We start from the raw sequence: 83,105 nt of genomic DNA, 5'->3' as shown, positions 1-83,105 counted from the left end.
GGCAACCCAGCTGTCCCAAACGGCATTCATTTCCGCAAAATCTCCCATGTCAGACAGCCAGATGATCGCCTGAAGAACGTGTTCCTTGTCAGACCCGGCCTCTGCCAGCAGGCTGTCGACCTGTTCCAGGATAAGGGTGGTCTGTTCAGTCACACTGCTGCCCGGCGCGGCCACCTGCCCGGCAAGATAAATCATCTCACCACACGTCACGATCTGGCTCATCCGGTCAGAGCTTTTCATACGTTTAATTCCGGTCATATCAAGTCCTTTCAGTTCGGTTGCTTAGAAACCAAAGCCCATGACAAAAGCCACGGCAATGGCGAGAAGAAAGAGGGTTTCGACAACAAGGATCAGCCCATAGCTGGGCTTGACGCGCAGGATGGTGGCAAGGCTGGTTTTCACCCCAAGGGCGGAAATCGCAATGACCAGACACCAACCGGACAGGGTGGCGATGGCATCGGTGATCACCTGCGGCACCAGCCCGGTGTTTGTCAAAATCGCCAGCGCGACAAACATGACCAGGAACCACGGCAGGGTGATCTTCTGGGCTTGTGCGCCGCGAAAGCTCGCCATGACCACAATCATCACCACCGGCAGCAAGGCCACGCGCACCATCTTGACGAAGGTCGCAATCACCCCTGCCTCGTCACTGATCGAATATCCGGCACCAACAACCTGGGCCACATCGTGAATGGTTGCCCCGATCAGAAATCCGCTTTCCAGATCGCTCATCCCCAGGGCCGCAAACAGGATCGGATAGGCAATCATCGCGATGGTCGACAGGGCGGTGACGCCGATCACAACAAACAGCGTGTCCTGTTCGCGGTCATCTTTCGCGGGCAGAACCGAGGTGATGGCAAGCGCGGCTGAGGCCCCGCAAATGGCCACCGACCCGCCCGCCAACAGGCCAAAGGCCAGCTTGCGACCGAAGAGAAAGGAGAGGATTGCCCCGCAGGCCAATGTTGCCATGACAAAGCCGACAACCGCACCCACCGCGCCCAGCCCGACACTTTCCACATCCCCAATGCTCAGACGCAGGCCCAACAGGCCGACCCCAAATCGCAGCAATGTTTTGGCGGAAAACTCCAGCCCCGGGGTGAATTTCTGATCGTCATAAAGGAAGTGGAACGCCATGCCGATCAGAAGAGCAAACAGCATCGCAGGCGCGCCGTAATGTTCGGACAGAAAGGTCGCGGCGGCGGCGATGACGCACACCAAAAGAATGCCACCAAAGTGGGTGTCCCAGCGGGACCTGATCAGCGACACCATGGTTCGCTCCTGACTGCGGAAATGTGAAACTGGGGCGCGCAACCTGCGTCAGGTCACGCGCACCTGATACTGTCTGACGTCAGCCGACCCAGCGCTTGCTGTGATCAAAGGCCGCGTCATAGCCAAAGAGCGCAGCCGAACCGCCAGTGTGCAGGAAGACGACACGCTCGCCTTTCTTGAAGTGACCTTTGCGGATCAGATCAATGAAACCTGCGGCCCCCTTGGCGGAATAGACCGGGTCGAGCAGGATCGATTCCAGCTCGGCAAACATCTGGATCGCCTCGATGCCGCTTTCGGTCGGAATGCCGTAGCCTTCGCCGACGTAATCGGTGTTGGCCACCACATCTTCGCGCTGCACGACACCGGCACAGCCCAGCTTCTCGGCGGTGGCACAGGCGAGGTTATAGACGTTTTCTTCCTGTTTCGGTTTGGGCGCCCGCACGCCGATGCCCAAGAGAGGGATCTGTGCGTTCATCGCCTTCAGACCCACAATCAGCCCCGCCTGCGTGCCAGCGCTGCCGGTGGCGTGAACGATGTGGTCAAGCTTCAACCCGCGATCATTGGCTTGCGCCAGCATCTCAAACGCGCAGTTCACATAGCCAAGCGCGCCGGTCGGGTTCGACCCGCCCCCGGGGATGGTGTACACTTTTTTGCCATCTGCGCGCAGCTTGTCGGCGACCGCTTCCATCTCGGCATTCATGTCCAGACCGCCGGGGCGCTTTTCGGTGGTGGCACCATGCAGATGGTCCAGCAGAACGTTGCCGTTGTAATTGTAGTTGTGGTTGTCGGATCCGGTGCGATCTTCCAGAAGGATGTGGCATTCCATGCCCAGTTTCGCCGCAAAAGCAGCCGTTTGGCGGGCATGGTTCGATTGGGTTGCCCCCTGGGTCATCACCATCTCTGCGCCCTGCAACTCGGCCTCGGCCATCAGGAATTCCAGCTTGCGGGTCTTGTTGCCGCCGGTGGACAGGCCGGTGCAATCGTCACGTTTGATCCAGATTTCCGGGCCGCCGAGTTCTGCGGTCAGACGGTCCAGACGTTCAAGCGGGGTGGGCAGGTGGGCGATGAAGCGGCGAGGGTAACGGGCGAGATGCATCAGAAAACTCCTAAATTGGTTTTCTCGCATCTTATGGAGGTCAATCCCGCTAATCTAATTCGAAATATGCGCTATAACATGCATATCTTGCATAATATCAGTGTGCCGCTATGGTGACATTATGCAGTTGGATTGGATTGATGACATCCTGGCGGTGATCGACACGGGGTCCCTGACACGGGCAGCAGAGCGGCGGTTTGTGACCCAATCGGCGTTCACGCGGCGGGTGCGGTTGATCGAAGAGCGCATTGGTGTGCCCCTGTTTGACCGGTCCTGCAAGCCGGTCACCATCCTGCCCGGCGTGCAGGCCATGGAACCTGAATTGCGAGAGCTTGGCGCGCGGCTGCGCCGCCTGCAACACGACCTGAAGGCGGCTGCAGATGGTTCGAAGCGGGATGTGACCTTTGTGTGCCAACACGCCATCACCACCACAATCTCGCCATGGGTGGTGCGGCAACTGACCCAGTCACAAGACATTTCCGTGCGGGTGCGATCCGGTAACCGGGACAATTGCCTGATGCTGCTTTTGTCCGGCGAGGCCGATTTCGCGATGACATATGAACGCCCAGAGGCCCCCGGCCCTGCGGTACCACAGGCGTTTGAAATGCGGCGGTTGGGCGGCGATACATTGGTGCCGGTGGCGTCCCCCGATCTTGCGCTCCACGCCGATGACCCCGAGATCCCGTTCATCTCATATCCCCCGGATGTTTTCCTGGGGCGCCTGTTCAGCCAGAGCATTCTGCCCCTGTTGCCCGAAGGCGTGATGTTGTCCCCAAAGGCGGAAACCGCACTGACCCTTGCCGCCTGTGAATACGCGCTGGATGGCATTGGGGTGGCATGGTTGCCGCTGACCCTGGTCAAACGGCATTTAACCGAAGGGCGGCTGCGGCGGTTATATAACCTGCCGCATCAGGATCTGGGCATCATGTTGATCCGCCTCTCTGATCAGCAGGGCGACGGGACCGCGCAAATCTGGTCTGATCTGACAAATATTCCCGAACCGTCCGTAGGGCTATAGCGCGTTCCAGACCTGCTCGCCGGTTTTGTCCAGACGCTCAAGCGAGCAGAACAAGGACAGGGTCAGTGTGGCCTGCCAGTTTTCCCCGCCAACCTGCGTCACCTGACCCGCGGCCAGTTCCTCTGACACCACGCTTTCCGGCAGCCAGGCCACCCCGCTGCCCGACAACATGCGCCGCTTGATCGCCTCAGTCAGCGCATCCATGTAGCGCAGCTCAAGAGGGGGCGAGCGGGTGCCGATGATCTGATCAACCACGGATCCGAGGAAACTGCTGGGGTCATAGCCAAGATACGGGATCTGCAGCCGCCCGGGATGGTCCAGATCCCACCCGCCTTCGCGGGCAGCATTGGTCTGGGCAACAGGGATCATCAGTTCCGTGCCGATATCCTTGCGCGCAAAATGCCGTTCTTCAAAAACCGGCTGCACGTCTTTGTGCCGATAATAGAGCAGAAAATCACAGGTCCCGTCCGACAGAAGCTGGCAACAGGTGCTGAGATTATCCGAGTAGATCCGAACGCGCAGGTTTGGGATGCGATCCTCAAATTCAGCAATACGGTGCGACAGGTAGTTGACCGAGATTGTGTGCAGGACGGCAAAGCGCTGAAAGGCGGTGCGACCCTGTTCCTGCGCGCGCAGGGTCTGGCGAATGTCCGTCAGACTGGCAATTGCCTCTTGCGCGACCGGCAGAAATTGCTGCCCGGCCTCAGATAATTGCACCGGATAGCTGGAGCGTTTGATCAACGGCACCCCCAGCCAGTTTTCCAGCGATTTGATCCGGCGACTGAACGCGGATTGGGTGATGTTGCGTTCCTCTGCGGCACGGGTGAAATTCAAGACGCGCGCCAGACAAGTGAAGTCCCGAAGCCAGTTTATGTCCAATTTTCACCCTCCAGATCAAATCCAACTTACTGGAAATGAATAGTTATGCAATATCCGCATAGTTTAATGACGCATTTGAGTTGGCATTGATCGCGCCCTTTCGCCTAGCGTTTGAGGCAGGCCCACCCAGACCGAACACATGTGTCACAGGGATGGGGGCCAAGGGGATGGCGGTGAGGAGATCCGCCAGATAAACCCGCTCAATGGGAGGAATATATGAACTTTTCTATCAAATCGACGACGGCCATGGCTGTTGCTTTGGCGGCAGGACTGTCAGCCGGCGTCGCCTCTGCTGAGACCACGCTGCGTCTGAGCACCTATGTCAACGAGGCCGATATTCGCTATCAAGGCTTCACGCATTTTGCCGACCTCGTGGCAGAAAAAACCGGCGGGTCGGTCAAGGTTGAAGTGTTCCCGTCGGGCACGCTTCACGGCTGGTCCGAAGGGGTCGATTCCGTACAGGGTGGTGTGTCGGACATCAGTTGGATCAACGCCGACAACCGTCTGCCCTGCTATGCGGTCACGTCGCTTTACCCGGCTGAGGTCAGCCTGGAAGACCAAACCGGTCTGGATGCCGCTTATGCGGAGCTGATCAAGGACGAAGCCGCCAATGCCGGGTTGGTGCCGCTGTTCAATTCAAACTATTCCTACGATCAGGAATGGTGGTTCGAAGAGCCGATTGACGACATTGGCAAGCTGGACGGCAAGCTGGTGCGCTCGATCGGGCCGCTGGTCAGCATGATGATCGAAAGCTGGGGCGGAGAGCCGGTGTTTGTGGCCCCGAAAGAGGTGTTCCAATCGGCGGAACGCGGTGTGGTTGACGGCATCAATATGGGCGTTGCGACCTACAGTTCATGGAAGCTCTGGACCGTTATGCCTTACATGGTCAACGCCAACCTGTTCTATGGCAACATTCAGTACATGATGAACAAATCCAAGTTCGATGCGCTGACCGCCGATGAACAGGCGGCCCTGACGGCCGCAGCTGCAGAGACCGAAGCCTGGTTGCAGCCGCGTTATGAAGCCTGGGTGGATCAGCAGGTCGGCAATGCCGTGATGCAAGGCGGCGGTGCTGCCGTGTCCATTTCGGATGATCAACGCGCAAGCCTGATTGCCAGCGTGAAACCCCAATGGGATGAGACGGTGAACGAGGCCTGCGGCATGGACATGGCCAACAGCATTCGCGCCCTTCTTGAAAGCCATGCTCCCTGACCCGTGGCTTTCATCGGTGGCCCTTGCGTTCCGGGGTCACCGACCCTTTTTTCAAAAATCTGAGGTCTGTCATGGATGACGGAATTGATCACCTGATCCGCCGTATCGAACGCGCGGTTGTATGGCTTGCTGGTGCCGGTGCGGTTGTGGTGCTGATCCAGATGCTCTGGATTTCTTACGGTGTGTTTGTGCGCTATGGGCTTGGCAAGCCTGACCGCATGGTCACAGAAGCCACCGCCCTTTTGCTGTTTCCCGTGGCCTTTGCCGGGCTGGCCTATGCCCTGCGCGAGGACGCGTTTCCGAAAGTGACGATGATCACGGACCAGCTGCGCCCAAGCCTGCGCCGCCTGTTTGACATCATCAATCACATCCTGATGTTCGCGGTCGGCAGCTTTTTTGCCTATGCGGGGGTCAGCGCGACGATCCGGTCGTTCAACTCCGGTGTCGCATCAGAAATTCTGCACTGGCCCCGTTACCTGTTCTGGGCCCCCGGCGCGCTGGCGCTGGTTCTATTCTCATTCTACGCCGCCTTGCGTCTGATCCGCCTGATCCGCAACCCGGCCCCGTCAGGAGAGCTCTAATGGAGTGGTATGTTGTTGGCCTTGGCCTGCTTGGCCTGTTGATGTTGTTCATTTCAATTGGGCTGCCGATCCCCTTTGCCCTTGCCGCTGCGTCTTTGCCCTTTCTGTGGCAGATCCAGGGGTGGGAGACATCGATTGTCTCATCCGAGCTTAAGCTGTGGGGGGTCTGGATTGACTATATCCTGCTGGCTGTGCCGCTGTTCGTGTTTCTAGGCGAGCTGATTGGCAAGTCGAATATCGGACCAAACCTTTATCAGTTTCTGCACCAGGGTGTGCGGATCAAAGGGTCTGCCGCCTATGGGTCGATCGGGGCAAGTGCCGGGTTTGGTGCGGTTTGTGGATCGTCGATGGTGGGCGCGCTGACCATTGGGGGCGTTGCCCTGCCGGAAATGCTGCGCCTTGGCTATGGCAAACGTCTGTCCAGCGGTGTTCTGGCCGCCGGGGGGACGCTTTCCGTTCTGATCCCACCTAGCCTGATCCTGCTTTTCTACGGCATTGTGACCGATCAGAGCATCGGCGATCTGTTTATCGCAGGTGTCATCCCCGGCCTGATCCTTGTGTCCAGCTTTGTGGTTGTGGTGCTGGTCTGGGGCATATTGAAGCCGCAGGATATTCCCAGCAGCGAAGACGCCACAAAAATGCCGATGCTGATGATCATCAGCACCGTGGGTCCCGTGGTTCTGATTGGTCTTGTGATCACTGTCGCCATCTATGCCGGCATCGCCACACCAACTGAGGCCGCCGCCGTGGCCGCGTTGCTGACGGTCATTCTGGCCTTCTGGGTCGGTGGGCTGACCTGGAAAGGGTTCAAGGGGGCCATTTTTGCCACCATGCGCACGATGGGATATCTGGGCCTGCTGTTGTCCGCCGGTGTGCTGTTTGGCTTTGTGCTGACTTATTACCGCGTGCCGCAACAATTCACCGAATTGTTCCTGTCGTTTGAACTGTCACCCTACACGGTGCTGGCCATTGTTTTGGTGTTCTACATCATCCTCGGCATGTTCCTGGAACCGGTTTCGATGACCTTCATCACCCTGCCGACGATCTATCCGCTGATGAATGCGGCGGGCTTTGACCTGATCTGGTTTGGCGTTGTTTATACCATCACGATGGAGATTGCGGTGCTCACGCCCCCTGTCGGTCTGAACCTCTACGTCATACAGGCGATCGGCCGAGAACAGGTCACCATTGGGGATGTCATCATGGGCTGCCTGCCCTTCATCGCCGCCATGATCCTGCTGATCACCATCCTGATCGTGGCCCCCGATGTGGCCCTGTGGCTGCCGGAGCAGATGCGCTGATGTCGGTCCTGCCTTATCTTCGCGCCGGGTCCGGTCCGGTCATGGTGCTGGTGCACGGTTATCTTGGCGGTGCAGCCCAGTGGGAAAACGAAATCAAAGCCTTTAGCAAAGGCTTTGATGTCATCGCCCCCAACCTTCCCGGATTTGGCGAGGCCGGTCATCTGGAAGGGTGTGAGACCATCAACGGCATGGCGCTGTCGGTGCTGGAATTGCTGGATCATCTGGACGTGACCGAATTCACCCTGATGGGCCATTCCATGGGCGGGATGATCGCCCAGGAAATGGCCGCCCTTCGCCCGGATGCGGTGCAAAAACTGGTGCTTTATGGAACCGGCCCGCTGGGCCTGATGCCGGACCGGTTTGAACCGATCACCGTGTCGCGCGAGCGGCTGCAAAGCGACGGGGTCGCCAAGACCATCGCACGGATCGGGGCCACGTGGTTCAAGGCCGAAAAGGCCGCACCTGGCTATCCGCTTTTGACAAAAATCGGCGCTCAGGCCAACGCACAGGCCGCCATGGCCGCATTGGGGGCGATGGCCAGTTGGGACGGGCGCGATGCATTGGGTGGGTTAACCATGCCGACGCTGGTGATCTGGGGCGATTCAGACAAATCCTATCGCTGGCCCCAGGTGGAAAGCCTCTGGACCAATATCCCCGAGGTCCACCTGTCCGTGGTGCCCGGAACAGCCCATGCGGTTCACTTGGAAAAGCCCGCGCTGTTCCATTCAATCGTTGATGATTTTCTGAGGGTCTGAATATCAGCTAGAGTATTGAAGCTGTGCGTATAAACGACTTATTCCCGAGATCAGAGGTTGGCGACAAAAACTGGGTCATCATTCAAGTGATGATTTCGACCTGCAAATTAAATGGACTGGATCCGGATCCAAGGCGACGTTCAACGCTTGGCTAGGGTCCATGAGAACACATCATCTATGGTTTCTATAACCGCGCAAAAGAATGGGACCCGCGCAACTGCAGGTCCCAAACGCTGAAGGCAAATTCCGGAGAATTAAGCCCGATGAAAGCGTTTCGGTTTTGGCCTGACACAGGGGAAAACCGAAACGCCGTAGAGATATCAATGTCATGGGCGTTTCGGGACAAACATGTGTCTCAGGTTTGTCCCGGAACGCTTCAGTTCATCAAATCCGCTTTGCCGATCGAAAAGAACATCGTCTCGCCAGAGTGATCGTCAACACCGTCGTTGTCGGTTGAGACAAAGATCTCGTCGTTGTCCATGACGGCAAGGCCTTCCACCTTGTCGAGCACGAAGCCTCCTGTCGTGAGCAGGTCAGGCAAGAGATCGCGAACGAGCTCCTTGGTCACCACGGTCGCCTCTTCACCCAGCGGGACGGGGATCATTTCGGTCAACGGGATACGGTAGATTTTCTTGGTGACCGCTTCCAACCCATGCTGATTGTCGCGTTCGATCACATAAACCCAATCGCCATGCGCAGAAATTTCCGACACGCCAACCCAGCCCTTTTCAGGGACCGCCTTTTGATAGAGGACATAGCCCCACTCTTCTGTTTCGATATTGTAGGCCACCAACTTAACGTGGTGTTCGGGGTCATCCTTCCATTCGCGCTGCACGGCCATCCACAGGGTGTCACCCACCTTGGTGATGCCTTCAAACCCAAAGCGGCGTTCGACCGACATAAGTTCTGGCGGCAGGCCAACTTCATCCTCGATCGAACCATCTGCATTCACATGGTAAAGTGCATGTGGCACGACACGGTCGGTACGGCCTTCTGAGGCCACCCAGAACCCGCCGTCACCGTCCAGCGTGATGCCTTCCATGTCAATTTTCTGAGCTGGGCGACCAGCGCGCGTGACGGGTGTGGCGGCAACCACCTTCGCGGGGCTGCTGGAAGCATCAATTGTAAAAATCGTAGGCTGATATCCGTAGAAGCTGTCATTCACCGCATAAATTGTAGAGCCTTCGCCAGCGACCATACCCGAAATTGCACCAAACCCGATCAGGTCGTCTGCACCCGCTGACGTAATCTGCGGAAAGGCCGCTGGTGCCTCGGTGTATTGGTAGATCATGACATGGGCGCGTGCTGCGCCGTCTTTCAGGCCATCAAACTCGTTTGCAGTGGCCAGCAGGCCGCGGGACGGGATTGCCACAGCTCCTTCGGGCGAGATGCCTGAGGGCAGCAATTGCACCAGTTTCGCACGGGCGGGATCCGAAACGTCATAGACCCCAACAATGGAAGCGCGCTCTGCCATCACAAAGAGGTAGGGCGTCCCATCAAAGACACCAAACTCCATGCCTTCGGGTTCGACACCCTTGCTGTCGGATCGTTTGTCAGGATAGTGGCCAACCTGAATAATCGCGTGTTCAAAGCTCGCGCCGGTTTCAAAGACCTCGGTGCCATCTTTTCGAAAGATGGTCATCCCACGCGCGCCACCATCCATATCTCCTTCGTTGGCAATCGCGAAATGACTATCGTCGATCCACTGCACCCCGTCGGGTTCACGCACGACATTTGCCTGGCTTTCGGTGAAGAGCAATGCACCACGCTCGTCCGTGGCGTCGATCTGTTCAAGGTCCACCGATCCCGCGGAGAAATGTGAGACAATGGAACCGTCACGTGCGACAACTGCAATGTGATTGTTTTCCTGCAGCGTGACGACCGTTTCGCCCAGGCTATTGATGTCCACGAATTCCGGCTCCGGGTCCTCGCCTGCAATATTGGCCAGGCCCGTCAGGTCGGCGCGGATCAGGCTATCGCAATCAAGGCTGCCATCAACAACATCGATCATTACCAGATCACCCGCGGGCATCTGCGGAACCCGACCATCCCCCAGATCCTCGTCACGTTCGTTTTCGATCGCAATCGCGACGAAGGACCCATCCGGCGCTTTGCTGGTGCTGTCCGGCTGGCCTCCGAGATCGCAGCGCGCAAGCTCGGTCATGGTCGTCACGTCGATTGCTTTGATCATGCCCGACGGCGCGGTATAACTCTGAGACGTGTTGATGCCGACAAAGGCGGTTGTCCCGATGATCGAGACGGCTGTCGGTTCGCCGTCCATCGCCATGACGCCAAGCGGTTGTGGATTTGCCGGATCCGTGATGTCGATCGCGCCGATCACCCCGGCAGGGCTATCGGTGTAGACAAGTGTCATTCCATCTGCGGTGACATCAATAATTTCGGCGGATGTTTCTTCAGGTACTGCGCCCTGAAAATTGGACGTGACTGGAAATGACGCGATGCGGTTGAAGTTCATCTCGGCTGCGGCCGGACTGCAAAGAAATGCTGTCGTGACGCCGCTTAGTATGACGGGTTTGATCATAGGTACCCCCTGATTGATTGCTCATGTGGATTGCAATGTGTGGGTAACAAGCGGATATCAATTTCATGTCGTTTTCATGATACTCCGATCTCAATGTGAATGCGCAGATAGGGGGAGCGAACGGGCCAATCCCCCCCCTGAAACTCCTCCCACCCGAAACAAAGACCAGAAATGCAGCTCATTTTCAGCACGATCATTGTTTGCTAATTTTCCAATATGCAGGATGACAGATTCTTCTCCCCCACCCCTTCGCGCACACATGAGGTATGTGGGCCGGGGGCCTATATGTTTGCTTTTACGCTCATGGCTCAGCAGCAGGGGAATGTGATCTGGGTGCGCGAAACCTGGGACACACAACAGATCAATCCCACAGGCTTTGCTGATTTCCTTGACCCATCACGGCTGACCATCTGCGCTACAAAAGACCAGAGCCAGACCCTTGCTGTTGCGGAAGAGGCTTTGCGGTCCGGAGCGGTTTCGCTGGTTGTGATGCAATTGAATAAACCGATAGGCCTGACCGAGGGGCGTCGGTTACAGCTGGCTGCACGGGACGGAAAATCCACCGGATTGGCGATCATCCCCGAAGGCATGGGCAGCAATGCGGCGGAAACACGTTGGCGCTGCACGCCTGTTTTTGACCCAGGCAAAACGGCACCTGACTCGACTCTGCAACAGTGGGAACTTATAAAGAACAAATCAGGAACATTGGGTAATTGGTATGTTCGATGGGATAAAGCGTCGCGTCGTATCGCTGTGGTTTCCCCGGCTCGCAAGTGACCGGGTTCTACGCCAGCACCCGGTCGATGGGCCGTTTGCGCTGACCCTGAAACAGAAAAACGCCAATCGGGTTTATTGCCTCAACAGGGCCGCGACACAGGCCGGGTTACATCAGGGGATACCTTACGCGGATGCGCGCGCCTTTTGCCCTGACCTGCAAAGCCGGGCGGCACAGCCGGATGAGGACCAGCGCTTTTTGCGTGCGCTTTGCCGCTGGGCCGCACGCTATTGCCCATGGGTTGGGCTTGAAGGCACGGATGGTCTGGTGCTGGACATCACCGGGTCGGCCCATCTGTTTGGCGGCGAGGCCCCCCTGCTGGCCGATATCCGTGCGCGTCTGGTGCGGGCGGGCCTCTCGGTGCAGATCGGTTGCGCCGATACGCGTGGGGCAGCCTGGGCCTTGGCGCATCATGGCGAGGGGGTGGCCAGTGGAGACATGTTGACGGCTTTGAAAGCTCTGCCCGTAGCCGCTTTGCGGATAGAGGACAGCGTATCCGTTGCCCTGCAGCGCCTGGGCCTGCGCAGCATTGGCGATCTGGCTGGCGCGGCCCGCGCACCGCTGACCCGCCGGTTTGGCCCCGGCCTTCTGTTGCGGTTGGATCAGGCCCTGGGCAAACAACCCGAGGAAATCTCGCCCCATCGCGACCCGCCGCATTACGGGGTGCGCATGACCTTGCCCGAGCCGATTGGATTGCTGTCGGATGTGATGGCCGGAACCGAACGGCTGCTGTCCAAGCTCTGCGCGAAACTGAAATCACAAGAAACAGGCGCGCGCAAAATATGCCTCACCCTGCGCCGTGTTGATCAGGATCACCAACAGGTCGAACTGCGCCTGGCGCGACCATTGCGTGACCCCAGACGTATTTTACCCTTGTTCGAGCGGGGGCTGAGCGAGATTGACGCGGGCTTTGGCATCGACCAATTGCGGTTGGAGGCCACACAGGTCGAAACCGTCCCGGTGCAGCAAATCAGCCATGTCGCCGATGGCAGGCAAGACAGGCTGGACGATCTGATCAGCCGGATCGGTACACGCATCGGATTGGAAAACATCCATCGGTTTCTTCCGGCCGATAGCCACATCCCGGAGCGTAGCTTTATGATGGCCCCGGCGGCCTATTCTGAGCCGGCAAACGGCTGGGCCAGTCTGCAACCGCGCCCGATCACCCTGTTCCCACCAGAACCCATTGCCGGAACAGGGGCGCGTCCCCCCGCACGGTTTCGCTGGCGGCGGATGCCTCTGACCTGCGCCCGCGCCACCGGACCTGAGCGCCTTACACCAGAATGGTGGCTGGAGGATGACAACTGGCGCTCTGGGATGCGGGATTATTGGCGGGTGGAAACCCGTGAGGGGCGGCGTCTTTGGCTGTTTTACACACCGCAAAATCCGGGCTGGTTTGTGCAGGGGGAGTTTGCATGACACACGCCCATGGACCCCGCCCTGACAGATCCCACCACAGCTTGCCGACCACGACCAGGGGATATGCCGAACTGTGCGTCACCACCAATTTCACCTTTCTGACCGGCGCATCGCACCCCGAAGAACTGGTGCTGCGGGCCGCGGAACTGGGCCTGTCCGCCATTGCCATCACGGATCAGAACTCGCTGGCGGGTGTGGTGCGGGCATGGTCCGCGTTGAAAGAGCTGCGGCGCGATACACAAGACGCGGTGCAGATCCGCTCTCAACAGCGGGTGGACAGCTCGTCCCGGCAGGTCAGGGATCAGGGCACCCCCATCACCAAGCCCAACACAGTTGCGTTGCCCAAGCTGATTGTCGGCTGTCGGCTGGTGCTGCAGGACAGTTCGGTGGACTGGATCGCCCTGCCCCGTGACCGGGCAGCGTATGAGCGGCTCACCCGCCTGCTCACGCTGGGCAAACGGCGGGCGGAAAAGGGAGACTGCATCCTTTATACCAAGGACATGATCCCGGCGTGCAAAGGGATGATCCTGATCGCCCTGCCACGGGGCAGCCTGAACGAGGCCGTGGCAGAGCTTCGTCATCTGGGGCGGCAGTTTCCGGGGCACGTCTTTCTGGGCGCCACCCCGCGTTATGATGGCAGTGATCAGGCCTATCTGGCGGCCTGCGCCCAGCTCGCACAAAGGACCGCGGCCCCGATGGTGGCGGTGGGGGATGTGCTGATGCACCGCGCGGGTCGCCGGCAACTGGCCGATGTGCTGACCTGTATGCGCGAACATATCACAATCGATGAGATCGGCACCCGCGCGCTGCCCAATGGGGAACGTCGCTTGAAGGCGGGGGCAGATATGGCGCGGGTGTTTCGTGATCACCCGGCGGCGCTACGCCGCACACTAGAGATCGCGGATAGGTGCTGCTTTGATCTGGGTGAGCTGTCCTACGAGTACCCACATGAGGAACCGGGTGGGGAAACCCCGCTGGCGCGGCTTGAACGGCTTGCGAAAGAGGGGCTGAAGCGCCGCTATCCCGACGGACCACCGGACCGGGCACTGAAGCTGATGGCAAAGGAACTGGCCGTGGTGCGCGAGCTGGATTTCCCCGCCTATTTCCTGACCGTGCATGACATTGTGCAATTTGCCAGATCAAAGGGGATCCTCTGCCAGGGGCGCGGCTCGGCGGCGAACTCGATCCTCTGTTATCTTCTGGGCATCACCGATGTCAGCCCGGATATGATCGCCATGGTGTTTGAGCGGTTCGTGTCCAAACACCGGGGCGAGCCGCCGGACATTGACGTGGATTTCGAACACGAGCGACGCGAAGAGGTGATCCAGTGGATTTATGAAAAATACGGCCGTCATCGCGCCGGGCTTTGCGCAACGGTCATTCATTTCCGCACCCGCGCCGCCATCCGCGAGGTGGGCAAGGTGATGGGGCTTAGTCAGGATGTAACCGCCGGGCTGTCCAGCCAGATCTGGGGCATGAGCAATGGTGGCGTTGATCCCGACCGCATCCGCGAACTGGGCCTTGACCCATCCGACCGCCGCCTGATGCAGACCATCCACCTGATCGGAGAAATCATCGGCTTTCCCCGCCACCTGTCACAACATGTGGGCGGCTTTGTCATCACACGTGGGCGGCTGGATGAACTTGCGCCCATCGAAAATGCCGCGATGGAGGACCGCACGGTCATTTGCTGGGACAAGGATGACATTGATGCCTTGGGCATTCTCAAGGTGGATATTCTGGGGCTGGGGATGCTCAGCTGCATTCGCAAATCCTTTGAGCTGATGCAAAGCCACGAAGGCATCACCCATAGCATTGCCACGATCCCACAAGACGACACGCCCACCTATGACATGTTGTGTCAGGCTGACGCGATTGGAGTGTTTCAGGTGGAAAGCCGGGCGCAGATGAATTTCCTGCCCCGGATGCGCCCGCGCGAGTTTTATGATCTGGTGATCGAGGTTGCCATTGTGCGCCCCGGCCCCATTCAGGGGGGCATGGTGCAGCCCTATATCAAGCGCCGTCAGGGGCTGGAGCAAGCCACCCCCTTTGGGCCCGCTTTGGAAGAGGTCACTGCACGCACGCTGGGCGTGCCGCTGTTTCAGGAACAGGCCCTGCAAATCGCCGTTGTCGGCGCGGGGTTCTCGGCGGAAGAGGCGGACCACCTGCGCCGCTCGCTGGCGTCATTCCGGCGTATGGGCACCATTGGCACCTATCGCGAGAAATTCATCGCGGGCATGCTGAAGAACGGCTATTCCCAAGAGGTGGCAGAGCGTTGCTTTGGCCAGATCGAGGGCTTTGCCGATTACGGTTTTCCCGAAAGCCACGCGGCGGCCTTTGCCATGCTGGCTTATGTCTCGGCCTGGCTGAAATGCCACCACCCGGCGATCTTTGCCTGTGCGCTGCTGAACTCTCAGCCAATGGGGTTTTATGCCCCGGCCCAGATTGTCCGCGATGTGCGCGAACATGGGGTGGAAACCCGCCCCATCTGCGTCAACCATTCAAGCTGGGACAACACGCTGGAACGCCGGCCCGACGGGGCTTTGGCGTTGCGGCTGGGGTTTCGGCAAATCAAAGGATTCAAAGAAGAGGACGCGGGGTGGATCGTTGCTGCGCGTGGCAATGGCTATCAGGACCCGCAATCCCTGTGGCTGCGCGCGGGTCTGCGCCCGGATGTGTTGACACGGCTGGCCGAGGCCGATGCGTTTTCGGATATGGGGCTGACCCGACGTGACGCACTGTGGCAGGTCAAGGCGATCAAAAGCCCCAGTCCACTGCCCCTGTTCAACGATCCGATTGATGGGGAAATCGTTGATGAACCAACCGTCATATTGCCCAATATGCAACTGGGTGAAGAGGTGGTCGAAGATTACGTTTCGACCCGCCTGACCCTGCGCGCCCATCCGATGGAGCTGCTGCGCCCCACGCTTCCGGGCCTTGTCACCCATGCCGCGCTGCCAGACATTCCCTTGGGGCGTTACAGCGTCTGTGGGCTGGTCATCACCCGACAGCGCCCAGGCACGGCATCCGGCGTGATCTTCCTGACGCTTGAAGATGAAACCGGTGTCAGTAATGTTGTGGTCTGGCCCAAGATCTATGAGCAGTTTCGGCGCATCGTCATGGGCGGGCGATTGCTGCGCGTCACCGGCTATCTGCAACGCGAGGGCATCGTCGTTCACCTGATCGCACAGCATGTGGAAGATATGTCCCATAAACTGTCCGAACTGGGCCACCCCCAGCCCGAAGCCCTGACCACAGAAGGCCAACGCACCGACGACACCCCGAAAAAAGCCCGCTATCCCGCCCGCGCCATGCACCCGCGCGATCAAGCCAAACGGCTTTTTCCAAGCCGGGATTTTCATTAACAAGGTCACTTACGAGGATTACGGCTTGGCGCAGAAATCACAAATCGCACACCCCATCAGGCAATGCCTGTCAGGGGGAAGGGTCTGAGGGTCTTTTGTCAAACAGCCGGAACACTATTGGCGCACAAGTCACCACAAGGAAGATGCGCAGGATGTGATGCAACACCACATAGGTCAGGTCCGCCCCGGCAATGATCGCCAGCACCACCATTTCGCCCTGTCCCCCCGGCAGGTAGGCCAGCAACACATCAAGCGAAGGCGCAATCCCGGCTGAAATCACTCCAAGGATGAACAACGCGGAAATGGCACTGAGCAACGCGCCATTAACGGCCCCGGCCAGAACGATGTGCTTCAGCTCACGCAGCGTGACGCCGGAATATTTTGCGCCCACGGTCAGGCCGATGAAAAACTGCGTGGCCCAGATCATTTCAGCCGGGGGGCGCTGGGTCAGAACACCGCTCATCGACAGGATCGCACTCAGCACCATCGGCCCGATGATTGAGGCCCCGAAGATCCCCAGACGTTTGGCAAACTGCCAACCGCCAATGCCGCATAGAAGAAACAACACAAGCTGCGGCAGCGGCGTTTGGGTTGCCGACATCCCCGGCCGCTGGGTCAGATCAATGTTCCAGAACACGCCAAGGATCAGCGGCATGACAGACACAATCAAAAGCACACGAGTCGCATGAACCAGCGCCAGCGCCCGCATATTCGCACCGGCCTCTTCGCCAAAGACCATCAAATCCTGCAGCCCACCCGGCATGGCGGCATAGAAACTGGTGACTGGATCGAACCCGAACAGGCGGCGCATCATTGGGTAACTGGCGGCCGCGATGGTCAGGATAAACAGCGGAACAATGGCCAAAGACAGGGCCATGCTTGGGATCTGAGCCGTGACATCGGGGGTAATCGAGGCCCCCGCGGCCACGCCAAGGAAGGTGCGAAACACAGTCGCGATCCCACCAAGGTTTTGCATCCGGGCCCCCATCAGCGCCCCGGCAAGACACAGGAACATCGGCCCCAACAGAAACGGCAGCGGCAAACCCGCCACATGGAAAACCAGCACCCCCAAAAAGGCAAGCCCGAGGGTGGTCATTCGGTTTCGGGTGACAAAGCCCATAAGATGTCCTGCTCAATGGGAAACGGGGGCGCCGGTCACGCCCCCGCAGATGGTATCAATCGCCCTCGGCAACGCCTTCCTGCCGGGCCTTGGCGCGGCGGGCACGATAGCTGGGGACAACCACCAACAGCGCCGCGATCACCAAAAGGCCCAGCGTCATCGGACGTTCAAAGATGAACCCGATCCCGTCATAAAGCTGCATCGAGCGCGAGAAGTTGTCTTCGAGCATCCCGCCCAGGATGAACCCGATCAGCAACGGCGCCAGCGGGTAATCTGCAAACTTCAGAACGGTCGCGCAGATGCCCATGCCGACAAGGATCAACAGCTCGGTTGCGTTATTTTGTCCGATGTAACTGCCCATCAGCGTAAAGAACAAGATGAACGGGATCAGGTAGTTGCGCGGGATGGACAGGACCTTGGCAATATAAGGGATCAGCGGCAGGTTCAGGATCAAGAGCACAAGATTGCCAATATACATCGAGATGATCACCGCCCAGAAAATCTGCGGCTCGTCGATCATCAGGCGCGGCCCCGGCGTGACATTCAGCGCAATCAGCGCACCCAGCAGGATCGCCGTGGTGCCCGACCCGGGGATGCCCAAAGTCAGAAGCGGCACAAACGATCCGGTGCAGGCCGCGTTGTTTGCGGTTTCCGGCGCAGCCAGCCCCTTGATCGCGCCCTTGCCGAACTCTTCCTGCTCTTCTTTCGAGGCCAGGTTGCGTTCCACCGCATAGCCCAGGAACGAGGCGATGGTGGCCCCGGCCCCGGGCAACACCCCGATAAAAAAGCCCTGGATCGACTGGCGACCAATAACCGGGGCGATCTTGCGCCCCTCTTCGCGGGTGATGCGCAGATTGTCGATCTTGCCGCCATTGCCTTGGGCCGACCGTTTCGGGTTCAAAACCAGAAACAGTGCTTCGGGCAGGGCAAACATCGCCATGGCCAGCGTGATGAAGCTGAACCCCGATTGCAGATCCATCAGCCCCATGGTGAAGCGCGGCATGTTGAACAGCGCACCTTCGCCGACCGTGGCCATGACCAGACCCAGAAGGGTCATCAACAGCGCCTTGCCCACATTGCCCGTGCCTGCAAAGGCCGCGATGGCAGACAGCCCGACAACCATCAGGGCAAAATACTCGGCTGAATGAAACAGCAACGCGACGGTGGACAGCATGGGGGCGAAAACCATCAGCAGCAGCGCACCAATGCTGCCGCCCGCAAAGGACGCGATGGCCGCAATGGTCAACGCCTTGCCCGCCTGGCCTTTGCGCGCCATGGGATAGCCGTCGAAACTCGACGCCACGGTGCCCGCCACGCCGGGGGCGTTGAGCAGGATCGACGAGGTCGACCCGCCGAAAATCGCCCCGTAATAGACACCGGCCAACAGGATGATGGCGGCGGACGGATCGCCGATGGTGATGGCGACCGGGATCATGATGGCGATGATCGACATCGGGCCCAGCCCCGGCAACATGCCGATAAACGTGCCGATCAGGCAGCCGGCAATCACCATAAGCAGGTTCTGGATGGAAAATGCGGCGCCAAGGCCGATCAGAAGTCCTTCGATCATGTCTCAGCTCCTTAAATGAAAAACGGCCAGGGGCGCAGGAAGATGCCCAGCACCCCGTCGACCAGATACCAGACGACAAAGCTGGCTAACGCGGCGACGGGCAGCAGGATGTGAAGCTTGCGTTCCCCCAGGGCGAAGGACCCGCAGGTCAGGAAGGCGAAGGTCGCAAACAGGAACCCGGCGGGGCGCAGCAACAGCGCATAGGCCACCATCAAAGCGAGCAGCGTCAAGGCCTGCCCAAGGTGATAGTCCCCCATGCGTCGGTAATCGATGTCTGGCTCCTGATCGCTTTCGGGCGATTTCTCCAGCCCCAGAAGAATGGTCAACGATGTGAGAATTGTGAGCACAGCCAACACTTTCGGGAAGGTGCTTGGCCAGATCGGGTTGCGTTGCATGAAGGGCGGCAACAGCCCGTCCATGGTGAAAAATGCGGCATAGCCATAGGCCAGTGCGGCGCACAGAATGACAAATGCGACCCAGCGATCCAGTGCCATCGGAAACCTCCCTTATTGCGGTGTTGGGTGGGGGCGTTGCCCCTCTTGAGCCTGCGGCTCAATTCACCCCAAGGTATTTCGGGCAAGAGGAAAGAAATTGTTAACCATCTCACCGCTAAGGTCAGACCACGGTACAGGCTGAGGAGCCGATGACCGTGCAAGGGGAAGCGTTTATCTTCCTTTCGGGGGAGTGCATCCGTGCCCTCCCCTTCCTCTTGCTCAAAATACCTCGGGGAGCGCGAGGGGCAGCGCCCCTCGCACCCGGTGTCTTCTTGGGTCTTAAAGGAAGCCGAGCTTCTTCATCAGATCGCCAATGGCCTGTTCCTGACCTTCGAGGAACGTTCTGAAGTCATCACCCGAATTGTGGATGTTGACCCAGCCGTTGCGCGCGCGCACGGCTTCCCATTCCGGGGTGTCATACATCTTGGCAATCGCATCCTGATACATGGCCAGCTTGTCGTCCGGCAGGCCCGGGGCCCCGAAAAAACCACGCCAGTTGACGAAGGTCGTATCGATCCCCTGCTCTTTCATGGTTGGGGCATCGTTTGCGGCGACACGTTCCTCAGCCGTTACGCCAAGGATCTTGACTTCGCCTGCTTCGGCCAGGGCCACAGCTTCGGAAAACCCGGTCGACAGGGCCGCGATTTCACCTGACAGCAGGGCCGCCATGGCCTTGCCGCCGGCGTCATAGGGGATGTATTTCACCGCGAGCGCATCTTTGCCCGCCGCTTCCATCACCATCGCCGCAACCAGGTGGTCCATGCCCCCGGGCACTGATCCGCCGCCGATTGCCGTGCCGGACGGGTCGGCATCAAAGGCCGCCAGAAGGTCATCCATCGAATTCAACGGGCTGTCCTTGCCCACGACGATCGCCGCGTAATCGCCGATGGTGCCGGCGACCAGGGTCAGGTCACGGAAATTATGCGGGAAGACGCCGGTCAGCGACCTGATCACGATCGGGGTCGAATTGACCATCAGCGTGCCGTGCTGGCTGTCCGCGTTTTCAATCATGTAACCGATGGCTTTGCCCCCGCCGCCGCCCGACATGTTCTCGTAAGACGCCGTGCCGACCAGTCCAGCCGCGGTCAACGCCTCGCCAGTACCGCGCGCGGTGCCGTCCCAACCGCCACCGGCGCCACCGGGGATCAGAAAGTGGATGCTGTCGACAATAGGTTCTGCCGCAAGCGGGCCGGAAATTGCAAAAGCTGCAGCCGCAGCCATCAGGGCACGACGGCCCAGTTCGAATGTCATGTCTTGGTTCCTCCCATTTGACATTGGCGACGCATGTCGCTCATGTCGGGGAAGGGTGTGGGACAAAGCTGACACTAAGCTGACACGCACAAAAGGGAGCGAAACAAAGATGCGATTCCTGCTGATCGAGGACAACATGCAGCTTGCCGCGGCGGTCGTGGATCGGTTGAGTCTGGACGGGCATGTCGTCGATCATGCGGCCGATCTTCAGACCGCTTGGGATTTTTCCGCAACAACGTCTTACAACCTGATTTTATTGGACATAATGCTTCCGGATGGGGATGGGCGCACCTTTCTATCCAAACATCGCAACCGGCAGAACCGCACCCCGGTGATCGTTTTAACTGCGCGTTCAGAAGTGTCGGATCGCGTTGGCATTCTGGATCTTGGCGCAGATGATTACATGGTCAAACCGATCGATTTCTCCGAACTGGAAGCACGCTGTCGCGCGGTTTTACGGCGACGAGGCGGGGAGGCTCAGAACCTGCTCAGCCTCGGAGATCTGCAATTTGATTCGCTCTCCGGCACGCTGAAAGTGGCGGGCAGGGACATCCAGTTGCGCACCCGCGAGCTGCGCCTTTTCGAAGTTTTTGCCAATGCGCCGGGGCAGATCTTTGCGAAATCTACCCTTGTTGATCGGCTGTTTTCTTATGACGAAGATGTCTCGGAAAACGCCATCGAGGTGTATGTCGGGCGCCTTCGTCGCCACCTGCAGGGTTCCGACGTCAGGATCACCACCGTACGTGGTTTGGGTTACAAGCTGGAGGCGGAATGAGTCAGCCCCTCACCAAAGGTTCGATCCGCCGCCGGTTGCTGTGGTCCCTGCTTGCCGGGGCCGCGGCGTTGACGGTGATCGTCTATTTCGTGATGCAATCCGTGGCACAGCAGGTGGCGCAGGACAGCCAGGATAATGTCCTGAAGGCCTCGGCCCTGTCGATCCTGGACAGTGCCCGTTCTTCGGGGGGGCAGATCAACGTCGATCTACCCTATTCGTCGCTGTCCATGTTGGACAGCGTATCCGGGGAACGTGTCTTTTATGCCATTCGGTTGGGGAAGGAATTTCTGAGTGGTTATAAGGACTTGCCCGAGGCCACCCCGAATGAAATGGGAGAAACGGCCTTCCGGTCTGTTCGGTTTTTGGGCGATGAGGTCCGCGTGGTCACGGCCGGGCGCGCGGTGTCCACAGATGTTGGGCAACAGGTTTTGCAAGTGTCCGTTGCCCAGACCCTTTCCGGTCAGAAAAAGACGCTGACGCGGTTTTCCCGGACATCGATGGGAATTGGGGCTGGCTTTTTCCTTCTGTCCGTTCTGTTGGCAATGATTGTCGCCCGCAGCACCATTCGCCCGTTGGATCGATTGACGGCCTCGGTGTCACGCAGGGGGCCCAAGGATCTGCGCCCGGTCACGGCCCCTGTCCCGTCCGAAATGGAACCCCTGGTGGCGTCGCTCAATTCCCTGATGAGACGGCTGAAAAAATCCCTGGCAAGGTCCGAGGATTTCATCGCCGAAGCCGCGCATCGCGTCCGCACCCCCCTGGCCATCGTGCGCACCAAGGCGGACATCATCCAGCGCAAAAGCGATGACCCCGACACGCGGGTCGCCCTGCGCGAGATGATCCATGCCATTGATGACAGCTCGCGCACGGCGGGGCAGCTGTTGGACCATGCGATGGTCACCTTTCGCCTGGATCACCTGGCGCGGGAAGATGTGGATCTTGCCCAACTGGCACAGGATGTGGTGGAGCGGTTGCGTCCGCTGTGCGACCTGAAAGAGATCGAGCTTGATATCAAACGCCCCGCGACGGTGACACTGCAAGGCGACCCGATCCTGCTGCAAAACGCCCTGCACAACCTCATGGACAACGCGGCCAAATATGCCCCTGCTGGCGCCCGGATCAACGTTACGGTCGCGAGTGATGGTCAAACTGCAAAGGTCAGCATTCAGGACACCGGTCCCGGATTTCCCGAGCAAGAGATCGGGCAATTGGCCCAGCGATTTGCGCGCGGTGGCAATGCCCACGGGATTGTCGGTTCGGGGTTGGGCCTGACCATCGCCAAAGAAGTCACCGAAGCCCATGGCGGGCGCATGGAAACCGGAAACAACCCAGGAGGAGGCGCATGCGTCACCTTATTCTTGCCCTTGTCCTGATTTGCACCGCCCTCCCCGGCCGTGCATTCGAAATCGAAGACCGGGCGCGGTTTGGGCCGGAAAACAGCACCCGTGAACTGCGTATTCTTTCTGCGGCGGATATCGGGTTTTTTGAACCGATGATCACCTCGTTTCTGGCCAACCATCCCGGGGTGTCGATCGATTATGTCGTTGCCAGCTCAACCGAACTGGATCGCGCCATTCGCGACGAAGGACAGGCCTTTGACGTTGTGATCTCAAGCGCGATGGACCTGCAGACCAAACTGGCCAATGACGGCATGGCGCGACGCCATGTTTCGGATGTGACCCTGGATTTGCCGGATTGGGCGACGTGGAACGACATGCTGTTTGCCTTCACCCAGGAACCTGCCGCCATCGTTGTCTCTAAGGACCTGTTTGGCGATCTTCCCATTCCCCGGGACCGACATGAACTTATCAACCTGCTGCGCGAACACCCGGATCGCTTTCGTGGCCGGGTGGGCACCTATGATGTGCGCAGTTCGGGATTGGGCTATCTCTTTGCCACTCAGGACACGCGGGCATCTGAAACCTATTGGCGCTTGACCGAGGTGATGGGGGGGCTGAAGACACGCCTTTATTGCTGCTCGTCCGAGATGATTGATGCGGTGAAATCCGGGGAGTTGTTGATCGCTTATAACGTGCTTGGCAGCTATGCCATGAACCGGGCAGATCGGGACGAGTTTGTCATCATTCTTCCCGCCGATTTCACAACGGTCATGCTGCGAACGGTGATGATTCCGAATAACGCGGCAAACGATCAGCTTTCCGGGCAATTCGTGGATCACCTTCTGCGACGTTCACATGGCGCGAACGCGCGCCCCCTGACCGACCCCAAACTGGATCTGGAGGCGATCGATTCCTCGCTCAACCGCATACGCATTGGCGCAGGGCTTTTGGTCTATCTTGACCAGATGAAACGGCGCGCATTTCTGTCGGAATGGGAAAACGCTCTGGTGCGCGAATAGGGTGACAGGACAGCATGGATTGTCCGGTGCCCGGCAGGCGGACCCGTTTCAGAGCCAGCTTTCAGCCGGTGTGCCACACGCCCAACCGTGTGAACTGCCAGATCGGACGGGCGCGTTAATCCCTTCCCGGTTTCCCAACGCCCAGTCCCAAACGCCCAGCCCCCAAACGCCTGGTTCCCAACGGAAAAACACGGGGGCAATGAAACCGTTTCGGAACAAAGATGTGTTTCAAGTTCATCCCGATACGCTTTGGTTTGAATACAACGCACATCCTTTCAACGCGGCCGCGTCATCAAGGATTGTGTGGACCGGAGCCATGCGCACGGTGTTCAAGGCGAAGGGTCGCTGAACGATTTCTGCAAATGTGGTTTTAGCGGGCGACATGAGAAGGTTGCGGGCGACACCGCCTGCAAAAAATATCCCTCGTCTGGGCAGGAAGGCCAGCATCAGGTTGCGTGTAAGAATGGCCAGGATCGCAGCATAGAATGCCTCAAAATCCTGCTCGAATTGGGGCAAGGCCTTTGGGTTTTGACCTTCCTTCCGAGCAAAATGCGCCATGTCGAGCTCTGACAGCGCCGCATATCCGCGACCGGAAAACACCTGTTCGATCGTCGCGAAATCAGGTGCAGCGTCACCATACCTTTCGCCGATCATTGCCGCGATATCCACCGGCAAGCTGATGTGACCATATTCCACGTTCAGATTTGCCACCCGACGGTTGGTGATCATCACAGGCGACACATTGAACCCGGTTCCAACGCCGATCACCAGGGCCTGTCCACCCTCACCTTCTGCCTGTGCCGGTAGGAACACGGGATCAAGGCTTTCAGGTTGCAAAAACCCGCTGGCCTGCCCAAGCGCGGACAAGTCATTGAGAAGGGCAGAAGGGTGCCCCCCTATCCGATGGGAAAGCTGTGCTTCCTCGAAATGCCAATCCCGGTTGGTCAGGCGGGCCTTGCCCGCATGAACCGGCCCGGCAACGGCCACAACGGCATCTGAAATTCGCGTATCTTCACGATGCGAAAGATAACGCGTCATTGCGCTATCAAAGCTGGGAAAATCATTGTTGCGAAAGCTTTCGATTGAGCCGGCCATCAGCTCGCCGTTGCGGGACAACCCAAATCGCGAGTTTGTCCCGCCGACATCGGCAACCAATCTCAGACCGGTCAATTCAGACGTTCCCCGCTTTCCGGGGCAAAGTAGGATACTTTGCTCAGATCAAAGGCCAGCGGCAGGGCCTCGCCGCTGCGCGCATTGGTTTCGGCGTGAAGGCGCGCGGTGACCTGCTTGCCGCCCAGTTGCGACACGACAAAGGTGTCGGCCCCGGCGGGTTCCACCATGTCGATCAGGCAATCGGCCTCTTGCACATCCTCACCCGCACGGAACCCCGCTTCGGCAATGTCTTCCGGGCGCAGGCCCAGGATCACGTCCTCGGGAAGGTTGGTGGCATGGGTGTCGGTCAATACCAGCGGCGCGGCCCCGGCGCGTTCGATCTCGATCCTTGTGCCTGTGCCATTGGCCCTGGCCCGCGCCGGGATCAGGTTCATCGCCGGGCTTCCCATGAAATCGGCCACGAAGAGGTTGGCGGGCTTGTTGTAGATCTCGGCCGGGCTGCCGATCTGCTGCACCACACCGCCCTTCAGGACGACAATCTTGGTGGCCAAGGTCATCGCCTCGATCTGGTCATGGGTCACATAAACCATGGTGGCGTTCAGGTTTTGGTGCAGTTTCTTGATCTCGGTCCGCATCTCGACCCGCAGCTTGGCGTCGAGGTTGGACAGCGGCTCATCGAACAGAAAGAGCTTGGGGTCGCGCACCAGCGCCCGGCCCATGGCAACACGTTGCCGCTGCCCGCCCGAAAGCTGGCCGGGACGACGCTGCAAAAGCGGTTCGATCTGCAATTGCTGCGCCACCTCCTGAAGTTTCTGATCCTGCGTGGCCTGATCCACCCCGCGCACTTTCATGCCAAAGGTGATGTTCTTGGCCACCGACATGGTCGGGTAAAGCGCGTAGGATTGGAACACCATGGCGATGTCGCGATCCTTGGGGCTGACATGGGTCATATCGCGCCCATCGATGTCGATCGTGCCGTCGGTGATCGGTTCAAGCCCGGCAATACAGTTCAGAAGCGTGGACTTGCCGCACCCGGACGGCCCGACCAGCACCAGGAAATCCCCCGGTTCGATCGCGACATTGATGTCTTTCAGGATCTCGACGGACCCATAGTTCTTGTAGAGGTTTTTGATGTCCAAAATAGGGGCCATGGTGCTTATCCCTTGACTGAGCCCGCGGTCAGTCCGCGGATGAAGTATTTGCCAGCGACGACATAGACGAGGAGCGTGGGAAGGGCGGCGATGATCGCGGCGGCCATATCCACGTTGTATTCCTTCACGCCGGTGGTGGAATTGACGATATTGTTCAGGGCCACGGTGACGGGCTGGGTGCCCGCCTGACTGAAGCTGACCCCGAACAGGAAGTCGTTCCAGATCTGCGTGAACTGCCAGATGACGGTCACAACAATGATTGGCAGCGACAGCGGCAGGAAGATCGACCAGAAGATCCGGAAGAACCCCGCACCATCCACTTTCGCGGCTTTCACCAGCTCTTGTGGGATCGACACATAGTAGTTGCGGAAGAACAGCGTGGTGAACCCGATGCCATAGATCACGTGCACGAAGATCAGCCCCGGAATGGTGCCAGCAATGCCCATCATGCCCAGCATACGCGCCATCGGCAGAAGCACCACCTGGAAGGGGATGAAGCAGCCAAACAGCATCAGTGAGAAGATCAGGTTCGCGCCTTTGAACTTCCATTGTGCAATCACGTAGCCGTTGATCGCCCCCAGAATGGTCGAGATTGCCACGGCCGGGATTGCAAGGATCACCGAGTTCCAGAAGTAAGGGCGCAGACCCTCGCACTGGATGCCGGTACAGGCGCCGGACCACGCGGTGCGCCAGGCGTCAAACGTGACTTCGCGGGGGAAGGCCACAAGGCTGCCGGTGCGGATTTCCTCGAGGCTTTTCAACGAGGTGGTGACCATCACGAAAAGCGGCATCAGGTAAAACAGCGCAAAGAGGCCAAGCAGGGTGAACAGAAGCCAACGCAGGGCGATGCGACCCCAATTGCGCGATGGGCTGTGGGCGGGGGAAAGCGTGATATCAGTCATGTTTCACCCTCAGTTCAGAGTAGAGGTAGGGAACGATGATCGCAAAGACGACGCCCATCATGACCATGGCAGAGCTTGCCGCCTGCCCAATGTCCCCGCGCGAAAACGCCATGGCATACATGTAGGTCGCGGGCAGGTCGGTGGCATAGCCGGGGCCGCCGCCGGTCAGGGCGATGACAAGGTCGAAGCTCTTGATCGCAAGGTGGGCCAGCACGATGAAGGCGGATAGAAAGATCGGCGCCATCGACGGGATGATGATCGCAGAATAGATGCGCCAGTTCGGGATACCATCGACCTGCGCGGCCTTGATGATCTCTCCGTCCACGCTGCGCAAACCAGCCAAGAACAGCGCCATGACAAAGCCCGACGCTTGCCAGACGCCGGCAATCACCACGGCATAGATCGCCATATCCGGGTCAATCACCCAGTCAAACGAAAAGCTCTCGAACCCCCAGTCGCGGACCATCTTTTCAATGCCCAGCCCGGGGTTCATGATCCATTTCCACGCGGTGCCGGTGACGATCATCGACAGTGCCATCGGGTACAGGTAGATCGTGCGCAACACGCCTTCGGTGCGGATTTTCTGGTCCAGCAGGATCGCGATCAGCAGCCCAAGCACCATCGAAATGATGATGAAGAGCGTACCGAAAATGAAAAGGTTCATCATCGCGGTATCAAACCGGGGCGATGCGAAGAGGCGTTCGTATTGAATAAGCCCCTCAACCTCGTATTTCGGCAATAGCCGCGAGCGGGTCAGCGACACCCAAGCCGTCCAGGCGATGAAGCCGTAGACAAAAACGAGGATGGCGAAGAAAGAAGGTGCAAGCACCATCTTGGGGATATGACGTTCAAGCCATTCGGTCATTGTAGCAACCCCTTGAAAGGGGACCCCGCACCCGAAGATCAGGCGCGGGGCCAGGGAGATTTACATGGAGTTTGCGACGGCATCCGCCAGCATGTTCACAGCATCCGCCGAGGACATGTCCGAGTTGAAATGCGCGGTCACCACATCAGTGATGGCACCCGACTGTGCGCCACGCAGCGCCATGCCATGGGCATAGCTGGGCAGAAGCGAGCCGTTTTCAGAGCTTTCCTTCATGTCTTTGGCGGACAGGTGCGCGCAGCTGTCGAAATCGTCCAGTGCCACGTCAACACGTGCCGGAATAGACCCTTTGTTCAGGTTGAACACTTTCTGGAAGTTCTTGCCGACGATCAACTTTGACAAAAGCTCTTGCCCGGCTTGCTTATCGTCGCCATCCACATTGAACATCGCAAAGCTGTCAACGTTGTAAAGGAACCCGTCGCCCGGCACCGAGGCACACAGGAAATCTTCGCCCGGCACTTTGCCCGCGGCAAGGAATTCACCTTTGGCCCAGTCGCCCATGATCTGGAAGGCGGCTTCGCCGTTCATGACCATCGCAGTGGCCAGGTTCCAGTCACGGCCCGAGAAATTGTCGTCCACGTAACCACGCATTTTGCGCATCTGGTCAAAAACAGCGACCATCTGGTCGGATTTCAGGGTGTCCATGTCCAGATCAACAAAGGCTTTTTTGAAACCCTCAGCGCCCAGCATACCCAGTGCAACAGCTTCGAACACGGTGGCGTCCTGCCACGCCTGACCCCCATGGGCCAGCGGCGTGATGCCCGCGGCGGCCAGCTTGTCTGCGGCGGCGTTGAACTCATCCCAAGTGGTCGGCATCTCGATGCCATTGGCGCTTAGCACGTCGGCATTTCCCCAGATCCAGTCGATGCGGTGCACGTTAACGGGCGCCGCGCACCAGGTGCCTTCGCACTTCATGTGACCTGCAATCGAAGCGGGCAGAACATCGGCCCAGCCTTCGGCCTCGGCCACAGCCGAAATATCGGCCAGAACGCCTTCTTCATACCATTCCTGAATGGCAGGGCCTTTCAGCTGAACGGCGGTCGGGGCGTTGCCCGACAGAACACGTGCGCGCAGGGCCGTCATGGCAGCATCGCCGCCCCCACCTGCAACCGGCATATCGGTCCAGGTGCCACCATTGTCTGCAAACTCTTGCTGCAGAACGGCGACAGATTTGGCTTCACCGCCCGACGTCCACCAGTGCAGAACCTCGGCCTGAGGCTCGGCCAATGCAGGCATGGCGCAAGTGACGGCAATGGCCGAAGCGGCCGCGAATACGGATGTCTTCATTAGATTTTCCTCCCTTTGGCCACCCAACAGAGTGGCGCTGAACCAAGTTTGCCGAACCAAGCCGCGCCCGCGCAATCAAAGAAACTGCACCCTTGCGTACCCAAAGTCAGTTTTTCGCGCCTTTTGTTACATGATGTTACGCAAGGCTTGATTTTGTTGCACGCTGTTACAAACAAACCGATGGTGAGGACGGCATATTTGCCGAAGGGAGACACATCACATGGCGATTCCAAGATTGCTTGTCGTCGATGATGACGTAGAAACACGCAGCATGATGACCCAGTTTCTGCAACAGAACGGGTTCATGGCCTTTCCATGCGAAACAGAAGACGCCATCCGCCAGCACCTCATGGGGGGGCGTGTTGATCTGATCTTGTTGGACGTTATGCTGGCAGATGAAAATGGCGTCGAGATCTGTGCCCGATTGCGCCAGGAGCAGGACGTGCCGGTTATCCTTGTGTCCGCCCTGTCCGCCGACCATCACCGCATGAAAGGCTACGAGGTCGGCGCGGATGATTATATCGCCAAGCCGTTCAATCCCGACCTGTTGCTGGCCCGGGTGCGCGCGGTGCTGCAACGCGCCAATCGTGCCGCATCCCTCGTGTACCGACGCAGCGTATCGGTCTTTCGCTTCGCAGGCTGGCAATATGACGCCAAGCGCGACGAGGTCACCTCGCCGCAGGGATATCAGGTGGCCCTGTCCCGCAAGGAAACCACCTTACTTCGGGTCCTGTTGGCCAACCCACATATCCCCCTGACCCGCGACGAAATTGCCGCGGCCCTTGATGTCACCGGCGAAACACATGGGGCCACCCCGGAAGGATCCGGCCGGGCCATTGATGTTCTGGTTGGTCGGCTGCGCGGCAAGATCGAGGCCGATCCAAAATCCCCCGACCTTCTGCGCACAGAACGGGGAATTGGCTATGTATTCGCCACCGATGTCATCACCGAGGACAGCACATGAGCAAAGGGTTCCGACTGCAAACCCTTGGGGTCACCCTTGTCGTCGTGTCGTTCGCAATGGCCTTCATCTCGACTTGGATGTGGTTTGCGTCGACCCGCGCGTGGCAGGACCATCAGACCGGAAGCTTTGTGACTGGTGTTTCCCTTTACGAGACCATGCGCACCGGAGCCGCGCCCCCTGCGGGCATCAACATCTCCCGTCTGAACGCGATGGACGAGATTCTGGCCAGCCGGGGCGAGTTTTCGCGCCTGCCCAACATCCCCACACCGGCTTTCGTCACCAACGTTTCGATCAAGGGCCCGGGCCGAGACCCAGTGTCGGGGGAAAGCCTGACCCTTGGAATCATATCCGGCGATCTACAATACTCGGTGTCCGAGCTCGTCTCAAACGAAGGTCAACCCGCGGCCCAGAAGTTTGGCAATGTCACGCGCCTGCTGGCGACCTATTGCAGCGAACCGATCCTCTTTGCCCGCATGGGAACAGGGCCCTGGCTGCGGATAGACGGGCGTGCGGTCTGGGGCTGCGGCGCGGCACCTACAGACCTGCGCCTGCTGGCAGCTCTGTTCTGCCTGGTGGTCCTGGCCATCCTCGCCACGCTTGTGCGCGACACATCAGCCTATTTCGACCGCTTCGCCCGCGCCCTGCACAATCGCCGCCGTCTGGGTGGGCCGCAAAGCTATGCGGTGCAGGGGCCAGAGGAGTTGCGCGATATTGTTCTTGCCGTGAACAGCTATCTTGAACACGAGCGCGCCCAGCTGTCGAAACGAGCAACCGTACTGTCCGGGGTCAGCCATGATCTGGGCACACCCGCCACGCGGTTGCGTCTGCGCACGGCCCTGATCAAGGATCCCGACCTAAGGGGCAAGTTCGAGACGGACATCGACAGCATGACCGAAATGATCGAAAGCGTGCTGACCTACACCCGGGCCGAACTGAGCGAAGAGGAACCCCGGCAAGTGTCGTTGACCTCTTTGATCGAAGCGCTGGTCGCGGATTATCAGGATCTGGGCCGGCCGGTGTCGATCCGCGCCTTGGAACGGCCCACGTTTGAGGGGGGGCGTTCCGTGTTTGCGTCTAACCCGGGATATGGCACGCTGCCGAGCGTTCAAAGCATTCTTGTCACGGCCCGCCCGATTTCCCTAAAGCGCGCCATATCAAACCTGATTGAAAATGCGTTGAAATATGGTCGCCGGGCCACGGTTGAACTGACCGCCACTGCGGATCACGCAACGATCGTGATTGAAGATGGGGGATCGGGGATGTCCGCGAAAGACATCGAGGCGGTCGTGGCACCATTTAAGCGCGGGGAAAACACCCAAGCCGTAGATGGGTTCGGATTGGGCCTGACCATCGTGGCCACCGTGGCCGAACAGCACGGCGGGCGCCTTCGCTTCGAAACCGGCACAGATGGTTTGCGCGCATGCCTTGAAATCTGCCGGAACTAAAGAGCGGAAAACACTGCAAACGCCCGTTGTCCCCATGCCACTTTCCGCCACGGATTTTGTGGTCGGGGCTGTCTGGTGACACGGAACAAGGTGGCCTTTCCAGTGTCCCTAAAAGACCCGTGCTTGATTTACATCAAGGACGTATTTTCCCACAAAGGTATTAGTCCGAGTGTTTATCTCAGGAATATGGGGATGCCATGACCACGAAGATCAAGGATCTGCAGGTGGGGGACTGCGCCACCATTGCAGGGTTTGCAGGGAGTTGCCCTGTCGGGTATCGCCGCAAGCTATTGTCCATGGGCCTGACGCAGGGCACCAAATTCCAGATCAACCGGCTGGCCCCCCTGGGGGACCCCGTCGAAATTCGCATCCGAGGGTTCGCGCTGTCGCTGCGCAAGCATGAAGCAGAAGCCATTGATGTCATTCCGGTTGCGGGTTGATCGACGATGGCCAACGAAACTCCTACGCATCGAACCATTGCGCTGGTCGGCAACCCCAATTGCGGCAAGACCACGTTGTTCAACGCCCTCACCGGACGCCACCAGCAAGTCGGCAACTGGCCGGGCGTGACCGTCGAAAAAAAGTTGGGGGATATCACCCATCGCGACAAAAGCCTGACCATCGTGGACTTGCCCGGTGTCTATTCGCTTGCGGTGGCAGGCGATCAAACCTCGTTGGATGAGAGGATCGCCCGGGATTACATTCTGTCGGAACAGCCCGATCTTGTGGTCAATGTGGTGGATGGCTCGAACCTGGAGCGCAACCTGTATCTGACCGTGCAGCTTGTGGAAATGGGACTGCCGATGGTGGTGGTCCTGAACATGATGGATGTGGCCTGGGCGCGGGGGCTGAAGATCGATCCACAGGCCCTGTCCGATCACCTTGGGTGTCCGGTCATGGAAACGGTTGCGGCCCACGCAAAGGGGTTGGACGAGCTTCGGGATCTGATGGTTTTCGCGGATCAAGCGCCGTGCGAGCTGCGGTTTGACGACGGGATCGAAGCAGCCCTGAAGCGTATGCAGCCGGTTTTGTCTGAAAGGTTCAGCCAGGAAAACGCCCGCTGGTTGGCGCTGAAACATCTTGAGGGGGATGATCTGTGCCCGGCGCTGACCGACCCCGCAATGATCACGCTGGCCGACACGGAACGGAGCAAGATCGAGGCGGATGCCGGAATGGATGTGGACACGGTGATTGCCTGTGCGCGCTATGACGCGGTGGCCAGACTTGTTGGCATATCTCTCAGCCGCGCGGGCGAAGTGCCCCGCCCGCTCTCCGACCGGATCGACCGGGTGATCCTGAACCGGGCCCTTGGGATCCCGCTGTTTTTGTTGGTGATGTATGTGATGTTCATGTTCACCATCAACATTGGCGGCGCCTTCATCGACTTCTTCGATATTCTGGCGGGCACCCTTTTTGTGGACGGGTTTGGGGTTGTGCTCTCCAACCTGAATGCTCCGAACTGGATCGTGACGATCCTTGCCACCGGCGTGGGTGGCGGCATCCAGACCGTGGCGACCTTCATCCCCATTGTGGCCTGCCTGTTCTTCGCCCTGTCGGTTCTGGAAGACAGCGGATACATGGCGCGCGCCGCCTTTGTGATGGACCGCTTCATGCGAATGATTGGCCTGCCGGGCAAAAGCTTTGTACCGCTGATCGTGGCCTTCGGCTGCAACGTGCCCGCGATCATGGCCACCCGCACGCTGGACAGCGCCCGCGACCGGATCCTGACCGTCATGATGGCCCCTTTCATGTCCTGCGGCGCACGGTTGCCGGTATATGCGCTCTTTGCCGCCGCATTTTTCCCGGTGGGTGGGCAGAACCTTGTCTTTGCGCTGTACCTTCTGGGCTTGCTGGCCGCGGTGGGCACGGGTCTGATGCTCAAGGTGACGTTGTTGAAAGGCGATCCCACCCCCTTTGTGATGGAGCTGCCGCCCTATCACCTGCCCACGCTTGGCGGGTTGGCACGGCGCACCTGGCATCGCATGCGGGATTTCCTGACCGAAGCGGGGCAAGTGATCATAGCAATGGTTGCGGTGCTGGCCGTGCTGAATTCCTGGGGAACCCAAGGCAGCTTTGGCAATGAAGACAGCGAAGCATCGGTCCTGTCGGAAATTGGCCGCGGCCTGACGCCGGTCTTTGCCCCGATGGGCATCGAAGAAGACAACTGGCCCGCCACGGTGGGCATTTTCACCGGCGTGTTGGCGAAAGAGGCCGTAGTGGGCACGCTGAACACACTTTACGCCACACCGGAAGATGACACCGGAGAAGCGTTTTCGGTGATGGCCGGAGTGCAGGAAGCCACGGCCACCATCCTGCCCAACCTGCGCGACGCGATCGGCATGGCGCCCGACCCGCTGGGCCTGGACATCGGTGACGTATCAAACCCCGATCTGGCGGCGGAAGCCCAAGAGGTCTCGCGCTCGACCTTCGGGACAATGGCGGCCCTGTTTGACGGACAGGCCGGAGCCTTTGCCTATCTGCTTTTGATCCTGCTTTACATGCCCTGCGTGGCGGCAATGGGGGCGATCTGGCGGGAAACCGGCTGGCAATGGGCGCTGTTTGCCGGGGGGTGGACCATGGGGCTGGCCTATGGGGCCGCAGTCTGTTTCTACCAGATCGCCCGTTTTTCGCAGGATCCGGCCTATGCCAGCAGCTGGATCGGCGGTCTTCTGGCCGCTTGGGCCGCCCTGTTTGCCCTCTTGCGCTGGGTGGGGCGCCGCCCCGGCAACGTGCCTATGGGGGCGGTGTAATGGCGATGCTTCTGGATATTCGTCAATATATTGAAGATCACGAGACGGTCAGTCTGCTGGATCTGTCTCACCGCTTTCACATTTCCCCCGACGCCCTGCGCGGCATGTTGGCCCATTGGCAACGCAAAGGTGTTATCCGGCGGAAGGGGGCGACAATGGATTGCGGCGGATGCACCCCGTCACCTTCTTGCGGGGGCTGCAACAACCTGGCGGCGTTTGAGACCTATGAGCGGGTGGGGGACGAACACGTTTCGAAATCAATTTGTGTCTCAGATTAATCTTGAAACGCTTAAGCGGTCGCGTTCAGGCGCAACACCTCCGCCCCCGGCAAATACCACCGGGAAAAGTCAGCCAAGGGCGCGCATCTCAGAAGACACCGGCAGCATGGTGCTGGACCGCCCAGTCGTCCTGTCGATCATGTATCACAACAGCGCGGGTCACCGCCGGGCCGCGGTCGTTCCTTTGATGGCGGTGACATGAAAGGCGATCAGTTTGACCGATGCTCAGATCGTGTTTCCCGACCTGTTCGGGCTTTCCTGACAAATAACATTCGCGATATAACCGGGACACCATCGACCCGAAAGGCGCGCGCTTTGCCCAAATTGCTGATCGTTTACCACTCCCGCACCGGAGGCAGCCACCAGATGGCCAAAGCAGCCGCCCGCGCCGCGCAAGAAGAGATTGAGACCCTTCTGCTGCCTGCCGATCAGGCCGGACCCGAGCATATCCTTGATGCCGATGGCTATGTCTTCTGCGCCCCGGAAAACCTTGCCGCAATATCGGGCGTGATGAAGGATTTCTTTGATCGGAGCTATTACCCGGTTCTGGGCCGGATCGAGGGGCGACCCTATGCGGTGATGGTCTGCGCAGGATCCGACGGTGAAAACGCTGTGCGCCAGATGTGCCGCATCGCCACCGGCTGGCGATTGAAAGAAGTGCAAGACCCGTTGATCATCTGCACCCACGCACAGACACCCGAAGACATTCTGGCCCCCAAGACCATCTCTGATGACGAATTGGCCCCCTGCCGAGATTTGGGCCTGGCGCTGGGGGCAGGGCTTGCTTTGGGTGTGTTCTGAGGGGACGCAGGGCTGCCCGGCTGCCATGACCCGATCCACATCAGATAAATTCCTGATCAAACGGTCAGGACCTCTGGAATTCCCGTTGGCAATGCGACAGAAGAGAGCAGTTTGCCGCGACAGGCCAGAGCATCAGAGCTGCATCGCCAAAGCGGACACCCAAGACAGAAGATGAGGGGACAGATGACTGACACCACCGAAACTCGGCCGCCCAGCGACGCGTCGAATACAGAATACTCGTTCAGCGGGAAACAGGCGCTGGTTGGCGCGCAGATGCTGTTTGTGGCTTTTGGGGCGCTGGTGCTTGTCCCGCTTTTGACCGGGCTGGATCCGAGCGTGGCCCTGTTCACCGCAGGCCTTGGCACATTGATTTTCCAGATCACCACACGCGGCAAGGTGCCGGTGTTCCTGGCATCGTCTTTCGCCTTTATCGCACCCATCATCTACGGGGTGCAGACCTGGGGCCTGGCCGCCACCACGGGCGGCCTGGCCGCCGCCGGCCTGCTTTATGTCGTGCTCAGCTTTGCAATCCGCATTTTCGGCAGCGCGTTCCTGCACAGGCTTCTGCCGCCCGTGGTGGTGGGTCCGGTCATCATGGTGATTGGCCTGTCGCTGGCCCCCGTTGCGGTGAACATGGCAACCGGTCTGGCGGGTGACACGCAGATTGTGCCCAAGGGGATTGCCCTGACGCTCGCTATGGTTGCACTGGGCGCAACCATGATCACCGCTATTTTGGGCCGTGGCATCATGCGCGTTGTCCCGATCATCGTAGGCGTGATCGCGGGCTATGCCGCCGCGATTGTGATGGGCATGGTGACCGGCGAAAGCCTGATCAACACCGCGCCTTTGGCGGATGCCGCCTGGTTTGCCATGCCGCAATTTGTGGCACCCGAATTTAATCTGGCCGCCATCCTGTTCATCCTGCCCGTTGCCATCGCCCCGGCGATCGAGCATTTCGGCGACATCATGGCGATCAGCAATGTGACCAAGAAAGACTATATGGAAAATCCCGGCATCCAGAACACGATGCTGGGGGACGGTCTTGCCACCACCGCAGCTGGCCTTCTGGGGGGCCCGCCCAACACCACCTATTCCGAAGTGACCGGCGCCGTGACCCTGACACGCACCTTCAACCCGGCCATCATGACCTGGGCCGCAATCTTTGCCATTGCTCTGTCGTTTGTCGGTAAACTCTCGGGGGCGCTTGCCACGATCCCAATGCCGGTGATGGGCGGGATTATGATCTTGCTTTTTGGCATGGTGACCGTGGTCGGCCTGACCGTTCTGGCCCGTCTGGGCGACAGCCTGTCCGACGCGCGCAACATGGTGATTGTCTCGACCGTGCTGATCATCGGCATCGGCGGGCTGACATTGCAATTCGGTGAAGGATTCACCCTCGCCGGGATCGGCCTGTCCGGTGTGACCGGCCTGATCCTGAACCTGATCCTGCCGCGTCCGAAAGAAAACCTGTAAGCGCGCAAATGGGGCCCAAGCAGGGGCCATACCACTGCGTTTCAGCCAAACCAGAAACCCGCGCCTTGCAACAACGAGGCGCGGGTTTTTCTTGCTTTGGACACCAACATGATGCCCGCCTCGAGGCACCCAAAGAAGTTCGCGCTGAATTCCCAAAAGAATTCGCAAACCTCTCATCGTCGTTCGCTCAAAGCACCTTCAAAAAAGTGTTTTGCGAGTCTCGAAAACGAACCCATTTCCTGAGGTTTTGATAGCAAAAACAGTGGCTTTTGGAATGTGCGAAATTCGCGGTCCGATTTGCGGATTTTGATGTGAAATTCGCCAGCAGCGATGTGCTGAAGAGTGTAGTCCGGTGTCAGCAAAGTTTTCATTGCAAAAGAACTGAGCCAATTAGCTGGCAGCGAGGTCAGCACACCGGCACCACTGGCAGCATCCATTTTCCGCCTTGCGAGCCGTCATTTCAGAACGCTCAATGGCGTGATTGGGTGTGAGAGGCGACGACGAGGTGTTTGTTGGCGTTCCTTATGCTTTTCAGGCATCGGCTATCAGGGCTGACGAGATGCGCTGGATCCCTCAAGAAGGTGGTATGGCGCGGTCTCCTTAAATTTTTTGACGAGGTCAGGATCGTTGATCGGATCGCTATCAGAAAACGCGGACCAAGCCAGTTGGTCGAAATCTGCAATCAATGGCCCCTGCTCACCAAGCAGGCGGGTCAACCTGCGCTGATCGAACTCTGGTACATCTGAAGCCAAAATGCGGTCATCGACTTTCTCAAGCAGCCATCCAGCGACACTGCCTGCATCTTCTGCCATTTCCAGCTCCAATTGAGAGTTGCCATGGACCTTTGCACTCGCATCGCTCCAGCCATCAAGGGACCAACTGGCGCGCGGCCTGATCATCTTGCTGTGGGAAATGACTTTCTTTCCTTGCAGCCAGGCAACAACAACTTCGATGGGCCAAGAACCCGATCTTCTTCGCGAACCCTGATCCCTTTATGAACGCGTTCTCTTTGCGCAGCTCTGATGGCGTGACCTCCCCAGACTTAAGCCTGGCTTCGTCACGGGCACGGCTGAGCGTCTTCTGCTTGGCGCGATCTGCAAATCTGAAGGTCTTCTGTTTCATAAGACCAGAATAGCACAGCTGCCCTGTGCCTTTGTCTAATTTCAGTCGCGCGACCAAGCTGCCTGCTTAAGGCAATGAACAAAGACTGATCCTTACCTAACAAGCGAAATACAATCGTTCATTCAGCTCTGAACCAATGCGGCTACTTCAGCCCCCGGAGCCAATCAGCCCGTTGTCATGGTTTACCGGACGACAAAAACGGAGCAAGGCGCGCGCCTTGCCAGACGGGAAGCGGTTGAACCGAGCGCATAGCCTTCGCTGCCCGGGCGACTGGCGGCCGTGATTATAAGATCAGCGCCGCGTGTTTTGGCATACTCTGACAAGACGACACCTGGTTTGCCGGTCAGGGTCACCTTCTCGATCCCATCATAGCCCTCAAGTGCAGCGTCAAACGCCTGCCTGATCCCTTTCACCATCCGGGTGCGATCCGGTTTCACCATCGTGTATTCCGCCACATACGCGGGGATGTCCTCCAGCACGGCCACGGCGATGATCTTGCCGCCCGGTGCGCAGAGCTTTTGTGCGACCTCCATTTTGCGCGACACGGTTTCGCTGTGATCCAGCGCAATGGGAACAAGGATAGTATTGAACATGGGCAGGTCCCTTATGGACCGCCGGGACCATGTGGCCCCGGCGAATTATTCAGGTTGCGACGTGGCTTACGTCTTTGTCGGGTGAATAGATATCGAGGATGTTCCAATGCCCCGTCGTAGGCGTCGGGTTGTTGATCATCGGAACGTCCAGCACCGTGGGTTTGCCGCTGGCAATCGCCGCCTCAAGCGCAGGAAGCAGTTCGTCAGCAGACGTAATCCGCACCCCAACCGCACCATAGGCCTGTGCAATCTCGGCATAGCCCGGCCCATTGGTGGGTGCGGCGGCTGTGCCGGGGAAGGTCGTGCCATAGGTCAGCCCGTAATGGGCTTTCTGAAGACCCGCGATGGTGCCGAAGGCGTTGTTGTTCATCACCAGCCAAATGATGCCCAGATCCAGCTCGACCGCCGTGGCCAACATCGACGGGTTCTGGCCAAAGCCGCCATCGCCCACAAGGCTGATCACCACACGATCAGGGGCGGCCAGCTTGGCCCCCAACGCACCGGGCGGGCCAAAGCCCATCGTGGCAAAGCCACCTGGCGTCAAGATCGAGCCGGGGGTCAGGATATCAAACTGCTGCCCGACGCCGTTCTTGTTCCAACCCACATCTGTGGTGATGATCGCATCATCGGGAAGCGCCTTGCGCGTGTCTGCCAGAATACGTTCCGGCATCATCGGAAACGCGGACGAGGTCTGCATCTCGGTGTTGGAGGCTTTGAAACGGCCGCGGAAGTCGGCAATCTCCGCCTTCTTCTCGGTGCGGGGGAAGCCGTCCGGATACATTTCCTTCGCCACACGCGTCAGCACGCGCAACGCGGCTTTGGCGTCTGCGACCACACCGATTTCCGTCGGATAGTTGCGGCCAATTTCCTGCGGTTCGATATCGATATGGATGACTTTCGTTGTGTCATCCTTTCCGCCGATGTTGAACGTGTAACCGGGATACCAGCTGGAGCAATCCGCCTCTTTAAAGCGCGTGCCCACGGCGAAGACATAATCGGCGTTCAGGCAAGATTGATTCACAAGCTCGGTGCCCCAGAACCCAGTCATGCCCATGACCAGCGGGTGATCGTCACGCAGCGCGCCTTTGCCCATCAGGGAGTGCGCGACCGGCAGTCCCATATGCTCAACAAATTCACGCAGCTCTTCGCTGGCCTGCGCCAACAGAATACCGCCGCCGACATAGGCCACGGGGTTTTTTGCTTGGGCCAGTTTCTCGACAATCTCACGCGCGGTTTCGTCGTCGATCGACGGCTTCTTCAGCGCGCGGGTGTTGTCCAAGATGCGGTCAAATGTGTCCGACGGGATCACTTCCGAGAAGATGTCCATCGGCACGTTGACCAGAACCGGACCGGGCTGACCGCTTTCGGCCAAGTGGAACGCCTTTTCCAGGATCTCGGCCATCAGGTCTGCCCGGTCCACGCGCCAGGCGCGTTTCACGAAGGGGCGATAGATTTCCCACTGGGCGGCGTCGGCGTGCAGGTTCACCTCTTGGTGCGGGTGTTTGCCATAGTAGTGGGTTGGGATGTCGCCCGCGATCACCACCATCGGAATACAATCCAACGCCGCATTTGCGACCCCGGTGGCGCAGTTCGTCAAACCGGGAGAGAGGTGACTGAGCACCACCGAGGCCTTGCCCGTCACACGGGCGTAGGCATCAGCTGCATGGCTGGCGATCTGTTCATGACGCACGGTGATGAAGTCAATCGGGCTTTCGGCCAGAGCCGCCAGAACCGCGATATTGGTGTGACCACACAGGCCAAACACGTGCTTGACCTCGCGCCTCTGCAAAAAGTCGACGATATGCTCGGCAACCGTTTTGCCGTCTACTTTCGCTCCGTCCATCACGCGACCTCCTGTCCAAAGAACTCGCCAAACAGCTCTTCTTCCGAGGGGCGATCTTCGGCGATGGGTCTGCTGACCCAAGTGTAGTTCATCATGTGTTTCATGGTGACGTTTTCATTGGTGATGTTGCCGCCCCAGATGCCGCAACCCAGCGAGCTGGTCATCGGCATACCGTTGGTCCAGGCACCGGCATTGGCCTTGGATTGCGGCTGGCGCACCATCATGCGGCTGACCGGCGCCAAGCGGGCCAGACGGTCGATGTTTTCGTCATTATGCGAATAGATGCCGCAGGAATGGCCCTTGCCGCCGGTGGCGTATATCTGGCTGACGGTATCGAGCGCATCATCGAAGGTGTCAAAATGATAGAGCGCCATCAGCGTGGTCAGCTTCTCTTTCGAGAACTTGTGCTCTGGCCCGATCTGCCCTTGGTTTTCCACCATCAGGAACTTGCGATCCTCAGGGATTTTGAACCCGGCGACCTCGGCGGTCTGCTGCGGGCGGCAGGCGATGGTCGGGAAAGTACGATTGCCCTTCTCGTCCCACATGGCGGCTTCAAGCATCGCTTTTTCCTCGGACGAGCAGAGATAGCCACCCTCGGCCTCCAGCGCCTTGACCATGTCGTCATAGATCGACTTCTGGATGATGATATTGCCATCCGCCGAACAGCCCGACCCGAAATCAGAGGTTTTCGAGATGCGGGTGTTCATCGCAGCGATATCCAGATCGGCGGTATCGTCAATCACGATCGAGCTGTTACCCGCCCCCACGCCATAGGCCGGACGGCCCGAGCTATAGGCCGCTTTCACCATCGGTTTGCCGCCGGTGGCAAGCGTCAGGTCACAGATCTCCATCAGGTACTGGGTCAGCGGGATGGACGGTTTGCGGATCGCTTGGAACAGGTCTTCCGGCGCACCGACAGCACGACAGGCGGCCCGCATCACTTCGGTCATTTCCCACGTTGTCTGGGCCGTGCGCGGGTGGGGTGAAAAGATCACCGCATTGCGCGCATTGGCCGACGACACACCGGTTACGGGTGGCGTCATCGCCGGGTTGGTCATCGGGATCAGCGAGGCGATCACACCAGCGGGTTTGGCGTATTTCACCAGCCCTTTTTCCTCGTCCACCTCAACGATACCGGTGGACGGCGTGCGCAGCACATCGCGCAGCACCATCTGGATTTTGAAGCGTTTGGCCGGGCGGCCCGCGCGGTCGCCAATGCCGCTTTCATCCACGCCCTGCTCGGCAAGGCGGGTGAAGGTTTTCTCGTTGCCCGCATACCACGCGATGGCCTGAGACAGGCGGTTCAGGTCATCTTGCGACCAGTCTTCGATTTCAGCCATGGCCGCACGCGCACGCGCCAGCATGTCGGCCGCCAGCTGGCGGTCCGCGTCAGTGAGCTCTTTGCTCATGATGATCCTCATTCTGTTGGAGAGTAGATGTGTCCGGCATCCGGCGCTGTGAGCGCGCCTCGCCGAAAGTTCGTTTCGCGTGTTGCAGACAACGCCGCGCATGTTCTTCGTAACCCAATTCCGCGACGCGGCTCTGGTTGGGCAGTTCGATCGAATAATCCACCGGTGGCATCCGCTCGATAATGCCCGCAAAATCAATCCAGCCTTCGCCCGGATACAGCCGCGCATCACGGGCCAGCTGGATCATCCCTTCGCGGGTATCGGCAATGCCAGGCAGGCAATCCGAGATGTGCAGGAAATGAAACAGCTCGGATGGGACGTGCAAAAGCTCGCCCAGATCAACACGACTGAGATGCAGATAAAGTGTATCGACCAGAATGCCACCATTCGGTCGGTCCGCAGCCCGCACGATATCCAGAGCCTCGTCCAAGGTGCGCAAACGTGAGAAGGACGGGAATTCCAGATCAACGGTGATGCCATAGGGCGCGGCCAGATCACAGGTCTCGCCATAAACATCGACCAGAAAGTTTCGGTCATCACGGGTCGGCGTCCAGGCCGACATGATCATGCGCTTGGCCCCCAATTCGCCGCCCAGCTCCAAGGCGCGTTCAAAACTACGTGGATCCACATCTTCGGTAATGCGGGCCAGTTCCACGTCCAGAACCTTCAATCCTGTCGAAGCCAGCGCCGTCTTGGTCGCCTGCACCTGCGCCTTGTCCACCGGAGGCTCTTTGAACTCTCCCGGCACTTTCATGGGGATGAAACGCGGGCTGACCGCGTCATAGCCCGCACGCGCAGCGATATAGACCAGCTCGGGCGGCGAGGCTCCGATCAGGGTCAGATGTGCCAATGAATACAGAGGAGTGTCATCGGCCTGATGGGCACAGTCGGGCATTGGAAGGCTCCGGGTGAAATCAGCGAGTCGCAGGATTATCCTACGCAATCTAAAATATCTGATATTTTATAAAATATCAATTGCTGATTTCAGACCCATTGCCTGATGATCGCGAGTCAGATCGTGACCCACGCCCCCCCTTGCTCATTTGAACGCACAGACGCTGCGATGAACTGCACCCCGGCAGCACCTTCTGCCACTTTCGGGAAGGTCACCCAACCATCTGGCGAGGCCACTCCATCACGCCGGGCAGCCACGGCCATAGCGAACTCCGTGTAAAGATTGGCCCAGGCTTCGATGACCCCTTCAGGAAAGCCGCGCGCGGTGCGCACCAGACGTTCGGTGGCCGCGCTGACCCCGTGACCATGGCCCCGGCTGATCACCTGATCCGCCTCGCCATAGCGATAGAATTTCAGCTGCTCGGAGTTTTCCAGATCCCATTCAACGCCACCTTCGGAACCATAGACACGCAACCGCAAACCACCCCGATTGCCTGGTGCCAGGCGGGTCGCCATCAACGTGCCCGGCACATCGTTTTGGAAGCGCGTAAACATGAACACCGTGTCTTCAAGCGGCTTTGGCGCGCCGCAGACATGAAACTCCGCCCGCAGGTCGGTCATCTCCAGCCCCGAGACAAAGCTCGCCAAATGAGCCGCGTGGGTGCCGATGTCACCGACACAGCTTGTCGGGCCAGACACTTTCGGGTCAAGCCGCCATTTCACATGTGGCGCGTCGGCCACGTCTTCGGGGGTCATCCAGTCCTGTAAAAACTCCACATGGATCTGGTTGATTTTGCCAATGCGCCCCTCGGCCACGATCTCACGCGCCTGCCGGATCATCGGGAAGCAGGACATCGCATAGCCGACACCGAACACCTGCCCGGTTTGTGAGGCCAGGTCGATCAGCGCGGTGGCCTCACAAACCTCATTGGTCAGAGGCTTGTCGCAGATCACATCAATCCCCGCCTCAAGAAACGCTTTAGCGGCAGGGAAATGCAGGTTGTTTGGCGTAGTGATCATCACCGCGTCAACGCCATCCGGGCGTGCGGCTTCGGCCTTTGCCATATCTTCAAACGATGCGTAACAACGATCTGGATCCATGAACCACTCGGCCCCTCGTGTCTTCGCACGCGCTGGGTCCGAGGACAGGGCACCAGCCACCACATCCCATCGGTCAGTCATCCGCGCCGCAGTGGCCTGCGTCGCCGATATGCGCCCTCCGCCGACAACGCCAAGGCGCAAACGGCGAGAAAGCCTGGGGAAAGCCCCGTTGAAATCCAGATTTTCGGGTAGAAGTTTCTCGGTCATTTTATCCTCCCAGTTTCGGGATCTCTGCCCCTTCAGGCAGAATTTCCAGCGCCATAAAGATGCTGGGCGTGGTCGTTTCATATTGGTGCCAGGGATAGTTGCCCTGGTCGTCATACATCGGGCGATGGGTCATACCCGGCGCCATCGGTTCTTCCAGATAAAGAGTGGCCGGGTCGCATTCGCGGCATTGCTGCATCTTGCCGAACCCGACGATCTGCGTGTGCACTTCGCGAAAACCCGGAACCGGGCAGAACGGGTGGTCCTTGTGCAGACCGACGTTCAACGGCACTGAGGCCGAATGATAGATGGTCAGGCCGATATTGCCGACGAAGACCTTGGGCGACATATAATGTTCCACCCCGCGCAAACGATCTTCGCCGCGCACCTGAAATGCCGAGGGCCAGCGTTTGCGCACCTCCGCACAAAGGGCGGCGTCATCGCCATGGGCGTCAAAGCGCTCCACAACAATCGCGCGGTCCACATCGTGCAAAGTGACATTTGCAAAGATAGCCGATTGCAGCGGCGCCAAGCTCTGCCCCTCAATCCGAATGGGTCGGTCAGCGACATTCAGCACAATCACGCGATCCGTGACCTCATATTGGGCCTCTTCCGTGACGTGGCACATCCCAAAAAACGGCTCGGCAATGGTGACGGTTTCAATGGGCATTGGCGGCCTCTTGTGTATTGGTGGTTTCACTGGCGGGAAAGGCTTCGGGAAGCGGTTCAGGCACAGAGCACGTGCTGTCGATGCGCTGATACAGCCCTTCGCGGGGCGCACGGGCGATAGCATCCATAACTTCGAACACATGAAACGATAGTTCGCCACTGGCTCTCACGGGCCGGTTGTCCCGCACCGCAAGGGCCAGATCGAGCAGCCCCAGCCCCCGGCTGTTTTCATTAAATCCGTGGCGGTTTTCGACCACCTGCCAATCCTCGCGACCCGTGGGACGGGGTTGGTGCGTCCAGCGCGAGGTCTCGCGCGTGCGCAGCCAGACCGGACCGTGAAAATCATTGGCCCCATGCACCGGATCCGGATCGGGGATCGAGATCACGCCGTCCTCGCCATAGATCTCGAACCGAGGGGTTTCACTGTCCCAGACATCGAAACTCATGATCATGGACCCAATGGCCCCGTTTTCAAACTCGATCAGGCTCAGAGAATGGGTGTCGACCTGAACCTCCATCCATTCGCCATTGCGGGGGCCGTTTTCGATCTGGCGTCGATCAAAGGCGCGGTTTGCCATGCCGGCCACCCGCGCAACCGGGCCAAGGCAGAACACCATGGCGGTCAGGTAATAGGGGCCAAGGTCCAAAAGCGGACCACCGCCTGCCTGGTAATAGAAGTCCGGGTTCGGGTGGTGCCGTTCCGTGCCATGCGTGCCCACATGCGCAAACACCCCGGTCGGACGGCCAATTGCCCCTTCGTCGATCAACCGCCGGACCGTCTGCCAACGCCCGCCCAGAAACGTGTCAGGCGCATTGCCCAGCTTCAGTCCACGGGCCTTGGCCAAGGTCAGGAGCTCGCGCCCTTCGTCCATATCCGTCACAAAGGGTTTTTCCGAATAGACATGTTTGCCCGCCAAAAGCGCCCGCCGGGTGATATCGGCGTGGGCCGCCGGAATGGTCAGGTTGAGGATACAGTCGATCTGGGGATCGGTGATCACCTCCTCCACCGTCGCGGCACGCGTAATGTCATGTTGCGCAGCCTTCGCCCGGCTTTCTTCCAGATCAAGGCTGGCACAGGCCACCACCTCAATCTGTGGGAATTTCGCAAGTGTTGTCAGATAGATGTCACTTATACGGCCACATCCAACAAGGCCGACCCGGAAGGTTTTCGGTATCTCACCGGTCATCTTCTTTCGCTTCATATAGTGGGAGGTATTCTGGGGGCATCGGCCCCTTGTTGCGCCCGCCCTGCCCCATCTGTTCCCAGCCATGGGCCAGAACACCAACGGAACGGGATAGGCAGAAAAGGCCGCGCGACAGCGGCGCGGGAAAACCAAGTTCACAGAAGATCACCGCGGTTGCCCCGTCGATATTCATCGCGATTGGGCGCCCGCCCCGCTGGCGGCCCAGCTCGGCCTGCACGGCCTCACCAATCTCGGCAAACTTGCCGGACACTGTGCCCTTGGCAGCCGCCTCGCGCACCAGATCCATCAGGCGGGGCGCACGGGGATCAACCGGTTTATGGAAGCGATGACCAAAGCCCGAGACGATCTTGCCATGCTCAGCGCGCCAGGCATCCAGCCCATCCCGCACAGCTTGATCAAGCTCAGCGCCCTCGTCCATCAGGGCAGCAATGCCATAGTAAAGCTCGGCGCATTGTTCACCGGCCCCACCATGCACATCACCCAACATGTTCACAGCAGTGGCCATCACGTTGTTCAGCCCGACCCCACAGGTCGCCGCCATACGTGCGGCGGCAATGGAGGGGGCCTGTGGTCCGTGATCCACCCCTGCCACCAGAGCGGCTTCAAACAGGGCGGCTTGGTCGGGAGTGGGCATCTCGCCGGCGACCATTAGCCAGATCATCTGCGGGAAAGAGACAGTGCCGATCAGATCTTGGATGGGATGGCCGCGAAAGGCGATTTTGCCGGGCTCCATGTCGATGATTGAGGTGCGCCACCATTGACGGACCTTGTCGGCATCTGTGCGGGTTTCTGTGGAAGACTGGGTCATGCAGGCACCTCTTCGCCATTCGGCACAAGCCGTTCAAAGCTTTCATGCATCCGGTCGGGGGACGCGGTTCTGCCAGTCAGCAGATGGAAAGCCGCAGCGGCCTGATAGATCGCCATGCCGGATCCATCCATTGTCCTAAGCCGCAGGTTTTTGGCGTGTTTGAGCAGTGCAGTTTGCCGGGGGAAATAGACGATGTCCGCCACCCAGCCGCCGGGTGGCAGACTTCTGGGATCCAGTGCCATGCCGGGATGCCCCGTCATTCCCATCGGTGTGGCGTTAACGATGCCGCTCATCTGCTCAAATGGGGCGTCTGCCACGGCATCAATGACACCCACCGCAACGCGTGGCCGCGCTTTTGTCAGGCGGGATTTCAGATCTTCCGCCTTGCCGTGATCCTGATCAAAAATGAACAGCGACTCTGTCCCCTGATCGATCAACGCAAGCGCCACTGCGCCACCTGCTCCACCAGCCCCTGCGATCAATGTGCGGCTGATGGGTGCATGGGGCAGCCCACGCCGCAGGGCAGATCGGAAGCCGACGTAATCGGTGTTATGGCCGATCCGGCGACCGCCCTGAAACAGCACCGTGTTCACGGCCTCCAACAGCCGCGCGGTGTCGGACAGATCATCCATGACCTCGGCCGCCTGCGATTTGAACGGGTGGGTGACATTCACCCCAGCCATGCCCTGATCCTGTGCCAAATCCAAAAGCGCGGTCAGGCTTTGCCCCGCATAGGGCGCGGTGGCAGTGTCAAAGCGCATATAGTCATAATCAAACCCCTGTGCGCGGGCCTCAGCCATATGCATATCGGGCGTCAACGACCCCGAAATGCCCTGTCCGATCAATGCGGCTTTCATGTTCTTGGTATCCCTGCTGGGCGTTGGTGCTTCATTTGTGCGGCCAGTCGCGCCGACGCGTTTCGCGCGCCATATCCGGCATAGCCACGGCGGCGTTCGACAATTTCAAAGAAGAACCCGTTGAAAATTGGCTGGCTGTAGATCTGGAAATATTCTGCCCCGTCTGCCCGGTCATAAAGCATGTTGGCTGCACGAAGGCGCGCGACCAACTCGTCCTCCAGGCCAAACTGCGCCTGTAGATCGTCATAGTAGTTGGGTGAAATCTCCAGCCGCGCAAATCCGTTTTCGCGCAACCGATCTGAAGTCTCGAAAATGTCATCAGTCAGAAAAGCAATATGCTGCACACCAGCCCCAAAACGGTCGGCAAGGAAGGAGGCAGCAAAGGTGCGTCGCCCTTCTGCGCCATTGAGGTTAAGGCGCACTTCCCCTTCCGGGCTTTCAATCGCCTGACTGTGCACGACACCCGACGGGTCAGCGACATCGACAATCGGCGATTTCGCCATTTCGAAGGTCGAGATGTAGTAAAGCAACCAGCTCTGCATCTCTTCATAGCGCATGGTCTGGGCCAGATGGTCGATCCGGCGCAACCCGGCAGGCGGCGTGGCCTTGGTCTTGGCAACCGGTTCAAATTCGATGTCCCAGACCCGGTGCAGATCGGATTTTTCATCAATGAAATGCACCACATTGCCGCCCACGCCCCGCACAGCGGGAATGTCCAATTCTCCGGTGCCAACAGGTTGTGAAAACTGCGGTGTGCCAAGGGCGGTGGCGCGTTTCACAGTCTGATCCGCATCTTTTACTCGCAACCCCATGTCACAGACCGATGGTCCGTGACCGAGAAAGGCGGAATGGGCAAACCCCTCTTTTTCGGTATTCACGACAATGTTGATGCCGCCCTGCCGCCACAGCTCCACCGATTTGGACACATGGCGACGCTCCATGCGGAAACAGAGCGCAGAGAGCAGATCGGTCAGTTCCTTGCCGCTTTTGTCATCCGCCGCGAACTCGATAAACTCAAACCCTGATGTGTCAACGCGAGGCGGAAGATCAGGGATGTCAAATGTCAGGTCCGGATCATGACGCGACACCTCGTCCAGCAAATTCACAAGCGAACGGTAGCCATCCAGTGCAAGGGTGCGCCCACCCGGTCGGGGGCTGTGTTCGTTCACACGCGCAATGGACCATGGACCGTTATATCCTGCCCGGGCCAGCACTTTGACAAAACCTGACAGATTCAGCGCGCCCTGCCCCGGCAACAAGCCGAAATGGCGTTTCAACCCGCGAATGTCCCCCAATGCGCGCGGGGCATCAGAAAGCTGCACATGAAACAGGTGCTTGCCGGGAACATGGCGCATCTGAGCGGGTTTGGTGCCATCGGCCAATGAGAAATAGCTGTTCAGGGCCAACCCGAAATGCGGATTGCCCACGGCCTGCACCAAAGACAGCGCCTGATCATCAGACTGAACATGCCCGGCCCAGGGCAGCGCGATATAAGCCAACCGCACGCCATTTTCAGCGGCCATTTCAGCGGCTTGCGACAGATCATCGGCGACCTGCTCCATGTCGGAACACTCCGCCGCAGAGGCCGCGACAAGAAGCATATCCGTGCCCAATGCGCGCACCAGTTCAAGTTTGCGGGCAAGCCGTTCAAAAGCTTGCCTGCGAGCATCCCCTTGCCAACCTTCCAGATCGTGAAAGGGCTTCAAGAGGTTGATGGATAGCCCCAGATCCTGAACCCGTGTTGCGAGATCAGCCGCAGATCCATGAAACCCGGTGAAATCCGGCTCATGCAATTCGACAGAGGTGAACCCTGCATCCGCGATGGCCTCAAGCTTGGCTTCGAGATCACCGGGGATGGAAGTTGTTGAAATGGATAGTGTCATCAGCCTTGGTATCCAAAGAGCCTCGGCAGCCACAGGATCATGTCAGGCAACAGCATCATCGCGATGAGCGCCAGAACCAGCACAATCAGGAAGGCCCAGATCTCGGCGATGATTTCGCGCAGCGGGATGTCAGTCACGGCATTGATGACAAAGAGCAGGATCCCATAGGGCGGCGTAATCAAACCAATCATCGAGTTCACCACCACCAGCACACCAAAGTGAACAAGGTCGATGCCCAATGCCTCGCAAGTTGGGATGAACAGCGGGACGATCACCAAGATAATCGTGGTCGCATCCAGCACACAGCCCAGCGCCAGGATCAGGACATTCACCATGATCAGGAACATGATCGGGCTGATGTCCGACCCTTCCAGCATGGCGGAAATCGCTTGCGGGATCTGTTCCTGGATCACGATGAAATTCAGGATGAAGGCACCACCGATCACAATCCCGACCGAAGCCGAGGACCGGGCGCTGTCAACAAACACCCGATAAAGATTGCCCAGTGAAATGGCGCGGTAGAACATGAACGCCAGCATCAGGGCGTAGAACGCGGCGACGGCGGCGGCTTCGGTTGGCGTGGTCACGCCGCCGTAAATTCCGTAAAGCAGGATCGCGGGCATCAGCAGTGCCGGGAAGGCATTTGCGGTCTTCTTGGGCAGTTCACGCAGTGGCACCGGCGCTTCCAAAGCAAAGTTGCGCTTGCGGGCCAGATAGCCGTTTATGCCCATCAACACGGCCCCCATGATCAGACCCGGCAAGATGCCTGCCAGGAACAGCGACCCAATCGACGCTTTGGACACCAGCGCATAGAGCACCATGGGAATAGACGGCGGAATGATCGGGCCGATTGTGGCCGTGGCCGCGGTGATCGCCGCGGCATAGCCACGCGGATAACGGTCACCTTTGGTCATCATCTCAATGATGATTTTGCCTATGCCAGCCGCATCCGCAACCGCAGACCCGGACATGCCCGAAAAGATAAGGGACGCCACGACGTTGACGTGCCCAAGACCACCTTTGAAACGGCCAACGGCGGCCACGCAGAAGTTCAAAAGCCGGTCGGTGATAGACCCGGCATTCATGATATTGGCAGCCACGATAAACAGCGGCACGGCCAGCAGAATCGTGCTGCGATAGAACCCCTGAAGGATCTTTTCACCCGCCAAAGCGACATCAAGGCCCGCGACACCAAGGTAGACAACAGAGGCCAGCAGGATCGAATATCCGATCGGCGTGCCAATCCCTGCCAGGAAGAAGAGGGTGACAAGTAGGGAAATCAGCTCAAAGCTCATTTATCTGTGTCCTCTTCTGTATCCTCGGCTGCGTCGGCAACCTCCGCTTCGTGTATGGCATCGACGGCCAGCTCAAGCTCGGTTTTGGGGGGACCATTTCGCAGCACATCTATAAACAGCCAGGCGTAGCGTATGGCGATGGCGACGATGAAAACTCCGTAGATCGAGAAGACATCGCGCAGCGGTATCTTGTTGCCCGTGAACGGGTTGCGCACGGTCGAGGTCTTTCGGATTTTCATCCAGTCGATGTAATCCAAGGTCGGCAACAGCGTGTAGAGCATGCCAACAACCAAAGCGACGGCGGAGATGAGCGCAAAGACCCGGCGGACGGGTTTGCTGACCGACAGGTAAATGATATCGAATTTTACTTGATCCTGTTCGCGCACCACAAAGGCGCAGCTGAAGAAGATCACCCAGACCCAGAGAATGCCGATCAGCTCCAACGTCCAGCCCGCAGGCGTGAACAGGTAGCGTAGGGCAATCTGTAACAGGAAGGTCAGGAAGATTGCTGCCAGCATGCCGCCAGCAATCGCTTCTGCAAGACGGGAGAACCACTTGAATGCTTTCTCCATAGTCGTTCTCCCTCTTGTCAGGTTGGCTTAGTTGCCCAGTGCGTTGATCTTCTCAAGCACGCCCTCGGGCCAAGCTTCGGCAAACTCCGAACCGACATACTGAGCCTGCACGTGGGTGCGGAAAGCATTCAGATCCGGCTCGTAGATTTCAAGTCCCTGCTCCTCTAGGAATGAAACAAGGCTTTCTTCAAGCTCCAGCTGTTTCTGGCGACCGCTTTCGGCGGCAGCGTCAGCAGCTTTCTGAACGGTTGCCTGCTGGTCGGCAGTCATGCCGTCCCATACCGCCTTTGAGATGGCGATGTAGTTCAGGTCAACCAAGTGCGAGGTCAGAATGATTTGCTTCGTCACTTCGTACAGCTTCTTGTCCACGACGGTCGGCAGCGGGTTGTCTTGGCCGTCTACGGCGCCAGTCGACAGACCGGTATAGACTTCCGAGAACGCCATCGGGGTCGGCGCGGCACCCAGAGCGGCACCCAGGAACTGCCATGCATCGGTGCCCGGCATACGCAGGTTTACACCGGCCAGATCTTCTGGCTTCATGACGGTCAGCTCGTCTTTCGACTGACGCAGGTTCACCTGACGACGGCCCAGATACATGACCGACAGCAGCTTGATGCCCAGTTCGTCTTCAACAGTCGCCTTGAACGGATCCATCAGAGGATCGTTGAACACGGCAACCTGGTGGGCAGCATCCTGATGGACATAACCGGTCGCGAAGATCGAGAACTCGGGGAAGAACTGTGCCAGTTCCTGTGCCGAAGCGATCGACATCTCAAGGTTCCCGCGCGAGATCGCGTCAAGCTCGGTGCCTTGGGCAAAGATGGTGCCGTTATAGCTGGGCTGATAATCGGCAAACTCGGCGACCATCGGGCCAAAGACTTCGGCCATGGCAACCGAGCGTTGGTCGGTTTCAGACCCGGATGTGGCCAGACGCAGCTGGATTTTGTCAGCGGCAAGGCTGGCGCCCGAGGCCCCGGCCAAGACGCCGGCGGCGACGAGTGCGGACAGTGCTGCCCGGCGGGTGAAATTGGTGATCATGGTTCTCCTCCCTGAGATCAATGCGTGATCAGCTCGATAGTTACTTTGCCTGATTTTGATATTTTTGCAATATTTTTTGCAAAATATCTGATATTTTATTCTACAGCCTGCTTTTCCTTCGAAAACTCAAGCATTTGAGTGCCCGGTATTTGCACAGCTTCTCCGCTGGCACAGGCCTGTTGAATGGCTTCAATGACTTGCAAGGTCAGTAATCCTTCGGTTCCAGAAACCAGTGGCGCTTCTTCCCGACGAACAACACGGGCAAAATGCGCCATTTGATTTACCAATGGATCCGAAGCCCCCCGCGTGAGAGATGTTGCTGAGATTGGCGTCCACCAATCCTGCGCCCCGCCTTGATGTGTCCAGAGGCGCAGATCCGGCACCGAAAGCGATCCGTGAGAGCCCCCGATCATATAACAGCTTTCCGGTGTTGGCGGGTAAATCGGATACTCGCGTGAAGTCAGCTCCCAGCTCCAGGGCGACACGATGCTGTCGGACACGGTGATGGTTCCGATTGCCCCGTTTTCAAAGCGCAAAACCGCTGCGGCCACATCTTCGTTTTCAAATCCACGTGCGGATGGGGCGGCCTGTGCCTGCACCGAAACCACCTCACCGCAGAGATAACGGATCAGGTCCACATCATGCACGAGGTTGACCGAAATCGGCCCTGCCCCCAGCTTCTTGCGCCAGGGTGCCACCTCAAAGTAGTCATCAGGCTTATAAAACCAGCAGTTCACGTGCACTGCTCGCACATCCCCGATCTCACCACCCGACACGGCCTCATAGGCCTTACGGATCAACGGATTGTGGCGGCGATGGTGCCCCACCAAAAGCGGAACACTGTTTTCCTCAGCCTGAACGACGAGTTTTGCCGCTTCCTGAGCAGAGGTTCCCAAGGGCTTCTCCACCAGAACCGGGCAAGATTGGGCGACACATTCCAATGCCTGGGACACATGAAGAGGGGTCGGCGTGGCCAGAACGACCCCATCCGGGGACTGGTTCTGAAAGAGCTCTCGCAAAGTATCATAGCAAGGCAACCCGCGCTCAATGGCAAATTGGCGCGCATCATCACCAGGATCGACCACTGCGCAAAGCGCTACATCCTTTAGCTGATCTATGGCCGCAACATGCCGCCTTCCCACCAGACCCGCGCCAGCAATTGCGATTTGTATCGTATGTTTCAACTCTGTTCCCCTGGGTAGATACCCTGTGCCGATTCTCACTTGGCAGGCTGACCCCGCCGTTGGAATCACCGTAACGGTAAACACAGTTACTGGCAATAATATCTGATATTTTTAATTTTGACTGATTTATTGTATGATTGTTGCCAACACACTGGCATGATAAATGCATGGTATACTCAAAATCATCGGACAGAATGATGACCCAACAAACCGCCACCATCGGATCCAGCACCTACCAGCGGATCAAACACGACATCATCTTTGGCCTGCTGGAACCTGGGTCAAAGCTGAAGCTCGACACACTCAAGACGCGCTATGAGACCAGCAACTCGACACTTCGCGAAACACTGAACCGTTTGTCCAGCGAAGGTTTTGTCGAAAGCCCCGCCCAACGCGGGTTCTATGTTACGCCGGTGTCGCGTGAAGATCTTGTTGAAGTGGCCGAATTGCGTGTTTTGCTGGAATGTCATGCATTGGAGCTGTCAATTGCGAATGGAGACACCGATTGGGAAGGTAATCTTGTGGCTGCGCACCACAAGCTGCACCTTATGGAACAGCGTATGCAATCCGGCGACCAGTCCGACAAGGAAATGTGGAAACGGTATGACTGGGAGTTCCATTTGGCCATGATCGAAGCCTGCAATTCCAAAAACCTTCTGTCTCTGCACGCGATTCTCTATGATAAATATCTGCGGTATCAGAACCTTGTCTTGACCTATCGCGGCGAAGAAGCCGTGCAAGAGCATAAGGAAATGTTCAACGCTGCTTTGGCGCGAGATGCACAAAAAGCGAAAGACCTGTTGGAATTACACATTCGGAACGGCCTGACCCACACGCTCGCTGCTATGTGATTTGATTTGTTGCGAAGCGAGGGACCATTTCGTTTTCATCACCACGATCTGACGAGTAATGATGCCTGAGCTAATGTGGCAATCCGAACCAGTGCTCCTCTACTCGTGGTGCCAACGACCTTTTCGCCACAGATTGTTCCCGACGCAGTGCGGTTCCTACCCTGCCCGCACTGCAACTCATCCCTCGTCCGCTGCGTCGAAACCGAGAAGATGGAGTTCGACCGTCTTTGGTTGGATTGTGCGGAATGTAACGAGGAGATCCATCATGAAGATGCCTTCATTCTCGCTCTCAGTGAACTGGTAGAAAGTCAGTCCTATGTGGCTGCCAAGAAGGGCGAGATGCCATTCGTAACAACTTGCCCGGAGTGTGACCGGATGTCTTGGAGCCGCTGGGACCGGAAATGCATTTTCTGCAACGAGGGAATGCAAACCTGCGGTTTCTGTGGAACAGAGTGCGATCCCGAAGATTTCAATTCTCTGGATCGATACTGCTCGTCCTGTTCTCACGGCATGCAGAAGGCAATGAAGGATGACTGAATATCGTAACCGCGAAGGCTGCAGAGAAGGCTGACCTCAACAGCCAGAATTCGGACAATTATGGCAGTGCCAACAATGCTGACATCGACGTTCGCCAATTCTTCAGATTTTGGCGAATTTCGGGGCATTTTCGTGCCTGTCCCGAAACTCGCCAAAACTCAGCAAAACGAACGACTTTGGGTGTCTCGCGAAAACTTATGGGTGTCGCGAACGATTATGGGGCATCCTACACCCGATCAGAAATCCAGGTTTTCGACCGAAAGTGCGTTTTGTTGGATGAACTCGCGGCGCGGTTCCACCACATCACCCATCAGCTTGGTAAAGATGTCGTCAGCATCGGCAAGGTCATCCACCTTCACCTGCAGCAGTGTCCGTGCCTCGTGGTCCAGCGTGGTTTCCCAAAGCTGATCCGGGTTCATCTCGCCCAGCCCCTTATAGCGTTGCAGGGTCAAGCCTTTTTCGCCTTCTGCCAGAACGGCGTTCAGCAGGTCAATCGGCCCCTGAACCAGGATCTCACGCTCTTTTCGCGACATTTTTGCGCTGTCTTTATAGATATCACGCGTCTCCATCGACACTTCGGACAGTCGCCGCGCCTCGCCAGAGCGAAGAACCGCCCCATCCAAAGTACGGATCTCTTCCACGCCGCGCAGCACGCGGGCCAGACGAATGCCGTGATCCTGGGTGATCCGGCCTTGCCAGCCGCGTTCATACTCCACCGCCACTTTGTCCAGACGCGCGGCCACATCATCGGCGACACGCTGCAGATCCGCATCGGCCCGACCCGGATCAAAGGCCCCGGCCAGCGCGGCCTGTTCCAGGATATTGCGCGGATAATGGGTTGGGAACGCATCAAGTATGCGCTTGAAATTGCGCGCCCCGTCAACGACGCGGGCCAGATCAGCGCCGGCAATTTCTTCACCCGACGGCAGACGCAAGACGGTGCCGTCAATGCCCTGATCAATCAGGTAATCTTCCAGCGCGGTCTGGTCTTTCACATAGACCTCGGACTTGCCGCGCGACACTTTGTACAGCGGCGGCTGGGCGATGTAGAGGTATCCGCCTTCGATCAATTCCGGCATTTGACGGAAGAAGAAGGTGAGCAGCAACGTGCGAATATGCGCGCCATCCACATCCGCATCGGTCATGATGACGATCTTGTGGTAACGCAGTTTCGAGATGTCGAATTCATCGCGGCCAATGCCGGTGCCCAGCGCGGTGATCAGCGTGCCGATTTCCTGCGAGCTGAGCATCCGGTCAAACCGTGCCCGTTCCACGTTCAGGATCTTACCGCGCAGCGGCAGCACGGCCTGGTCATGACGCGACCGCCCCTGTTTGGCGGACCCGCCTGCCGAGTCACCCTCGACGAGGAACAGTTCGCGTTTCGCCGGATCTTTCTCCTGACAATCCGCGAGCTTGCCGGGCAGCGACGCCACATCCAGCGAAGATTTCTTGCGCGTCATTTCGCGCGCCTTGCGGGCCGCTTCGCGGGCCAAAGCGGCCTCGACAATCTTGCCAACAATCATGCGGGCGATCTGCGGGTTTTCGTCAAACCATTCCTGCAGCTTCTCGTTCATCAACCCTTCAACCGCCGGGCGCACCTCGGATGACACCAGCTTGTCTTTGGTTTGTGAACTGAACTTCGGATCCGGTACTTTCACCGACAACACGCAGGTCAGACCTTCGCGCGCATCATCGCCCGTAAAGTTCACCTTTTCCTTTTTCGCCAACCCGGACGAGTTCGCATACAGGTTCAGCGTACGGGTCAGCGCGCCGCGGAAGCCCGCAAGGTGCGTGCCGCCATCGCGCTGCGGGATGTTGTTGGTAAAGGGCAGCACGTTTTCATGGTAGCCATCATTCCACCACATCGCGACTTCGACCCCGATCCCGTCCTTTTCACCGGTGACGAAAATCGGGTCCTCCATCAACGGCGTCTTGTGACGGTCGAGATATTTCACGAACTCTTTCACGCCACCATCATAATGCATTTCCGAATGCAGCTTTTCGGCGGGGCGTTCATCTTCGATGATGATGCGCACGCCGGAGTTCAGGAAAGACAGCTCGCGCAGGCGGTTTTCCAGGGTCTTGAACTGATAATCAAGGTTCGAGAACGTGTCGGTCGAGGCCAGGAACCGCACTTCGGTCCCGGTGCGATCGCCGCAATCGCCCACCACCTTCAGATGCTCGGCAGTTTCGCCGCGTTCAAAGCGCGCCACATGTTCTTTGCCATTGCGCCAGATGCGCAGCTCCAGCCAGTCAGAGAGCGCATTCACAACGGACACCCCCACCCCGTGCAAGCCGCCCGACACCTTATAGGAGTTGCTGTCGAATTTCCCGCCCGCGTGCAGCTGGGTCATGATCACCTCGGCCGCGGATACGCCTTCTTCCGGGTGCATATCCACCGGAATGCCGCGCCCGTTGTCCGAAACAGAAACCGAATTGTCGGCGTGAATGGTGACGGTCACGGCGTCCGCATGGCCGGCCAGCGCCTCGTCAATGCCATTGTCCACCACCTCGTAGACCATGTGGTGCAGACCGGACCCATCGTCGGTGTCCCCGATATACATGCCAGGGCGCTTGCGAACCGCCTCCAACCCCTTGAGAACCTTAATGGAATCTGCGCCGTATTCGGCGTTGTTTTGCGCGTCGTCAGCCATGTGGGCCTTCCTGTTATTGGTTCCCCCAAACATAGGTGTTTTCGGGGGTAATGTCACCTATCCGACACAAGATTTGGTGTCAAATGGGCACGGGGCCAGCGGCATTCTGCGCAGCCCCGTCACGCGGTCTCTGAATAGTTGATTTTCAGATCAGTTGGCCATCTGCGTCGAGGTCCCAAAACGGGTTGAAGGCAAATTCCCACAAGTGACCATCCGGGTCGGCAACATAGCCGGAATACCCGCCCCAATCGGTTTTTGTGGGTTTGGTGACCGCCGTGGCCCCGGCGCGTATCGCCTTGTCAAAGGCCGCATCCACGTCGGCCTCTGATGGGTAATTCTGCGCCAGCGTCATCGCGCCATTGCCCAACGCGTCCAACGGACGCCCCGTTTCGCGCGCCAGTCCTTCGAGCGTGAAAAAGCCAAACTTCATCCCGTTCATGTCGAAAAACGCCACGTCTGGCAGCACAGCGGAAGGCTCCCACCCTAAGGCCTGGTAATAGGTGCAGGAGCGTTCGATGCTCTCCACCCCCAGGGTGATCAGTGTCACTCGGTTTTGTTTCATGGGGTCACCTCCGTTACCTGTGAATTCCCGCCATCATCGCAGATCTCGTAATGTGCGGCCCGCGCGCCCAGCTCGGTGAACAGCTCCGGCCCGGTGCCGGTCATGAAAGCCTGCGCGCCAAGGGCACAGATCTCGTCATACAGCGCCGCGCGACGCCCGGCATCCAGATGCGCCGCGACCTCATCGAGCAAATAGATCGGTGGCGCCCCGAAATCGCGCGCCAGGGCCCGGCCATTGGCAAGGATCAACGAGACCAAAAGCGCCTTTTGCTCGCCGGTCGAACAATCGCGCGCTGCCACGCCTTTGGCGGTATAGATCGCGCCAAGATCGGACCGGTGCGGGCCAACCAAAGTCCGCCCCGCCGCAAGATCTCGTGGGCGGCTTTCGGAAAGCGCCGTTGCCAGCTCGTCTTCCGTCGCGGGGGCCAGCACCTCCTCCGCCTGCGTCAACGACAGCTCCGCCACCGGGAACTCTGTTTCCGCGCTGGCCTGTGCGTCCTGCAGCAGGGCAATGGCGTTCAACCGGTTGGCGTGGATCGCAGTGCCAGAGGCCGCCATCTGCGCCTCGACCGCCCGATACCAATGCGCGTCACGCTGCCCGTCTTTGAGCAACCGGTTGCGTTCGCGCATCGCCTTTTCATACGCCAACACCGCATCGGCATGAGAGGGGGTGAAACTGAGCGTCAGCCGATCCAGAAAGCGGCGGCGGCCCTCGGCCCCCTCAACCCACAGCCGATCCATCACCGGCACCAACCACACCACACGGGTGATCCGCCCCAAAGTGACCTGCGTCGCCACCTTGCCATCAATCCGCACCTGGCGCCCCTGGCCGGGTTCCACCCAGGTGTCCACCTCGTGCCTCTGGCCAAGGCTTTTCAGAATGGCGGAAATCTTCCAGCCCACCTGTTCGGGCTTGCGGATCATCTCGTCCATGGTCGCCCGGCGCAGCCCGCGCCCCGGGGACAGCATGGAAATCGCTTCGAGGATATTGGTCTTGCCCGCGCCATTGGCGCCATGCAGCACCACGGGCCGCCCGTCCAGAGACAGGCGCGCCCGCTTGTGGCTGCGGAAATGGCTGAGGGTCAGCTCTTCAAGGGCCAGCGGGCTGGTCACGCAGATGCCCCTTTTTCCTTGTCAGAAATATCCTCGCCGAAGGCAAGAAAACCAAGTTCCTGACGCTGCTTAAACACGCATCGGCATGACGACATAGACGGCGCTGGTGTCATTGCCTTCGCGCATCAGGGCCGGGTCGCCGGAATTGTTGAACATGAAGGTCGCGTTTTCGCGGTCCACCTGGCTGGCAATCTCCAGCAGGTATTTGGCGTTGAAGCCGATTTCCAACCGCTCGTCGCCATAGGCCACAACCAGTTCTTCCTCGGCGGCCCCCGCATCGGGCGCATTCACCGACAGAACCAGGCGGTCTTCGTCCAGCTGCAGCTTCACTGCGCGCGACCGTTCTGACGACACGGTGGCCACGCGGTCGACGGCCTGCGCGAATTCAGACGCATCCACCTCCATCTTGCGGGTGTTCCCGGTTGGGATCACGCGGGTGTAATCGGGAAAGGTGCCGTCGATGACTTTCGAGGTCAGGGTGATCGCCGGGGTCGCAAAACGCACCTTGGTTTCCGACACCGATACTGCGATGGTCGCGTCGTCATCATCCAAGAGCTTGCGCAGCTCGCCCACGGTTTTGCGCGGCACGATCACGCCCGGCATCTCTTCGGCGCCCGCCGGCAGTTCGGCATCAATGCGCGCCAGACGGTGCCCGTCAGTGGCCACAGCGCGCAGCACCTTGCCGCCTTCGGCGTCCGACACATGCATGTAAACGCCGTTCAGGTAATAACGAGTTTCCTCGGTCGAGATCGCAAATTTCGATTTGTCAAAGAGGCGGCGCAGAACCGGCGCAGGGGCCGAGAAATTGGCGGAGTATTCCGACGACGCCATGACCGGGAAATCTTCTTTCGGCAAGGTCGCGAGCGAGAAGTTCGACCGGCCCGCTTCCACGGTCAGGCGGCCTGTGGCCCCATCATCGGTCAGCTGCACCAGCGCCCCGTCGGGCAGTTTGCGCACAATCTCATGCAAGGTGACGGCGGCCACGGTGGTCGCGCCCGCGCGCTCCACCATCGCGGCGGTTTTGTCGACCACCTCGATGTCCAGGTCGGTCGCGCGGAACGACACGCTGTCGCCTTCCGCTTCGATCAGCACATTGGCCAGGATTGGAATGGTGTTGCGGCGTTCCACAACCGATTGCGCCTGGGCCACGGCCTTGAGCAGTGCGCCGCGTTCAATGCTGATCTTCATATCCCACTCCTGACGAATAGAGGGGCTGAAAGCCGATGCTTTCGCCCCGCAAAAGGTTCTTTTGCTGGAATGTCCAATGGTTTGAAGGGCGGGTCAAGGCCAAACGGCCCCAAACCCGCCCTTTGCAAGCAACTGTGGTGCGTGCGCGTGGCTGCCCTGTCCGTTTTGGTGGTCAGGCTTCCAACGCGCGGCGCAAAAGCTCGAGGTCTTCAGCGATCTGATCATCCACCGCTTTCAGCTCGTCGATGCGTTTTACCCCGTGCATGACGGTGGTGTGGTCGCGACCGCCAAAGCGGCGCCCAATCTCAGGCAAGCTGCGCGAGGTCATATGCTTGGCCAGATACATCGCCACCTGACGTGGTCGCGCAATGGTGCGCACGCGTTTTGGGCCAATCAGGTCCGACAGGCGGATGTTGTAATGTTCGCTGACCTTGCGCTGGATCTCTTCCACGGTGACCTTGCGATCCGAGGCACGCAGAATGTCACCCAGACAATCCTGCGCCAGTTCCAGGGTGATTTCGCGACCGACCAGCGAGGCGAAGGCGAAGAGGCGCATCAAAGCCCCTTCCAACACGCGGACATTGGTTGAGATGCGATGGGCGAGAAACTCCAGCACACCATCCGCGATTTGCAGGCCTGGATATTGCTGACGATAGGCCGCAACCTTGGTTTGCAGCACGCCCAGACGCAACTCGTAATCGGTCGGGTGCAGGTCCACCACCAGGCCACATTGCAGGCGCGACTTGATGCGATCTTCCAGATCCTTGATCTCACCTGGGGCACGGTCGGCGGAAATGATGATCTGTTTGTTTTGGTCCACCAGCGCGTTGAACGTGTGGAAAAACTCTTCCTGGGTTGAATCCTTGCCGGCAATGAACTGCACGTCATCCACCATCAGCACGTCCACCGAGCGGAACAGTTGTTTGAAGTCCATCATCTGCTTTTCGCGCAGCGCCTTGACGAAGCGATACATGAATTGCTCCGCCGAGAGGTACACGACGCGCAAATCAGGCTGACGGGTCTTCAGCTCGTGCGCAATCGCGTGCATCAGGTGGGTTTTACCAAGACCGACGCCGCCATACAGGAACAGCGGGTTGAAGGTGACCGGGCCACCTTCTGCCACGCGGCGGGCGGCGGCGTGGGCCAGTTCGTTCGGCTTGCCAACCACAAAACTGTCAAACGTGAAGCGCGCATCCAGCGGCGCACCGGGCAAATCATCCTGCGCATCCGCCTGGGCCACAGCGTGTGACGCCTGTTTATCCCCGCTTTCCGCTGCAACCGGCGCCGCCACATTGGCCGCTTTGCGCGGTGCCATCTTTTGCGGCACTGCAAATTCCAGACGCGAGACCGGCACACCGGCACCAACCAGCTGGCTTAGAATCTTGTCACCGAAATTGCGTTCGACCCAGTTGCCCATAAAGTTGGTGGGCACCAGAAAGGTCATTACACCGCCTTCCAGCTCTGCAAATTCCAGGGGTTCGATCCAGTTGGTATAGTTGTTCTGCCCCACTGCCTTTTGCAGCTTGGACCGGACCTGTCCCCATTCTTCGTTCGTCATGTCACCTCGACCCATTCTTATTCTTCAAGACTGATGCAAGCAGTCTGTTCCAGATCATTCCAACTCGTCCCAGGCGCCTGCCACAGCACCGTCACCCACGACCCAACAGGTGCACATCAGCCGCCCCTTCCCGGCCGATGCCTCACAACTGACCCCTGGTCTGCCACGGCCCTGGCCCGCTTTGCGCGGTAACAGGCACGACAAAACCCATCACGACCGAGCCATGGTGGCTTGGCGTGTGCAGCCCCGGTTCGGGGCAATCGGAGACATGACATTTGCCAAGCACGCAACCCCAGGCACAGGGTGCGATGTCAGCGGTTTGGCAACACGAATTCCGTCCCCCTCGACGGAGGTTTCGCGCTGCGATCGCGAGGAGGAATCGATCCCCACCCGTGTGTAAAAAGGGTTAAGCCACTATTATTGCTAGGCTTTTCATCCCAATTCATCATTGTCCCAAGTCAGCGACGTGAATCGCTGAGGACAAGCTAGCAATTGGTCCGCGGGACGCGCAACAGAACTTCACGCTTGACTCTGTCTTTCCCAAAACGAATCCCAGACCCACCTTCAGCCGCCGGAATTGCCACCCGTAAAAACGCAAATGAGCGCGCCCATTTGGCGCGCTCATCTCATGTATAACACCCGTTTCCACGGGCTGACAATTTTGCCACAGGCCAGTCCAAACGAAACGTCTGCGGACTGCCTGACCCTAGGTTAACCCAGGGCTTTTACGCGGGCCGACAGGCGCGACATTTTGCGCGCAACGGTGTTCTTATGCAGAACACCCTTCGACACGCCGCGCATCAGTTCCGGCTGGGCTTCTTTCAGCGCAGCGGCTGCAACAGCCTGGTCGCCAGCAGCGATGGCTTCTTCAACTTTGCGCAGGTAGGTGCGGATGCGCGAACGGCGTGCCTTGTTGACGGCGAAACGACGGTCGGCCTGACGGGCGCGTTTTTTTGCTTGGGGCGAATTTGCCATATCTCTGATCCCTTACTTCGGGTGTTTCGTTTCCATGCCACTTCTCGTGACTGCGCCTAAGCACCCGCCGGGTTCAGAACCGGTGATTCTGGCCAAAGCGGGCCTCACACGCATATATTGCGGCCCCCTTTAGGGCATATTGCCCGGAAAGGGAACCCCATATCTGCGGCCAATTGGCCGGGATTACTTGTCGCGGAACTGCGCCTCGCGCTTTTCGACAAAGGCGGCCATGCCTTCTTTCTGATCCTGCGTGGCAAACAACGAGTGGAACAGGCGGCGTTCAAACAGCAGCCCTTCGGTCAGCGGCAGCTGTTCGGCACGGTTCACCGATTCCTTGATGGCCATCACCGTGATCATCGACTTCTCGGCGATCTTTACGGCGGCCCCCATCGCCTCTTTCATCAAATCCTTGGCGGGCACCACGCGGCTGACCAGCCCCGAACGCTCGGCTTCTTCGGCGTCCATAAAACGCCCGGTCAGGTTCATGTCCATCGCTTTGGCACGCCCCACCAGTTTGGTCAGGCGCTGCGTGCCACCAAGGCCCGCCATCACCCCTAGGTTCACTTCGGGCTGGCCGAACTTGGCCGTGTCGGACGCAATGATGAAATCACACATCATGGCAAGTTCGCAGCCCCCGCCCAGCGCATAGCCGGATACGGCCGCGATGATTGGCTTGCGGATCCGCATGACCGACGCTTCTTCCCGGGTGAACAGATCCCCCACGAACACGTCGACAAAGCTTTTCTCTGCCATCATCTTGATGTCCGCCCCGGCGGCAAATGCCTTCTCGGATCCGGTGATCACGATGCAGCGCACCTTGTCATTGTCTTGCGCTTCAGCCAGCGCTTCGCCGAGTTCCGCCAACAGCTCCAGGTTCAGAGCGTTCATCGCGTCCGGGCGGTTGAGCCGGATCAACGACACGTGGTCTTCAGTTTCGACGATGATATTCTTATAGGCCATGGTTCCCCTGCCTTTGTCCCGAGTGGTCGTCCCAAACCAGTAATGGTCAAGGGGGAGTCCTACGCGCGCAAATTCCACCAATCAAGTTATCTTTGGCATTGCCCACAATAGAAGCTGGATCTGCCCCCCTGCACGATTCGGGCGATTTGTCCTTTGCATTCAGGGGTGACGCAAGGTTCCGCTTCGCGCCCATAGACCTGAAAACTGTGTTGAAAATATCCCAGATCGCCATCCGCCTGCCGGTAATCCTTCAGCGAAGATCCGCCACTTTTTATCGCCTCGGTCAACACGTCGCGGATGATCGGCACCAGCCCCGCCACCCGCCTGGACGAGATTTTCGCGGCCTTGCGTGCCGGATGAATGCCCGCACGAAACAACACTTCGCAGACATAGATATTGCCCAGCCCCGCGATGATCCCCTGATCCAGAAGCGCCGTTTTGATCGCGGTATTTTTGCCTGCCAGCCGTGCAACCAGATAGTCTTCGTTGAAATCATTGCCCAACGGTTCGGGCCCCAAAGCACGGATCAGTTTATGCGCGTCCAGATCAGCGGTCGGGCACAGGTCCATCGCCCCGAACCGGCGTGGATCGTTAAACGTCACCCTTGCACCATTCGCCATGTCAAAGACCACATGGTCATGTTTTTCAGGCGCTGGGTGTTCATGGTGGAACTTGCCCAACGCGTGGCCGGAAATCAGCATCCGCCCCGACATGCCCAGATGCACGATCAAGGTCTCTTCACTGTCCAGATCTGCCAACAGGTATTTCGACCGCCGCCCCAACCGCATCACACGCACACCGGTCAGCCGATCTGCCATATGATCCGGGAACGGCCAGCGCAGCCCGTCGCGCCGCACGTCAGCCTTCACAATCCGCTCCCCCTCAATCACGGGGGCCAATCCGCGACGAACCGTCTCAACTTCGGGCAGTTCGGGCATGTTCTTCGCCTTTCCATTGTCTGTCCCGCACACACGGGATAAGAGGGAGCATCTGACCACAATGGGCAAGCCCGATGAGCAACTCCAGCAAAAAAACCCATTTCGGGTTCAAGACCGTAGACGAAGATCAAAAGGCCGGAATGGTCCATGGGGTCTTCACCAATGTGGCGTCGAAATATGACATCATGAACGACGTCATGTCGGTCGGCATTCACCGTCTTTGGAAAGACGCGATGATGGATTGGCTCGCCCCCCGCCCCGGTCAGCGCCTGTTGGATGTGGCGGGCGGCACTGGTGACATTTCTTTTAGGTTTCTAAACCGCGCTGAAGGCACCAGTTCGGTTGTGCTCGACATGACGGAATCGATGCTGGTGGAAGGCCGTCAAAGGGCCGAGGCCGGGAATATGGCGGATCGCCTCGATTGGGTGGTGGGCGACGCAATGTCGTTGCCGTTCGAAGACAACAGCTTTGACCGCTACACAATCAGCTTCGGCATCCGCAATGTGACCCGCATTCCCGACGCGCTGAAAGAAGCGTATCGCGTGTTGAAACCCGGTGGGCGCCTGATGGTGCTGGAGTTCAGCCAACTGCCCAATGACGGCATGCAAAAGCTTTACGACCTGTATTCCTTCAACGTGATCCCGCGCATGGGCAAGCTGATCGCGGATGATTACGACAGCTATCAATACCTGGTGGAATCGATCCGCAAGTTCCCCGATCAGGAAACCTTCGCAGGTATGATCCGCGACGCAGGCTTTGAGAACGTAAAGTACCGCAACCTGTCCCTAGGCATCGCGGCCCTTCATTCAGGGTGGAAAATCTAACATGCGCGGACCGCACAACATCTGGCGCCTGATCCGCACCGGCGCCACCTTTCAACGCACTGGCGCCATGGGGGTTGTGCTGGACGCGATGAACGCGCCGCCCGCCCTGCGCGTGGCCGCCCGCGTGATCGGCTTTCCATTTGCGTGGCTCGGCAAGAAGGGCGACACCGCGTTGCCGCCCGTGACCCGCGCCATCACCGCGTTGGGGCCGGCCTATATCAAGTTCGGTCAAATCCTCTCGACGCGCCCCGATGTGGTGGGCGCGGATCTGGCGGATCAACTGAAATACCTGCAAGACAAACTGCCCCCATTTCCGCTGGATCAAGCGCGCGAGATGATCGAAGACGAGCTGGGCATCGAAGTGGACGAAGTGTTTTCCGAGTTCTCTGAACCGGTTGCCGCCGCCTCAATCGCACAGGTCCATCGCGCCCGCCTTGCCAGCACCGGGGAAGAAGTGGCCGTCAAAGTGCTGCGCCCTGGTATCCTGCGCGCCTTCCGCACAGACATCGATGCCTTCCATTTCTCTGCGAAGATGATCGAATGGCTTTTGCCGATGACCCGCCGCCTGCGCCCCACCGATGTGGTGGAACATTTCGAAGGCGTGGTGATGGGCGAACTGGACCTGCGCCTTGAAAGTGCCTCGGCCAGCGAATTTGCCGAAAACACCGCCAAGGATGCGGGATTTGTGGTGCCCGAGGTGAACTGGGGTCTGACCGGTCGCACGGTGATGACCCTGGGCTGGGCCGAAGGCATTCCGGCCAATGACCTCGACAGCATCCGCGCCTCTGGCCTGAACATGACCGAACTGGGCGAACGCGTTTTGCAACTTTTCCTCAGCCATGCGCTGCGCGACGGGCTGTTTCATGGCGACATGCATCAGGGCAACTTGAAATTCGCGGCAAACGGCGATGTGGTGGCGATTGATTTTGGCATCATGGGCCGTATCGATGAATACACCCGTCGCGTCTATGCCGAAATTCTGTATGGGTTTATCACCCGCAACTATACCCGCGTGGCCGAAGTGCATTTCGAAGCGGGATATGTGCCCGCCGATCGGGACGTGGTCGAGTTTGCCCAAGCCCTGCGCGCGGTGGGCGAGCCGATCGCCGGCATGGATGCGACGCAGATTTCTATGGCGCGACTTTTGTCGTACCTCTTTGAAGTAACAGAGAAATTCGGGATGCAAACGCGCACTGAACTGATCCTGCTGCAGCGGACTATGGTGGTGGTCGAAGGTGTGGCGCGCTCGTTGGACCCGCATATCAATATCTGGCAATCTGCCCGTCCCGTGGTCGAGGATTACATCAAGGAAAGCATCGGCCCCAAGGCCCTGGCGAGGGACCTTTTGCGCACCGCCCGCGTGTTGTCACGCTTTGGCCCGCGCCTGCCCGAACTGGCCGAGGCCGCGCTGATCCGTCAGGCCACACCGTTGCCCGAGGTCGACCGTGCGCGCCCGATGCGCGCCATGGGATATGTCAGCCTGGGGGGCGCGCTTGCCTTGATGGCGGTCTGGGTGTCTACGCTACTTTAAAGCCTGAAGTTCCAATGCGGCAGCTGCGGCATGTGCCGCCGACCCCCGCGCGCCTTTCCACAGGCAGTATGCGGCCATCCTTGCGTGAAAAAGCGGTGCGAGAACCTGATACCGCCGCGTGACCTCAGGTCTGCCGTAGATTTGGAAAAACAGGGAAACTTCCGCATCCGACAATGCGCGATGCCCATATATCACCTGCATCGCCGGAGACAGAAAGATCGCGATATCAAGGCAAGGGTCGCCAGCAGCAGGGCATTGCCAGTCGATCAAACGCAGCCCGTCATCGGTCTCAACCAGGTTTCCAGGCACCACATCACCATGCAGGAAAACCGGTTGCGGTTCAGGTGGGAGCTCACCTCCGAGATCAATGGCCACCATATCCGGCTGCATCTCGCGTGTCTGCGCAACCAAAGCGTCCGGAGAGGATCGTATCCGGGGCAGCGCATCTGGTGCAGGGACGGCGTGCAGGCGGGACATCAGACGTGCAACATGTCCGACATCCCCTCGCCATTGCGGGCCGGGCAAATAGCTGTAGGCCAGACTTTTCCCCGCATCACATTCCAATCTCGAAATCAGGCGGGGTGCAATCCCCTCCCCTGCCAGGGCCGTCAATGCGATAGCCTCGAGATCAGGATCATTGCCAAATAGCGGCGAATGATTCTCGGGCTGGTACAGTTTGCAAATATGGTCCCGTTCTCCGGCCCCTACTCGCCATACAGGGTTGCTGTGCCCCCCTGATTGCCGCAACCACCGGGCCTCGGGTGCGATCAAACCGGTTTTTTCCCAGGCCGCGACAAGCGCTGCAGGCGGAGCATGTCCCTTATTTTTCTGCATCTTGCCCTTCCGCCCAGATCACGTGTCCCGGCAGGCTAAGGGCAGGGCAAAGGGGGCGCAAGGGTCATGGAGCTTCGCGCAGAGCGGAAACGGCGTCAGCCTTTACCAGGTCACCGCTCTCAAGAACCAGCTTCAACGAACCGCCTTCATTGCGTGTTTCCACGACCCGGGCATAAACCTCCACAGGAACGGTATCGAGCAGCTTACCTTCGCTCCAGCTTTCGAGCTCAAACGAGTAAGTTCCGGCTGCAAACGGTGTTCCGCTGTCATCCACACCAGCCCAATCAAGCTGTCCGCCATCTGCATCGATACCGACTTTTTGAACCACTGTGCCTTTACTGTTTTTGACAATCAGATTGGTTGTATCCGCCGTTGAGGGCGGTTTCGGATGAAGGGTGATCGGGCTGCCATCAAACTTGGCCGAAGCCTGAACACGCGCCTCCATCCCCACCCAGCCCGCAATATCCGTCATCCCCATCAGGCCAAGCTGGGTTGCCATACCTTCCAGCAAAGAATTGGTTTGCACCTGCTGTTCAACCCCTGAAAAGGTTGCGAGCTGCATGGCAAACTCAGTCGATTCCATCGGATTCAACGGGTCCTGATTTTCCATCTGAACCGTCATCATCTTCAGGAAGGTTTCGAAATCTGACGAAAGCGTCGCAGCAGCAGATTTTCCATCAGTCGTTTCACCCGGCTTGGCCGGTGGGGCCGTCAGGGACGCAGGCAGTTTAGGGGTCGTCGCAGTGGTAACCATGGGAAAATCCTTACAGTCTGATATCGACACCTGTGTGATCTGACAGGTTCAATTGCAGCGGGGTGGCGGCGAGGCTGGATATGTTGTCTTCTTCAGTGGTGTCACCGGATGACATACCCGTTCCGGAGGAAGTGTCGTCCGACGTCCCGCCCGTATCTGCGCCGGATTGCTCAAACGAAAATGAAACCTCACCATATCCAATATCGCGCATTTCCTGGGCAAGCAGATCAATATGGCGACGCATGAGATCCAAGGTTTCCGGGCGTTCAACATTTACCGACACCGTCATGGCCGACATGTCGCCCGAGAATGTCAGGCGCAACCGGCCCAGCTCTTCCGGGCTTAGCGTCAATTCAACAGGCCGATCGGGTTGTAGACGCGCAACGTCCGCCAGTTGCACCGCAATATGACGCGGCAACTCAGCCCGCAAATGCCCAGAAATTTCTGCGCGCGCCAATAGGGTTTCGGCTGCTCGAACATCGTTCGCTGCCAGCTCGGTAACGACATCTATCCCTGAAGACATCTCTGATACCTGATTGGCGTCGGAAAAATCCTGGACCGCCTGTATCGAAGCGAGTGACGGTGTTCCCGTCTGGTTTTTTGCACCGGGGATGAAGGATCCAGGGGCCTGTACCGCGGGTGTCGTTTTGGGCTCTTCTCCCTCAGGCGTGTCTTGGGGTGTGGCGTCAACGTCTCCATGAGGGTCACCCAAGCTGACCGTCTGCACAGCTGCTCCGCCGCTCAAAGGCTTGGAAATCGCACCCAAGTTTGCGGAGTTAGAGTTCTCTGGCGCAAGTTTGGGCGATGCTGGCGGCCCTTCAGCCCTCAGATATCCCTCATCCTTGTGGAGCGCGGCAACCAAATCCTTCGCCGACAAAGAGATTTCTTCACCGCTCTTGGCCGAACCTTGATACGCTATAGGCACCTTCGAAAGCTGAACCGGAACAGCCATTTCGGTTTTGCTTACAGAGGCAGCAGACTTCGACTGTGACAGGAAATCACCCGGCGTTTCAGCCACTGCAGCAGAGCGCATTTTCGCGGTTGGCACGTTCATCTGTTCCTGAGGGACTGACGGCTTGTCAGACGGCACATTCGCATCCACGCTTGTGCTCTTCACGACAGCTGCCCCGCTGTTGAGAGCAGCCGGGACATCCGCGGCTTGTCCAGACAATTGCCCTTTTATCGTTGCCTCGGCGATGGTTGCCTCTGCAGGGATCCGCACATCCCCCAGAGTTTCATTTCCAGAAATACGCAAAGGCTGGTCCGATGCATCAGCATCATTTGCCACATGGGCGTCAGCCGCGATGTTCGTGCTGGCGCGCCCGAACCCCTCTCCAGCGCGGGGCAGTTCAACCTGGATGCCCTCTGGCCCCACCATTGGCAACATGTTGGCCTGCTCATCTTGGGGTGCGTTTTCGTGAGATTGCAACACGACGTCCCCAAAACTGACATCCCCTTCAAGAGATGTGTCGGCGGTATCCGCCTTGGTCGAGGTTTTTTCCGTCCCGCCAACCAACGGGAAACTTGATCCAAGCTGCATATGTTCTTCCGGGTGTTCTGACTCCGTTTCCGACGATAATGGCAGCACTTGGTTACCGGATCTTTACCGCTGGCAGCGATAAACGAAAAAGTAGTTTGCATTTGAAAGGATGTGACATGGATCCGATTACACGTCCCATGGGACCAACGCCGTCCCTTGATCTCTCATCGCCCCCTGCCCAAGGTCATCGTGACGATGCACTGCGACAGGCCGCACAAGACCTTGAGGCTTCGTTTCTGGCTGAAATGCTGAAAGCCGCAGGTGTTGGCAAACCCCGGGAAAGTTTTGGGGGCGGCGTCGGGGAAGATCAATTTGGCTCCTTCCTGGTGCGCGCACAGGCGGAAGAGATGGTCAAGGCTGGGGGGATCGGATTGGCCGAATCATTATTCGAAGCCCTGAAGGAGCGTGCAGATGGCTCTCTTTAAAATCCCCGCGATACCGGATGCCCTTGATGCATTGCTGGATAAAGAACGTGAAATTCTTCTTTCAGGTCAGATCGAAGCATTGCCGCGGCTTGCCCCCCAAAAGGAAAAACTTCTGAATCAGTTGCCTTCAGCGAAGGCCACCTCCCAGCAGGTGGAGGCGCTGCGCCGTAAGGCCGATCGCAACCAGGAATTGCTGGTGGCCGTGAGCAAAGGAATCAGAGCAGTGTCGCGACGTCTGGAGGCGTTGCGCTCCCAAAAAACCCAACTGCGTACATATGATGCCGGTGGGCACAGCAAAAATCTGGCCAAACGTGCCACCACCTTTGAAAAGCGCGCATGAAGGAAGGGATTGCATCAAATGCAATCTATATGATGATCGCAGATTCAGATTTCCTTCAGCTTTTAGGCGTCACCTGATCACGCATTCCTGAGGGGGTGGCGCGGTAGGGACAACCCGAACATTCCGCAGAGTTCAGAACAGCTCGTACATCCCGCCCATCGCGGCGGAAATCCAATCCGGTGCAAAGCATCGAAAGACTGAAGGATAACTTTTATGTCCAGTATTCTGACAAACAATGGCGCAATGGTCGCGCTGCAAACCCTGAAATCAATCAACTCGAACATGTTCGATACCCAGAACCAGATTTCGACCGGTAAGAAAGTCGCAACCGCCAAGGATAACTCTGCGGTCTGGGCCATTTCGAAAGTGATGGATTCGGATGTGAAAGGCTTCAAAGCGATTTCCGAGAGCCTTTCGCTGGGTGAATCAACCATCGCCGTTGCCCGGAACGCATCAGAGACCGTGACCGATCTTCTGACCAAGATGAAAGGCAAGATCGTTGCCGCTCAGGAAGAAAACGTCGACCGCGCCAAGCTGCAGACCGATATCGTTGCCATACGTGATCAAATCGGCTCGGTGGTAAGTGCAGCCCAGTTCAACGGGTTGAACCTGATTGATGGCTCCAGCACCGATGCAATGAACGTATTGTCGTCGTTGGACCGTGATTCCAGTGGCAATGTGACGGCCGCCCATATCAACGTGGATCGTCAGAACCTGTCGACAACCACACCAGTGAGCGCACAAACCTTCGGGACCACTGACCTGGCTGATGCAGCTGCGGCAGCGGCCCTGATCACGGCAGGTTCGGGAACCGTGGTTCATGATGACACGGCATTTGACCCCACCAGCCCAACCGTATCGATCACAGATGGCGGCAGCCAAACCTTTACAATCGGTACAGTGGCAGAAGGCAACAGCTATCAGATCATCCTGGATGATGTGAATGTCAACGTGAATGGTGGTGGCAGCACCCTGGGTCAGCGGACTTTTGAATATGTCGCCAGCTCGACCGATGGTACTGCCGAAGTCGCCGCCAATCTGACAGCTCAGATCAATGCCTTCTTCGGTGCTGCAACTGACTCGGGTGAAGGGTACACCGTCACTCAAGGCACTGGCTCCAACGCCAACCAGTTTACAGTTGCCAACGCGGCTGGCGGTGATGCAACAGCCGTCAAAGTGGGTCTGCGTGCCCAAACTGGCGGCACCGCAGGTTCGTCTGCCGCCTCAGGTGGTCTGGGCGCATTGCAAAACATTGATGTGACCAGTGACTCCGGTGCAACGGGTGCTCTGACGGCGATTGAAGGACTGATCGATCAATCGATCGACGCAGCCGCAGCCTTCGGTTCTGCACAAGGTCGAATTGAGACCCAGAGCACTTTCATCGGCAAGCTTTCGGACTCTCTGAAATCAGGCATTGGTGCAATGGTTGATGCAGACATGGAAGAAGTATCTGCACGCCTGCAGGCCCTCCAGGTTCAACAGCAGCTGGGCACCCAGTCGCTGTCAATTGCGAACCAGGCGCCGCAAAACATCCTGTCTCTGTTCCGCTAAGGAATAGATTGGCGAGGCGCCAAAACGGCGCCTCGCCGCACTAACGTTTCTTGATTTCAACGTTTAACGGAAGGAAAAACCGTGAACGCAATGAACATGGCCAAAACGGCCTATGCCGCTTCGCAAACCCCAATCAGAACACCGCGAAGCATCGAGTACGAAGCCTTTGCTCGTGTCACACACCATATCAAATCCTCCGCCGAAAAAGGCCGAGCTGGGTTTGTACAACTGTCCCGCGCCGTACACGAAAACCGCCGTCTTTGGACCTTGCTGGCCACCGATGTCGCTGAACAGGGCAACACCTTGCCCCCGGATCTTCGCGCAAAGATTTTCTACCTCGCAGAGTTTACCAATCTGCAATCCAGTAAGGTTCTGAAGGACCCAACCGAAGCCAAGGTGCTTGTTGAAATCAACACCGCGATTATGCGCGGTCTAAGACAGAAGGCGGAAGTGGCATGAGCGGACTTGTATTGAAACTCAGCCCGAAAGAGCGGGTGCTCATCAACGGGGCTGTCATTGAAAACGGTGATCGTCGCTCGCGACTGTCCATCGTTACACCCAACGCCAATATCTTGCGTCTGCGCGATGCAATTCACCCGGAAGAGGTGAACACACCAGTGCGCCGCGTCTGCTATATCGCCCAACTTGTTCTCTCCGGAGATGCGGAGCAGGAAGAAGCCCGCCTCCAGTTGCTGCGCGGCATTGAACAGCTCAGCCAGGTCCTGACAGATCCGGACAGCCGGGAACACATGACCCGGGCAACCGATGCCGTGATGGAAGATCAGTTTTATCAGGCTCTGAAATCCCTTCGCGCACTCCTTCCCCGCGAAGATCGCCTTATGGCGGCCCGCCTGTCATGAGTTTTCAGCCGGTCATTCCCTTGGGCGGCATGGCCGGCTGGGCATTTTTGCAAAGAACGCAAGACTCCCAGAAAGAGGCCTTTGCCGCCTCGCCCGTAATGCAACGGGATATCGCATACTTCCAAGAAAACATCAGCAAGGTCAGCACGGCCGAACAGTTGGTCGAAGATTTTCGGTTGCTGAAAGTTGCCCTTGGGGCGTACGGCTTGGATGATGATATTGGCAACAAATACTTCATCCAGAAAGTGCTGGAAGACGGTACGCTGGACACCGACGACCTGTCCAACAAGCTATCTGACAAACGTTATTACGAAATGGCACGAGATTTTGGGTTTGGTGACTATAAAATCCCGCGCACCAAAATATCCGATTTTGGCGACATCACGACTGCTGCCTACAAGGATAGGCAATTCGAAATCGCTGTGGGTGAACAAGATCCCAATCTGCGCCTTTCGATGGCGCTTGAGCGCGATCTTGGCGACATTGTCAAAAAAACCACTTCAGATGTTGGCAAGTGGTATTCGGTCATGGGTAACCCACCATTGCGCAACATCTTTGAAACAGCATTCGGGTTGCCGAAAAGCTTCGGCACCCTGGATCTGGAGCTTCAACTCGACTCCTTCCGTGAAAAGGCTGAAACCTATTTTGGAGACAGCACCATCGAACAGTTTTCTGATCCTGCGAAAATGGAAGAGCTTAACCGACTGTTTCTGGTACGGTCAGAAATCGCCAATGGCACCGCCGGCCTTTCAAGCAGCTCTATCGCCTTGACCTTGCTGCAGAATCTTTAATTTTCACTCTTCTCAGCAGTCATACATCCACCCAGTCTGCGAAAGCTGGACGCGGTGTCATCAAGCTCATCTTCAGCAAGGAATGCATCCAATTTGGGGTAACACTCAATTGCCGCATCAATCATTGGGTCACTGCCTTCGGAATACAGCCCTGCCTGAATCATCATTTCAGATTTGGAATAGGCACCAAGCCGCTGACGTGCGGCCGAGATCAGGGCATTTTCTGCATCCGTAGCAGCCCCCGGCAAAGCGCGTGAAACCGAGCGCAGCAAATCAATAGCTGGAAACCGACCACGTTCTGCAATTTGACGATCAAGCACAACATGCCCATCCAGGACGCCACGCAAAATATCCGCAACAGGTTCTTCCATATCGGATCCGGCCACAAGTACCGAGAAAATTGCCGTAATATCCCCTGCCATGCCACTGCCCGGCCCAGCCCGCTCACAAAGTGTCGTGATCTGCTGTGCGGTGGACGGAGGGAATCCCCGCAATGAACTTCCTTCGCCCGAGGACAATGCAATCTCGCGGTGGGCCTCGGCAAACCGGGTCACACTGTCGGCCAGGAAAAGCACATGCAGCCCCTTGTCCCGGAAATGTTCAGCCACTGTCATCGCCGCCCACCCCGCGCGCCTGCGCACAAGGGGCGATTGGTCCGAGGTTGCAGCAACCACAACAGAGCGTTTCATGCCTTCCGGTCCCAAAACGCGTTCCACAAACTCACGAACTTCACGCCCGCGCTCGCCAATCAGTGCAATAACCACCACATCGGCCTGAACGCCACGGGCCAGCTTGGCCAGTAAGGTGGATTTTCCGACCCCTGACCCCGCAAACAATCCAATCCTCTGCCCTTTCACGATAGGAAGCAGTGTATTGAAAACGGCCAGACCCGTTTCCAGGCGCGCACCCAAAACCCTGCGTTCGGTCGGATTGATGCTTTCCCCGCGCAAGGTGCGCGTCTTGATGCCACGCAACACCTTGACACCATCAAGGGCCTGGCCAAACGGATCGATTACACGGCCGATCCAACTGTCGTCCGGTGCCAACTGCCCGACCCCACACAGCACGACCTGATTACCAATCCGCAGGCCTTCGACATCCCCATCCGGCAAAACGGTAACGTGGTCGGCCGAAAGGTTCAAAACCTCGCCCAGCCGGGTGACCCCATTTGAGCGAATCTCAACCAGATCACTTTGCGCCGCAACATGCGACAGACCTGCCACCTCGATGGTGCCGCGATGGATTTCAACGATACGGCCAACATCCGCAATGGCGCGAACGGCGTCCACTTCTGCGGTTAACTGCTCAAACCCGACGGATTTCATGGCGTTCTCCCGATTATTGGTTCGTGAAACTGTTTTTAAAGGAATCAGGGTTAAGCCTTAGTTGAAACCAATCGAGGGAGAAGCCCCGATGTTCGATAAACTGGAAATTTTTCGCATGAGCCAGGGATTGGCTATGCACGCCGCAGCGCGTCAATCGACCATTGCACAGAATGTCGCAAATTCGGATACGCCGGGCTATCGCGCCCGCGATCTGGCCTCTTTTAATGACACCTATTCGTCATCAGACACTTCCATGCGCATCACGCGGGCAAAGCACGCCATGCCCTTCGACGGCCTGCACAAAGGGGCACAAGCCGAAACCGTGATTCGGTCTGGTGCCATGTCCCCCAACGGCAACTCTGTCTCTCTGGAAACCGAAATCATGGCCGCGGCGGAAGCCAAGCGAGATCATGATCTTGCACTCGCAGTTTATAAAAGCTCGATGAATATCATGCGCGCGTCAGTTGGGCGTCGGTAAGGGGGATGTGTCATGAGTGATCTTAGAAACTCCGTCTCCGCCGCCGCATCCGGCATGAAAAGCCAAGCGGCCCGGCTGCGCCACGTGTCTGAAAATATCGCCAATGTGGACACCCCCGGCTATCGGCGGAAACTGGTCAGCTTCAACGAAATCATGGAGGGCGGTCATGCCACCGGCATGGTGGAAACCGGCAAAGTACGGCTGGATCGCAGCGCATTGCCCAGCATCTACGACCCGTCTCATCCGATGGCAAATGAACAAGGCTACTACGACGGCTCGAATGTCGATCTGGTGGTTGAAATCGCTGACGCGCGCGAAGCGCAGCGCAGCTATGAGGCGAACCTCAAAATGTTCGATCAGGCCAAGCAAATGTCAAAAGGCCTGCTTGAACTTCTACGCAGATAGGAGACTCCAGAATGGACGTTAGATCCTCAATTGCGACACAAGGCTATGCAGCCACACGTCCTGCCACGCAGCCAAAGGCCCGGGCAGACGGACCGGCGGCGGATTTTGCCAAAATGGCAAATGATTTCGCCGCCACCGTGCAACAAGGTGAACAAACAGCCATGGCGGCCATGTCGGGAAACGCAGATCCGCATGCGCTGGTTCAGGCCCTGGCACAGACCGAGCTCGCGGTGGAAACCGCTGTCACAATCCGTGACAAGGTCGTTGAGGCCTATCAGGAAATTCTAAGGATGCCGGTCTGATGAGTGAGATTATTTTCTTTGATACGCTCCGGGCCGGCCTTTGGAATGCGGTTTTGATTTCGCTGCCGATCCTATCAGTTGCACTGGTAGCCGGTCTAATTGTTGGCTTGTTTCAGGCGCTCACATCCATTCAGGAAATGACCCTGACCTTTGTACCCAAACTGGCGGCAATCCTGGTCGTGTTCTGGGTCTCGATGAGCTTCATGACAGAAACGCTTACTGGTTTTTTCCAAAATCAGATCATCCCGTTGATTGCAGGAAGCTGACATGGACAATATCGGCTACACTACTTTGACACGACAATCCGGGTTGATGCGCGAAATGCAATCCGTGGCCAATAATATCGCAAATGCCTCGACCACCGGGTATCGGCGCGAAGGGGTGATTTTTTCAGAATATGTTCAGGCGTTGGACAAGGGGGATAATTCGCTGTCCATGGCCACCGCAAACGCCCGCCTGATTGATCTTCAACAAGGGGCGCTGACTCAAACAAATGGCAGCTTTGATTTTGCCATCGAGGGTGACGGGTTTTTCATGGTGGAAAGCCCCGACGGAGCGCTTTTGACCCGTGCCGGCGCGTTCACTTCGTCTCCAGAGGGCGAGCTTGTCACCAACGATGGATTACGCTTGCTTGATGCGGGTGGCGCCCCGGTGTTTGTGCCGCCGGATGCAAAATCCGTGTCCTTGGCGGCAGATGGCACCCTTTCTGCTGATGGTCGGCCGCTGACGCAGATCGGGCTCTACCTGCCCACAGATCCAAATGACCTGAAGCATCGCGAAGGGGTTAGATTTGCGGCCCCTGGCGGGACCGAACCAGTGATTGAAGGGGCAACCATCCTGCAAGGTTTTCTGGAGGGATCCAATGTCGATCCGGTGCAGGAAATCACCCGAATGATCGAGGTTCAGCGCAGTTACGAGTTGGGTCAGATGTTCATGGAAAAAGAGGATGAACGCATTCGTTCCGTCCTCAAAACCGTTATTAAATAGGGGGACATAATGCGTTCTTTGCAAATTGCCGCCACCGGAATGCTGGCCCAACAGATGCGTGTCGAAACCATTTCGAACAACCTCGCCAATATGAACACCACGGGATATAACGCCCGTCGCGCAGAGTTTGCGGATCTGCATTATCAGCAGGCCACCCGCCCCGGCACAATCAACGCCGCCGACGGCACTGTTATTCCAACCGGCGTTCAACTTGGACTGGGGGTTCGTCCCGCCTCGGTCACCATGATGGTGCAGCAAGGCAGCCTTTCTCAGACAAACGGCGAACTTGACGTCGCTGTTGAAGGCAAGGGGTATCTTGAAGTCACCCTGCCAGGCGGCAACTCCGCCTATACGCGTGATGGGGCGTTGAAACTCTCCCCCGATGGGCAAATCGTAAACTCTGACGGCTATGTCGTGGTTCCGGAAATCACCATTCCCAATGACGCGCGATCAATCTCGATCAACGCGCAGGGTGAAGTTCATGTCTATTTCAAAGACGTCGTAGAGCCTGAGCTGATGGGTGCCTTTACCTTGACCGCTTTCACCAATGAAAAAGGGCTCGAAGCGGTGGGGTCCAATCTCTATGTTGAAACGACCGCATCCGGCCCCCCCTTGACCTCGGCCCCGGGAGAAGACGGGTTGGGTACGATCCGACAGAATTATCTGGAAAACAGCAGCGTGGATGCCGTGCGTGAGATCACTGAACTGATCGAAGCCCAGCGCGGTTATGAACTCAACTCCAAAGTCATCACTGCATCTGACCAAATGCTTGCTGCGACCACACAGGTGCGCTGATGTTCCGTTCGCTCTTCATTTTCTTGACGTTCATACCGGGCGTTGCCCTGGCCGATACCGTATTGGCCGCTCGGACAATGCGGCCACACAGTGTTTTGACGACAGCAGATCTGAAAATCTCGTCCGGCGACATTCCCGGAACCTATGCATCCATCCAAGATATTGTTGGTCAAGAAACCCGCGTGGTCCTTTATGCTGGCCGTCCCATTCGTATCGAAGATGTCGGACCCCCAGCACTGGTAGACCGAAATCAGATCGTAACCCTTATGTACGATAACGGGGGCCTGCAGATCGCCACCGAAGGGCGGTCCCTTGCACGTGGTGGGGTCGGCGATCGGGTTCGCGTTATGAACTTATCTTCCCGCAGCACGGTTACCGGCACGGTTCTGGCTGACGGGACCATCAATGTCGCTCCTCCCACACTCCCTGGATCCTGAAAGTTTTCTCATGCGTTTGCTCATTTCCCTTCTCTGTGTCACCAGCCTCATCACCGGTTGCGCTCGTCTGGAAGAGGTCGGAAAGGCCCCGGCTCTTTCACCGGTTGAAATCAACCAAGAACATCATGCCATGACCGCAGCGGTCCTTCCGGTGGCGCAACTGCCCAAAAGCTCTTCTTCTCATGCGTCCACCTGGAGCCGCGGTCGCCAATCCCTTCTTGGGGACCGGCGCGCGCAGCAGGCCGGGGATATTTTGACCGTTGTTATTGAAATCAACGACCGGGCAGAGTTTTCGAACAGTTCAGCGCGATCGCGAAACGGGTCCGAAGAGATGGGCGTGCCATCTCTATTCGGCATTCCACAAAACATCAACAAGTCCATGCCGGATGGGGCGAGCATGGACAATGCTGTATCGTTCAACTCGAAAAGCTCGGCTGGGGGTAATGGATCTGTCCGCAGAAATGAGAAACTTGAACTTCGCGTGGCCGCGACCGTGCTCGGAACTCTGCCAAACGGCGTGCTGCAAATTCAAGGCTCCCAGGAGGTACGGGTAAACTACGAGCTTCGCGAATTGTTGGTAACAGGTTTCGTGCGGCCCGAAGACATTTCTCGCAAGAACGAGATTGCCTATGACAAAATTGCATCAGCCCGAATTTCTTACGGCGGTCGTGGCATGATCTCTGACGTTCAGCAACCGCGTATCGGACAACAGGTTGCCGATATCATTCTTCCTTTCTGAACAGGAGCAAACTATGGGTAAAATCCTTCCGATCTTGTTGGCTCTTATTGGTTTGGGTGGTGGCGTCGGAGCCGGAATTGCACTGCGACCCGCCCCCGAAGTGGCAGAAATCAATCCGTGTGGAGATTTACCTGCTGAAACGGATATCAGTAAGGCCGATGCGGGCGATGTCACGCCAACAGATGAGGGCGCACCCACCAGCGATTTTGTAAAGATGAACAATCAGTTCGTCATCCCCGTGGTCGGCGATGGCCAAGTACGTTCTCTTGTCGTTTTGTCCCTTAGCCTGGAAATTTCCGCTGGTGGCAGCGAGGAATTCTACCAAAAAGAACCGAAGTTGCGCGATGCCTTTCTTCAGGTTCTTTTTGACCACGCGAACCTGGGTGGTTTTGATGGTGTATTTACGGACTCCGTAAAGCTTTCTGGTCTCCGGAAGGCGTTAGAGGAGGTCGCGAGCAAGACAATGACAACACATGTCATCGAAGTTTTGGTCACCGATATCGTGCGGCAGGATATCTGATTTCTCGAACTTGACGTTCCCCGCAGATTTCCACCTTAGATCAAAGGCACTTTGCTGCCCGCAGTGAACAACCCGGCCGTCACATTGCAGACCACGCAAGTTTTCAAACGAGCGCCCATCGGGAGGACCAGGGCAGACGTTGGCTTTGTAAGACGTTCGCCGTACCGATTTAAAAGTCAGGAATAAAACTCAAAAGTGAGCCATGTGAAGGGTTCATTCCGGTGTTGTCACTGCGGAGAAGATCGATCAGGAAATAGACCGTTCAGAGTATCTTATAAATTCAGAAAGCAGCACGCCAAGCCCACCGGCTTATGGCGAATTAGTAGATCCCCCCAAGCTCTGGTCAGAAGCGCTTGCTCATTCTGTCGTGATGCTGCAGGCACTTCCCCCACCGCATTGCTTTCACCTCAGGGCATTCAAACACTTCCTGCGTGAAAAGTGCGTCTCTCTCGCGTATGAGCGGGCGTCTTGGCAAACACTTCATCGGTGCTGACAACCGAAGTCCTGATCACCGCCTTCTGATTCATTCCGCCCGCAATTGGCGTGCCCATACGATGCCCGTCCACCCGAACACTGCGCAGCTACCTGACTACAAAATCAGCATGAAGCGCACCGGCCGCTTTGATGCTTTTGAGGATATCAATCATGTCTCTTGGCGAGACACCAAGCGCATTCAATCCCGCGATCACCTCTGACAGAGAAGTGCCACCATCAACTTCGGCAAGCCCGGTTCCCGGTTCTTCCTGAATTTCCGCCTCTGTCCTGGGAATGACGATCGCTTGTCCATCGGTGAACGGATTGGGCTGCACCACCAATGGCCGCTCTTGAATGCGCAAAGTAAGGTTGCCCTGTGAAACAGCGACCCGACTGATGCGGACATCTTCCCCCATAACAATGGTTCCCGAGCGCTGATCAACAACAACTCGCGCCTTTCGCTCTGGCTCCACACGCAGATTTTCGATATCCCCCAACGCGTGGGCTGGCGAAAGAGCACTTGTTGCCTTGATATCCACCAGCACCGTACCGCTATCCAACATGCGTGACACAACGCGGCCAAACTTGCGGTTGATCGCATTTTCAATACGTTCTGCAGTGGTGAAATCCGGTGTTCGCAACGCCAATCGAATAGATTTCAGCTTGGTGAAGTCAAAATCGAGTTCTCGTTCAACCCTTGCGCCCGCAGGGATCACACCGCTAGTTGGCACGCCCTGAACGACGCTCGCTCCATCACCTTCGGCAGAGGCCCCACCGGCAATGACTGTCCCTTGGCTGACCGCATAGATTTCGCCATCCGCAGCATTCAGAGGTGTCATAATCAGCGTTCCACCCAGAAGACTTTTCGCGTCTCCAACCGCCGAGACGGTCACATCGATACGCGACCCTGACCGGGCAAAGGGTGGTAACGTCGCGGTTACAAAGACTGCTGCGACATTTTTGGGCCGAAACTGTTCTCCCGTGATGTTGACACCCAACCGCTCAAGGATGTTTGACATGATGTCCTCGGTGAATGGAGCGTTTCGGATCCCATCACCTGTTCCATTCAACCCAACCACAAGCCCGTAGCCGATCAGATCATTGCCCCGTACGCCATCAAACTCCACCAGGTCTTTGATCCGGATCGTATTCGGCTGGGCCATACCCACCGTGGCAATCAGAAGGCCAAGTGCCATCAACAGTTTTTTCATCGCATGTAATCCGTGAAGTTGAGTTTTGACAGGTGCGCGGTGACCGTGTAGAGGCTCTCCAACTGACCATATATCGCCTTCAATTCTGTGGCGGTCTGATAGGGGTCCACAGCAATCAGGCCATTTCGAGATATTTCCAGAGCTGTTTTTTCCGCTTCATTGCGTGTTGTGGCATCTTCAATCCGTTGCTCCAGCGTTCCGATCTCTGCGCGGGCCCCGACAAGATCGTCATTAGCGGCGAGAAAACCATTCATCGAGGCCTCAAAAAGAGCGGTTTGCTGGTCCAAACTCGCCGACAGGGTTCCGTTTGCGATTACCGCAGACTTGGCCATGGCTTTGAGCGTATCTTTGATTTCCTGGCTGTCCGCCCGAAGCCGCATATTTCCGGTTTCACCATTTCCTAGCCGAACCGGTCCCATGGGTTGATCGGCCCCCATATACCCCATCGTCGCAAATCCACCGGCGGGGTCGTCGAACCAAGCGTCAATTCTGGCTGAAATCCCCGCCGCATTGGTTTCAGCTGCAATGTCAGTTTGAATGGCCGCAAGAATGTCTTCACCCGAAGCCAGGGCCGGCTGATCGGTCGCAGCCCCTGCAAACAATGACCGTCCCATCACGGTGGTATTAAGCTGGGACACAGTTGAAAGGAAAGTTTGCCGGGCATCTTCGGCGACAGTTCTCATCATGACCTTGTTCTTCGAACCTGTCGCACCGATGATGCTTTTGGTCAGGTCTTGTGATTGCGTCTGGATCGCATCCAGTGATGATTGCGCTGCAGAGGCAAAAGCCGCAGCTTCCACATTGGCAATCTTGAAACTTTCCAATGCTTTCAAGCTGTGTTCGATCCCTGCCAAAGGCCCGAAATCTCCTGACACAGCGGTGTTCAGATCTGAACGCACGCCCGTTGCAACTTCTTGCCCCAAACGCGCCATGTCCGCCTTCAACCGAGCGCTCATACCACGGCTGTTGAACGCGGTGGCGAGATCACCAAATGTGGAAAACATGCGCGGATCCTCCTTACATTCCCAACAGGGTTTGGATCATCTCGTCAGCAACGGTAATGACCCGGGCATTTGCTGCGTAGGCCTGCTCGATCATCATGAGTTTTTGCATCTCCGCATCCGTATCCACGCCCTTTGTCA

At 58.1% G+C, this 83,105-nt stretch carries 83 protein-coding genes (1 of these 83 running past the window's edge); 37 read left to right on the top strand and 46 right to left on the bottom strand.

The annotated features are described in order from the left end of the window. The 3 genes from ACP15V_RS11600 to ACP15V_RS11590 all read right to left on the bottom strand — a co-directional run. Window positions 1-258, bottom strand: a 258-nt coding sequence (locus ACP15V_RS11600) for a RidA family protein (RefSeq protein ID WP_424943837.1), incomplete at its 3' end; no start/stop codon positions are given. Window positions 259-282: 24 nt separating this feature from the next. Further along, a complete protein-coding gene (locus ACP15V_RS11595; protein WP_424943836.1) occupies window positions 283-1,269 on the bottom strand; it encodes a YeiH family protein in 987 nt (328 codons plus the stop codon). A gap of 79 nt (window positions 1,270-1,348) precedes the next feature. Further along, entirely contained in the window at window positions 1,349-2,365 is a 1,017-nt protein-coding gene (locus ACP15V_RS11590) for a D-cysteine desulfhydrase (RefSeq protein WP_424943835.1), read from the bottom strand. Window positions 2,366-2,486: 121 nt separating this feature from the next. Between ACP15V_RS11590 and ACP15V_RS11585 the strand changes: the two genes are divergently transcribed. Further along, entirely contained in the window at window positions 2,487-3,383 is an 897-nt protein-coding gene (locus ACP15V_RS11585) for a LysR family transcriptional regulator (protein WP_424943834.1), read from the top strand. Here the strand turns inward: ACP15V_RS11585 and ACP15V_RS11580 are convergent. Next, on the bottom strand, window positions 3,378-4,262 hold the full coding sequence (locus tag ACP15V_RS11580) for a LysR family transcriptional regulator (RefSeq protein ID WP_424943833.1): 885 nt from the start codon (window positions 4,260-4,262) through the stop codon (window positions 3,378-3,380). The two genes, ACP15V_RS11585 and ACP15V_RS11580, sit on opposite strands and share 6 nt — an antisense overlap. Window positions 4,263-4,478: 216 nt before the next feature. Here ACP15V_RS11580 and dctP (ACP15V_RS11575) point away from each other — a divergent pair, with 216 nt between their 5' ends. The 4 genes from dctP (ACP15V_RS11575) to ACP15V_RS11560 all read left to right on the top strand — a co-directional run bounded on the left by dctP (ACP15V_RS11575) (window position 4,479) and on the right by ACP15V_RS11560 (window position 8,111). After that, the gene (dctP, locus tag ACP15V_RS11575) at window positions 4,479-5,474 is read left to right on the top strand and encodes a TRAP transporter substrate-binding protein DctP (RefSeq protein WP_424943832.1); all 996 of its coding nucleotides are present in this window, start codon (window positions 4,479-4,481) and stop codon (window positions 5,472-5,474) included. 71 nt (window positions 5,475-5,545) lie between these two features. Next, complete coding sequence (locus tag ACP15V_RS11570; RefSeq protein WP_424943831.1) at window positions 5,546-6,055, top strand: TRAP transporter small permease; 510 nt, start codon at window positions 5,546-5,548, stop codon at window positions 6,053-6,055. Then, window positions 6,055-7,356: a TRAP transporter large permease gene (locus ACP15V_RS11565; RefSeq protein ID WP_424943830.1), complete on the top strand. Its 1,302-nt coding sequence runs from the start codon at window positions 6,055-6,057 to the stop codon at window positions 7,354-7,356. The genes ACP15V_RS11570 and ACP15V_RS11565 overlap by 1 nt, the downstream gene beginning before the upstream one ends. After that, entirely contained in the window at window positions 7,332-8,111 is a 780-nt protein-coding gene (locus ACP15V_RS11560) for an alpha/beta fold hydrolase (RefSeq protein WP_424943829.1), read from the top strand. Before ACP15V_RS11565 ends, ACP15V_RS11560 begins: the two co-directional genes overlap by 25 nt. Window positions 8,112-8,487: 376 nt before the next feature. Here ACP15V_RS11560 and ACP15V_RS11555 read toward each other — a convergent pair whose 3' ends face one another. Then, window positions 8,488-10,653 carry an esterase-like activity of phytase family protein gene (locus ACP15V_RS11555; protein ID WP_424943828.1) on the bottom strand — a complete coding sequence of 722 codons (2,166 nt, stop codon included), beginning with the start codon at window positions 10,651-10,653 and terminating at the stop codon, window positions 8,488-8,490. A 285-nt stretch (window positions 10,654-10,938) separates the two neighbouring features. On the opposite strand from ACP15V_RS11555, the gene ACP15V_RS11550 reads away from it, so the two are divergent. From ACP15V_RS11550 to ACP15V_RS11540, 3 genes are read left to right on the top strand one after another with little or no spacing between them, the layout of a single operon-like run. Continuing rightward, entirely contained in the window at window positions 10,939-11,430 is a 492-nt protein-coding gene (locus ACP15V_RS11550; protein ID WP_424943827.1) for an ImuA family protein, read from the top strand. Beyond that, window positions 11,372-12,847 carry a Y-family DNA polymerase gene (locus tag ACP15V_RS11545; RefSeq protein WP_424943826.1) on the top strand — a complete coding sequence of 492 codons (1,476 nt, stop codon included), beginning with the start codon at window positions 11,372-11,374 and terminating at the stop codon, window positions 12,845-12,847. Before ACP15V_RS11550 ends, ACP15V_RS11545 begins: the two co-directional genes overlap by 59 nt. Then, the gene (locus tag ACP15V_RS11540) at window positions 12,844-16,212 is read left to right on the top strand and encodes an error-prone DNA polymerase (RefSeq protein ID WP_424943825.1); all 3,369 of its coding nucleotides are present in this window, start codon (window positions 12,844-12,846) and stop codon (window positions 16,210-16,212) included. The genes ACP15V_RS11545 and ACP15V_RS11540 overlap by 4 nt, the downstream gene beginning before the upstream one ends. A gap of 70 nt (window positions 16,213-16,282) precedes the next feature. Here ACP15V_RS11540 and ACP15V_RS11535 read toward each other — a convergent pair whose 3' ends face one another. The 4 genes from ACP15V_RS11535 to ACP15V_RS11520 form a co-directional block, all read right to left on the bottom strand. Then, entirely contained in the window at window positions 16,283-17,308 is a 1,026-nt protein-coding gene (locus ACP15V_RS11535) for an AbrB family transcriptional regulator (RefSeq protein WP_424943824.1), read from the bottom strand. A gap of 79 nt (window positions 17,309-17,387) precedes the next feature. Continuing rightward, window positions 17,388-18,902 carry a tripartite tricarboxylate transporter permease gene (locus tag ACP15V_RS11530; protein ID WP_424943823.1) on the bottom strand — a complete coding sequence of 505 codons (1,515 nt, stop codon included), beginning with the start codon at window positions 18,900-18,902 and terminating at the stop codon, window positions 17,388-17,390. Window positions 18,903-18,913: 11 nt separating this feature from the next. Then, window positions 18,914-19,396 (bottom strand): tripartite tricarboxylate transporter TctB family protein, encoded by a 483-nt coding sequence (locus ACP15V_RS11525; RefSeq protein ID WP_424943822.1) that lies wholly within the window; start codon window positions 19,394-19,396, stop codon window positions 18,914-18,916. Between the two features lie 279 nt (window positions 19,397-19,675). After that, a complete protein-coding gene (locus ACP15V_RS11520) occupies window positions 19,676-20,647 on the bottom strand; it encodes a tripartite tricarboxylate transporter substrate binding protein (protein ID WP_424943821.1) in 972 nt (323 codons plus the stop codon). A 109-nt stretch (window positions 20,648-20,756) separates the two neighbouring features. Between ACP15V_RS11520 and ACP15V_RS11515 the strand changes: the two genes are divergently transcribed. From ACP15V_RS11515 to ACP15V_RS11505, 3 genes are read left to right on the top strand one after another with little or no spacing between them, the layout of a single operon-like run. Next, entirely contained in the window at window positions 20,757-21,422 is a 666-nt protein-coding gene (locus ACP15V_RS11515; protein WP_424943867.1) for a response regulator transcription factor, read from the top strand. After that, on the top strand, window positions 21,419-22,795 hold the full coding sequence (locus ACP15V_RS11510; protein WP_424943820.1) for a sensor histidine kinase N-terminal domain-containing protein: 1,377 nt from the start codon (window positions 21,419-21,421) through the stop codon (window positions 22,793-22,795). The genes ACP15V_RS11515 and ACP15V_RS11510 overlap by 4 nt, the downstream gene beginning before the upstream one ends. Then, the gene (locus ACP15V_RS11505) at window positions 22,765-23,781 is read left to right on the top strand and encodes an ABC transporter substrate-binding protein (RefSeq protein ID WP_424943819.1); all 1,017 of its coding nucleotides are present in this window, start codon (window positions 22,765-22,767) and stop codon (window positions 23,779-23,781) included. Before ACP15V_RS11510 ends, ACP15V_RS11505 begins: the two co-directional genes overlap by 31 nt. A gap of 234 nt (window positions 23,782-24,015) precedes the next feature. Here the strand turns inward: ACP15V_RS11505 and ACP15V_RS11500 are convergent, their stop codons facing one another. From ACP15V_RS11500 to ACP15V_RS11480, 5 genes are read right to left on the bottom strand one after another with little or no spacing between them, the layout of a single operon-like run. After that, the gene (locus ACP15V_RS11500) at window positions 24,016-24,936 is read right to left on the bottom strand and encodes a glucokinase (protein WP_424943866.1); all 921 of its coding nucleotides are present in this window, start codon (window positions 24,934-24,936) and stop codon (window positions 24,016-24,018) included. Between the two features lie 11 nt (window positions 24,937-24,947). Continuing rightward, window positions 24,948-26,045, bottom strand: coding sequence for an ABC transporter ATP-binding protein (locus ACP15V_RS11495; RefSeq protein WP_424943818.1), 1,098 nt, complete (start codon window positions 26,043-26,045; stop codon window positions 24,948-24,950). A gap of 5 nt (window positions 26,046-26,050) precedes the next feature. Continuing rightward, window positions 26,051-26,947 carry a carbohydrate ABC transporter permease gene (locus ACP15V_RS11490; protein WP_424943817.1) on the bottom strand — a complete coding sequence of 299 codons (897 nt, stop codon included), beginning with the start codon at window positions 26,945-26,947 and terminating at the stop codon, window positions 26,051-26,053. Further along, the gene (locus tag ACP15V_RS11485; protein WP_424943816.1) at window positions 26,940-27,812 is read right to left on the bottom strand and encodes a carbohydrate ABC transporter permease; all 873 of its coding nucleotides are present in this window, start codon (window positions 27,810-27,812) and stop codon (window positions 26,940-26,942) included. The genes ACP15V_RS11490 and ACP15V_RS11485 overlap by 8 nt, the downstream gene beginning before the upstream one ends. A 60-nt stretch (window positions 27,813-27,872) precedes the next feature. Beyond that, complete coding sequence (locus ACP15V_RS11480; protein WP_424943815.1) at window positions 27,873-29,117, bottom strand: ABC transporter substrate-binding protein; 1,245 nt, start codon at window positions 29,115-29,117, stop codon at window positions 27,873-27,875. Between the two features lie 220 nt (window positions 29,118-29,337). On the opposite strand from ACP15V_RS11480, the gene ACP15V_RS11475 reads away from it, so the two are divergent. The 7 genes from ACP15V_RS11475 to ACP15V_RS11445 all read left to right on the top strand — a co-directional run bounded on the left by ACP15V_RS11475 (window position 29,338) and on the right by ACP15V_RS11445 (window position 36,828). Beyond that, complete coding sequence (locus tag ACP15V_RS11475) at window positions 29,338-30,081, top strand: response regulator transcription factor (RefSeq protein WP_424943814.1); 744 nt, start codon at window positions 29,338-29,340, stop codon at window positions 30,079-30,081. Continuing rightward, complete coding sequence (locus ACP15V_RS11470) at window positions 30,078-31,526, top strand: sensor histidine kinase (RefSeq protein WP_424943813.1); 1,449 nt, start codon at window positions 30,078-30,080, stop codon at window positions 31,524-31,526. The genes ACP15V_RS11475 and ACP15V_RS11470 overlap by 4 nt, the downstream gene beginning before the upstream one ends. Window positions 31,527-31,723: 197 nt before the next feature. Then, complete coding sequence (locus ACP15V_RS11465; RefSeq protein ID WP_424943812.1) at window positions 31,724-31,966, top strand: FeoA family protein; 243 nt, start codon at window positions 31,724-31,726, stop codon at window positions 31,964-31,966. Window positions 31,967-31,972: 6 nt separating this feature from the next. Next, the gene (gene feoB, locus ACP15V_RS11460; RefSeq protein ID WP_424943811.1) at window positions 31,973-34,276 is read left to right on the top strand and encodes a Fe(2+) transporter permease subunit FeoB; all 2,304 of its coding nucleotides are present in this window, start codon (window positions 31,973-31,975) and stop codon (window positions 34,274-34,276) included. After that, window positions 34,276-34,554: a FeoC-like transcriptional regulator gene (locus tag ACP15V_RS11455; protein ID WP_424943810.1), complete on the top strand. Its 279-nt coding sequence runs from the start codon at window positions 34,276-34,278 to the stop codon at window positions 34,552-34,554. Before feoB ends, ACP15V_RS11455 begins: the two co-directional genes overlap by 1 nt. Before the next feature lie 315 nt (window positions 34,555-34,869). Further along, a complete protein-coding gene (locus tag ACP15V_RS11450; RefSeq protein ID WP_424943809.1) occupies window positions 34,870-35,355 on the top strand; it encodes a flavodoxin family protein in 486 nt (161 codons plus the stop codon). A 183-nt stretch (window positions 35,356-35,538) separates the two neighbouring features. Beyond that, window positions 35,539-36,828 carry a uracil-xanthine permease family protein gene (locus tag ACP15V_RS11445; RefSeq protein ID WP_424943808.1) on the top strand — a complete coding sequence of 430 codons (1,290 nt, stop codon included), beginning with the start codon at window positions 35,539-35,541 and terminating at the stop codon, window positions 36,826-36,828. A gap of 173 nt (window positions 36,829-37,001) precedes the next feature. Here ACP15V_RS11445 and ACP15V_RS11440 read toward each other — a convergent pair whose 3' ends face one another. The 17 genes from ACP15V_RS11440 to ACP15V_RS11360 all read right to left on the bottom strand — a co-directional run bounded on the left by ACP15V_RS11440 (window position 37,002) and on the right by ACP15V_RS11360 (window position 53,589). Further along, window positions 37,002-37,265, bottom strand: coding sequence for a hypothetical protein (locus ACP15V_RS11440; protein WP_424943807.1), 264 nt, complete (start codon window positions 37,263-37,265; stop codon window positions 37,002-37,004). 108 nt (window positions 37,266-37,373) lie between these two features. Continuing rightward, on the bottom strand, window positions 37,374-37,727 hold the full coding sequence (locus ACP15V_RS11435) for a hypothetical protein (RefSeq protein WP_424943806.1): 354 nt from the start codon (window positions 37,725-37,727) through the stop codon (window positions 37,374-37,376). Then, entirely contained in the window at window positions 37,696-37,950 is a 255-nt protein-coding gene (locus ACP15V_RS11430; protein ID WP_424943805.1) for a hypothetical protein, read from the bottom strand. The genes ACP15V_RS11435 and ACP15V_RS11430 overlap by 32 nt, the downstream gene beginning before the upstream one ends. A 182-nt stretch (window positions 37,951-38,132) precedes the next feature. Beyond that, complete coding sequence (locus tag ACP15V_RS11425) at window positions 38,133-38,543, bottom strand: universal stress protein (RefSeq protein WP_259773672.1); 411 nt, start codon at window positions 38,541-38,543, stop codon at window positions 38,133-38,135. Window positions 38,544-38,592: 49 nt separating this feature from the next. Then, window positions 38,593-40,386, bottom strand: coding sequence for a thiamine pyrophosphate-binding protein (locus tag ACP15V_RS11420; RefSeq protein WP_424943804.1), 1,794 nt, complete (start codon window positions 40,384-40,386; stop codon window positions 38,593-38,595). Continuing rightward, window positions 40,386-41,795 (bottom strand): aldehyde dehydrogenase family protein, encoded by a 1,410-nt coding sequence (locus tag ACP15V_RS11415; protein ID WP_424943803.1) that lies wholly within the window; start codon window positions 41,793-41,795, stop codon window positions 40,386-40,388. Before ACP15V_RS11415 ends, ACP15V_RS11420 begins: the two co-directional genes overlap by 1 nt. After that, window positions 41,776-42,690, bottom strand: coding sequence for a sugar phosphate isomerase/epimerase family protein (locus tag ACP15V_RS11410; RefSeq protein WP_424943802.1), 915 nt, complete (start codon window positions 42,688-42,690; stop codon window positions 41,776-41,778). Before ACP15V_RS11410 ends, ACP15V_RS11415 begins: the two co-directional genes overlap by 20 nt. A gap of 116 nt (window positions 42,691-42,806) precedes the next feature. After that, complete coding sequence (locus tag ACP15V_RS11405) at window positions 42,807-43,997, bottom strand: Gfo/Idh/MocA family protein (protein ID WP_424943801.1); 1,191 nt, start codon at window positions 43,995-43,997, stop codon at window positions 42,807-42,809. Window position 43,998: 1 nt separating this feature from the next. Beyond that, a complete protein-coding gene (locus ACP15V_RS11400) occupies window positions 43,999-44,664 on the bottom strand; it encodes a hypothetical protein (RefSeq protein ID WP_424943800.1) in 666 nt (221 codons plus the stop codon). Further along, window positions 44,654-45,850 carry a Gfo/Idh/MocA family protein gene (locus ACP15V_RS11395; protein WP_424943799.1) on the bottom strand — a complete coding sequence of 399 codons (1,197 nt, stop codon included), beginning with the start codon at window positions 45,848-45,850 and terminating at the stop codon, window positions 44,654-44,656. Before ACP15V_RS11395 ends, ACP15V_RS11400 begins: the two co-directional genes overlap by 11 nt. Continuing rightward, window positions 45,840-46,676 (bottom strand): citryl-CoA lyase, encoded by an 837-nt coding sequence (locus ACP15V_RS11390; protein WP_424943798.1) that lies wholly within the window; start codon window positions 46,674-46,676, stop codon window positions 45,840-45,842. The genes ACP15V_RS11395 and ACP15V_RS11390 overlap by 11 nt, the downstream gene beginning before the upstream one ends. Continuing rightward, window positions 46,673-47,533, bottom strand: a complete 861-nt coding sequence (locus tag ACP15V_RS11385) for a shikimate dehydrogenase (RefSeq protein ID WP_424943797.1) — start codon at window positions 47,531-47,533, stop codon at window positions 46,673-46,675. The genes ACP15V_RS11390 and ACP15V_RS11385 overlap by 4 nt, the downstream gene beginning before the upstream one ends. Further along, window positions 47,530-49,416 carry a bifunctional sugar phosphate isomerase/epimerase/4-hydroxyphenylpyruvate dioxygenase family protein gene (locus ACP15V_RS11380; protein WP_424943796.1) on the bottom strand — a complete coding sequence of 629 codons (1,887 nt, stop codon included), beginning with the start codon at window positions 49,414-49,416 and terminating at the stop codon, window positions 47,530-47,532. The genes ACP15V_RS11385 and ACP15V_RS11380 overlap by 4 nt, the downstream gene beginning before the upstream one ends. Next, window positions 49,416-50,711: a TRAP transporter large permease gene (locus ACP15V_RS11375; RefSeq protein WP_424943795.1), complete on the bottom strand. Its 1,296-nt coding sequence runs from the start codon at window positions 50,709-50,711 to the stop codon at window positions 49,416-49,418. Before ACP15V_RS11375 ends, ACP15V_RS11380 begins: the two co-directional genes overlap by 1 nt. Further along, the gene (locus ACP15V_RS11370; protein WP_424943794.1) at window positions 50,708-51,283 is read right to left on the bottom strand and encodes a TRAP transporter small permease; all 576 of its coding nucleotides are present in this window, start codon (window positions 51,281-51,283) and stop codon (window positions 50,708-50,710) included. Before ACP15V_RS11370 ends, ACP15V_RS11375 begins: the two co-directional genes overlap by 4 nt. A 27-nt stretch (window positions 51,284-51,310) precedes the next feature. Beyond that, window positions 51,311-52,321 (bottom strand): TRAP transporter substrate-binding protein DctP, encoded by a 1,011-nt coding sequence (gene dctP / locus ACP15V_RS11365; protein WP_424943793.1) that lies wholly within the window; start codon window positions 52,319-52,321, stop codon window positions 51,311-51,313. Between the two features lie 95 nt (window positions 52,322-52,416). Continuing rightward, window positions 52,417-53,589: a Gfo/Idh/MocA family protein gene (locus ACP15V_RS11360; RefSeq protein WP_424943792.1), complete on the bottom strand. Its 1,173-nt coding sequence runs from the start codon at window positions 53,587-53,589 to the stop codon at window positions 52,417-52,419. A 113-nt stretch (window positions 53,590-53,702) separates the two neighbouring features. On the opposite strand from ACP15V_RS11360, the gene ACP15V_RS11355 reads away from it, so the two are divergent. Both ACP15V_RS11355 and ACP15V_RS11350 read left to right on the top strand, forming a co-directional pair. After that, on the top strand, window positions 53,703-54,356 hold the full coding sequence (locus ACP15V_RS11355) for a GntR family transcriptional regulator (protein ID WP_424943791.1): 654 nt from the start codon (window positions 53,703-53,705) through the stop codon (window positions 54,354-54,356). Window positions 54,357-54,566: 210 nt separating this feature from the next. Further along, a complete protein-coding gene (locus tag ACP15V_RS11350) occupies window positions 54,567-54,893 on the top strand; it encodes a hypothetical protein (RefSeq protein WP_424943790.1) in 327 nt (108 codons plus the stop codon). A gap of 236 nt (window positions 54,894-55,129) precedes the next feature. On the opposite strand, the gene gyrB is transcribed toward ACP15V_RS11350, so the two are convergent. The 8 genes from gyrB to mutM form a co-directional block, all read right to left on the bottom strand. Continuing rightward, window positions 55,130-57,547 carry a DNA topoisomerase (ATP-hydrolyzing) subunit B gene (gyrB, locus tag ACP15V_RS11345; RefSeq protein ID WP_424943789.1) on the bottom strand — a complete coding sequence of 806 codons (2,418 nt, stop codon included), beginning with the start codon at window positions 57,545-57,547 and terminating at the stop codon, window positions 55,130-55,132. A 145-nt stretch (window positions 57,548-57,692) separates the two neighbouring features. Beyond that, window positions 57,693-58,109, bottom strand: coding sequence for a VOC family protein (locus tag ACP15V_RS11340; protein WP_424943788.1), 417 nt, complete (start codon window positions 58,107-58,109; stop codon window positions 57,693-57,695). Beyond that, window positions 58,106-59,221 (bottom strand): DNA replication/repair protein RecF, encoded by a 1,116-nt coding sequence (gene recF, locus ACP15V_RS11335; RefSeq protein ID WP_424943787.1) that lies wholly within the window; start codon window positions 59,219-59,221, stop codon window positions 58,106-58,108. Before recF ends, ACP15V_RS11340 begins: the two co-directional genes overlap by 4 nt. A 69-nt stretch (window positions 59,222-59,290) precedes the next feature. Next, the gene (gene dnaN, locus ACP15V_RS11330) at window positions 59,291-60,409 is read right to left on the bottom strand and encodes a DNA polymerase III subunit beta (RefSeq protein WP_424943786.1); all 1,119 of its coding nucleotides are present in this window, start codon (window positions 60,407-60,409) and stop codon (window positions 59,291-59,293) included. Between the two features lie 172 nt (window positions 60,410-60,581). After that, window positions 60,582-61,967 (bottom strand): chromosomal replication initiator protein DnaA, encoded by a 1,386-nt coding sequence (dnaA, locus tag ACP15V_RS11325; RefSeq protein ID WP_424943785.1) that lies wholly within the window; start codon window positions 61,965-61,967, stop codon window positions 60,582-60,584. A 711-nt stretch (window positions 61,968-62,678) separates the two neighbouring features. Next, window positions 62,679-62,942 (bottom strand): 30S ribosomal protein S20, encoded by a 264-nt coding sequence (rpsT, locus tag ACP15V_RS11320; protein WP_424943784.1) that lies wholly within the window; start codon window positions 62,940-62,942, stop codon window positions 62,679-62,681. Window positions 62,943-63,125: 183 nt separating this feature from the next. Further along, window positions 63,126-63,902, bottom strand: a complete 777-nt coding sequence (locus tag ACP15V_RS11315; protein ID WP_424943783.1) for an enoyl-CoA hydratase — start codon at window positions 63,900-63,902, stop codon at window positions 63,126-63,128. Window positions 63,903-63,988: 86 nt separating this feature from the next. After that, entirely contained in the window at window positions 63,989-64,840 is an 852-nt protein-coding gene (mutM, locus tag ACP15V_RS11310) for a bifunctional DNA-formamidopyrimidine glycosylase/DNA-(apurinic or apyrimidinic site) lyase (protein ID WP_424943782.1), read from the bottom strand. 74 nt (window positions 64,841-64,914) lie between these two features. On the opposite strand from mutM, the gene ubiE reads away from it, so the two are divergent. Further along, a complete protein-coding gene (gene ubiE, locus ACP15V_RS11305; RefSeq protein ID WP_424943781.1) occupies window positions 64,915-65,664 on the top strand; it encodes a bifunctional demethylmenaquinone methyltransferase/2-methoxy-6-polyprenyl-1,4-benzoquinol methylase UbiE in 750 nt (249 codons plus the stop codon). 1 nt (window position 65,665) lies between these two features. Continuing rightward, a complete protein-coding gene (ubiB, locus tag ACP15V_RS11300) occupies window positions 65,666-67,195 on the top strand; it encodes a 2-polyprenylphenol 6-hydroxylase (RefSeq protein WP_424943780.1) in 1,530 nt (509 codons plus the stop codon). Here ubiB and ACP15V_RS11295 read toward each other — a convergent pair. The 3 genes from ACP15V_RS11295 to ACP15V_RS11285 all read right to left on the bottom strand — a co-directional run bounded on the left by ACP15V_RS11295 (window position 67,187) and on the right by ACP15V_RS11285 (window position 70,323). Next, entirely contained in the window at window positions 67,187-68,029 is an 843-nt protein-coding gene (locus tag ACP15V_RS11295) for a phosphotransferase (protein ID WP_424943779.1), read from the bottom strand. The two genes, ubiB and ACP15V_RS11295, sit on opposite strands and share 9 nt — an antisense overlap. Before the next feature lie 64 nt (window positions 68,030-68,093). Beyond that, on the bottom strand, window positions 68,094-68,783 hold the full coding sequence (locus ACP15V_RS11290) for a flagellar hook capping FlgD N-terminal domain-containing protein (protein ID WP_424943778.1): 690 nt from the start codon (window positions 68,781-68,783) through the stop codon (window positions 68,094-68,096). A gap of 10 nt (window positions 68,784-68,793) precedes the next feature. Next, the gene (locus ACP15V_RS11285; protein ID WP_424943777.1) at window positions 68,794-70,323 is read right to left on the bottom strand and encodes a flagellar hook-length control protein FliK; all 1,530 of its coding nucleotides are present in this window, start codon (window positions 70,321-70,323) and stop codon (window positions 68,794-68,796) included. 137 nt (window positions 70,324-70,460) lie between these two features. Here ACP15V_RS11285 and ACP15V_RS11280 point away from each other — a divergent pair, with 137 nt between their 5' ends. The 6 genes from ACP15V_RS11280 to ACP15V_RS11255 all read left to right on the top strand — a co-directional run bounded on the left by ACP15V_RS11280 (window position 70,461) and on the right by ACP15V_RS11255 (window position 74,290). Further along, window positions 70,461-70,748, top strand: coding sequence for a rod-binding protein (locus ACP15V_RS11280; protein WP_424943865.1), 288 nt, complete (start codon window positions 70,461-70,463; stop codon window positions 70,746-70,748). After that, window positions 70,735-71,088: a flagellar biosynthesis protein FlgN gene (locus tag ACP15V_RS11275; protein ID WP_424943776.1), complete on the top strand. Its 354-nt coding sequence runs from the start codon at window positions 70,735-70,737 to the stop codon at window positions 71,086-71,088. Before ACP15V_RS11280 ends, ACP15V_RS11275 begins: the two co-directional genes overlap by 14 nt. Before the next feature lie 213 nt (window positions 71,089-71,301). Further along, a complete protein-coding gene (locus ACP15V_RS11270) occupies window positions 71,302-72,639 on the top strand; it encodes a flagellin (protein ID WP_424943775.1) in 1,338 nt (445 codons plus the stop codon). Window positions 72,640-72,729: 90 nt separating this feature from the next. Further along, window positions 72,730-73,098: a flagellar biosynthesis regulator FlaF gene (gene flaF, locus ACP15V_RS11265; RefSeq protein WP_424943864.1), complete on the top strand. Its 369-nt coding sequence runs from the start codon at window positions 72,730-72,732 to the stop codon at window positions 73,096-73,098. Then, window positions 73,095-73,499: a flagellar biosynthesis repressor FlbT gene (gene flbT / locus ACP15V_RS11260; RefSeq protein WP_424943774.1), complete on the top strand. Its 405-nt coding sequence runs from the start codon at window positions 73,095-73,097 to the stop codon at window positions 73,497-73,499. Before flaF ends, flbT begins: the two co-directional genes overlap by 4 nt. After that, window positions 73,496-74,290, top strand: coding sequence for a DUF1217 domain-containing protein (locus ACP15V_RS11255; RefSeq protein WP_424943773.1), 795 nt, complete (start codon window positions 73,496-73,498; stop codon window positions 74,288-74,290). The genes flbT and ACP15V_RS11255 overlap by 4 nt, the downstream gene beginning before the upstream one ends. Here the strand turns inward: ACP15V_RS11255 and ACP15V_RS11250 are convergent. Continuing rightward, window positions 74,287-75,615 carry a FliI/YscN family ATPase gene (locus tag ACP15V_RS11250; RefSeq protein ID WP_424943772.1) on the bottom strand — a complete coding sequence of 443 codons (1,329 nt, stop codon included), beginning with the start codon at window positions 75,613-75,615 and terminating at the stop codon, window positions 74,287-74,289. The genes ACP15V_RS11255 and ACP15V_RS11250 overlap by 4 nt on opposite strands. Before the next feature lie 88 nt (window positions 75,616-75,703). Here ACP15V_RS11250 and ACP15V_RS11245 point away from each other — a divergent pair, with 88 nt between their 5' ends. Genes ACP15V_RS11245 through ACP15V_RS11205 form a run of 9 tightly spaced genes read left to right on the top strand, consistent with a single transcriptional unit; the run spans window position 75,704 to window position 80,278 of the window. Further along, window positions 75,704-76,093, top strand: coding sequence for a FlgB family protein (locus ACP15V_RS11245; RefSeq protein ID WP_424943771.1), 390 nt, complete (start codon window positions 75,704-75,706; stop codon window positions 76,091-76,093). A gap of 12 nt (window positions 76,094-76,105) precedes the next feature. Then, a complete protein-coding gene (flgC, locus tag ACP15V_RS11240) occupies window positions 76,106-76,498 on the top strand; it encodes a flagellar basal body rod protein FlgC (protein ID WP_424943770.1) in 393 nt (130 codons plus the stop codon). Between the two features lie 11 nt (window positions 76,499-76,509). Then, on the top strand, window positions 76,510-76,800 hold the full coding sequence (gene fliE, locus ACP15V_RS11235) for a flagellar hook-basal body complex protein FliE (RefSeq protein WP_424943769.1): 291 nt from the start codon (window positions 76,510-76,512) through the stop codon (window positions 76,798-76,800). Beyond that, window positions 76,800-77,066 carry a flagellar biosynthetic protein FliQ gene (locus ACP15V_RS11230; protein WP_424943768.1) on the top strand — a complete coding sequence of 89 codons (267 nt, stop codon included), beginning with the start codon at window positions 76,800-76,802 and terminating at the stop codon, window positions 77,064-77,066. The genes fliE and ACP15V_RS11230 overlap by 1 nt, the downstream gene beginning before the upstream one ends. A gap of 1 nt (window position 77,067) precedes the next feature. After that, window positions 77,068-77,787 (top strand): flagellar hook-basal body complex protein, encoded by a 720-nt coding sequence (locus tag ACP15V_RS11225; RefSeq protein ID WP_424943767.1) that lies wholly within the window; start codon window positions 77,068-77,070, stop codon window positions 77,785-77,787. 9 nt (window positions 77,788-77,796) lie between these two features. After that, entirely contained in the window at window positions 77,797-78,582 is a 786-nt protein-coding gene (gene flgG / locus ACP15V_RS11220; protein WP_424943766.1) for a flagellar basal-body rod protein FlgG, read from the top strand. Next, window positions 78,582-79,019, top strand: coding sequence for a flagellar basal body P-ring formation chaperone FlgA (gene flgA / locus ACP15V_RS11215; protein ID WP_424943765.1), 438 nt, complete (start codon window positions 78,582-78,584; stop codon window positions 79,017-79,019). Before flgG ends, flgA begins: the two co-directional genes overlap by 1 nt. Before the next feature lie 10 nt (window positions 79,020-79,029). Then, window positions 79,030-79,758 (top strand): flagellar basal body L-ring protein FlgH, encoded by a 729-nt coding sequence (gene flgH, locus ACP15V_RS11210; RefSeq protein WP_424943764.1) that lies wholly within the window; start codon window positions 79,030-79,032, stop codon window positions 79,756-79,758. A 13-nt stretch (window positions 79,759-79,771) separates the two neighbouring features. After that, the gene (locus ACP15V_RS11205) at window positions 79,772-80,278 is read left to right on the top strand and encodes a flagellar basal body-associated FliL family protein (RefSeq protein WP_424943763.1); all 507 of its coding nucleotides are present in this window, start codon (window positions 79,772-79,774) and stop codon (window positions 80,276-80,278) included. A gap of 581 nt (window positions 80,279-80,859) precedes the next feature. Here the strand turns inward: ACP15V_RS11205 and ACP15V_RS11200 are convergent. The 3 genes in view from ACP15V_RS11200 to flgK are tightly spaced (at most 13 nt apart) and all read right to left on the bottom strand, a layout consistent with a single transcriptional unit that may run on beyond the window. After that, the gene (locus tag ACP15V_RS11200) at window positions 80,860-81,948 is read right to left on the bottom strand and encodes a flagellar basal body P-ring protein FlgI (RefSeq protein WP_424943863.1); all 1,089 of its coding nucleotides are present in this window, start codon (window positions 81,946-81,948) and stop codon (window positions 80,860-80,862) included. Between the two features lie 11 nt (window positions 81,949-81,959). Beyond that, the gene (locus tag ACP15V_RS11195) at window positions 81,960-82,967 is read right to left on the bottom strand and encodes a flagellin (protein WP_424943762.1); all 1,008 of its coding nucleotides are present in this window, start codon (window positions 82,965-82,967) and stop codon (window positions 81,960-81,962) included. 13 nt (window positions 82,968-82,980) lie between these two features. Further along, window positions 82,981-83,105 carry the final stretch of a flagellar hook-associated protein FlgK gene (gene flgK, locus ACP15V_RS11190; protein ID WP_424943761.1) on the bottom strand. The gene runs 1,333 nt beyond the window's last position, so 125 of the gene's 1,458 nt are visible here — the last part of the coding sequence; its start codon lies beyond the right edge, outside the window — the gene reads right to left on this strand; the stop codon is at window positions 82,981-82,983.

Origin of the sequence: Aliiroseovarius crassostreae, from assembly GCF_049803815.1 — a bacterium.
Taxonomy (GTDB): Bacteria; Pseudomonadota; Alphaproteobacteria; order Rhodobacterales; family Rhodobacteraceae; genus Aliiroseovarius; species Aliiroseovarius crassostreae_A.
The sequence above is the reverse complement of the archived record's forward strand: the minus strand, read 5'-3'. Positions and strand labels throughout refer to the sequence as shown.

Bases quoted from the DNA above. Each gene is read 5' to 3' on its own strand.
- ACP15V_RS11595 (WP_424943836.1), bottom strand. From the start codon at position 1,269: ATGGTGTCGCTGATCAGGTCCCGCTGGGACACCCACTTTGGTGGCATT.
- ACP15V_RS11590 (WP_424943835.1), bottom strand. From the start codon at position 2,365: ATGCATCTCGCCCGTTACCCTCGCCGCTTCATCGCCCACCTGCCCACC.
- ACP15V_RS11585 (WP_424943834.1), top strand. From the start codon at position 2,487: ATGCAGTTGGATTGGATTGATGACATCCTGGCGGTGATCGACACGGGG.
- dctP (WP_424943832.1), top strand. From the start codon at position 4,479: ATGAACTTTTCTATCAAATCGACGACGGCCATGGCTGTTGCTTTGGCG.
- ACP15V_RS11570 (WP_424943831.1), top strand. From the start codon at position 5,546: ATGGATGACGGAATTGATCACCTGATCCGCCGTATCGAACGCGCGGTT.
- ACP15V_RS11565 (WP_424943830.1), top strand. From the start codon at position 6,055: ATGGAGTGGTATGTTGTTGGCCTTGGCCTGCTTGGCCTGTTGATGTTG.
- ACP15V_RS11555 (WP_424943828.1), bottom strand. From the start codon at position 10,653: ATGATCAAACCCGTCATACTAAGCGGCGTCACGACAGCATTTCTTTGC.
- ACP15V_RS11550 (WP_424943827.1), top strand. From the start codon at position 10,939: ATGTTTGCTTTTACGCTCATGGCTCAGCAGCAGGGGAATGTGATCTGG.
- ACP15V_RS11545 (WP_424943826.1), top strand. From the start codon at position 11,372: ATGTTCGATGGGATAAAGCGTCGCGTCGTATCGCTGTGGTTTCCCCGG.
- ACP15V_RS11540 (WP_424943825.1), top strand. From the start codon at position 12,844: ATGACACACGCCCATGGACCCCGCCCTGACAGATCCCACCACAGCTTG.
- ACP15V_RS11535 (WP_424943824.1), bottom strand. From the start codon at position 17,308: ATGACCACCCTCGGGCTTGCCTTTTTGGGGGTGCTGGTTTTCCATGTG.
- ACP15V_RS11530 (WP_424943823.1), bottom strand. From the start codon at position 18,902: ATGATCGAAGGACTTCTGATCGGCCTTGGCGCCGCATTTTCCATCCAG.
- ACP15V_RS11525 (WP_424943822.1), bottom strand. From the start codon at position 19,396: ATGGCACTGGATCGCTGGGTCGCATTTGTCATTCTGTGCGCCGCACTG.
- ACP15V_RS11520 (WP_424943821.1), bottom strand. From the start codon at position 20,647: ATGACATTCGAACTGGGCCGTCGTGCCCTGATGGCTGCGGCTGCAGCT.
- ACP15V_RS11515 (WP_424943867.1), top strand. From the start codon at position 20,757: ATGCGATTCCTGCTGATCGAGGACAACATGCAGCTTGCCGCGGCGGTC.
- ACP15V_RS11510 (WP_424943820.1), top strand. From the start codon at position 21,419: ATGAGTCAGCCCCTCACCAAAGGTTCGATCCGCCGCCGGTTGCTGTGG.
- ACP15V_RS11505 (WP_424943819.1), top strand. From the start codon at position 22,765: ATGCGTCACCTTATTCTTGCCCTTGTCCTGATTTGCACCGCCCTCCCC.
- ACP15V_RS11495 (WP_424943818.1), bottom strand. From the start codon at position 26,045: ATGGCCCCTATTTTGGACATCAAAAACCTCTACAAGAACTATGGGTCC.
- ACP15V_RS11490 (WP_424943817.1), bottom strand. From the start codon at position 26,947: ATGACTGATATCACGCTTTCCCCCGCCCACAGCCCATCGCGCAATTGG.
- ACP15V_RS11485 (WP_424943816.1), bottom strand. From the start codon at position 27,812: ATGACCGAATGGCTTGAACGTCATATCCCCAAGATGGTGCTTGCACCT.
- ACP15V_RS11480 (WP_424943815.1), bottom strand. From the start codon at position 29,117: ATGAAGACATCCGTATTCGCGGCCGCTTCGGCCATTGCCGTCACTTGC.
- ACP15V_RS11475 (WP_424943814.1), top strand. From the start codon at position 29,338: ATGGCGATTCCAAGATTGCTTGTCGTCGATGATGACGTAGAAACACGC.
- ACP15V_RS11470 (WP_424943813.1), top strand. From the start codon at position 30,078: ATGAGCAAAGGGTTCCGACTGCAAACCCTTGGGGTCACCCTTGTCGTC.
- ACP15V_RS11465 (WP_424943812.1), top strand. From the start codon at position 31,724: ATGACCACGAAGATCAAGGATCTGCAGGTGGGGGACTGCGCCACCATT.
- feoB (WP_424943811.1), top strand. From the start codon at position 31,973: ATGGCCAACGAAACTCCTACGCATCGAACCATTGCGCTGGTCGGCAAC.
- ACP15V_RS11455 (WP_424943810.1), top strand. From the start codon at position 34,276: ATGGCGATGCTTCTGGATATTCGTCAATATATTGAAGATCACGAGACG.
- ACP15V_RS11445 (WP_424943808.1), top strand. From the start codon at position 35,539: ATGACTGACACCACCGAAACTCGGCCGCCCAGCGACGCGTCGAATACA.
- ACP15V_RS11440 (WP_424943807.1), bottom strand. From the start codon at position 37,265: ATGGATGCTGCCAGTGGTGCCGGTGTGCTGACCTCGCTGCCAGCTAAT.
- ACP15V_RS11435 (WP_424943806.1), bottom strand. From the start codon at position 37,727: ATGATCAGGCCGCGCGCCAGTTGGTCCCTTGATGGCTGGAGCGATGCG.
- ACP15V_RS11430 (WP_424943805.1), bottom strand. From the start codon at position 37,950: ATGAAACAGAAGACCTTCAGATTTGCAGATCGCGCCAAGCAGAAGACG.
- ACP15V_RS11425 (WP_259773672.1), bottom strand. From the start codon at position 38,543: ATGTTCAATACTATCCTTGTTCCCATTGCGCTGGATCACAGCGAAACC.
- ACP15V_RS11420 (WP_424943804.1), bottom strand. From the start codon at position 40,386: ATGGACGGAGCGAAAGTAGACGGCAAAACGGTTGCCGAGCATATCGTC.
- ACP15V_RS11415 (WP_424943803.1), bottom strand. From the start codon at position 41,795: ATGAGCAAAGAGCTCACTGACGCGGACCGCCAGCTGGCGGCCGACATG.
- ACP15V_RS11410 (WP_424943802.1), bottom strand. From the start codon at position 42,690: ATGCCCGACTGTGCCCATCAGGCCGATGACACTCCTCTGTATTCATTG.
- ACP15V_RS11405 (WP_424943801.1), bottom strand. From the start codon at position 43,997: ATGACCGAGAAACTTCTACCCGAAAATCTGGATTTCAACGGGGCTTTC.
- ACP15V_RS11400 (WP_424943800.1), bottom strand. From the start codon at position 44,664: ATGCCCATTGAAACCGTCACCATTGCCGAGCCGTTTTTTGGGATGTGC.
- ACP15V_RS11395 (WP_424943799.1), bottom strand. From the start codon at position 45,850: ATGACCGGTGAGATACCGAAAACCTTCCGGGTCGGCCTTGTTGGATGT.
- ACP15V_RS11390 (WP_424943798.1), bottom strand. From the start codon at position 46,676: ATGACCCAGTCTTCCACAGAAACCCGCACAGATGCCGACAAGGTCCGT.
- ACP15V_RS11385 (WP_424943797.1), bottom strand. From the start codon at position 47,533: ATGAAAGCCGCATTGATCGGACAGGGCATTTCGGGGTCGTTGACGCCC.
- ACP15V_RS11380 (WP_424943796.1), bottom strand. From the start codon at position 49,416: ATGACACTATCCATTTCAACAACTTCCATCCCCGGTGATCTCGAAGCC.
- ACP15V_RS11375 (WP_424943795.1), bottom strand. From the start codon at position 50,711: ATGAGCTTTGAGCTGATTTCCCTACTTGTCACCCTCTTCTTCCTGGCA.
- ACP15V_RS11370 (WP_424943794.1), bottom strand. From the start codon at position 51,283: ATGGAGAAAGCATTCAAGTGGTTCTCCCGTCTTGCAGAAGCGATTGCT.
- dctP (WP_424943793.1), bottom strand. From the start codon at position 52,321: ATGATCACCAATTTCACCCGCCGGGCAGCACTGTCCGCACTCGTCGCC.
- ACP15V_RS11355 (WP_424943791.1), top strand. From the start codon at position 53,703: ATGACCCAACAAACCGCCACCATCGGATCCAGCACCTACCAGCGGATC.
- ACP15V_RS11350 (WP_424943790.1), top strand. From the start codon at position 54,567: ATGGAGTTCGACCGTCTTTGGTTGGATTGTGCGGAATGTAACGAGGAG.
- gyrB (WP_424943789.1), bottom strand. From the start codon at position 57,547: ATGGCTGACGACGCGCAAAACAACGCCGAATACGGCGCAGATTCCATT.
- ACP15V_RS11340 (WP_424943788.1), bottom strand. From the start codon at position 58,109: ATGAAACAAAACCGAGTGACACTGATCACCCTGGGGGTGGAGAGCATC.
- dnaN (WP_424943786.1), bottom strand. From the start codon at position 60,409: ATGAAGATCAGCATTGAACGCGGCGCACTGCTCAAGGCCGTGGCCCAG.
- dnaA (WP_424943785.1), bottom strand. From the start codon at position 61,967: ATGACGAACGAAGAATGGGGACAGGTCCGGTCCAAGCTGCAAAAGGCA.
- rpsT (WP_424943784.1), bottom strand. From the start codon at position 62,942: ATGGCAAATTCGCCCCAAGCAAAAAAACGCGCCCGTCAGGCCGACCGT.
- ACP15V_RS11315 (WP_424943783.1), bottom strand. From the start codon at position 63,902: ATGGCCTATAAGAATATCATCGTCGAAACTGAAGACCACGTGTCGTTG.
- mutM (WP_424943782.1), bottom strand. From the start codon at position 64,840: ATGCCCGAACTGCCCGAAGTTGAGACGGTTCGTCGCGGATTGGCCCCC.
- ubiE (WP_424943781.1), top strand. From the start codon at position 64,915: ATGAGCAACTCCAGCAAAAAAACCCATTTCGGGTTCAAGACCGTAGAC.
- ubiB (WP_424943780.1), top strand. From the start codon at position 65,666: ATGCGCGGACCGCACAACATCTGGCGCCTGATCCGCACCGGCGCCACC.
- ACP15V_RS11295 (WP_424943779.1), bottom strand. From the start codon at position 68,029: ATGCAGAAAAATAAGGGACATGCTCCGCCTGCAGCGCTTGTCGCGGCC.
- ACP15V_RS11290 (WP_424943778.1), bottom strand. From the start codon at position 68,783: ATGGTTACCACTGCGACGACCCCTAAACTGCCTGCGTCCCTGACGGCC.
- ACP15V_RS11285 (WP_424943777.1), bottom strand. From the start codon at position 70,323: ATGCAGCTTGGATCAAGTTTCCCGTTGGTTGGCGGGACGGAAAAAACC.
- ACP15V_RS11280 (WP_424943865.1), top strand. From the start codon at position 70,461: ATGGGACCAACGCCGTCCCTTGATCTCTCATCGCCCCCTGCCCAAGGT.
- ACP15V_RS11275 (WP_424943776.1), top strand. From the start codon at position 70,735: ATGGCTCTCTTTAAAATCCCCGCGATACCGGATGCCCTTGATGCATTG.
- ACP15V_RS11270 (WP_424943775.1), top strand. From the start codon at position 71,302: ATGTCCAGTATTCTGACAAACAATGGCGCAATGGTCGCGCTGCAAACC.
- flaF (WP_424943864.1), top strand. From the start codon at position 72,730: ATGAACATGGCCAAAACGGCCTATGCCGCTTCGCAAACCCCAATCAGA.
- flbT (WP_424943774.1), top strand. From the start codon at position 73,095: ATGAGCGGACTTGTATTGAAACTCAGCCCGAAAGAGCGGGTGCTCATC.
- ACP15V_RS11255 (WP_424943773.1), top strand. From the start codon at position 73,496: ATGAGTTTTCAGCCGGTCATTCCCTTGGGCGGCATGGCCGGCTGGGCA.
- ACP15V_RS11250 (WP_424943772.1), bottom strand. From the start codon at position 75,615: ATGAAATCCGTCGGGTTTGAGCAGTTAACCGCAGAAGTGGACGCCGTT.
- ACP15V_RS11245 (WP_424943771.1), top strand. From the start codon at position 75,704: ATGTTCGATAAACTGGAAATTTTTCGCATGAGCCAGGGATTGGCTATG.
- flgC (WP_424943770.1), top strand. From the start codon at position 76,106: ATGAGTGATCTTAGAAACTCCGTCTCCGCCGCCGCATCCGGCATGAAA.
- fliE (WP_424943769.1), top strand. From the start codon at position 76,510: ATGGACGTTAGATCCTCAATTGCGACACAAGGCTATGCAGCCACACGT.
- ACP15V_RS11230 (WP_424943768.1), top strand. From the start codon at position 76,800: ATGAGTGAGATTATTTTCTTTGATACGCTCCGGGCCGGCCTTTGGAAT.
- ACP15V_RS11225 (WP_424943767.1), top strand. From the start codon at position 77,068: ATGGACAATATCGGCTACACTACTTTGACACGACAATCCGGGTTGATG.
- flgG (WP_424943766.1), top strand. From the start codon at position 77,797: ATGCGTTCTTTGCAAATTGCCGCCACCGGAATGCTGGCCCAACAGATG.
- flgA (WP_424943765.1), top strand. From the start codon at position 78,582: ATGTTCCGTTCGCTCTTCATTTTCTTGACGTTCATACCGGGCGTTGCC.
- flgH (WP_424943764.1), top strand. From the start codon at position 79,030: ATGCGTTTGCTCATTTCCCTTCTCTGTGTCACCAGCCTCATCACCGGT.
- ACP15V_RS11205 (WP_424943763.1), top strand. From the start codon at position 79,772: ATGGGTAAAATCCTTCCGATCTTGTTGGCTCTTATTGGTTTGGGTGGT.
- ACP15V_RS11200 (WP_424943863.1), bottom strand. From the start codon at position 81,948: ATGGCACTTGGCCTTCTGATTGCCACGGTGGGTATGGCCCAGCCGAAT.
- ACP15V_RS11195 (WP_424943762.1), bottom strand. From the start codon at position 82,967: ATGTTTTCCACATTTGGTGATCTCGCCACCGCGTTCAACAGCCGTGGT.